The sequence below is a fragment of the Variovorax sp. GW821-FHT06D12 genome (assembly GCF_059419205.1).
Genome location: NZ_JBWKRI010000001.1, coordinates 611,798 through 725,150 on the forward strand (window position 1 = coordinate 611,798; position 113,353 = coordinate 725,150).

Consider the following 113,353-nt stretch of genomic DNA (forward strand, 5'->3'; position numbering starts at 1 on the left):
GCACAGAATGAACGCTCGACTTTTCTCGCACTCCCCGCTTTCGCGCGCGCTTGCCGCAGCCCTTCTCACTTTCGGTGCCTGCGGCGCGCATGCGCAATCGACATCGCAGGCACTGCCCGAAGTCACCGTGAACGACGGCGCCGCCGCGCCGCAGGCCGACATCAGCGGTTTCGGCGACGTGCCGCTGCGCGAGCTGCCGCTGTCGGCCACCGTGATCGACAGCCAGCAGCTGCGCAGCAGCGGCGCACGCCGCCTCGCTGACCTGACGCAGTTCGACGCCTCGGTCACCGACGCCTACAACTCCGCCGGCTATTGGGACTACCTCACGGTGCGCGGCTTCGTGCTCGACAACCGCTTCAACTACCGTCGCGAAGGCCTGCCGATCAGCGCCGAGACGGCGATCCCGCTGGACAACAAGGAGCGCATCGAGATCCTGCGCGGCACCAGCGGCATCCAGGCCGGCACCAGCGCGCCGGGCGGGCTCGTCAACTACGTGGTCAAGCGCCCGACCGAGCAGGACCTGCGCACCATCCGCCTCGAAACCACGAGCCGTGGCAGCGTGCTCAGCGCGCTCGACGTCGGCGGCCGCTTCGGCGAGAACCGCCAGTTCGGCTACCGGCTCAACGTGGCCGGCGAAAAGCTCAAACCGCTCACGCACAACCTCGACGGCAGCCGCCGCCTCTTCTCACTCGCGGCCGACTGGCGCATCACGCGCGACTCGGTGCTCGAGTTCGAGGTGGAGCAAAGCCACAAGCAGCAGCCGAGCCAGAACGGCTACAGCCTGCTGGGCAACACGCTGCCCCGGCCGGTCGATCCGCGCATCAACCTCAACAACCAGCCGTGGTCGCAGCCCTCGGTGTTCAAGGCGCTGACCGGCACGGTGCGCTTCAGCCAGGCACTGAATGCCGACTGGCGCTGGAGCGCGCAGATCGGCCAGCAGCGCCTGAAGACCGACGACCGGCTGGCCTACGCCTTCGGTTGCGGCGCCGAAGGCAACTACGACCGCTACTGCTCCGACGGCACCTTCGACGTGTACGACTTCCGCAGCGAGAACGAGCGCCGCACGCAGACCGCGGGCAGCCTCAACCTCAAGGGCAACGTGATGACGGGCAGCGTGCGCCACGAGCTGGGCTTCGGCCTGCTGCAAAGCCGCGTGCGCAACCGCTTCCAGGACCAGGCCTACAACTACGTCGGCACCGGCAACATCTGGGCCACCGCGATGACGCCGGCCGACCCGCGCCTGACCGACGCCAACACCAACCGCAACGAGCGCTCGACCGAGCTGTCGGTGCAGGACGCGATCCGCTGGAACGACCGCTTCACGACCTGGATCGGCGCGCGGCACACGCGGCTGTCGCGCGACAGCATCCGCACCGACGGCTCGCGCCCCACCGGCTACAGCGACAGCATCACCACGCCGTGGATCGCGGCCAGCTACACGATCCAGCCCGGGCTGCTCGCCTATGCGAGCTGGGGCAAGGGCGTCGAATCGCAGGTCGTGCCGAACAAGAGCTCGCAGTACGCGAACGCGGGCGAAGCGCTGCCCGCGCTGCAATCGCGCCAATGGGAGCTCGGCCTGAAGGGCGGCGACGCGGCGTTCAACTGGCAACTCGCGTGGTTCGACATCTCGCGCCCGATGACCAACCTCGACCTGTGCGGCGCGTCCTGCACGGTGCGCAACGACGGCCGCGCGGTGCATCGCGGCCTCGAGGCCGGCGCGCAATGGACCGGCGGCCCGTGGCGCCTGGGCGGCAGCCTCGCGCTCATCGACGCCAAGCGACGCGGCAGCACGACCGCGCCCGAACTCAACGGACAGGCGCCCACCAACGTGCCCAAGCAGGTGCTGCGCGCGCAGGCCGCGTACCGCTTCGCGTCGGTGCCGGGCCTCGAACTCGCGGGACAGCTATCGTACGAAGGCCGCCGCAACGTGCTGCCCGACGGCTCGATCCGGCTGCCGTCGTGGACGCGCCTGGATGCAGTGCTGCGCTACGACACCAAGCTGGCCGGCATGGCCACGAGCTGGACGCTGGCCGTCGACAACCTGTTCGATCGCCGCTACTGGAAGGAATCGCCCTACCAGTTCAGCCACGTCTACCTGTTCCCGGGCGCGCCGCGCACGCTGCGTCTGGGTGTGAGCATCGCGATGTGACGACATGAGTGGGGCGCTTCGTCTTCGTCATCGCGGCGTCGTTGCCACGAATTCGTTGCGCCGGCGCCGCGTTGTTTTGGAAGCCCCAAAAATCACGCTATAATCTAAGGCTTGTTCCTCGATAGCTCAGTTGGTAGAGCGCCGGACTGTTAATCCGTAGGTCCCTGGTTCGAGCCCAGGTCGAGGAGCCATCACAAAGCCGCAAGGCCTCTGGAAGGCCCGCTACTCACAAGGTAGCGGGCCTTTTCATTTGTGAGACGGCCGTCGAACGAAGACGTGCGCCAAGCGATGGAAAGAAATCGCCCCGCGCACTTCGATTGGCAAAAATTGAGGGTCGCCGTTCAGAACGGCGATTCCATTGAATATAATTGAAGGCTTGTTCCTCGATAGCTCAGTTGGTAGAGCGCCGGACTGTTAATCCGTAGGTCCCTGGTTCGAGCCCAGGTCGAGGAGCCACCATTTGCTGAAGGCCCGTTCCTCACAAGGTAACGGGCCTTTTCGCTTTCTGCGCCACACATCGGCCTTCCGCCGCGCGGCACGCGGGCCTGTCCGACACGGCCGCCCCGCCCTGCGTGCAAAACTCCCTCTTTGTTAATGACTTGTGCTGCCCTGCCCCGGGCAAACCCGTGCACGCGACGCGCCGCTCAGGCGTTGTTTGAGCTCAGTCATTCACAAATAACAACCATCAAGGGCATCACGATGAAACTCACAAGAATTCTTCTGGCCGCCGCCGTGGCCGCCGCCACCTTGCCCGCCGTGGCGCAGGTGTCGGTCAATATCAACGTGCCCGGCCTGATCCAGGTCGCGCCGCCCGCACCGCGCTACGAACCCGCGCCCCGGCCGCGCAGCGGCCAGGTCTGGGTGCCCGGCCATTGGCAGTGGAACGACCGCGCCTACGCATGGCGCCCCGGCTACTACGTGGCGGCCCGCCCCGACTACGCCTACGCCCCGGGCGGCTGGGTGCGCGCCGACGGCGGCTGGCGCTGGCGCGAAGGCGACTGGCGCCGCGCCGAGCGCCGTGAGGAACGCCGCGAAGACCGCCACCACCGTCGCCATGACCACGACCGCTACGACCATGACGACGATCACCGCGGCGGCGGCCACTGCCCGCCCGGCCAGGCGAAGAAGGGACGCTGCTGATAGCAGGAGCAGCTTGCGCGCCTGCTGACGCACAAGCCCTCAGTTCACCGTCACCCTGAATCGCACGCTGCCCGTGCCGCCGGGCGCGAGTTGCCCGGTGAACTTCCAATCCAATGGCCCCGTTCCGCCCGGCGCTTGCGTGGCCGCGCACGCCACGGCCGGCGCAGGCAATGCATTGGCCGGCGTGCGCTTCATGCATGCGGTCAGCGTCGCCGGGGTCGCGCCTTCCTGCGAGGCGACGAAGCTGGTGTAGACCGGCGTGACGTCGCTCACCGTCAGGCCGCTGATCGGCGTTGCGCCGTTGTTGGTGTAGGTGATGCGGTACTCGAGCGTCTCGCCCGACTTGGCTTCGTTGTTGAGCCCGAAGTCGCCGTTCTTCGTCAGGTTGCGCACTTCCTTCTTGAGCTCCAGCGCCGTGCTCGACACGGTCGTGGTGTCGAGCACGAGGTAGCTCGCGCTCAACGCGGGTGATGCGTTCGTGAACACGAAGCTCGCCTGCACCGAGCGCTTGTCGTTGTAGCCGGCGAGCGCGCTGGCCGGAATGAACTCCTGCACCACCACGCACAGGTTCTGCCCCGTCGTCACGGGCCGGGGCACCGCCGGCGGATAGAGCACCGCGGCGCCGGCCTGCAAGGCGCCGGTGCAGCCCGGGTCGTCGAAGATCTTGGCGCTCCAGCCTTCGATCGGCGGCGTGGCCACCGCGCCGGCCACGCCGAAGCTCACCGTCCCGCCGGTCTGCGCCACGAAGGTGTGTGCGTGGCTGACGCTGCTGCCGGGCGAGCCGGTGCGGGCGCTGTCGGCGCCGAAGCGGTTGAGGGCCACGTCGCCGAAGTTCAGCTCGCCGGCCCGGGCTTCGTTCCACGCAAAGGCGATGTGGTCCGGCGCCCCCGCGGCGGTGCGCGTGTAGGTGTAGGTCCGCCCGCCCACGGCCACGCCCGTGCCGGAAGGCAGCGGCGTGGCGCCGACCGACGCCCCCGTGGACAGATGGCCCGCCGGCGTCACCTCCTCGACGCACAGCGGATCGCCATCGGACGGCGACGACGGCTGCGACGGCACCTCCAGGCGGTAGTGGCCCGAGCCGTCGGTCACGGCCGTGGACCACACGCCCGCCGCACAGTTGGTGAGCCGCATCCGCACGCCCACGAGCCCGGCTTCGCCGCCGTTGGCCACGCCGTCGTTCGGCACGCCCGCGCCGCTGCCGTTGTCGTTGAAGACGCGGCCGGTGATGGCATGCGCATCGCTGTTGACGAAGGTGCATTCAAGGTCCGCTCCGGCCACCATCCACTCGGCAGGAATCTTCAGCACATTGCCGGCCAGCACCACCGGCGGCGCCGACGCGGCCGCTGCGGCCGGGCTCGAACCCGACACCCCGCGAATGGGCGACGGTGCGATGACGTCCTTCAGGTCGCGGCAGCTGGCGCTCACCGGGTTCACGGGCCAGCCGGCAGGCGACGTTTCGGTGATGGTGACCGGCACGCCCACCTTGCCGGTGATCGTCTGCGCACCGATACCCCGGCCCGGCGCGCTGACCGTGATGGTGTCGCGGGCCACGCTCAGGCCCGACAGCGCAAAGTCGAAGCGATGGGTGCCGGAACCGCTGATCACTTCCTTGACGATGCGAAGTTTCGGAGGCAAGAGGACCGCGACCGGCCCCGTCGAGTCATCGCAGAGCGCTTCGTTCGGCACGGTGGTGCAAAGCGGATCCCCACCACCGCTCAGGTTGATGGAGTTCGTACCACCCAGCGGCCCGACGGCCGTGGCGTCGACGTGTACAGGAATCTCGACAGAGAAGCCACCGGGCATGACACCCGCAGCCACACTGCAGCGGACGACCATGGAGCCGGCGGGGGAACAACCGCTCAGGACACCCGTGGTATTGATCGCGACCAGCACGGGCGGCCCAGCCAGTGTGATGCCCTTGGGCAAGACGTCTTCGAGCACGAGCGGCGCTGTGGTCGCTGCAAAATCCACAACGACGTCGACCACGTAGAGCTGCCCCGGCGCCCCGACAATCAATGGGTGGGGCCTCGAATACTTGAATCCCCGGATGCGCGGCCCAGCAACCGATGTGATTGTCGTGCTCGCGCATGGACCGACACCGTTGCACGCGGGGTCCCCGCCCCCCACGGCCGTTGCCGCGTTGATCACGCGCGGCCTCGCAGCCGGCAGAGGCGTCACCGGGATGACGAACGACGCGGACGTTGCCATGCCCGCAGGCACCGTGCACGTCACGACCTGCCCGGCCCTGCTGCACCCCGAAGGCAGCGTGCCGATCGTCAAGGAGACCGGGAAGGTGTCGGTGATGACAGTGTTCGCCGTCGTCATCCCGGCATTGGTGCTGCTCAGTTTCAGCGTGTAGCTGGCCGGCTCGGCAATGATGAACTGCGCCACATCAGCGATCTTTTCGAGTTTCAACGTCGCTTGAGACACCACGCGCGTGGGCGGCGTGCTCGCATCGCACGCCTCTGCTGGCGCCGTCGTACATGCGACATCCCCACCGCCGCTGAGATTCACCGTGTTCGTGCCGCCCGTTGCGCCCACGGCCGATGCGGCGACGTTCACAGGAATCCGTATTTCGAAGGTGCCGGGCGCGATGCCCGCCGCCACGCTGCAGTTGGTCGTGTTCGATCCCGAGGTCGGGCAACCACTCAGCACGCCGGTGGTCGTTCCCGCCACCAATGTCGGGGCCCCGCGCAGGGTGACGCCCGGCGGCAAGGTGTCCATCACCGAGATCGGCGCCGTGGTCGTGCCGCTGGCCACGGTAACGAGCACAGCGTAGAACTGGTTGGGCGCCCCCACCACCAGCGGGCTGGCGCTGACCGTCTTGGTCGAGGTGATGACGGGCGGAGACGCAGGGACCACCGGCGTGGTCACCGTGCTCGTGCACGCCCCCTTGGTGTTGCAATTGCGGTCTCCTCCGTCCAATGCCGTGGCCGTGTTGATCACCTCGGGCACGGCGGAAGGCAGGGGCGTCACCGGAATGACGAAGGACACGGACGATGTGAGCCCTGCAGGCACCAGGCAACCGATGTTCTGGCCTATTCGGCTGCACCACGGAGGAAGCTCGCCGATGGTCAGCGAAGGCGGCACTCTGTCCTCCACCAGCGCATCGCCAGTGGTCTCGACGCCATTCGTGCTCGTCAGCGTGAGTGTGTAGCTGGCGGGCTGGCCCACGACCCATGGGGCTGCGCTGGCTTCCTTCTTGAGCGCCAACTGGGGGTCTGGCGCCACGAAGCACACCACGTTGTCCGACCCATTCGGCTGACCGTAGCTTGGCTCGTTCGAGAGCGTGACGGAAGACACGGATGTTCCCGAAACATAGGCCCATGCAGAGGCTCCAGAACTGGCTGTCGCCCCCTCAAGATTGCCGTCTGCATCGATTTTTACCGGCGCAAGGCTACCCATCTGTGCGGTCGCTGGACCGGGGGCAGGCGTCGTGATCTCCGCCGCAGTGAACGGATAGTGATTTCCGTTGACGGACACCACCATCTTCTCGCACCCATCTGCTGGGTTGCAGTTGAGCAGGTAAGTTCGAACGCTCACGTTCTTCACCGGCACAGAAAAGTTGAACGTGCATGCCTCCCGCACGTTGGGCTTTCCCAGCCGGAGATAAGTACCCCATGCGAACTTGTCCTCCACCCCGCATACGCCCTCCGTGGTGACAGCGATGCCCCCGTAGGTCCCGCTCTTCCATAGACAGAACTCTGCAGCCGTGGCCTGCGTGCCGATCAGGAGCGAGGTCAGTGCCAGAAAGAGGACGCCGCGCAAGGCATGAAAGAAGTGCGCCACGCCTCTCGCAAGTGCCATCGCACGCGTCCGCACGGGTAGGCAGCGAAGCGCCGTCGCGCAGCGCATCGAATCAGTTTTTTGCATTTTCATTGGCCATTCCTCCGCGACTTCATCGATCGGTCCGCTCGTCTTTCACGGGGGCTGCTGCGCCCGCCGACGCGGCACCCAGCGCCGTCTCGTCGAACTTGAAACGCAGCCGGATGTATGCGCCCTTGCTCGTGTAGTCGTTGGCCGCCAGGTCGCGGTCTTTCAGGCCCACGAAGTTGTAGCCCGCCGACACCCACAGGTCCTTCATGACCTGGTAGCCGACTTCGATGCCCAAGGTCTTCTGCAGGCCGCCGCCCTTGCCACGCAGCAGGCCGGCCTGCACGCCCAGGTCCCAGCTGTCGTTGAGGTCTTGCGTGTAGCGCGCCTGCAGCAGTTGCGCCCAGTAGGTGCTGCGCAGCAGGCCGTCGTCGGCGCGCGACCACTTGGCGGCGTAGCGCCCGTTGATCACGGTGCCGGGGCGCGGGTTGTAGTTGAGGTGGGCCGAGACGATGTCGGCGCTGGTGCGCCCGGGCAGCGCTGCGCTGCCGTTGCCCGCACCGAAGACGCTCGCGCCGTCGAGTGCGCCGGTCGAACTTCCGGTGCCGGTGACGCGCTCGGAACGGCGCTCGTAGCGCAGGAGCGCGTTCCAGCTGTCGGTGTCCACCGGGCGGTAGGCCAGGCCGAGCTGGTGGCGCGCCAGGTGGTGCGCGTTGCCGGCGTTGGCGCCCTGCCCTTCGCTGGCGCTCATCACGCTGCGCGCCAGCAGGCTCCATGACGCATCGATCTTGAAGCCGAAGCCCGCGCTGAACAGGCGCGTGTCGGCGTCGTCGCCGTGGCGGCCTTCGAGGATGCCGCTGGCCTTGATGCGCGCGTCGGTGTATTCCACGCCGCCGGTGATGGCGGTGGAGTCGCCCGCCAGGCCGCTGGCGTAGCCGGTGCCGTTGTTGCCGCTGTTGCGCAGCCCGCCGATCTGGCGCGTGTGCTCGACGCCGCCGGTCAGGCGCCAGTGGTCGTCGACCCTGAAGGTGTTGCGCACGCCCGTGGCGGCCTGCGCGGCGCGCCCGTCGAGGCTGTCGGCCAGGCGGTACTCGCTGTACACGCGCCCGCCGTCCATGTAGGCGCTCTCGATGCCCAGGATGCCCACGTTGTTCGACTGCCCCGCGTTCAGTTCGTACGGCCCGTAGAGGCTGGAGACCAGTTCGTAGCGGCCGTACAGGCGCGTCTTGTCGGTGACGGCGTAGTTGCCGCCCACGGCGAGCACGTGGCGGTCGGACTTGCGGAGGTCCTGCTCGCCTTCGACGAACACGTTGGCTTGCGGCACGCCCGGCACCTGCGCCGACAGGCGGGCGCGCACGGTGGTCAGGTTGTCGTCGTTGGCGTTGGCCTGGGTGCCGGCGTTGGCCGCCGCACCGAGCGCGGTGACGTTGTTGGCGGCCACGCCGCTGCCGAGGTTGCCGCTGTAGGTGGAGACCTGGCCGTAGTCGAAGCCCGAGCCGCTGCCCAGGCCGGTGCCGTTGTGGCCGTGGCGCAGGCCGAACTCGCCCACCAGTTGCTCGCCGAACTTTCTCTGCACGCTGGCGGTGATGCCGCGGCGGGTGCCTTCGCGCAGGGCGTCCTGGCCGTAAAGCAGTTCGCCGCGCAGCGCGGTGGCGGCGTCGAGCCGGTACTCGGCGCGCGCCGAGGCTTCGGTGCGCCCGGCCGAGAAGCTCGCGCCGGGGTTGTCGAAGCCGGTGCTGGTCTTGCTCGCGAGCGCGGCCACGGCCAGGTCTTCGCCCTGGTGGCGCAGCTCGACGCGGGCGCCGCTGCCCTTGCCGTTGCGGTCGGAGTCGGTCTGCACCCATTCGCCGGCGACGGTGGTGTGCTCACCCAGGCGCACCATGGCGGTGACGGCGCCGAGCTTGCGGCGGTTCTCGGGGTTCTCGTCGATGGCCGCGACCACGCCGACCTGCAGGTTCTTAGCCACCTTGAGCTGCACGTCGGCGCCGGCCACGGTGAACTTGGGGCCGCCTGCGTCGACCTCGTAGGTCACGCGGATCGACTGCGGGTTGAGGTTCGCATCGACCGACGCGATGGCGCGCGTGAACAGCAGGCGGCGCGTGAGCGGCTCGACGGTGTAGTCGACGAAGCGCGTCACGGTCGAGCGCTGCAGCACGAGGTCAGGCTGGTTGCGGTCACGCACGACGATCTCGACCTGCTCGCTGTTCTCGACGAACTCGCCGCCCCGGGCGCCCAGGTAGTACGGGCCCGAGGTGCCGACCGCGCGGAACTCCTCGACCTGCTGGGTCTGCGCGGTGCGCGAGGCGTAGGTGGTGGTGCGCACCTCGCCGTCGTCGTAGACGTGCTTGAGGCCGGTGAGCGAGCGGCTGACCTGGCTCAGGCTGCGCACCTCGGTGCTGCTGGCGGTGCTGAAGTCGCCGTACAGCAGGTAGGAGCGGTTCTTGTCGATGCGCACGTAGAGCTTCTGCGTGCTCTGGGCGTCGAAGCCCTTCGCGGATGAGTCGCCGTACACGGGGTAGAACTCGTCGGGGCGGATGTCGCGGAACAGGCGGTCCTTGCGCGTCTTGTCGGAATCGTAGGCGGCGGTGAGCAGGTAGTCGCCCTTGACGGCCCCCTTGAAGAAGAAGGCAGCGCGCGCGGCCGCGCGGCGCTTGTCGTTGCCTTCGTCGGCCAGGCCGGACAGCTCGGCTTCGAAGGCCGCGCCCGCGGGCATCGCGCCCAGCGGCACCTGGCCGCGCTTGGTGAAGTCGAGCACGCCTTCGACGATGCCCACGCCGATCATCGGGCGCAGCTCGGGCAGCAGCGCCAGGCGCGCCTCGGCCGTGAAGCTCGCGGCCGTCACGCGCAGGCGGGCGTCGCCGGGTTCGCCGGGCGGCAGCAGGCGGAAGTCGGCCACGCCACCGTCCATGAAGACCTGGGTGCCCGGCTCGGCGGGGTTGAGGTCTTCGTCGAGCCAGCGGCCACGGTCGGTCTCGAGCGTGAGCTGCGTGCGCGCGGTCACGGGCACGCCGGCCGCGTCGGTCAGGCGGACCTTCACGACGACGGGCGTGCGCAGGTCGGCCTGCGCCGAGGCGGGCACGTCGATGTGGATGGCGCCGAGCTTGTCGGGCGCGGTGACGCTGATCTGCTGCGCTGCGCCACGCACGTTGCCGAACGGATCGACGGCTTCGAGCACCAAGCGGTTGACGCCGGGCCGCAGCACGATGCCGATGTATTCCCAGGCGCCGATCCGGCGGCTGGCCTGCTCGGTCTTCTTGCCGACACGGCGCTCCTCGACGCCCTGGCCGTTGACGCTCAGGCGCAGCGCCATGCCGGCTTCGCCCTTGACGCGCACGTTGAGCGAGGTCGAAGGCAAGGTGTCGCCATCGCGCAGGTCGATGAAGCCGAGGGCGTTGCTTTCGATGCGGGGCAGCAGGGCCTCGAGGTCGATGGGGCTGGGGACGGCTTGCGGCGGCGCCACCGCGGCGGTCGGCTGCGCAATGCCGCGGGACACGCGCATGCCGGAGAAAAGGCTGCCCACGGGGGATGCGCCATCCACCGCGGCGCCGCCGGTCGCCGCGCCGAGCGTGCTGCCCTGGCTGCCCGACGCGCCGCCGATGAAGCTGCTGGGCGACGCCGGTGCGGCGGGCATCGCGATCAGCGGCGCCGAGCTGGCCTGCGTGGTGCTGGTGCCGGTGCTGCCACCCGCACGCACCTCGCCGCTGGCAGGCAGCGCACGCCGGTCGCCCACGGGGACGATCCGGCCTTCGGGGTCCAGGCGCATGCGCACCTGGGCTTTGGCCTCGGTGTCGGGCACGGCGGCGATGGCCTCGCGCCGCGCGATGACGTCGCTCATCACCGCCGGTGCGTCGCAGTTGGCGACGACGAAGTTGGCCTTGTGGAACTCGCCCTTCTTGAGATCGACGAAGCGGCTGTCGGGGCGCCCGGCATTGCGGTTGTCGAGCGCTTCGAGCCGCGCGCCGGCGGGCAGCGTGGTGGCATCGAGCCGCAGCACGTGGGTGACGGGCTTGAGGCCGTACAGGCTCCACTTGCCTTCGACGTCGGTGATGACGTGCGTGCCGTCTTCCATGTACAGGCGCACGCCGGGCACGCCGATTTCGTCGGTGCCCTGCTGGCGGCCGTCGCGCCGGCAGTCCATGTAGACCTTGCCGAAGAGGAAGGCGTCGTCGGAGAACACGCCGCCGGTCACGCGCACGGTCCATTGGGCGAGGTTCGACTGCATGGGGCCGGAGCTGGCGCGGGCCCGGTTGACGGCATCGCCGTTCGTCGGTGCGCCGACACCGACGCGCACGCGGTAGCGCACTGCGGCGGACTGGTCGATGCCGAGCGCGAGACCCGGTTGGTTGAAGACCAGCCGCGGACCGGCCCCGCCCACGGGATCGGCCGTGGCCGCGCCATTGAGCCGCACGCTGCCGGCCACGTAGGCGAAGCCCGGCGGCAACTGGTCGGAGAGGCTGAGGCCGGTGACGGGAAAGCCGGTCTTGTTGGTGACGACCAGCGCGTAGTCGAGGAAATCGCCGAACTCGACCTGGCGCTTGCTGCCTTCCTTGCGCAGCACGAGGCCGAGCACGTTGCCCGGGTCGAGCGGGATGTGGTTGTGCACCACGTCGCAGGCCGCGCCCGAGGGCTCGAAACCGGCCTTGAGCGAGAAGTGGTGCGTGGTGGGCTCCGCGCCCTGCGGCGACGCAGCGTTCGGGACGATGGCGCCGCAGCGCTCGAAGGTCCCGGCCGTGGCGGGGATGAGCTGTGAGGGCGCCGCATAGGCACTGCCCGCGGGCGGCGCCGCGCCCAGCGCATAGGTGCAGCTGCCGGTGACCGGCGGCGACAGGAAATAGAACTGGTAGCCGCCGTCGGCGCCGGTGGTCATGGACAGGCTGCCATCGGCGTTGGCGCGGTAGACGCCGCTGCCGCCGCCGAACACCTCGGCCAGGGACATCGGCCGGGCAGCGCCGTCGCTGCACGACTGGCGGGTGAAGGTGACGACGGCACCGGCCACCGGTTGGCGGGTGACGGCGTTGTAGACCACGCCCTGCGGGTCGGCCAGCATCGAGGACGCGCTGCTGGCGCTCGCGGTGACGAGCGCGGCCGACGACGCAGGCGCGGTGTTCTGCTCGAAGGCGGCTGCCCAGGCCTTGTTGGTGAACGGCACGCGGACACCGTTGCTCGAAGGCTTGCGGGTGACGCGCACGGTGAATTCGATGTCTTCGCTCTGGCCGGGTGCCAGCGCGCGGCTGCCGTCGGTGAGGCCGAGCGCGGGCTGCATGGGCAGCCGGAACGGGTCGGCGCTGGCGGCGGCCTCGCGGTCGCAGGCGGCGCGGCCGGTGAAGCCGGATGCGATCTGCAGCACGCCGTGGCGCACCTTGGGCGCGCCGACGAGTTCCCAGGCGGCGACGAGGCCGTCGGGCTTGTCCATGTCGAAGGTGCAATCGAGGTTGTCGATCACACGCACGTTCGGCGCCGGGGCCGCGCCGGTGTTGCCGACCTTGAAGCGGTAGTCGAGTTCGTAGACGCCCTCTGCCATGCGGCGCGGCTGCGAGACGCTCTTCACGAGCGAGAGCACCGGCTGCTGCAGCTGCACCGGCGTGGGCGAGGTGTCGTTGCCGGGGTTGCCGTCGCCGTCGGCGTCGGGGTTGCTGCCGTTGACGGAGTCGTCGAAGACGGTGGGCGGGCCACCGGCAGCGAGCGCGGCCTGCGCGCGCACGGTGTTGAGCAGCGTGCCCGCGCGACCCGACACGTGGAAGCGCACATCGAAACGCGCGGTGAACTGGCCGCCCACGGGCAGCACCGCGCCGGGTGAGAGCAGGTCCTGCGCGGAGGCCGTGCCGTTGAACGCGGCGTTGACAGCCGCCACCGTGCCCGCCACGCCATTGCCCGAACCGCCGACGATGGCCAGGGTTCCGGGTACCACGGCGTACTGGCGCGCGCCCGGCACCGCAGCGGTCGTGCGGGTGCCGAACTGCGTGGCGCCCTGCCCTTCGAGCACGTCGGCCAGTTGCACGCCGTGCAGCGCGGTCGTGCCGTAGTTGCGCACGTGGACGTCGAAGGTGACGGTGGCCGTGCCGTCGGGTTGGCCGTCCGCGCCGCGGTGCATGCGCGGCGTGGAGGCGGCCTTGGCGACGCCGATGCGGCCCTGGCCTTGCGGCGGCGCCATCGCGATCACCACCGTGTTCGACGGCGACGCGGCAGGTGCGACGCCGTCGTTGTACTGGCTGTGCGCGGTGTTGCGGATATCGCCGGTGTGATCGGCCTTGACCTGCACCGCGAACTGCATGGCGATGGAGGCATTGCGCGCGAGGGCTGTGGGCACGCCGATGGCCACTTCGATCGCCGCGCCGTCTTCGGCGGTGCGGTAGCTGAAGTCGGCGTCGCCGGGCATGCGGAACAGGCGCACCGCGCCGGCCGCCGTGCTCTGCAGGCTGCCAGCGAGGTAGCGGGTGCCCGTGGGCACGAGGTCGCGCAGCAGCAGCAGGCTGCGCGGGCTGCCGTTGACGAGCACCTGCGTGCCGGTGGGCGCGGCCGCGCCGCCGGGCTGCGCGTCGCGCGCGCCGGTGTTGGTGCCCGAGATGCTGAAGTCGATGCGCGTGCTGCCGGGCACGACGGCCCCCGCATGGCTGGCCGACTTGACGAGCGCGAGCACGGCGACGCTGCCCACATCGACCGTGTCGCGATTGCTCGCGCTCGCGCCCTGCAGGGTGGTGGTCGCGCTCAGCACCACGCAGGCGCTGCCGCTGGCCGCGGCGGGAATGGTGGCCTGCACCAGCAGTTCGGCCGTCTGGCCCGGCTCCAGCGCGAGCGTGCCGGCCGCACCGGGCAACAGCACGAGATCGGAGACGTCGACGACGCCGTTGTGGTTGGCGTCGCGCGCCACGCGCAACGCCGACAGGTCGAGCCCGTCGGCCGGGCAACCCGCGCCGTCGTTGACGAGCCCCAGGGTGTAGCGCGAAGCCACGTTGCCTATGTTGGTGAGCAGGTGGCTCAGCGTGACGACGGTCCCCGGCGGGCGGTTCACGCGCTGGTCCTGCGTGAGCGACAGCGCCTCCACCGGCAGCACGCTGGCAGTCACGGCATTGGAGATGGCCGTCTCGCTGCGGTCGAGGCCGGCCGGGACGTAGGTGCCCGTCGCGATGCTGCGGATCACGACGCCGCCGGGCGCGGGCGCCGCTTGCGCGACCGGTGCAAAGAGCATGGCGAGTGCGAGGCCGAAGACCGCCATCGCGCTGCGCGCGAGCGCCCCGCAGCCCCACCACCGAGGCACGCCGGCACGCGAAGAAGAAAGAAGAAATGGCACGCGGTGAACCTTCCCTCGCACCTCCCGCTGCGGGAGACACGTCAAACAGTCGAAGAACTCTTTCCTCTGCCGCCTCGAGGGCTGGCAAGGCACGGCTTGCATGCAGCGATGTGCGTGAAAGCGGCAGGGGAAACAGGCGAGGCGCCGGGGATCAACCCGGGCCTCGCGGGAAACGGCCGACGGTCCTTGCAGGACCGTCGGCGGCGCCGATGTCAGATCAGGGGTTGATCTGCACGGCGAAGGTCAGCGTGACCTTTCCACCCGGGGCCACGGTGTTGGCCGAACTGCCGCAGCTCACCGCGGTGGCGGTCGATGCAAAGGCCGGCGGCGTCGTACCGCCAATGCCCGGCGCTTCGCACTGCAATGCAGGCTGCTTCGCGCTCAGGACGGTGTACGCCGGCAGTGCGTCGTTGATGGCGATGTTGGTCACCGGCACGATGCCTTCGTTGGTGGCAACAACCTGGTAGACGATGCACTGGCCGGGCTTCAGCTGCAGCGACGTTGCCGCGAACGCGGTGTCCGCCACGCCGTCACAGGTCGCGTCGGCCGCCTGCGTCTTGAGGACGCGGATCTGGCCGGTGATCACGGCCGTGATGTCGGTGGCCGAAGGCGTACCGCAGTTGGGGGCCGGGTCGGTGAAGGTGGCCGTCACCGTCGTGGTGTTGCTGACACCCGCGCTCACGCCGCCAGGCGCGAACACACGCACCAGCAGCTTCTGCGCCGCACCGGCCGGCAGGCTTGCCAGCGGACCATTCACCGGCGTGTCGCCAGCGTCGATCTGTCCGTCGCCGTTGACGTCGAGGTAGACCGTGGTGGTCCAGCCTTGCGCCGCATCCGCCGCGGGCACCGTGGCGGTCAGCGTGTACGCGCCGCAGCTCTGGGCACCGATGTTGGTCAGCGTGTGGGCATACACCACGGTGCCGCCGGGTGCGACCTGGCCGTTGTTGTTCGGCGTGAGCGAGGCGCCCAGCTGAAGGGCCGTCGAGGTCACCGTCACGGCGTCGGTCTTGACGTCGGAAGCGATGCCGCCGGTCGAGGCCACCGCAGTGGATTGCACCTTGAAGTAGATCTTCACTGCAGTGACTGCGGCTTGCGAGGAAGGCGGCGTGACGCACGCTTCGACCGCCTGCTGCCCCCCGGCGATGACCGCGAGGTTCGAGATGGCCGGCGATGCACAGGTGCCGCCAAACGCCACGAACTTGACCGTCCAGCCTGCCGGCAGCGCGCCCGGGAAACCGGTCGTCTGGCTGGCGGCAAGGTTGTAGGTCGCGTCGATCACGTCATGGTTCTTCACCCACAGCGTGAAGACCGTGCCGGTGCCGGCGCCCGTGTCATGAACCTGCGTTGGCAACGGGCTGGGGCCCGCGCCGAGGTCGCCGTTGGCGACGCTGCCGGTGCCAGTACCAATCTTCGTGTTGGTCAGGTCGACCAGGGTCTCGATCACGCGCTCGAGGCGGTCTTCGGTCGCATCGATCTTCGTGTTGTCGTTCACGGAGCGACCGAGCACCGTGGCCACGTAGGCGCCGCCCACCGTGCCCGGCGGCAGTTGCACCTGCGTCACGATGTTGAGGCTCACGCTGGCTGGAATCGGGCCTGTGTCGGGCACGCCGTCGCCGTTCGTGTCCAGCAGCGGTGCGCCGCTGTCGGCCGCGAAGAACTGGAAGCTCGTGCCGGCCGGGAAGGTGCTGGCGGAGATCGACAGGTTCACGGCATCCGAGGCGCCGCCCGTGTTGAACACGGTTTGCGGGAAACGGACACTGCCGCCTGCGACGGCCAACTGCCTCGTGGTCAGATCTTGCCCGGCGGGGTTCGGTGTGCCGGGTGTCGCGTCGAGGGCCGTTGCAGCCGTGGACGGGTTGGAACCCACCACGATGCCGAAACGCGCCAGGACGGTGTACGCCGACGGGTTGGAGGTCGAGCCGACCGTGCCGATCAACGCCGCGGTCACGCCGGCCGGCGCGGTCGCGGGGTTGTAGCGGGCCACGTTGGTGGTGGTCGACGTACCGACCGCCGCGGTGCTGTTCACCAGCACCACGAAGCTCAGCGTTTGCGTCACGTTCGGGCTCAGCGAAGCCACCACGGCATTCAGCGTGTTGCCGGTCACCTGGAAGTCGATGCCCGACGGATCACCGCCCGCACCGTCACCCAGCGCCGTACCCGACGCACCGCTCCACACGGCCGAACCGGTGACGTAGGTCAAACCTGCAGGCAACACGTCGGACAGCGCGAACTTGCCCGGTGCGCCGCCCGTGTTGTTGAACGTGAGGGTGTAGACCGAGTACTGGCAGTTCGCGTTCGACGCGAGACCCGCCGTCCAGCTCGTGGCCGTGCAGGCAGCGGAAGAGCTCGGCCCACTGGCCGGCGCGGTCGGCCAGACGCCGTTGCCCGGCGCTGCGACCGACGGAGTGCCGATGACCTTGGTGAGGTTGAACACCGCATCGGTGGCCAGCTTGACCTCGTCCTTGTCGGCCGCCGAGGTGTTCGGCGCGGTGTACAGCGCCGGGGTGCCCGGGGTGGCGGTGATCGTTGCGGCATCGAAATTGCCGGCGCCGGTGGCCGAGCCCGGGATCGTGTAGGCCACGACGAAGCGGAATGCGCCGTTGTTGCCGGGCACGCTCTGCGCCGGGGTCACCGTGCAGACGTTCGCATCGGTCGCTGAACAGAGCGCCGTCGTGCTGTCGGGCAGCCCGTTGCCGTCGGCATCGGCAAAGACCTCGACGCGCGAGAACTTGCCCGCATCGGCCTTGACCGCGAGAGCAAAGGTGTCGACGCCATTGCCGGTGTTGGTCAGCACGTGAGGCGCATAGACCGTCGCGCCGGCGGCACCGGACTTGGTGTTGACGATGGTCGTCGTGACCTGGTTGACGCTGTCGAGCGTGAACGAGCCCACCTGGAGAACGGTGGTCTGCACCAGGTTGGAGGTCGCGACCTGGGTCGTCCCGGCGGCGTCCGAATAGCTGGCGGACGCCTGGTTGCCGATGACGGTGTTGGCGGGCGGCGACGCGGCAAATGCAGCCGGGCTTCCGAAAAGGAAGCCCAGCGTCAACGCTGCGGCGCCTGCCCAGGGCGCGCACGGCTTGCAGCCGCTGGCGCGTTGGGTTGGCTGGGTGGGAATCACGTAGTTTTCTCCTCTGTTGTCGATGAACGGGAACACGAAAGAACCTGGTCGGTACGTTTCGACGGGCGAACGCGTACCTGCCGACTGGCACTCAGAAACAAGAGATCGATGGAAAAGGCGGGCGCCCTCGCCTCGCGCAGCGCGCGAGGGGCGGCGCGGCCTTTACTTGCCGCGCGGGGGCGGCGTGGCGGGCGTGGGAGGCACAGCCGTTGGCGGCGCGACGGTTTCGACCTTGGCGCGCGCGCTCACGGCGAGGCTGCCGTTTGCGGGCAACTGGCCCAGGCTCCAGCGCAGCATGCGGTACTCGCTGTAGGGAACGGGTTCGGTCTTGCCGCCGGGCAGTTTGCGAACGAGCGGCTCGGGCTCGAAGACGGCGGTCTTGGTGGCGGCTTTCACGAGGCTGGCACCTGGCTTGGCGCTGCGCGGCAGGTATTCCAGCCCCTCGGGGATCGGCAGATCCGCCACCAGCCCCTTGACCGGTTTGCCCGTGTTGTTGGTGTAGGTGGCCTTGTATTCGATGACGTCACCCGGCTTGATGGTGGCCGCGTCCTGGAACTGTTCATTGCCGTCGGGCCCCCTGACCACCTTCGACTGGGCGAGGACGACGGTCACGGCCTGGGCCGCGACAGGTGCGCGCGGCGCCTCCAGCGAAGCGGTGGGTTGCGCGAACGCGACGGTCGCGGCGCCTGCGGCAAGCAGGGCCAGGCCCGCGCGGATCAGCGGGTGGACCGCCCCTGCGCGGCCTCGCGACGACGACAAGAACAAGTCCCATGTGGATGCTGTCATTCAAACCCCAATTAACAATATTTGAAATTCACGCGCAAAATTTGCAATCAACTTCTTATTACAACCAAATAGCCAACATTGCTTGCAATTGAAGGCAATCGGCCACTTAGATTTTTGCGTACTGAATTCTTATGTCTCGGGGCTTTTATGGCAATCAAACAAAAGAACAGAGGATGCGCAAATGAGACATATTGAACAAACAAAATGCGTCCACCATTTCTTTCGACCTGAAGCCCCCTCAATTGAAGCTTTCAAGCTTCTGGGAGAGTCAAAACAATTGAGATCGAATGACAACAATAGCAACCCCAGGCGCAATCCCTATTCATGAAATAATATTTTCAATTAATTCAAACTCATAGAATTAATTTGAAACCGCTCATTCGATGCGGCACAAGAAATTATTCATCGATGAATTTCGGAGAAATCCCAGCGCCCAAGAAAATATCTAACTCACAGAAAATCTCGTAAAGATGAGTGCTTGTCCACCCGTTTTCCATCACTCATTCACGTCGTCTCGAATCACAGGCTCTTGATTTCAATTCAGGCGTTCTACTGATTGAATCCAGAGATTTCACGGCAATTCCTCGCTGCACCCGTAGGGCCATAATTGGCCAATCTGGCCAGAATCCCCTACACTCGCGCCCCATGGCTCTCCTCTCGCCCCGTCGATACCCTGCGCGCGCAGCCCTGCCCATGGCAGCGGCCGGTCGTCGTGTGGGCGCCGTCGTCGCGGCGGCCACGTCGGTCCTCCGACGCACGTCCGCACATTCCTGAGCCCGGCGGTCCGCTACCTTCTTCTTGATGCGCACACCTTGACCGCCGGGCACCACACCGCGCGGTAGCGACCCTGTCTGTTGGAACGGCGGGTTGCGTTCATCTGGAGTGCTTCATGCTTTCAACCGTTCACGGGGAGCGCACGCTCACCGAACTCGATTACGTCCGTCTCAGCAAATTCGCGGACACGCCTCTTCCCCCGGCCTTGGTCGATCTGCTCGACACGGCCGACATCCTTCCGTCACGGGAAATGCCCTCGGACATCGTGACGATGTACACCCAGGTGGAAATCGAAGACCTGCCCGCCGGACAGCGGCAGAAGATCGTGATCTGCTATCCCGCCGACGCGAACCCGACCACGGGCTTCATCTCGGTGTTCTCGCCCGTCGGCATCGGCCTGCTCGGCCAGAAGACCGGCGCGGTCGCGCGCTGGAAGACGCCCGGCGGCGGCGAACACAGCGCGCGCGTGATCGCCGTGCTGTTCCAGCCGGAAGCCAGCGGCGACTACACGACCTGAAAGTGCGCCGGTTCAGGCCGGAGGCCGGCGCCCCGCCGGCCGGTCAGTGCTGCAGCACGCCGGCGACGCCGGGGCCCCTGCTCTTCGCACTGTCGATGGTCGCGCTGACGGAACTCGTGTTGACCGCCAGCGCCACCAGCACCGCCCCCACGAACGACGGATCGGCGCTGCCGCTGTAGCCCGACGCCCCGGCAATGGCCAGGGCCTGCGCCACCTGTTGCGTCGTCAGTTCGACGGCGGCTTCTCCCACGATATTCCTCTTCTTTGTGGCCATCTGAAAACTCCTGCGAATGGAGTTCGGACTGTAACCAAGCCCCGACAAGCGCCACAAATGTTCCTGACCGTATGACTTTCGACACTGGCCCGCGCATCGGGCGGCCCGTATCGTCGCGCGGGCGCGGCGCCCGCCGGTGGGGCGGACGCCACATTGTTTTCATTTGACGGACAGGGACATGCCTTTTTCCAAACTCTCTCTCGCCAGCGCACTCGCGGGCCTGCTCGCGCTTTCCGGTTGCCAGACCATGGACATGCAGATGGGCGCTCCGGCGGCCAAGACCACGGCCACGGGCAGCGCCGCCGGCGGCGCCACCTCGGGCGAGAGCAGCCAGCTCGAACGCTGCGACTCGCCGCTCGGTACCGTCTCGCTGATCGAGAACGTCAATGCCGGCTGGTACACCATCCTCACCGGTGAATACCGCCTGCCGCCCACGGCCAACCTGCTGCGCCTGCTGGTGCAGCAGTCGAACTGCTTCGTGGTGGTGGAGCGTGGCGCGGCCGGCATGAACGCCATGACGCGCGAGCGCGCGCTGATGCAATCGGGCGAGATGCGCGGCGGCAGCAACTTCGGCCGCGGCCAGATGGTGGCCTCCGACTACGGCCTGTCGCCCGAGATCGTGTTCAGCAACAACGACGCCGGCGGCATCGGCGGCGCGCTCGGCGGCCTCGTGGGCGGCGGCCGTGGCCGCGCCATCGCGGCTGTGGGCGCCAGCCTGCAGACCAAGGAAGCCAGCGCGCTGCTGACGCTCATCGACAACCGCTCGGGCGTGCAGGTGGCTGCGGCCGAAGGCAGTGCCTCCAAGACCGACTTCGCAGGCTTCGGCGGCCTCGGTGGCCGCGGCGGGGCCGGCGGCATCGGCGGCTACACCAACACCGCACAAGGCAAGGTGATCGCCGCGGCCTTCATGGACGCCTTCAACCAGATGGTCCGTTCGCTGCGCAACTACAAGGCGCAGACGGTGCGTGGCCAGGGCCTGGGCGGCGGCGGCCGGCTGGGCGTGGACGGCGGCGCCGCCCCGTCGCAGACCTCGGCGCCGGGCGCCGCCCGCCCGCGCCGCAAGTAAGCGCGGCCGTCCATCGTCTTCGACGCGACCCGGTCCGGATATCGACCGGGTTCACAATTCATCCCTCTGGAGGTGAAACACGATGGATGGTTTGGAAGAGTCGGCGGAAGCAGCCAAGGGCAAGCTTGTTTATCCCTTTACGGAGCTTCCGCCACGCGGCAAGTCGATCGAGGTCGCCGACGGGGTCCACTGGATCCGCATGCCGCTGCCCTATTCGCTCGACCACATCAACCTGTGGGCGCTGGACGACGGCGACGGCTGGGCCGTGGTGGACACCGGCGTGCGCACCGAGGAAACCGTGGCGGTCTGGCGCGAGCTGTTCGCCAATTCGCCGGACACGCGCGGCCTCACCCGCGTCTTCGTGACGCACATGCACCCCGACCACGTCGGCATGGCCGGCTGGCTCACGCGCAAGTTCGGCGTGCGGCTGTGGATGACCCGCTCCGAATACCTCATGTGCCGCGTGATGGTGTCCGACACCGGCCGCGAAGCGCCAGACGACGCCATCGCCTTCTACCGCCGCGCCGGCTGGGGCGAGGCGGCCATCGAGACCTACCGCACGCGCTTCGGCAACTTCGGCAAGCACATCCACCCGCTGCCCGACAGCTTCCGGCGCCTGCGCGACGGCGAGGTGTTGCGCATCGGCGCGCACGACTGGCGCGTCGTCACCGGCAACGGCCACTCGCCCGAGCATGCGTGCCTGTATTGCCCCGACCTCAAGGTGCTGATCTCGGGCGACCAGATCCTGCCGCGCATCTCGTCGAACGTGTCGGTCTCGCCCGTCGAACCCGACGCCGACCCGATGGCCGACTGGCTCGCGTCGCTCGCCAAGCTCAAGCGCGAAGTGCCCGACGACGTGCTGGTGCTGCCCTCGCACAACGAGTGCTTCCGCGGCCTGCATGCGCGCATCGACCGGCTGCAGCACGGACAGGAGCGCTCGCTCGACCGCTTGCGCAACGCATTGAAGACGCCGAAGCGCGCCGTCGATGTGTTCACGAGCCTGTTCGCGCGCAGCATCGCCGAATCCGACGTGCCGTTGCTGGGCATGGCGACCGGTGAAAGCCTGGCCTGCCTCAACTACCTGCGCCACCGCGGCGAGATCGCGTGCGACATCGCCGACGACGGGGTGGCCTGGTACCGGCTGACATCCGCCGCCTGAGCGCCGGTCAGACCTCGAGCACGACCTTGCCGATGTGCCCGGCGCGCTCGAGGTAGCGATGGGCCTGCACCACGTCGTCGAGCGCGAAGCTCCGGTCGATGCGCACATGCAGCGAGCCATCGGCAAGGCCCGCATCGATGAAAGCCAGCGCGCGGCCCAATGCAGCCTCGTCGCGTGGCAACCCCATGGTGGCGGCCCCCGTGTGCTCCAGCACCTTGTAGACGTGGAAGCGCCAGCTCTTGCGGAACTGCGCAATCACCGGAAACCTGAATTCGGCGCCGCCCGACAGGCCATACAGCACATACCAGCCGCGATGCGCGACCACATCGCCGAGCCGCTCGACCTGCGCGCCACCCACGCCGTCGTACACCAGGTCGACACCGCGGCCTTCGGTGAGCGCCAGCACGCGCTCGACCACGTCTTCTTCGTCCGTCACGACCACATGCGTCGCACCCGCTTCCCGCAGCGCGTCGCGCTTGGCGGCCGTGCGCGTGACCGCGATGGCGACGATGCCCGCCACGCGCGCCATCTGCAGCGCCGCGATGCCGGTGCCCGATGAAGCCCCGGTGACGAGCATCACCTGGCCGCGCTGCAGCCGTGCCATCTCGAACATCGGAAAGTAGCCCGTGAGGTAGGCCATGTAGGCGCCCGCAGCCTGCGCGGTCGACAGGTTGGCGGGATACCGCACCACGTGCGCGGCCGGAAAGAGGATGCGGTCGCCGTAGGTCGGATACAGCCCCTGGCTCGCCCCCGGCAGCACCGCGACCCTGTCGCCCACGCGCAGCCCTTCGACGCCCTCGCCCACCGCCTCGATGACGCCGGCGGCTTCGTTGCCCAGCCCCGCCGGCAAGGTCGCATCTTCGATGTACAGGTTCTCGCGCCACAACGCGTCGGCCCGGTTCAGGCCGATGGCCTGCACCGCGATGCGCACCTCGCCAATGCCCGGCGCGGGCACCGCGACCTCTTCGAGCTTCAGCACCTCGGCACCACCGAATGCGTGGAAGCGAACCATCCTGCTCATGACAACTCTCCTTCTTTCTTGAATGACCGATGGCTTCAATCTAGAGGCCGCGGCGTCATCAAGGAAATCGATTCGCGGGATAGTCGCTATGCGCACCATCGATAACGCCAGGACCCCGATGAAACCCATCGAACTCAACCGCATCGACCTGAACCTGCTCACCGTGCTGGCGGCGCTCATGCGCGAGCGCCACGTCAGCCGCGCTGCCGAGCGGCTGAACCTCGGCCAGCCCGCGGTGAGCCACGCGCTCGCGCGACTGCGCGAGCTCACGGGCGATCCGCTGCTGGTGCGCCAGGGCCGCGTGATGGAACCCACCGCGCGGGCCCTCGCCCTGATGCAGGGCCTGGGCCCCGCCCTCGCGCAGATCGAGGCCACGTTCCGAGCGCAGGCCGACTTCGAACCGGCGCGCGCCGCACCGGTGTTCCGCATCGGCCTGACCGACGACCTGCAGATCGCGATGCTGCCCCGCCTGCTGCGCGCGCTGAGCACCGAAGTGCCCGGCGCCAAGTTGGTGACGCTCACCGTCTGCTACCGCAACGCCATGCGCTACCTCGACCAGGGCCGTGTCAGCGCGGTGATGTCGTTCCTGAAAGACCTGCCCGCCGATGCGAAGGTGCGCAAGGTCCGCACCGCGCGCTTTGCCGTGCTCCACGCCGACACCGCGCCCGGCAGGCTGTCGCTCGACGACTACTGCCGCCGGCGCCACCTGCTCGTGACCTATGCCGGCGACCTGTGCGGCACCGTCGACGAAACGCTGGGCGAACTCGGACGCCAGCGCGACGTGCTCTTCTCGGTGCCGCAGTTCGGCAGCCTGCCCGCCGTGCTCGCCGGCACCGACCTGCTGGCCACGGTGCCCGAGCACGTGGCGCTGGCGCTGTCGGCGCAAAGCGGCCTGCGCTGCGAGCCCCTGCCCTTCGACAGCCCGAGCTACCCGCTGCGGATGGCCTGGCGCGCGGTGACCGACAAGGACCCGGCGCAGGCATGGCTGCGCAAGGCCATGCTGCGGGCCGTCAACGATTAGGATGCAGATCCACTTCCCTGGAGGACCCCGCATGCCGAGCACCGAGACCCACTTCGAACTGACCGCCAACGACGGCCATCCGGTGGAGGCCCACCGCTGGCAGGGCACCGCGCCGCGCGCCATCGTGCAGCTGGCACATGGCATGGGCGAGCATTCGCTGCGCTACCGGCCGCTGGCCGACGCGCTCACGCAGGCCGGCTACGTCGTCTACGCGAACGAGCACCGCGGCCACGGCCCGGGCGCCGCCGCGCGCGACGAACTCGGCGAGTTCGGCCCGCGCGGATTCGCCGGCCTCGTGGAGGACATGGCGCTGCTCAGCCGCCACGCGCGCGCCGAGCACCCCGGGCTGCCGCTGGTCCTCGTCGGCCACAGCATGGGCTCGTTCGCCACGCAGTACTACCTGGTGCGACACAGCGAGCTGCTGTCGGGCGCGGTGCTGTCGGGCACCACGGCGCTCGACCTGCTGGGCGGGGCGCTGCAAAGCGGCTTCCGTCTCGAAGACATGAACGCCGCGCTGCCCGACGTGCGCACGCCCTTCGACTGGCTCAGCCGCGATCCGACCCAGGTCGATGCCTACATCGCCGACCCGCTGTGCGGCTTCACCGTGTCGGCCGAAGGCATGGGCTCCATGTTCGCCAGCCTCGACGAACTCACGCCCGCCGCGATGCAGACGCGCATCCGGCCCGAGCTGCCGCTGTACCTGTTCACCGGCGACCAGGACCCGGTCAGCAACAAGGCCGAGTGGTTCTACCCGCTGGTGCAACGCTACCGCGACGCCGGCCTGCGCGACGTGTCGTGCCATGTGTTCGGCGGCGCGCGCCACGAGACGCTCAACGAAACCAACCGCGACGAAGTCGTGGCCGTGCTGCTGGCCTGGCTCGCGCGCATCGTGCGATGAAACTCCTCGCCTTCGACGAGGGCCTGGAACAGCGCCACATCCTGCCCTACGACCCGGCGTACGCCGAGGTGTTCGCGCAGGTGCAGCGCCATGTGCAAGCGCAGCTCGAGGGCGTGGAACTCGTGCACATCGGGAGCACGGCCATCGTCGGCCTGCGAGGAAAGCCGATGGTCGATATCGCGGCGATCACACTTCATGATGACCTGCGCATGGCTCAGGCGGAATTCGAAGCCCTCGGATTTCACCGTCGCCCCGTGTGGGTCGACACGGACGAGAAGCCCTACGTCTGCGCGTCCGTGCTGCACGAGGGCCGCAGGTTCAACCTCAACCTGCACATCTGCCATCGCGGCGACCCGGTGCACGTGGACTCACTGGCGTTCATGGAAGTGCTCGACCGGCGCCCGGACCTGCGCAGGAAGTACGAAGAAGCCAAGGACCGCGCCCACGGCATCGACCCGGCCGACCCGCAGGTCTACAACCGGGAAAAGGAAGCGGTGATCCGCGAGATACAGGCCCAGGTCCGGCAGGCGTAGCTTTAGAGGCTCGCCAGTATTCCGGTCGATGTGGCCTCGGCGGCCAGCTTCCCATCGGGGTTGTAGAGCGCCGCTTCGAGGAACGCCACGCGCTTCCCGCGCCGGATCACGCGCCCCTCCACCCGGCCTTCGCCAGGACCGACCTTCTCGTAGAAGCTCACCTTGATCTCGAGGCTGAAGACCGTCTGCGCCTGCTCGGTGTCGTGCATGACCGCATGGGCCATGGCGGCGTCGAGCCAGGCCGTGATGAAGCCGCCCTGGGCGATCGTGCCGTTCGTGTGGCAGTACTCGCGCCGCACGGTGAAGGCGGCCTTCAGCGTCTTGTACTCGGCGTCCCAGCCGGTCACGTGGAAGTTGCCCATCGATTCGGACAGCGCCTGGCCCGAGCGGATGCGGGCTTCGAGTTCGTCGTTCATTGGTTTCGTTCGCAGCAGGTGAAGCAACGGACATTCTCAGCCGAAAGCGTGCCCCGCCCTTGACCCGCTCAGAGGTAGCGCACCTCCGCCGGCACCTCGAACCAGTTGTTGTGGCGACCGTCCATGTAGCGCACCGGCGCGGTGGACAGCTCTTCGAGCGTCGCGTCGTCCAGGCAGGAGACGTTCACGCTGACGTAGGCGCCGCCGATCTCCGGCACGTTGCCGCGCCCGAAGGACTTGACGCCGCAATGGCGGCAGAACAGGTGCTCGGCGCTGAACGAGCCGAACTGGTAGCTCGACAGGTCTTCTTCGCCTGACAGCAGCGTGAAGTCGCCCGGCTTGACGATGGCGCCCCAGCCGCGCGATTTCATGCAGATCGAGCAGTTGCACTTGCCGGTGCCCGCGGCGAGGTCGATGAGCGCCTGGAAACGCACCTTGCCGCAGTGGCAGCTGCCGTGATAGGTCTTCTTCATGGTCGGTGTCCGTGGAAACGAGTGGAGGAAACCCAAGGCTACGACCCATTGCGGACAGATTCTGTCCTCGATCGCAGGCATGATGCGGCCCATGCTCTCCGCTTCCGCCCGCCTGCTTCGCCTGCTCGCGCTGTTCCAGGCCCAGCGCGCCTGGACCGGCGCCGCCCTGGCCGAGCGCCTCGAGATCACCGAGCGCACGCTGCGCCGTGACGTCGACCGGCTGCGCAGCCTCGGCTACACGGTCGACTCCACCTCGGGCGTGGCCGGCGGCTACCGGCTGGGCGCGGGCAGCGCCCTGCCCCCGCTGCTGCTGGAAGACGAAGAAGCCATTGCGGTGGCGCTGGCGCTCGGCCATGCCGGTACGGGCGAAGGCGACATCGGCAACGCCTCGATGCGCGCCCTCGCCAAGCTCGACCAGTTGATGCCGCCGCGCCTGCAGCGTCGCCTGGGCAGCGTGCGCGCCTCGGTGGTGCCGGTGATGCGCAGCAAGTCGGGCGTGCGCGTGAAGGCGGTGTCGATGTTCGCCGAGGCCTGCACCGAGCGGCGCGAACTGCGCTTCGGCTACCAGGACCACCACCAGACCGCCACGGCGCGCACGGTGGAGCCGCACCGCGTGGTGCAGACCGGCCAGCGCTGGTACCTGCTGGCCTGGGACACGGCGCGCCAGGACTGGCGCACCTTCCGTCTCGACCGCATCGTCGACGCCGAACCGACGGGCGCGCGCTTCACCGCGCGCCGCCTGCCGCTGGGCGACGTCGAGGCCTACATGGAACACGCGCTCAAGGTGTCGCCCTACCTGCACCACGCGCGCGTGGTCGTGCATGCCCCGCTCGCGGCGCTGGAACCGCACCTGGGCTGGGTGGGCGGCGTGCCCGAGGCCCTCGACGCGGGCCGCACGCGCGTCGTCACCGGCGCCAGCTCGCTCGACGCGCTCGCCGTGTGGCTGGGCTGCCTGGGCCACGCCATCGAAATCGAGTCGCCTCCCGAACTGGTGCAACACGTGGCGCGCGTTGCCGCACGGCTGGACACCATCGCGCGCCGGCAGGGTACCCCCATCCCCCGTCTATAGGATGGGCCCGCCCGATACCGGTCGATAGGCTTGCGGCACCTGCAACCTCCGAACGGAAACGGATCTGCCCATGCGCCTCGGCCCCGGTCTCGCCTGCGGAAGCCCGCCATGCCCCTGACCGCCACCCAGGTCGCCGTGGTCGAGGACGACAGCGGCATGCGCGAGCGCATCGCCCGCGTGATCGGCGCGGACCCGGCGCTGGCGCTGGCCTTCAGCGCCTCGAACGCGGTCGACATCCTGAACTGGCTCACGGACAACCCGGTCGACGTGCTGCTGGTCGACCTCGGCCTGCCCGACCACCCCGGCCTGCAGGTGATCCGCCAATGCCGCCGCATGCAGCCGGCCTGCGCGGTGATGGTGCTGACGATCTTCGGCGACGAGACCCACATGGTGCAGGCCTTCGAGGCCGGCGCGCGCGGCTACCTGCTCAAGGACGGCACCGAGGCCGACCTGGCGGCGCACCTGCGCCACCTGGGCGCGGGCGGCTCGCCGCTGCCGCCAGGCATCGCGCGGCAGTTGCTGCGCCGCTGGCAGGCCTCCGACGGCGCGCCCGGGCACCTCTCGTCGCGCGAGGCCGAAGTGCTCGACCGGGTGTCTCGTGGTTTCACCTATGCCGAAATCGGCGCGCAGATGGGAGTCTCCGCATCGACGGTTCAAACCCATATCAGAAACATCTACGGCAAGCTGGATGCGCCCCCACCCTCGGACGCCGTGTTGGCGACCCGCCCTCCAGGCCGGCTTTCCTAGCCGCGTGAGCCGCCCCTTCTTTTCCCGCATGCAAGCCGTGCTGCAACTGCTGCTGTGGCTGGTGCTCGCAGCCCCCTTCGCCCACGCTGCCACCCCGCCGGGCAGCACCGACGTGGACTGGGCCGAAGCCAGCCTCGAACCCGACGGCCTGCCGATGCAGGTGCGGCAGGTGGCGCTGCCCTTTCGCTGGGACCACGAGTTTCCGGGGCGCGGCGGCAAGGCCAGCTACCGCATCGTGCTGCCCCCGGACGCCGCCCGCGCGGACGATGCCCAGGCGCTGTTGATGTCGGGCCTGGGCAACCAGGCCGCCGTGTGGTTCAACGGCGCGCTGGTCGCCAACTACGGCGTACTCGGCGACCCGGCCTACGACGCCGGCAAGGGCAACCTGCTGATCCCGCTGGCCGCCGCCCTGCGGCGCGGCGACGGCCAGCCACAAGAGCTGCTCATCCAGGCCACCATCCAGCGCCAGCGCGGCGGCGGGCTGGCCAGCGTGCTCTACGGCCCCGAAGCCTCCCTGGCCCCGCTGCACCGCTCGCAGCAGAACTGGCGCAACACCTCGGCCATCGTCTACGCCGTGAGCCTGTTGCTGATGGGCGGCCTGGCCGCCGGTCTGTGGCTGCGCCAGCGCGACGCGCTCTACGGCTGCTTCGCGCTGGCTGCGCTCTCGGGCGTGGCGCGCAACCTCGACCGCGTGCTCACCGAAGGGCCCGTGCCCTGGCCGCTGTGGGGCGCGGTGGTGGCGGTCTGCTATGCCTGCCACATCGGGCTGATCGCTCGCTTCGTGCTGCTGGTGCTCGACCGCAACCCGCCGTGGCTGGTGCGCTCCATCTACGGGGCGCTGGCGCTGTCGGTGGTGCTGGCCTGCGCCTCCTTCGCCTTCGCGCTGCCGGCGCTTTGGACGACCGGGTTGGCGATCCTGCAGGTCACGAGCACCATCTGCCTGCCCTACGTGGTGCACGGCGCGCTGGTGGCGCGGCGGCGCATCGCGGGTGTGCTGATGGCGGCGGGCACGCTGGCCATCCTGGCGGGCGCGCACGACCTGCTGCTGGTGCGCATGGGCCTGTTCGGCGGCGCCTACTACACGCTCACCTCGCACGCGATCTTCTTCTTCGTGATGATCCTGGCCGGCCTCGTGGTGGAGCGTTACAGCCGCACCGTGGCCGACTACCGCTCGCTCAACGCCAACCTCGCCGCGCGCGTGGCCGAGCGCGAAGAGCAGTTGCGCGGCGCCTTCGAAACCGTGCGCAAGCAGCAGGAAGAACAGGCCGTGCTGCTGGAGCGCCAGCGCATCATGCGGGAGATCCACGACGGCGTGGGCTCGCAGCTCGTGGGCCTGCTCAACGTGGTGAACCAGCCCGCGCCCGACCGCGACGTGGTCGAGGAGCACGTGAAGCTCGCGCTCGACGAGATGCGCATGGCCGTCGATTCGCTGCAGCCCATGCACGACGACCTGACGACCGTGCTGGCCACGCTGCGCTACCGCCTGCAGCCCCGGCTGGACGCGGCCGGCATCGAGCTGGTGTGGGACGTCGCCCTCATCCCCACGCTCGCGCCCTTTGCCGCGCAGGCCGCGCTGCAGCTGCAACGCATCCTGCTCGAGGCCTTCACCAACGTGCTGAAGCATGCGGGCGCCACGCGCATCGTGATGCACGTCGGCTGGCACGGCGAGCAGACGCCGCCGCTGGTGCGCATCGTGCTCACCGACAACGGCCGCGGGCTGCCGGCGAACGAACGCCCCGGCGGCCACGGCCTGGCGAACATGCGTTCGCGGGCACAGGCCATCGGGGCGCGGCTGCAGATCGAGCGGGCCGACGCGCAGTCCGGCGGCACGCGCGTGTCGCTCGACTGGCCCTGCGCGCTGCCCTGAGCGCGCACGGGTCGGTCAGCCCAGGCGCACCGGCACGAAGATCTTGTCCTCGCCGCGCTGGATCAACAGCGCCACCGACTTGTCGGCCTTGGCCACCGCCTGGCGCACCTGCTCCAGGCTCTTGGCCGGCGTGCCGTTGATGGCCAGCAGCACGTCGCCGGCCTGCACCCCGGCCATCGCCGACGGGCCGGCCACGTCCTCGATCAGCAGACCGCCGTCGACCGAGGCCGCGCGCTGTTCCTGCGGCTGCAGCGGGCGCAGCGCCAGGCCGAGCTTGCCCTGCCCCGCCGTGTTGTCGGCCTTGGCGACCTGCGCCGGCTTGTCGCTGGCATCGCCGAGCTTGGCCTGCAGCTCCTGGCGCTCGCCCTGGCGCCACACCTCGAGCGTGACCTTCTTGCCCGGCGCCTGCTGGCCGATGACCGCCGGCAGGTCGCCCGACGACACGATGGCCTGGCCGTCGACCTTGCGGATCACGTCGCCCGCCTTCAGGCCGGCATGGTCGCCGGGGCCGCCCTTCTCGATGTTCGAGACGAGCGCGCCTTCCGGCTTGTCGAGCTTGAACGAATCGGCGAAGGCCTGGTTCACCTCCTGCACCGCCACGCCCAGGCGCGCATGCGTGGCCTTGCCGGTGGCGACGATCTGGTCCTTCACCTGCACGGCCACGTCGATCGGGATGGCGAACGACACGCCCTGGTAGCCGCCGCTGCGGCTGTAGATCTGCGAGTTGATACCGACCACCTCACCGCGCGCATTGAGCAGCGGCCCGCCCGAGTTGCCGGGGTTCACGGCCACGTCGGTCTGGATGAACGGCACGTAGCTGTCGTCGGGCAGCGAGCGGCCCTTGGCGCTCACCACGCCGGCCGTCACGGTGTTCTCGAAGCCGAAGGGCGAGCCGATGGCCAGCACCCATTCGCCGACCTTCAGGTCCTTGGTGTTGCCCAGCGCGAGCACGGGCAGGTTCTTGGCGTCGATCTTGAGCACCGCGATGTCGGTCTTGGCATCGGCGCCCAGCACCTTGGCGCGGTACTCGCGGCGGTCGGTCAGCTTGACGGTGACCTCCTTCGCGTCCTTCACCACGTGGGCGTTGGTCATGATGATGCCGCTCGGGTCCACGATGAAGCCCGAGCCCTGCGAGCGCACCGGCACGGCGCGCTGCTGCTGTTGCTGGCCGCGCGGTCCCATCTGCCCCTGGAAGTGACGGAAGAACTGGAACATCGGATCGTCGGGATCGATGCCCTGCAGCTGCGCCATGGTGTCGTCGTCCGGGGCCTTCTCGGTGCCGGTCACGCTGATGTTGACCACGGCCGGGCCGTCACGCGAGGTGATGGTCGAGAAGTCGGGCAAGGTGACCATGGCGGCCGGCGCGGCCACGGCGGCGGTGGTGGCCGGTGCGCCCACGGCGCGGGCACTGGTGTAGGCCCCAGCGCCGACGGCACCGATCACGCCGGCGCTGGCCAGCGCGATCACGAGGGCACGGGGGGAAATCAGGGCGGCTTTCATTCTTCGATTCCTTTCAATCCTGCGCCGGAGCGCAAACACGGTGAAAGGAATGTCGCGGCCTTGACTTAGGCGTCGCTTAAGCGGAGTTCACTCTTTGGGGGGCGCGAACGTCACTCGCACGCACAGCCCGCCGAGGCTTTGGGACTCTTCAAGCGCCAAGGTGGCGCCGTGCAGGTCGGCGATCGACTTCACGATGGCCAGCCCCAGCCCGCTGCCCGGCGCCTGCGGTTCGCCCGAGCGGTAGAAGCGGTCGAGCACGCGCGCACGCTCGGCCTCGGGCAAGCCGGGGCCGCTGTCGTCCACGCGCAGCTCCACCGCATCGGCGCGCTTCACGAGGCCGACGTCGACCCGCCCGCCCTCGGGCGTGTATTTCACGGCGTTGTCGATCAGGTTGCGCAGCAGCATGCGCAGCGCCTCGGGCTGGCCGCTCACGGTCGCGCCCGCGTCGGACTGCGCCACGCCGATGTCGATGCGGCGCGCCTGCGCAGCCGCCACCGCATCGGAGATCGCCAGGCGCGCCACCTCGGCCAGGTCGACCGTCTCGGGCTTGGCGCCCGCGGCCACGCTGGCTTCATGCCGGGCCAGCGCCAGCATCTGCTCGACGAGCCGCGTGGCGCGGTCGATGCCGGCCGACAGCCGGCTCACGGCCAGCGTGCGCGCCGCGTCGTCGGGGGCGCGCTGCAGGCCCTGCACCTGCAGCTTGAGCGCGGCCAGCGGCGAACGCAGCTCGTGCGCGGCATCGGCCACGAAGTGCTTCTGCGCGTCGAAGGCATGGCGCACGCGGCCGAACAGCAGGTTCAGTTCCTGCACCAGCGGGCGCACTTCTTCGGGCAGGTTCTCTTCGCTCACGGGCGAGAGATCGTCGGCCTGCCGCGATGCCACCTGCCGGCGCACGCGCGCCACGGGCGCCAGCGACAGGCTCACCACCCACCACACGACCAGCATCAACAGCGGCGCCATCAGCGCCACAGGCACGATGGTGCGCAGCGCGAGCGAGCCGGCCATGTGGCGCCGCGCCGCCATGTCCTGCGCCACCTGGATCACCAGCCCGCGTGTCTGCATCGAGAACACGCGGTAGGTCGTGCCGCGGGCGCGCACGTCGGCAAAGCCCAGCACCGCGAGCTGCGGCAGCGCAGCCTCTTCGGCCGACTCGAAGATGCGCACGCCGTCGACGGTCCACACCTGCACCACGAAATCGAAGTTCTGCTCCGCGCCGCCGAGTCCGCCCACGGCCGCGCTCGGCGGCAGGCCCGCGCGCAGCGACAGCGCCATCTGCTGCATGTGGTAATCGAAGATGTCGTCGGCCTCTGTCAGCACCGTGCGGTAGGCCACCAGCGCCTGCGCGCCGGCCGCGAGCACGATGGCGGCGAGCAAAAACACCAGCAGCCGCGCGCGCAGCGATCCGGTCCATCGCATCACGCGGCGCATCATGCCTTGGGCACCATGTAGCCGACGCCGCGCACGTTGCGGATGAGTTCGGCGCCGAGCTTCTTGCGCAGGCCGTGCACGTAGACCTCGACCGCGTTGCTGCTGATCTCGTCCTTCCAGCCGTAGAGCTTTTCTTCGAGCTGCGCACGCGAGAGCACCATGCCCGGGCGGGCCAGCAGCGGCTCGAGCACCGCCCACTCACGCGCCGACAGCACCACGGGCTCGCCGTTCACCGCGACCTCGCGCGTGGCGGGGTTGATGCTCACGCCCATGTGCTCGTACACCGGTTCCGCGCGTCCGGATGCGCGCCGCAGCAAGGCGCGGATGCGGGCCAGCAGCTCGTCGAGGTCGTAGGGCTTGAGTACGTAGTCGTCGGCGCCGGCATCGAGGCCTTCGATGCGCTGCTGCACCGAGTCGCGCGCGGTGGCGATCAGCACCGGCATGCGCTGCTTGCGCGCACGCAGGGCGCGCAGCACCTCCAGGCCGTCGCGGCGCGGCACGCCCAGGTCGAGCAGCACGAGGTCGTACTGCTGGGTGCGCAATGCGGATTCGGCGGCGTCGCCGTCTTTGACCCAATCGACCGCGTACTGCTCGGCCCGCAGCAGGTCGAGCACGGCCTCGCCGATCATCACGTCGTCTTCGAGAAGCAGGAGTCGCATGGTGGTGTCCGTTTCGGGGGTTCGAGGCCGCGCCGGCGCCGAAAGTTCAGCGCGCCTGCGTTCACAGGAGGGAGCGCACCTCGCGCGCCGCCTCGAACAGCAGCGGCAGCATCTCGCGCTGCAAGGTCTCTTCCTGGTAGCGCGTGCCCGACAGCACCACGTTGAGCGCCGCCACCGTGTGGCCCTGCATGTCGCGCAGCGGCACCGCCAGCGCCTGCACGCCGAGCTCGTGTTCTTCGCTGGCGAAGCAGTAGTCGTCCTTGCGCACCTGCGCAATGCGCTGGCGCAAGGCGCGCGCCTGGGTGATGGTGTGTGGCGTGAGCCGCGCCAGGTGCCGGCCCTTGAGCCACTGCGTGAGTTGCGTGGCGGCCATGGCGGCCAGCAGCACGCGCCCGGTCGAGGTGGCGTGGGCCGGCAGGCGCGCGCCCAGGTGCAGGCCGTAGGCCAGCACGCGCGTGGGCGTGCCGTAGCTGCCGCTGCGCGCGACGATGACCACCTCTTCGCCGTCGAGCACCACGGCCGAGAACGACTCGCCCGTCTGCGCCGCGAGCCGGTTCAGCGTGGGCTGCAGCGCGCGCGGCAGGCGCGACGATGCCAGGTAGCTGCCCGAGAAGCGCAGCACCTTCGGCGCCATCCAGAAGTAGCTGCCGTCGGTTTCCAGGTAGCCCAGGTGGGCCAGCGTGAGCAGGTGGCGCCGGGCCGCGGCGCGCGTGAGGCCCGCACGCTCGGCCGCCAGCGTGGCGTTCAGGCGCTGGCGCTCGGTGTCGAAGCTTTCGAGCACCGCCATCCCCTTGGCGATGCCCTCGATGAAGTCGGCGCGGGCGATGGTCATTCGTCGTCGGGAGTTCGTCGTGGATCGGTCGGCTGAAGAAGTGTTGCGCGATGATCGCGCACGCGTTCGCATGATCGCACAGAGCCTCGCCAGCCGCCGCCCCAACCGGCCGGCCGCGCCCTACGCTTGGCAAAACCCTTTCGGAGACACGAACATGCGCACCCAGGTCGCCATCATCGGCGCAGGCCCCGCCGGCCTTCTGCTCGGCCAGCTGCTGCACAAGGCAGGCATCGACAACATCATCGTGGAGCGCCAGAGCGGCGACTACGTGCTGGGCCGCATCCGCGCCGGCGTGCTCGAACAGGTCACGATGGACCTGCTGGCGCGCGCGGGCGTCGACACCCGCGCCAAGGCCGAGGGCCTGCCGCACGACGGCATCGAGCTGCTGTTCAAGGGCGCGCGCCACCGCATCGACATGCACGGCCTCACGGGCGGCAAGCAGGTCACGGTGTACGGCCAGACCGAGGTGACGCGTGACCTGATGGAAGCGCGCACGGCCGAAGGCCTCACGACGATCTACAGCGCGGCCAACGTCAGCCTGCACGACTTCGATTCGGCCAAGCCGCGCGTTCGCTACGAGAAACACGGCCAGACGCACGAGATCGAGTGCGACTTCATCGCCGGCTGCGACGGCTACCACGGCGTGAGCCGCGCCAGCGTGCCGGCCGACGCGATCCAGACCTACGAGAAGGTCTACCCCTTCGGCTGGCTCGGCGTGCTGGCCGACGTGCCGCCGGTGTCGCACGAACTCATCTACGCCAACACCGAGCGCGGCTTTGCGCTGTGCAGCATGCGCAGCGCCACGCGCTCGCGCTACTACGTGCAGGTGCCGACCGAAGAGAAGGTGGAGAACTGGAGCGACGAGGCCTTCTGGAACGAGCTGCGCGCGCGCCTGGACCCCGAGGCCCGCGAACGGCTGGTGACGGGCCCGTCGCTCGAAAAGAGCATTGCGCCGCTGCGCAGCTTCGTGGCCGAGCCGATGCGCTTCGGCTCGCTGTTCCTGGCCGGCGACGCCGCACACATCGTCCCGCCGACCGGCGCCAAGGGGCTCAACCTTGCGACGGCCGACGTGGGGTACCTGTCGCGCGCCCTAGAGATTTTCTACAACGAAAAGTCGGCCTCGGCGCTGGACCGCTATTCCGACCTGTGCCTGCGTCGGGTCTGGAAGGCCGAGCGCTTCTCGTGGTGGTTCACCTCGCTGATGCACCGCTTTCCCGAGACGGGCGCCTTCGGCCAGAAGATCCAGGAAGCCGAACTCGACTACCTCGTGCATTCGCGCGCGGCGTCCACCGCGCTGGCGGAAAACTACGTGGGGCTGCCGCTCGAGGACTTCTGAGCGGCGGGCGACGACAACACCTCGTCGACCCATCGCTGGTCTTCGTCGTAGATCCAGCATTCGCTGAGCTTGCCGTCCTTCACGGCGTAGCGCAGCTGGCGCTCGAGTTCGACCGGGCGCCCCTGATGCTCGAACTGCTCGACGGCGACGATCAGCCCGAAATGCTCGCCGGCCAGCACATCGCGGATCGCGACCAGCCGGCGGTTCGTTCGTTCCTTCACCTGCTTGAGCACCGCGAGGCAGGCCGCCTTGCCCCGGTGCGTGCCCGCGAGCGGGCTGCGGCCGAAGTAATGAAAGACGACCTCGTCGTGGTAGCAGTCGACGATGGCCTTGAGGTCGTTCGCGGCCCAGGCCTGCGCGTAGCGCTGCACGACCGCCCGGATCTCGCTCGCGGCAGGGGTTGTCGGCGTGCTCATCGTTCGCTGGCTTTCTCCAGTGTCTTCTTCATCGCGGCGCCGCCCTGCGCCATCATGGGTTCGACGTACGCCGCGAGCCCGTCGGGTAGCACGTCGGTGATCCAGAGGAAGCGCGACCGGCCTTCGCCGTGCGCGAACACCTGGGCCGACGCGTGGTGGTGCGTGGCCTTGCCGTCGGTCACGGTGTAGGCCAGCCGGCGGTTCTCGTCGTCGAGGGCCACGAGCAGCTCGCGCGCCACCAGGCCGTTGGCAAAGTGGACGATGCGGGCGCCCTGCCCGTCGAGTTCGCAGCCGGTGAGAAAGCCCGGCGCGAGGCGCGTGTGCACGGCGCCGAAGTCGCGCAGCGCGTCCCACACCTGCGCGGCATCGGCCTCGACGATGAATTCCTTGTAGACGGTGGCCATGGGGTCGATGCCTTTCGTGTCAGGGACAGACGGCCTCGACGTTGTTGCCGTCGGGGTCGATGAGGAAGGCCGCGTAGTAGGTCGGGCTGTAGTCGGCGCGCGGCCCTGCGCCGCCGTTGTCGGTGCCGCCGGCCTTCAAGCCGGCCTTGTGGAAGGCGGCGACGGTGGCATGGTCGGGCGCGCGGAACGCGATGTGCGTGCCAGGGCCCTTGGCGCCTTTCGCGGCATAGAGCCACAGCGCCGGTTCGCCGGCCGGGCCGAGGCCGGCGTAGCTGTCGTCGTGGGAGCCCAGCACGTGGCCGAGCGGCGCGAGCGCGGCTTCGTAGAAGCGCCGGCTGGCGGCGAGGTCTTTGACTTTCAGTCCGATGTGGTCGTACATGGCGATGACTTCCTGCTTGAAGGGTGGATCAAGCGGTCATCGTGAAGCAGCGCGGCCAGGCGGTCTTGGAAAATCTTGCGGTCGCCCTTGGCGGCGAGCCGGAACCCGCGCGGCGACACGCCGGCCGCGCGGTGGAAGGTGCGCACGAAGTTGCTCAGGTCGGCAAAACCGGCCTCGAGGGCGACGTCGGTCACGGCCAGGTCGCTGTCCGCCAGCAGGCGGGCCGCGCGGCGCAGCCGGGAGCGCACGAGGTACTGGTGCGGCGTGACGCCGAGCACCTGGGAGAACAGCCGCAGGAAATGGAAGGCGCTCAGGCCCGCCTGAGCGGCCGCGTCCTCCAGGCCGATCTCGCCGGAGGCGTGGGCCTCGATCCAGGTCGCGGCCTCGACCGCACGGCGACGGTCGCGCGGCGTCGTCGACGGCGGCGCCACGGGTTTGCCGCGCCCTTTCACCACGTCGAGGAAACGGCTGGCGAAGCCCATGCCCAGCTCGTCCAGGCCCACGTCGCTGCCGCCTTCGACCGCGACCTGCGCGAGTTCGCCCAGCACCATGAGTTCGGGCAGCGGCGGCAACGCCGAGGCATGCCAGCTGCGCCGGTCGCCGCCGATCAGGTCGACGAAGCCCGGCGAGAAGTGGAACGACAGGCACTCGTCGCCACAGGCGAAGTGCTCGTGGGTGCAGACGTAGTCGTCCCCCGGCGCGCCGACCAGCACCGCGCCGGCCACCAGCTCGTAGTCGCGGCCGAGCGCGCGGCAGCCGAAGCTGCCCTTGCGCACGTACGAGACCGAGTGCGTCTCGTGCACCTCGGTGAACGGCGCCGCGCCGACGCCCGCGTCGCAGCGGTAGGTCGAGACGCGGATCGCGTCGGTCTGCAGTTCGGTGGTGACGCGCATGATGACTTTCGCCGCCCTTCGATCACCGGCCGGCGGCGCTCAGTCGATCGTCTGCATGGCCTGCCACACGCGCGACGGGCTCAGCGGCATGTGCAGGCGGGGCGCGCGGGCGCCGAGGCCGTTGCGCGCGAAGGCGTCGGCCACCGCGTTGACGATGGCCGGCGTGGCGCCGATGGTGCCCAGCTCGCCCACGCCCTTCACGCCCAGCGGGTTGTTCTTGCAGGGCGTGGATTCGTCCATTTCCATCTGGAACATGGTGTCGACGATGTCGGCGCGCGGCGCGGCGTAGTCCATGAGGCTGCCGGTGACGGGCTGGCCGGTTTCGCTGTCGTACACCACCTGCTCGTACAGCGCCTGGCCGATGCCCTGCACCGCGCCGCCTTCGAGCTGGCCGCGCACGATCATCGGGTTGACCACGCGGCCCACGTCGTTGACCGAGCTGTAGGCCACGACGCTGATCTCGCCCGTGGGCGGGTCGAGCTCGATCTCGCAGATGTGGCAGCCGTTGGGCCAGCTCGGGCCGGCCACGGTGCTGGTGGAGTCGACGAAGATCTCGCGCCCCGGCTGCTTGGCGGCCAGGGTGAACAGGTCGAGCTCGAGGTCGGTACCGGCCACGATGAAGGTGCCGCGGCTGTAGACGATGTCGTCGATGGAAGCCTCGAACTCCTGCGCCGCGAGTTCGCGCGCCTTGTCGATGGTGCGCTCGGCGCCGATGCGCACGGCCGAGCCGCCGGTGAAGAGCGAACGCGAGCCGGCGCTGCCGAAGCCGTCGCCGCGGTCGGTGTCGCCGAGCACGACGCGCACCTTCTCGATCGGCACGCCGAAGGCATCGACAGCCAGCTGCGCGAGCGAGGTCGCGATGCCCTGCCCCATGGCGTTGACGGCCGAGAACACCTCGATCACGCCATCGGCCTGCACCGAGACGGTCACGCGCTCTTCGAACACGTTGCCGCCGGTCCATTCGAGGAACGTGGCGATGCCCAGGCCGCGCTGCTTGCCGCGCGCCGCCGATTCGGCCGCGCGGGCCTCGAAGCCCTGCCAGTCGGCCAGCTGCAGCGCCTGGTCCATCACCGACTCGAACTGGCCGGTGTCGTAGGTCTGCGCCATCGGGTTCTTGTAGGGCATCTGCTCGGGGCGGATGAAGTTGCGCCGGCGCAGCGCGATGCGGTCGATGCCGGTCTGGCGCGCGGCCTCGTCCATCAGGCGCTCGATGGTGAAGATGGCCTCGGGCCGGCCCGCGCCGCGGTAGGCGCCGGTGGGCGCGGTGTTGGTGAGCACCGCCTTGAAATGGAAGTCGATGGTCTGGATGTCGTAGACGCTGGTCTGCACCCACGGGCCGATCAGCAGCTGGATCGCGACGCCAGTGCCGGTGGCGTAGGCGCCCACGTTGGCGAGCGTCTTGATGCGCAGGGCCAGGATCTTGCCGTCGGCGTCGAGCGCCATTTCGGCGCGCGCCTCGATGTCGCGGCCGTGCGCGCTCGAGAGGAACTCTTCGCTGCGGTCGGCCACCCACTTCACCGGCCGGCCCACCTGCAGCGCGGCGTAGGCGACCGCGATGTCCTCGGGATAGGCGCCGGTCTTCATGCCGAAGCCGCCGCCGACGTCGCCCACGACCACGCGCACTTTTTCCTTGGCGAGGCCAATGGCCGCGCAGACCGAATCGCGCACGCCGGACGGCATCTGGGTGCTCATGCGGATCGTGAGGCGGTCGGTCTTGCTGTCGTGCGTGGCGAGCACGGCGCGCGGCTCGATGGTGAGCGCGACCACGCGCTGGTTGTTCACGTCCAGGGCAATCACGTGGGCGGCGCGCTCGAACGCGGCGGTGGCGGCTTCGCTGCTGCCGTGGCGCATCTCGGCGGCGATGTTGCCCGTGGCCTCCTCGCACAGGAGCGGCGCACCGTCGGCGGTCGCGCCCGGCAGGTCGACCACCATCGGCAGCTCTTCGTAGTCGACCATGACGGCTTCGGCCGCATCGCGCGCCTGCTGCACGGTGTCGGCAATGACGGCCGCCACCGGTTCGCCGACGAAGCGCGCGCGCTCGTGCGCCAGGGCGCGGCGCGGCGGGCTGGCGCTGTCGCTGCCGTCCGCGCGCTTGAAACCGGCGGCGCCGGGCATCGGCTTGACGCCGGCCTCGGCCAGGTCGGCCCCGGTGATCACGCGCAGCACGCCGGGCATGCCGACGGCCGCGGACGTGTCGATGGACACGATGCGCGCATGTGGGTACGGAGAGCGAAGGAAGACGAGGTGCGCCTGCTCGGAGAGCGTGACGTCGTCGGTGTAACGGCCGGCGCCTGCGAGCAGGCTTTCGTCCTCGAGGCGGCGCACCGCCTGGCCGCTGCCGAAGCGCGTGGGATTGGGTTCAGTGGTCAACGTGGTCCTCTTGTGCTGATCCCCGGCGCCCTGCACGTGCCTGCCGGATCCGCTGTGGTACTGCGAAAGCAAGCTGTGCACTATAGGTTTTTCGACGGGTCTTGTGGGGTTGTCTCGCGTGCCATCGGCGGTGGCACTGGGGCCGCAGCCTTGTGGACTGTTCCCGTGTGAGCGGGATTTTCCCTCAAGTGGCTTGCGTTTTCGAGAAGCCGTGTATACCTGCATCCATGCGACAACTGCCTTGGCTCGAACCCGGAGATGCACTGCCCGACCCCGCTTCGGCGTGGGACGAAAGGGACCCGGTGCCCGGCCTGCTGGCGGCCGGTGGCTCCCTCGATGTCGATACTCTGATGCAGGCCTACAGCCGCTGTGTCTTCCCCTGGTTCAGCGACGACCAGCCCATCCTGTGGTGGAGCCCCGACCCGCGCATGGTGCTGCGGGTGAGCGACTTCCGGCTGCATCGCTCGCTGCGCAAGACGCTGAGCCGTTTTGCCGCGACGCCCGGCTGCGAGCTGCGCATCGATCACGATTTTGGAACGGTGATCCAGGCCTGTTCGCAGTCGGCGCGCACCGGCCAGTCGGGCACCTGGATCGTGCCGGACATGGTCAAGGCCTATACGCAATTGCACCGCGCCGGGCACGCGCACAGCGTCGAAACCTGGATCGACGGCGAACTCGCGGGCGGGCTCTACTGCGTGGCACTGGGCCGGGCGGTGTTCGGCGAGTCGATGTTCACGCGCCGGCCGGACGCTTCGAAGATCGCGCTGGCCGGCCTGGTCGCGCTGTGCCGGCGCACCGGCGTCGAAATGATCGACTGCCAGCAGAACACCGCGCACCTGGCCAGCCTCGGCGCCCGCGAAATGCCGCGCGCGCGCTTCGTCGCGCACGTGGCCCAGGCCCGAAAACAGGAGGGCCCGCAGTGGCAATTCGACCCCGTATACTGGTCCGAACTCCTTTCCGAGCGACCTCCTCTTTCGACGTGACGTGACGTGACGCACCTCAAGGATCTTCCGCTTCACACGCTGCAGTTCTACGCGACGGCGCCCTATCCCTGCAGCTACCTGCCGGATCGCCAGGCCCGCTCGCAGGTGGCCACGCCCAGCCACCTGATCCACAACGACGCCTACTCCGACCTGGTGCTCAGCGGCTTCCGGCGCAGCGGCATGTTCACCTACCGGCCCTATTGCGACGGCTGCCGCGCCTGCATCCCGCTGCGCGTGCTGGCGCACAGCTTCAAGCCGAACCGCAGCCAGCGCCGCACCGCCAAACAGCACGCCGACCTGCAGGCGCGCGTGCTCAAGCTGTGCTTCGTGCCCGAGCACTACCAGCTCTACCTGCGCTACCAGACCGGCCGCCACTCGGGCGGCGGCATGGACCACGACAGCATCGACCAGTACACCCAGTTCCTGCTGCAAAGCCGCGTCAACTCGCGGCTGGTTGAGTTCCGCGAAACCCTGCCCGACGGCAGCCCCGGCGCACTGAAGATGGTGTCGATCCTCGATGTGCTCAGCGACGGCATCTCGGCCGTCTACACCTTCTACGAACCCGAGGACGGCGCCGGCTACGGCACCTACAGCGTGCTGTGGCAGATCGAGCAGGCCCGCAAGCTGGGGCTGCCGCACGTCTACCTGGGCTACTGGATCGAGCGCAGCCCCAAGATGCACTACAAGGCCCGCTTTTCCCCGCACGAAGTGTTGGTGGACGGCCACTGGCAGGCACCGAGCGATTTCACAAGGTAAAATGGCGCACGGTCATCACCGCATTGCGCCATGAGAAAAAACCTATCCGACGTTCCCGCCACTCCCGTCATCCAGGTCATCGAGCGCATGTTCTCGCTGATCGACGTCCTGGCCTCGCGCGAAGAAGCGATCTCGCTGAAGGAAATCAGCGAAAAGACGGGGCTTCACCCGTCGACCACGCACCGCATCCTCAATGACCTCGCGGTCGGCCGCTTCGTCGACCGACCCGAAGCCGGCAGCTACCGCCTCGGCATGCGCCTGCTGGAGCTGGGCAACCTGGTCAAGGGCCGGCTGAACGTGCGCGACGCGGCCCTGGGGCCGATGCGCGAGCTGCACAAGCTCACGCAGCAGCCGGTCAATCTCAGCATGCGCCAGGGCGACGAGATCGTGTACATCGAGCGCGCCTACAGCGAACGTTCGGGCATGCAGGTGGTGCGCGCCATCGGCGGCCGTGCCGCCCTGCACCTGACCTCGACCGGCAAGCTGTTCCTGGCCGCCGACGATCCGCAGCGCGTGCGCAGCTACGCCACGCGCACCGGCCTGGCCGGCCACACCCGCAACAGCATCACCCAGCTGCCCGCGCTCGAGCGCGAGCTGTCGAAGGCGCGCCAGTACGGCATCGCCCGCGACAACGAAGAACTGGAGCTGGGCGTGCGCTGCATGGCCGCCGGCATCTACGACGACCAGGGCAAGCTGGTGGCGGGCCTGTCGATCTCGGCCCCGGCGGATCGCCTCGACGAAGGCTGGCTGCCCAAGCTGCAGGCGACCGCCAACGAGATCTCGGGCGCGCTGGGCTTCAAGGACGGCGTGGCCGCAACGCCTGCGTCGGGCGCGAACGTGACAACGGGCGCCTGAGCGCCCGTTTGCTTTCGACTCTTTTTCTTCCCAGCGAGCCGGCCGGTAAGCCCTCCACGAGGGCAGCAGGCAGGCCGCTAACGGCCTCCCGCTCAACCGATCTCAGCCGGCGACCTGGAAGCCACGCGGACCCGACACGGCGTGCGTGGCCTCGACCCAGCGGCGAACCCGCTCGGCGTCGGCGATGCGGCTGAACTTGCCGGCCGAATCCAGGAACACCATGATCAGCTTGCGCCCGGCCACCTTGGCCTGCATCACGAGGCACTGGCCGGCTTCGGAGATGTAGCCGGTCTTCTGCAGGCCGATGTCCCACTCAGGGCTCTTCACGAGGCGGTTGGTGGTGTTGAACTGCAGCACGCGGTTGCCGACTTCGACCTGGTATTCCGGCGACGTGGACAGCGAACGCACCGTGGCGTCCGAATAGGCTGCGTTGACCAGCAGCGCCAGGTCTTGCGCGCTCGACTGGTTGCGGCTCGACAGGCCCGTGGGCTCCACGTAGCGCGTGTCCTTCATGCCGAGCATGCGGGCCTTGGCATTCATGATGCTCACGAAGGTCGTGAGACCGCCCGGGTAGGTGCGGCCCAGCGCGTGCGCCGCGCGGTTTTCGCTGGACATCAGCGCCAGGTGCAGCAGCTCGCCGCGCGACAGCGTGGTGCCGACGGTCAGGCGCGAACGGCTGCCCTTTTCGGTGTCGACGTCGTCTTGCGTGATGGTGATGAGTTCGTCGTTCGGCAGATGGGCCTCGCTGATCAGCAGACCGGTCATGAGCTTGGTGAGCGAAGCGATCGGCAACACGGCGTGGTCGTTCTTGCTGAACAGCACCTCGTGGGTGTCCTGGTCGATCACCAGGGCGACGCTCGACTTCAGGTCGAGCGCGTCGTCGGTGCTGTGCAGGCCGGCCATCTGGCCGAAGGACTGGCGAGCCGGCGTCTCGACGCGCACCACCGAACGGCGCTGCACGGCGACGACGGTCTTGCCGTTCTTCTTGTGGATGGTGGCCACGACATTGCGGCCGCCGCGCACGACCTTGTCGGCCTGCTCGGCGCGACCGCCCCGTGCCACCTTGGAAGCGGACGCATTGCGTTGCTTGACCTCGGCGGGGGCCTTCGCCTTCTTGGCGACGGCGGACTTGGCGGCAGCGGGTTTTTCCTTCTTCGCAGCCTGGGCGCCAGGCAGCAAAAACGCCGAGGCGCACAGCGCCACGGCGAGGAACTTGAAGGCGGGTAGGAACCGCTGGATGGAAACTCGACGTAGACGGGTTTCAGGCATCAATAAATCTCCAGCGGCAACAAACGAGGACCGCAGTGTATCGAAATCAAAAAAGACACGCAATATCAGTTACTTGCATCCTCTTCTTCATTCGAATACCAAGGAACGCCTGAAAACCTAACCTTGTGCCGCCACTCTCTCAGCTTGGCTCTGTAACTTGTTGAGCGCACTCAAATAAGCCTTTGCCGAAGCGACCACGATGTCTGGGTCTGCACCCACACCGTTGACCACCCGCCCTGCGTTTTGTAACCGGACTGTAACTTCTCCCTGGCTTTCCGTCGAGCCGCTGATGGCGTTTACAGAGTAAAGAACCATCTCGGCGCCGCTCTTGACGTGGGCCTCGATGGCCTTGAGGGACGCATCGACCGGCCCGTTGCCGTCGGATTCGCTGGTGACTTCCTTGCCCTGGACCGTGAACACGATCTTGGCCTGGGGCCGTTCGCCGGTTTCGCTGTGCTGGGAGAGAGAGACGAAAGCAAACTGTTCACCAACGTGCGACAGCTCTTCCGCGCTGACCAGCGCCAAGATGTCTTCGTCGAAAATTTCGGACTTGCGGTCGGCCAGCTCCTTGAAACGCGCGAACGCGGCGTTGACCTCGGTTTCGCTTTCCATCGTCACACCCAGGTCCTGCAGGCGCTGCTTGAAAGCGTTGCGACCGCTGAGCTTGCCCAGCACGATCTTGTTGGCGGTCCAGCCCACGTCTTCGGCGCGCATGATCTCGTAGGTGTCGCGCGCCTTGAGCACGCCGTCCTGGTGGATGCCCGAGGCGTGCGCGAACGCGTTGGCGCCCACCACCGCCTTGTTGGGCTGCACCACGAAGCCGGTGGTCTGGCTGACCATGCGGCTGGCGGCCACGATGTGCTGGGTGTCGATGTTCAGGTCGAGCCCGAAGTAGTCTCTGCGCGTCTTCACGGCCATGACCACTTCTTCGAGCGAACAGTTGCCCGCGCGCTCGCCCAGGCCGTTGATCGTGCACTCGACCTGGCGCGCGCCGCCGATCTTCACGCCGGCCAGCGAGTTCGCCACGGCCATGCCCAGGTCGTTGTGGCAATGCACCGACCAGATCGCCTTGTCGCTGTTGGGAATGCGCTCGCGCAGCATCTTGATGAAGTTGCCGTACAGCTCGGGGATGGCGTAGCCGACGGTGTCGGGCACATTGATGGTGGTCGCACCCTCGTTGATCACGGTTTCGAGCACGCGGCACAGGAAGTCCGGGTCGCTGCGGTAGCCGTCTTCGGGGCTGAACTCGACGTCGGCGATCTGGTTGCGCGCGAAGCGCACGGCCAGCTTGGCCTGTTCATGCACCTCGTCGGGCGACATGCGCAGCTTCTTCTCCATGTGCAGCGGCGAGGTCGCGATGAAGGTGTGGATGCGCCCGCGTGCCGCGCCCTTCAGGGCTTCGGCCGCGCGCGCGATGTCGCGGTCGTTGGCACGCGACAGGCCGCACACCGTCGAGTCCTTGATCGCGTTGGCGATGGCCTTCACGGCCTCGAAGTCGCCGTTCGAGCTGGCCGGAAAGCCGGCTTCGATGACGTCGACCCTGAGCCGCTCCAGCAGCTTGGCGATGCGCAACTTTTCGTCGCGCGTCATCGAGGCGCCGGGCGACTGTTCGCCGTCGCGCAAGGTGGTGTCGAAAATAATGAGTTGGTCGGTCATCGTGGATCTCCTTGGTTCGTTCCCACCTTGCGCGTGCGGCTGGTGCCGGTGCGTCAGGCGACTTCAGCCACCGATTGTGCGCTGCGCGCGCCCCGGCCCCTGGCCCGCTGCACCCCCGACACGATCGCCTTCAGCGAGGCCGAGATCACGTTCGCGTCGATGCCGACGCCGAACAGGGTCTGCGACTCGTCCACGCGCAGCTCGAGGTAGGCCACCGACTTGGCGTCAGCGCCCGCACCGATGGCGTGCTGGTGGTAGTCCATGACGCGCACCGTGTGGCCGGTGGCCTGGCTCAGTGCCTGCGTGAAGGCGTCGATCGGGCCGTTGCCGCGGCCTTCGATGGCGCGGGTTTCACCGTCCCACGGCAGGTCGCCGCGCAGTACCACCGTGGCCTCGGCGCCCTCGCCTTCTTCCTGGATCACGCGGTGCTGCAAGGCCTTGGCGGTCTCGATGCCGTATTCGTTCACGAAGATCTGCCAGAGGTCGGCGGCGGTGAGCTCCTTGCCGCCCACGTCCATCACGCGCTGCACGACCTGCATGAATTCCATCTGCAGCCGGCGCGGCATCTCGAGGCCGTACTCGCTCTCGAGCAGGTAGGCCATGCCGCCCTTGCCCGACTGGCTGTTCACGCGGATCACGGCTTCGTAGCTGCGGCCTACGTCCTTCGGGTCGATGGGGAGGTACGGAATGTCCCAGATGTCGCCGTCCTTGCGCGCGGCGAACGCCTTCTTGATCGCGTCCTGGTGCGAGCCCGAGAACGAGGTGTAGACGAGGTCGCCGACGTACGGATGGCGCGGGTGTACGGGAATCTGGTTGCAGTGCTCGACCGTGGCGCGGATCTCGTCGATGTTCGAGAAGTCCAGTTCGGGCGAGACACCCTGCGTGTAGAGGTTGAGCGCAACGTTCACGAGGTCGAGGTTGCCGGTGCGCTCGCCGTTGCCGAAGAGGCAGCCTTCGATGCGCTCGGCGCCGGCCATCAAGGCCAGTTCGCCGGCTGCGGTGCCGGTGCCACGGTCGTTGTGCGGGTGCACGCACAGCACGATCGAGTCGCGGCGCGCGAGGTTGCGGTGCATCCACTCGATCATGTCCGCGAAGATGTTCGGCGTGGAATGCTCCACCGTAGTGGGCAGGTTGACGATGCACTTGCGCTCGGGCGTCGGGGCCCAGACTTCGGTGACCGCATCGACCACGCGCTTGGAGAAGACCACGTCGGTGCCCGAGAACATTTCGGGCGAGTACTGGAAGGTCCACTTCGTGTTCGGCTGCTTTGCGGCGAAGTCGTTGAACATGCGGGCATGGCTGCTCGCGAGTTCGACGATCTGGTCTTCGTCCATGCCGAGCACCACGCGGCGCATCACCGGAGCCACAGCGTTGTAGAGGTGAACGATGGCGCGCGGCGCGCCCTGCAACGCTTCGAAGGTGCGTTCGATGAGGTGGTCGCGCGCCTGCGTGAGCACCTGGATCGTCACGTCATCGGGAATGCGGTCTTCTTCGATGAGCTTGCGCACGAAGTCGAATTCAATCTGCGACGCCGACGGAAAGCCGACTTCGATTTCCTTGAAGCCGATGGCCACGAGGGTTTCGAACATGCGCATCTTGCGCGCGATGTCCATGGGTTCGACCAAGGCCTGGTTGCCATCGCGCAGGTCCGTCGACAGCCAGATCGGGGCCTTGGTCAGCACGGCATCGGGCCAGGTGCGGTCCTTGAGACCGATCGGGGCGAATGCGCGGTATTTGGCTTGAGGTTGCTTGAGCATGTCGATTTCTCTGTGATGGTTGGAACTCAACCAGCAACCCCAAAAGACAAACGGCCCGTTGCTGGTGCGAACGGGCCGTGATGAGGGATTAGCGCGTGCGCTACCGTCTCCGCCCGTGAGGGAGGGCTAGTAGGGCCAGCAGCGAAATCTTGGTCATGAGGGTTGCGAATGTAGCACAGCCTTCGCGGGCCTGTGAAGGCCCGGGGCTTCTTCAGTTGTGCAGCCCCCGCTCGTCGGGCTCTTCGGTCGAGGTGCTGATCACGCTCACCGGCTGGCCCTTGGCCTTGCGCCATGCGTACACCACGTAGCCGCTCAAACCATAGGCCACGAAGAGGCTGAACAGCACCGTCGGCGGATGGATGTTGATGACCGCGATGCCCAGCGCGATCAGCACGATCACGACGAAGGGCACGCTCTTCTTCATCTGGATGTCCTTGAAGCTGTAGAACGGCGCATTGGTCACCATGGTGAGGCCCGCGTACAGCGTGAAGGCGAAGGTGACCCAGGTAATCTGCGTCCACGAGAGGTACAGCACCTCGCCGCCGCGCTTGCCCCATTCGTTGACGAGCCAGATGAAGCCCGCCACCAATGCCGCGGCCGCCGGCGACGGCAGGCCCTGGAACCAGCGCTTGTCGACCACGCCCGTGTTGACGTTGAAGCGCGCGAGCCGCAGCGCGGCACAGGCGCAGTACACGAAGGCGGCGATCCAGCCCCAGCGCCCCAGCCCCTTGAGCGACCACTCGTAGGCGATGAGCGCGGGCGCGGCGCCGAACGACACCATGTCGGACAGCGAGTCCATCTGCTCGCCGAACGCGCTTTGCGTGTTGGTCATGCGGGCCACGCGCCCGTCGAGGCTGTCGAGCACCATCGCGGCGAACACGCCGAGCGCGGCCAGGTCGAAGCGCGCGTTCATGGCCATCACGACCGAGTAGAAGCCGCCGAACAACGCCGCCAGCGTGAACAGGTTCGGCAGGATGTAGATGCCCTTGCGCCGCTTGCGCGGCTGCGCGTCGTCGGGGACGGTGTCGTCATGCATTGAATTGGCCTCCGTCCCTCGTGGGAACTGCCCGGTCAGCTATCCATTCGATAGCATCTTGGTCTGTGAATCGCATGCTTCGCAGTGTAGTTCAGGGGACCCGTGCTCTCCCCTTCAAACAAAAGGGCCACCGCGACGGGTGGCCCTCCGAAACAGAGTGCCGAAGCACCCTGTTGGCTCTTGCCTCTGAAGATCAGTTGCGGGTCTGGTCGACCAGCTTGTTCTTCTTGATCCAGGGCATCATCGCGCGCAGCTTTTCGCCGACGACTTCGATCTGATGCTCGGCGTTCAGGCGACGGCGGCTGATCAGCACCGGCTGGCCGGCAGCGGCTTCGAGCACGAAGCTCTTGGCGTATTCGCCGGTCTGGATGTCCTGCAGGACCTTCTTCATGGCCTTCTTGGTCTCGTCGGTCACGATGCGTGGGCCCGTGACGTACTCGCCGTATTCGGCGTTGTTCGAGATCGAGTAGTTCATGTTGGCGATGCCGCCTTCATAGATCAGGTCGACGATCAGCTTCAGCTCGTGCAAGCATTCGAAGTACGCCATTTCGGGCGCGTAGCCGGCTTCCACCAGCGTTTCGAAACCAGCCTTGATCAGCTCGACCGTGCCGCCGCACAGAACCGCTTGTTCGCCGAACAGGTCGGTTTCGGTTTCTTCGCGGAAGTTGGTCTCGATGATGCCGGCCTTGCCGCCGCCGTTGGCGGTGGCGTAGCTCAGCGCGAGGTCACGCGCCTTGCCGCTCTTGTCCTGGTGCACCGCGATCAGGTGCGGTACGCCGCCACCTTGCGTGTACGTGCCGCGCACGGTGTGACCCGGAGCCTTGGGAGCGACCATCCACACGTCGAGGTCGGCGCGCGGCTGCACGAAACCGTAGTGCACGTTGAAGCCGTGCGCGAAGACGAGCGAAGCGCCTTCCTTGATGTTCGGGGCCACGTCGTTCTTGTAGACGGCGGCGATCTGCTCATCGGGCAGCAGGATCATGACGACGTCGGCCGACTTCACGGCGTCAGCGACTTCAGCGACCTGCAGGCCGGCCTTGCCGACCTTGTCCCACGAAGCGCCGCCCTTGCGCAGGCCGACCACGACCTTGACGCCGCTGTCGTTCAGGTTCTGCGCGTGTGCGTGACCTTGCGAGCCGTAGCCGATGATGGCAACCGTCTTGCCCTTGATCAGGCTGAGGTCCGCGTCCTTGTCGTAATAAACCTTCATGATGTTCTCCAGATAGATAAGCGAGTTGCAGTGTGTTGTTGTGCCGTTCGTCCTGAGCCTGTCGAAGGGCTCAATGCAGTCCCCGCTCGCGCGGAGGCTTCGACAAGCTCAGCCCGAACGGGCAGCGACTGAGCTCCGAATCATGGTGTCAGACCCGCAGGATGCGTTCGCCGCGCCCGATGCCGCTGGCGCCGGTGCGCACCGTCTCGAGGATGGCACCGCGGTCGATCGCTTCCAGGAAAGCGTCGTTCTTGCCGTGATCGCCGGTCAGCTCGATGGTGTAGCTCTTGTCGGTCACGTCGATGATGCGGCCACGGAAGATTTCCGCCATGCGCATCATTTCCTCGCGTTCCTTGCCCACCGCACGCACCTTCACCATCATGAGCTCGCGCTCGGTGTAGGCGCCTTCGGTCAGGTCGACCACCTTCACGACCTCGATGAGACGGTTCAGGTGCTTGGTGATCTGCTCGATCACGTCGTCCGAGCCGTTGGTGACGATGGTCATGCGCGAGAGGCTTGCGTCCTCGGTCGGCGCCACGGTCAGCGATTCGATGTTGTAGCCACGGGCCGAGAACAGGCCCACCACGCGGGAAAGAGCACCCGGCTCGTTTTCCAGCAGCACTGCAATGATGTGTTTCATGTTGGCGTGACTCCTCTTTTCGCCGCCCTCCCCCGTGCACGGTAATGCGCGGGCTTGGCGGGCAATAGATTCGTCAGTAAAGGTTGAACGAACGAATGTTCCGGATCAGAGATCTTCGGAACCCAGCAGCATCTCGGTGATGCCCATGCCGGCCTTGACCATCGGGAACACGTTCTCGGTGGGGTCGGTACGGAAATCCATGAATACCGTGCGGTCCTTGAGCTTGCGCGCCTCGCGCAGCGCCGGCTCCACGTCTTGTGGACGCTCGATCAGCATGCCGACGTGACCATAGGCCTCGGCGAGCTTCACGAAGTTGGGCAGCGCGTCCATGTAGCTGTGGCTGTAGCGGCCGGAGTATTCGATCTCCTGCCACTGGCGCACCATGCCCAGGTAGCGGTTGTTGAGCGAGCAGATCTTGATCGGCGTGTTGTACTGCAGGCAGGTCGAGAGCTCCTGGATGCACATCTGCACCGAGCCTTCGCCGGTGATGGTGAACACTTCCGAATCGGGCTTGGCGAGCTTGATGCCCATGGCGTAGGGAATGCCCACGCCCATGGTGCCCAGGCCGCCCGAATTGATCCAGCGGCGCGGCTCGTCGAAGCGGTAGTACTGGGCGGCCCACATCTGGTGCTGGCCGACGTCCGACGTGATGTACGTGTCGGCGTCCTTGGTCATGTTCCAGAGGGTCTCGACCACGAACTGCGGCTTGATCACATCCTTGTTGTCGCGGTCGTACTTGAGGCAATCGCGCGAGCGCCAGCTTTCGATGGTCTTCCACCAGTCGGCCAGCGCACCGGCGTCGGGCTTGGTGGTGCTCTCGCGGATCATCGAGATCAGCTCGGTGAGCACGTCCTTCACGTCGCCGACGATCGGGATGTCGACCTTCACGCGCTTGGAGATGCTCGACGGGTCGATGTCGACGTGGATGATCTTGCGTTCGTTCTGCGCGAAGTGCTTCGGGTTGCCGATCACGCGGTCGTCGAAGCGCGCGCCCACGGCCAGCAGCACGTCGCAGTTCTGCATCGCGTTGTTGGCTTCGATGGTGCCGTGCATGCCCAGCATGCCCAGGAACTTGCGGTCGCTCGCCGGGTAGGCGCCCAGGCCCATCAGCGTGTTCGTGACAGGGTACCCCAGCATGTCGACCAGCGTGCGCAGCTCGTTCGTGGCATTGCCCAGGAGCACGCCGCCGCCGGTGTAGATGTAGGGGCGCTTGGCCGCCAGCAGCAGTTGCAGCGCCTTGCGGATCTGCCCGCCGTGGCCCTTGCGCACCGGGTTGTACGAGCGCATCTCGACCTTGTCGGGATAGCCGCTGTACGGAATCTTCTTGAAGGAAACGTCCTTCGGCACATCCACCACCACGGGGCCGGGACGGCCGCTGCGTGCGATGTGGAAGGCCTTCTTCATCGTCATGGCCAGGTCCTTCGGATCCTTGACGAGGAAGTTGTGCTTGACGATGGGGCGCGTGATGCCGACCGTGTCGCATTCCTGGAAGGCGTCGAGGCCGATGGCGGCCGTCGGCACCTGGCCGGAAATGATCACCATCGGGATCGAGTCCATGTACGCCGTCGCGATGCCGGTGACCGCATTGGTCAGGCCGGGACCGGAAGTGACCAGCGCCACGCCGACTTCGCCGGTGGCGCGCGCATAGCCGTCGGCAGCGTGGACGGCGGCCTGTTCGTGGCGCACCAGCACGTGCTGGATGGTGTCCTGCTTGTAGAACGCGTCGTAGATGTAGAGAACCGCGCCGCCCGGGTAGCCCCAGATGTACTGGACGCCTTCGGCCTGCAGTGCCTTGACCAGCACTTCAGCGCCCATGAGTTCTTGCGTGGTGTTGCCGGCGCCAGAGGACGCGGCTGCTGCGGAAGCGAGTTCCGCCTTCGAGATTTCCATGATCAACCTTTGTGTTTTTTCGGGAACGAAAAACCTTGGGTGCCCCTTGCCAGCCCTTGTGGGGCCGCGCCAGGACTTGAGGCCAAAGCCATGAGCGGACTGATGTTCCGCCGGACCGTGACCCGTTTGCCTTTTGACTTGCAAGGCGGATTATGACACTACCGGCGCGTTCAGACTCGCTTCAGGTGCCCTGTCTTGGCACAAAGGCATAATCCGCGGCATAAAAACATGAGCGTTCGCCAAACATCCTCCCCACGCGGCGCGTCCCGCCGCCCCCTCTCATTTGGCTACTGAACACGAACTCTCCGACTTCCTGAAAAACGTCGAACGACGGGCCTTCAAGCGCTCGGTCTATCACGTGCGGGACGAAGAAGCGGCCTTGGACATCGTGCAGGACAGCATGATGAAGCTGGCCCAGCACTACGGCGACAAGCCTGCCGAGGAACTGCCGATGCTGTTCCAGCGCATCCTGTCGAACTGCACGCTCGACTGGTTCCGCCGCCAGAAGACCCGCCGCGCCCTTTTTTCCAATCTGAGCGACTTCGAACCGGCCGACAACGGCGAAGATTTCGACCTGCTGGAGAACTTCGTCTCGCCAACCGACTCCAGAGAATCGGAGAGCGCCGAAGACACCACCCGCCGCAGCCAGGTCTTTCACGAAATCGAAGAACAGATCGCGGCTTTGCCCGGCCGTCAACGCGAGGCTTTCCTGATGCGTTACTGGGAGGAAATGGACGTCGCAGAGACGGCCGCCGCAATGGGCTGCTCCGAGGGCAGCGTCAAAACCCATTGTTCGCGAGCTGTCCACGCTCTGAGCAAGGCGCTCAAGGCCAAGGGAATATCGCTATGAACACTAAGGTTCCAACCTCTCAATCCAGCGCAGCAGAAGACCGCTTCGGCCAACGGCTGGCGGCCCGGCTGTCGGACGGCAATCAAGCATTGCCGCACGACATCAGCGAGCGTCTGCGCGTTGCCCGTTCGCAGGCCGTGGCCGCGCGCAAGCAGGCGCCGCAACTGCGCACTGCGCCCGTCGCGGTCCAGTCGGGCCACACGGTCACGCTGGGCGGCAGCTGGTGGACCCGCATCGGTTCCGTGGTACCTCTCATCGCCCTGGTGGCCGGCCTGATCACCATCAGCGTGTTGCAGGACGACGACCGCGCCAGCGAACTCGCCGAGGTCGACTCGGCCCTGCTGACGGGCGACCTGCCGCCCGCCGCCTACACCGATCCCGGCTTCGCCCAATTCCTGAAGTCCGACAGCGCCTCCGACTGAACACCTTGCCCGACCGAATGCGACGCCGCTCCGTTTCCCGTGCGAAAGCCCTGCTTCCGTTGCGCCCGCTCCCGGCGGGCGCCGTCGTTTGGGCGGGTGCGCTGGCAGCCGCCGCCTTCGGCCTGACGCTGGCCGATGCACAGACGCTGCCCGAAACCGCCAAGCCCGCCACGCACGCCGCAGCCACCAATGGCGCGGCAAGCCCCAAGGCCGTCGCCACGACCAAGCCCCTGTGGAACGAACTGAGCAATGAGCAGCAGCACGCCCTGAAGCCGCTGGCTTCGCACTGGAACACGCTGAACGCCGGCCAAAAGCGCAAGTGGCTGGCCTTGTCGCGCAACTACGCGAACATGCCCGCCGACGACCAGGTCACGCTGCACAGCCGCATGATCGAATGGGCGGCGCTGAGCAACCAGCAGCGCGCGCAGGCCCGCCTGAATTTCGCCGAGGTCAAGCGCGTGCCTGCCGACGAGCGCAAGCTCAAGTGGGAGCAGTACCAGGCGCTGAGCGAAGAAGAAAAACGCAAGCTCGCCGAGAGTGCCCCGCCCAAGCCCCGCGGCGCCGCCCTGCCGGTGCGCCCGGTCTCGTCGCAAAAACTCGTGCCTGTGCCGGCCGTCACACCGCCCGGACAGCACACGCCCCGCATCGTGCCGGCCACGCCCCCCACGCCCGTGCTGCCGCCGGCGGCCATCGTGGTGAGTTCGCCGGCGACGCCACCTGCCGCCGTGGAACGCACCGCCGTGCCGGCCAGCACCGTCGTCGCTCCAGCGGCGTCGGCACCGAGCAGCCTCACGCCGCCACCGGTGCCCGCCGAAGCCCAGGTGCCAGCGCCGTCCGCGGCCACGGCGCCTGCGGCCTCGTCCTCCGCCCCCTGACCGAAGGTTTCGATGGTTTCCAGTTCGCCCGAGGCCTCGGGACCCGGCCAGTCGGCCTCGCCCTCTGCATCCACCCCCAACGCTCCCGCGGTGCCTGGCCTGTGGCGGCGCATGGCCTGCTGGCTCTATGAGGGCATGCTGCTGTTCGCGGTCGTTTTCGTGTCCGGCTGGCTGTTCAGCACGCTGGGCCAGATGCGCGACGCCATGGACGAACGGCGGCACCTGCTGCAGGCCTTCCTCTTCGTGGTGTTCGGCGTCTACTTCGTCTGGTTCTGGGCCAAGGGCCAGACGCTGGCCATGAAGACCTGGAACATCCGCATCGTCGACCGCCACGGCCGGCCCGTCAGCCAGGGCCGCGCACTGGCGCGCTACCTGCTGAGCTGGGTGTGGTTCCTGCCGCCGCTGGCCGCCATCGCCCCGTTCAAGCTCTCGGGCGGCGAGTCGACCGTCCTGATCTTCGGCTGGGTCGCCATCTGGGCGCTGCTGGCCCGTTTTCACCCCGAGCGCCAGTTCTGGCACGACGCCTGGGCCGGTACGCGGCTCATCACCTCCAAGCCGATGAGCCGCCAATGAGTGCCCTGCCCGACCCCGCCGTCAACCCGCAGAAGGCCCGCAAGGGCTTCGAGCGCGTCTGGCACGCCACCCTGATCTCGCTGCACGGCCTGCGCGCCGGCTGGAGCGAGCCGGCGTTCCGCCAGGAAGCCATCCTGTCGATGCTGATGATCCCGACCGCCTTCTGGCTCGGGCGCAGCTGGGTCGAGGTGGCGCTGCTCGCCGGCAGTGCCGTCCTGGTGATGATCGTGGAGCTGCTCAACACGGCAGTGGAAGCCGCCATCGACCGCATCGGCCCCGAATGGCACGACCTCTCCAAGCGCGCGAAGGACATGGGCAGCGCCGCCGTCCTGCTGTCGCTCACGCTGTGCGGCGGCATCTGGGCCGCGGCCCTGTGGCAACGCTTCGTGTCATGAGCGGGTCCGCCGCCTGCGGCATGATCGCAGGATGACCCCTGAATTTTCGATTTGCGTGTATTGCGGCTCGCGCCCCGGCGAGCGCCCCGAGTTTTCCCAGGCCGCCCAGGCCGTGGGCCAGTGGATCGGCAGCCACAACGGCCAGCTCGTCTACGGCGGCGGCCGCACCGGCCTGATGGGCACGGTGGCCGAGGCCACCCGCCAGGCCGGCGGCCGCGTCGTCGGCATCATCCCCAAGGCCCTGGTCGACAAGGAACTGGCCAACCCCCTGTGCGACGAGCTGCACGTGGTCGACACCATGCACGAGCGCAAGGCCATGATGGGCGAGCGCGCCGACGCCTTCCTCGCGATGGCGGGCGGCATCGGCACCTTCGAAGAACTGTTCGAGATCTGGACCTGGCGCCAGCTCGGCTACCACGACAAGCCGACCGGCATCCTCAACACCGCCGGCTACTACGACGGCCTGCTGGGCTTCCTGGCGCACAGCGTGCGCGAGGGCTTCATGGGCGAATGGCAGATGGACCTGGTGCGCACCGGCACCGACGTGCCCGAACTGCTGACCGCGCTGCGCGCCGAAGTCCCCCTGCACCCCCGCGACGACAAGCTGTCAGAGAACCTCTGACCGGAACGGGCCCCCGCCTCATTCCAGCGAACACCGCGGAACCGGCTTTGCCGGGCCGCTGGTGTTGCCCCCGGTAGGGGGTTGGCGAAGCGACACGAAGTGCGCGCAGCCTGGGGGCGAGCTTTTAAACTGCGTTTTCGTTTTCTTCGCCGGTGCGGATGCGCACGATGCGCTCCACCTCGGTCACGAAGATCTTGCCGTCGCCGATCTTGCCCGTGCGCGCCGAGCTCACGATGGCCTCGATGCAGCGCTCCACGTCGCTCTCGTTGACGACCACTTCGACCTTCATCTTGGGCAGGAAGTCGACCACGTACTCGGCGCCGCGGTACAGCTCGGTGTGGCCCTTCTGGCGGCCGAAGCCCTTGACCTCGGTCACCGTGAGGCCGGTGACACCCACTTCGGCGAGGGCTTCGCGCACGTCCTCGAGCTTGAAGGGTTTGACGATGGCGGTGATCTGCTTCATGGTTTTTGTGCTCCGGCGGTTTCGTTGAACTTGCTGGTGATAGGGTAACGCCAATCCTTGCCGAAGCTTCGGTGGGTGACCCGGATGCCTACGGGCGCCTGGCGCCGCTTGTATTCGTTGATCCTGATGAGCCGCGCAACCCGCTCGACCACCGCGCGGTCGTAGCCCGCGGCAATGATCTCGTCGATGCCTTCATCGTCCTGCATGTAGCGTGCCAGGATGCCGTCCAGCACGTCGTAGGGCGGCAGGCTGTCCTGGTCGGTCTGGTCGGGGCGCAGCTCGGCGCTCGGGGGCCGCGTGATGATGCGCTCGGGAATCGGCGCCGCGCCGGTGCCGTACGGGTCGTGGGCGTTGCGCCAGCGCGCCAACGCGAACACCGTGGTCTTGAGCAGGTCCTTGATGACCGCGAAGCCGCCCGCCATGTCGCCGTAGAGCGTGCAGTAGCCGGTGGCCATCTCGCTCTTGTTGCCGGTGGTCAGCACGATGGCGCCGAACTTGTTCGACAGCCCCATCAGCAGCGTGCCGCGGATGCGGGCCTGGATGTTCTCCTCGGCCGTGTCTTCCGGCCGGCCCGCGAACTCCCCGGCCAGCGCGGCCTTGAAGGACTCGAAGGTGTGCTTGATCGAAATCTCGTCGTAGCGCACGCCCAGCCGGCCGGCCATGTCCCGCGCGTCGATCCAGCTGATGTCGGCCGTGTAGGGCGACGGCATCATCACCGCGCGGACCTTGTCCTTGCCCAGCGCGTCCACCGCGATCGCGAGCACCAGTGCCGAGTCGATGCCGCCCGACAGCCCCAGGATCGCGCCCGGAAAACCGTTCTTGCCGACGTAGTCGCGCACACCGAGCACCAGCGCGTCCCACAGCTGCGCCTCGGCGTCGCGCGGCGCGGCGATGGCCGACGGATCGGCCACGACGGCGACGCCGCCCTGCGCCCCGCGCGCGAGCTCCATGAAGACCAGCCGCTCGCGAAAGCTCTCGGCCTGCGCGGCCAGCGCGCCGTCGGCCTGCAGCGCGAACGAGGCGCCGTCGAACACCACCTCGTCCTGCCCGCCCACCAGGTGCGCGTAGACCAGCGGCAGCCCCACGGCGCGTGCGCGGTCGGCCATGCGCGCCACGCGCTCGCCTTCCTTGCCCACGTGGTACGGCGAGGCGTTGATCACCGCCAGCACCTCGGCGCCGCCGGCGCGCGCCAGCTCGGCCGGTGCGTCGAACCAGGCGTCCTCGCAGATCAGCAGCCCGACCGACACGCCGCCCGCCTCGAACACGCAGGTGCCCTGCCCCGGCGTGAAGTAGCGGCGCTCGTCGAACACCTGGTAGTTCGGCAGTTCGCGCTTGGCGTAGGTCTCGAGGATGCGGCCTTCCTTGAGCACGCTGGCCGCGTTGTGGCGCAACTGCACGGCCACAGATCGGCTGCGCAGGCTGCCGCCGCTGGGATGCCCCACCACCACGACCATGTCTTTGAGGTCGGCCAGCGCGGCGGCGATGCCTTTCACGGCATCATCACAGGCTTCGGTGAAGGCGGGACGGAGGAACAGGTCTTCCGCCGCGTAGCCGGCAATCGAGAGTTCGGGTGTCAGCAGAAGGCGCGCGCCTTGCGCGTAGGCCTCGCGTGCGGCGCCGACGATCTTCTGCGCATTGCCGACGAGGTCGCCCACCACAAAATTGAGTTGCGCGATGGCGAGCTTGAGCGTCATACAGAAGGAAGAAAAAGGCTTGAACGATTATGTCATTCGGGTTCTGGCGTCGCCGTCGGACATCGACCCGCAAGCCTGGAACGCCCTGCTCGCCGCGCAGCCCGAGCCCTCGCCCTTCATGCGCCACGAATACCTCGCGGCGATGCACGACAGCGGCAGCGCCTCGCCCGAGCGCGGATGGACACCGCAGTTCGTCACGCTGTGGCGCGGCGAGGTGCTCGAAGCCGCCTGCGCGCTCTACCTCAAGGACCATTCCTATGGCGAGTACGTGTTCGACTGGGCCTGGGCCAACGCCTACGAACAGCACGGGCTGGCCTACTACCCGAAGGCCGTGGTGGCAGCGCCCTTCACACCCGTGCCCGGCGCCCGGCTGCTGGCACGCGACGCGCCAAGCCGCACGCTGCTGGTGCAGGCGCTGGTGGCGGTCTGCAAGGAACAGGAACTTTCGTCTTTGCATCTGCTGTTCGGCGCCGACGCCGACATCGCCGCGTGCACCGAAGCCGGGCTGATGCTGCGCCATACGGTGCAGTTCCACTGGACGAACACGCAACCCGGCTACACCAACTTCGACGCCTTCCTGGCAAGCCTCTCGCACGACAAGCGCAAGAAGATCCGCCAGGAGCGCCGCAAGGTCGCCGAGGCTGGCGTCAGCTTCCGCTGGTCGCGCGGCACCGACATCGCCGCCGCCGATTGGGATTTCTTCTACCGCTGCTACGAGCGTACTTACCGCGAGCACGGCAACCCGCCCTACCTCACGCGCGATTTCTTCCAGCGCATGGCCGACACGTTGCCCGAGGCGTGGCTGCTGTTCGTGGCGGAGCGCGACGAGCGCCCCATCGCGACCAGCCTGATCGCGCTCTCCACCGATGAAGCCCAGCCGCTGGTGGCCTACGGCCGCTACTGGGGCGCGCTGGAGCGCGTCGACTGCCTGCACTTCGAGGCCTGCTACTACCAGCCCATCGCCTGGTGCATCGCGCACGGCGCAGTGCGCTTCGAAGGCGGCGCGCAGGGCGAGCACAAGATGGCCCGCGCGCTGATGCCGGTGCGCACCACCAGCGCCCACTGGCTCGCGCACCCGTCGTTCGCCGATGCGGTCGAGCGCTTCCTCGAGCGCGAAGGCGCCGGCATCGAGAACTACATGGACCACCTCGGCGAGCGCAGCCCGTTCAAGGCGACCTGATCGGCGCGGGAGCGCCGGGGGCTGCTATAAAGCCGCCCGGCACTCAAACAACCACACACAACACACAGGGAGCACCGATGCCATTCGTCGGACTGGGACTGCACATCCTCATCGCGCTGTACTTCGCCGTGCATGCCATGCGCCACGGCAAGCAGATGTACTGGCTCATCATCCTCTTCAGCTTTCCGCTGCTCGGCAGCATCGTGTACTTCGTGGTCGAGTACCTGCCGGCCTCGCGCATGCAGCGCACCGCGGGCAAGGTGGCGAACGCGGCCATCGGCTTCATCGACCCCGAGCGCGAGTACCGCGCCGCCGCCGAGGCTTACGACCTCGCGCCCACGGCGCAGAACAAACTGCGCCTGGCCAAGGCTGCGCTGGACCGCGGCCAGGCGGCCGACGCCGTCGGGCACTACCGCGACGCACTGAAAGGCCCCTTCGCCTCCGACCCCGAACTGCAGTTCGGCCTGGCCAGCGCGCTGGTCGCCGAAGGCAGCCCGGCCTCGGCCCGCGAAGCCTCGCAGGCACTGCAGAACCTGCGCGCCACACGCGACGACTACCGCAAGGACGAGGTTGCCGTGCTGAACGCCCGCGCGCTCGCCGCCGAGGGCCGCACGCCGGAAGCGCGCGAAGCCTTCGAGGCGGCGCTGAGCACGTACAACACGGTGGAAACGCGCGCCCGCTACATCGCGTGGCTGGCGCAGCAAGGCGACACCGCCGCTGCGAAGCGCCATTGGAACGAGCTGCAGCAGGCTGCGCGCCACTGGAACTCGCATGCGCGAGGCGTCAACCGCGAATGGATGCGGCTGGCCGGGGATGCGATCCGGGGCTGACGGCCCGGAGCCTCCAGGCCGTTTCTTTCAAGCGAAAGAAATTACTTCTTGTACGCGGCGATGCCGTCGAGAACTTCCTTCTTGGCGGCGTCGATGCCTTCCCAGCCCAGCACCTTGACCCACTTGCCGGCTTCCAGGTCCTTGTAGTGCTCGAAGAAGTGGCTGATGGCCTTCAGGCGCATCGGGTTCACGTCGTCGACCGACTTCCAGTGGCTGTAGATCGGCAGCACCTTGTCGGTGGGCACGGCCAGCACCTTGCCGTCGACGCCGGCTTCGTCTTCCATCATCAGGATGCCCAGGGGGCGGCAGGGCACGACCACGCCCGGCAGCAGCGGGTACGGGGCGATCACCAGCACGTCGACCGGGTCGCCGTCGCCCGACAGGGTCTGCGGCACGTAGCCGTAGTTGGCGGGGTAGTACATGGCCGTCGTCATGAAGCGGTCCACGAAGATCGCGCCCGATTCCTTGTCGACTTCGTACTTGATCGGGTCGGCGTTCATCGGGATTTCGATCACGACATTGAAGGCGTCGGGGACGTTCTTGCCGGGGGAGACTTTGTCGAAGGACATGACGTTTTTCGAGTAGTTGAAAAGTATGAGACGGATGGGGACAAACCCGGAGTTTACTTTCCGTGTCACGGGCCGGTCGCACGCGTGTGTGTTTTTGCCTGTAAATTGCAAGCGTTGGCCAATCGGCTCCGCACCTCCGGTGCAGCGAGCTTCGAGGAAGCAACGCGGCGGAGAACATGGTCCCGTACGCGTTGCGCGCAGGGCCCAGGCTGTCCGTCTCCACAAGTCACAACGAACGAATGGAGAAGCAAAGCATGAGCGGCAACACCCCCCTGATTCTTGCCATCGTCTGCGGCCTGGTGGCCGTGGGCTACGGTTTCTGGGCCCGAAGTTGGATTCTCGCCAAGGACCCGGGCAACGCCCGGATGCAGGAAATCGCCGCAGCCATCCAGGCCGGTGCCTCGGCCTACCTCGCCAAGCAGTACACCACCATCGCGGTGGTCGGCGTGGTGCTCGCGGTGCTCATCGCCCTCTTCCTCGACCTGACCACGGCCGTCGGCTTCGTGGTCGGCGCGGTGCTCTCGGGCGCCTGCGGCTTCATCGGCATGAACGTGTCGGTGCGCGCCAATGTGCGCACGGCACAGGCCGCCACCAAAGGCATCGGCCCGGCGCTCGACGTGGCGTTTCGCGGCGGCGCCATCACCGGCATGCTGGTGGTGGGTCTGGGCCTCTTGGGCGTGACGGGCTTCTACTGGTTCCTGGCCGGCAGCGCGCCGAAGGCGGACCACAGCCTTGCGGCCATCCTCAATCCGCTGATCGGCTTTGCCTTCGGCTCCTCGCTGATCTCGATCTTCGCGCGCCTGGGCGGCGGCATCTTCACCAAGGGCGCTGACGTCGGCGCCGACCTGGTGGGCAAGGTCGAGGCCGGCATTCCAGAAGACGACCCGCGCAACCCGGCGGTGATCGCCGACAACGTGGGCGACAACGTCGGCGATTGCGCCGGCATGGCGGCCGACCTGTTCGAGACCTACGCGGTGACGCTGATCGCCACCATGGTGCTGGGCGCGCTGATGGTCACGGCGGCGCCGCTGGACGCGGTGCTGTACCCGCTGGCGCTGGGCGGCGTGTCGATCATCGCGTCGATCATCGGCTGCTTCTTCGTGAAGGCGTCGCCAGGCATGGTCAACGTGATGCCGGCGCTCTACAAGGGCCTGGCGGTGGCAGGCATCCTTTCGCTGATCGCATTCTGGTTCGTCACGAGCTGGATCATTCCCGACAACGCCATTGCCGCCAGCGGCAGCCAGCTGAAGCTGTTCGGTGCCTGCTTCGTGGGCCTGGCGCTCACGGCCGCGCTGGTGTGGGTCACCGAGTACTACACCGGCACGCAGTACAAGCCCGTGCAGCACATCGCACAGGCCTCGACCACCGGCCACGGCACCAACATCATCGCGGGCCTGGGCGTGTCGATGCGCTCCACGGCCTGGCCGGTGATCTTCGTGTGCATCGCGATCCTGGCCTCCTACGCCCTCGCGGGCCTGTACGGCATCGCGGTGGCCGCGACGTCGATGCTGAGCATGGCCGGCATCGTGGTGGCACTGGACGCCTACGGCCCCATCACCGACAACGCCGGCGGCATCGCCGAGATGAGCGAGCTGCCCGACAGCGTGCGCGCCGTGACCGACCCGCTCGACGCCGTCGGCAACACCACCAAGGCCGTGACCAAGGGCTACGCCATCGGCTCGGCCGGCCTGGCCTCGCTGGTGCTCTTTGCCGACTACACCCACAAGCTGGAGAGCTTCGGGCTGAACATCAGCTTCAACCTGAGCGACCCGATGGTGATCGTGGGCCTGTTCATCGGCGGCCTGATCCCCTACCTCTTCGGCGCGATGGCCATGGAGGCCGTGGGCCGCGCGGCCGGTGCGGTGGTGGAAGAAGTGCGCCGCCAGTTCCGCGAGATCCCCGGCATCATGGAAGGCACCGGCAAGCCCGAGTACGGCAAGGCCGTGGGCATGCTGACCGGCGCGGCCATCAAGGAAATGATGATCCCCTCGCTGCTGCCGGTGGTGGTGCCGATCCTGGTCGGCCTGCTGCTCGGACCGAAGGCGCTGGGCGGCCTGCTGATGGGCACCATCGTCACGGGCCTGTTCGTCGCCATCTCGATGTGCACGGGCGGCGGTGCATGGGACAACGCCAAGAAGTACATCGAAGACGGCCACCACGGCGGCAAGGGCTCCGAGGCGCACAAGGCGGCCGTCACCGGCGACACCGTGGGCGACCCCTACAAGGACACGGCCGGCCCCGCGGTGAACCCGCTGATCAAGATCATCAACATCGTGGCGCTGCTGATCGTGCCGCTGGTGGTCAAGTTCCACGCCGGCGATGCGGCAGCGGCCGTGCCGACCAAGATCGAGACCCCGCCTGCAGCCACGGCCCCCGCCGCAATGGCACCGGCAGCCACGCCGGCCGCCACCCTCGCCTCGGCGGCCGTCGGAGCCACCGAAGCCGCCGCGGTGAAGGTCGAGAACGGCATCGTCAAGTTCTACTTCGCAAGCGCCAGCGCCGAGGTCGCGCCCAACGCCAAGGAGGCGCTGTCCGACGTCATCAAGGCCGTGCAGAGCGGCAGCACCGTGCTGGTGAGCGGCTATCACGACGCCAGCGGCGACGCGGCCAAGAACGCCGAGCTGGCCAAGCAGCGCGCCATGGCCGTGCGCGACGCCATCAAGGCGGCAGGCGCGCCCGAGGACAAGATCGAACTCGCCAAGCCCGAGCAGTCGCAGGCCGACGGGCCAGCCTCGGAAGCGCGCCGCGTCGAAGTGAAAGTGAAGTCCTGACATGCCCACGCCCGCCCGGCTCGAAGCCTTCATTGCCGCCGTCGAAGGCGGCGCGCATGCCCAGGTCATCGAAGATTTCTACACCGAAGACGCCACCATGCGCGAGAACCAGGCCGAGCCGCGGCGCGGGCGCAGCACGCTGGTCGCGCAGGAAAGCGCCGTGCTCGCGCGCACCGAGTCGGTGGCGTCGACCTGCGTGCGGCCGGTGCTGGTGAACGGCGACCACGTCGGCATCCACTGGATCTTCGAGTTCACGTTCAAGGGCGGCGGGCGCATGCGCATGGAAGAGATCGCCTGGCAGCGCTGGGACGGCGAGCGCATCGCCGAAGAACAGTTCTTCTACGACCCGGCGCAGCGCAAGCCGGGCTGAGGATGCGGCGCCCGGACTGCACGATCCGGGCTGGTTTTATGCAACATTTTCGATGTAACATTGAAACTGTCACATGAACGCATCCACCGCCACGCCCGATTCCACGGCCCCGCAGGACCTCTCCATCGAGGCCCTTGCGGCGCGCACGGGCGTCACGGTGCGCAACATCCGCGCCTACACCACGGGCGGCCTGCTGCCGCCGCCGCGGCTGCAGGGCCGGCTCGGCCTGTACGGCGCCGACCATGTCCAACGCCTGGCGCTGATCCGCGAACTGCGCGAACAGGGCTTCGGCATCGAGGCGATCCGCCGCATCTTCACGCGCGCGCCGGCCTCCACCTGGCCCGATCTGCTGGCCGTGGCCCGCTCGGTGTCGGGCAGCCTGTTCGCCGAAGAAACGCCCGTGGTGGTGTCGGCCCAGGCGCTGGCCACCAAGTGGCAGGGCCAGATGACGCCCGCCCTGCTCGGCCGCGCCACCCGCGCCGGCCTCATGCGCGAACTGCCCGACGGCCAGGTGCAGGTGCTGAGCCCGGCGCTCGGCCAGGTCGCCGAACAGCTGGCCGCGCTGGGCCTGCCGCTCGAAGCGGTCATCGGCATGCAGGAAACCATGGTGCGCACGCTGCGCACCGTGGCGCGGCGCTGGCTGCGCACGCTGGCCGACAGCCTGCTTTCCGGCGACACCCTCGATGCCGGCCGCGCCGCGCAGCTGCTCGAGAAAGCACGGCCCTTGGCCACCGGGGCGGTGCAGGCCGCCTTTCCCGTGATCCTGCAGCAGGAGCTCGACGCCCTGCTGCACAAGACCGCCTGATGCCGATGACACGACCTCGCCTCGCCCTTCTTCCGTCCCTGCTGCTGTTGCCGGCCTTTCTCGGCGGCGCGGCTTTCGCGCAGCAGCAGGCCCGCGGCGACACCACCTCCACGCTGGCGCTGAGCTTCGACGCCGCGCGCCAGCGCATGGTCGAGCGCTCCGACAAGCTGGCCGCCGCGCGCATGGCCGTCGAGGCCAAGGAACTGCAGAGCGAAGGCGTCAAGCGCCTGGGCGGGCCGGTGGTCAGCATCTCGGGGCTGGCCTATGCGTACAACGCGAACCTGAACCTCGACCTCGACCCGCTCAACCAGAAGCTCGGCCAGATCGGTTCGTCGCTGCCGCCGTCGATCCAGAGCTTCGTCTCGCGCGTGCCGATTCCGCAGCTGCCCAACAGCTACACGCTGAACCGCCACGACACCGGCGCCAACGCCTCGGTGTCGGCCGTGTGGCCGCTCTACCTGGGCGGCGCGACCGACGCGGTGCGCGGCTTCGTCTCGGCGCAGGCGCGCGAAGCCCAGGCCGATGCCGAACAGGCCGGCCACGAGGTCGATACGCTGCTGGTGCAGCGCTACTTCGGCGCCCAGCTCGCGCAGCGCGCCGCCACGCTGCGCCTGCAGGCCGAGCGCACCATCGCGCAACACGACGCGGCGGCGCAGAAGATGCTCGCGGCCGGCGTGATCTCGCGCGTCGAGCGGCTGCAGGCCAGCGCCGCGTATGAAGAAGCGCGCCGCAACGCCCGCAAGGCCGAGAACGACGCCGCGCTCGCGGGGGTGGCCCTGGCGCGCACCGTGCGCGCCGAGGGCAGCGTCACGCCGCAGACGCCGCTGTTTCTCATCAGCGCGCCGATCGAACCGCTCGGCCACTTCATCGATGCGGCGCTCACGCGGCATCCGGGCCTGGGCAAGGTCGCAGCCAAGAAGGCACAGGCCGAGCAGCTGCACGAGGGCGAAGAAGCCTTGCGCCGGCCGCAGGTGATTGCCTTCGGTACGCGCGAAATCAAGAGCGGCAACGCCGACTGGGTGGCCGGCCTCGGCGTGCGCTGGACGCTGTACGACTCGGTCGACCGCAACGCACTGTCGGCTGCCTCGCACAAGCAGGTCGAACGGGCCGAGCGCACCGACCTGCAGGCGCGCAGCGACATCTCGCTGCTGGTCGAACGCAACTGGCGCGCGCTGGACAACGCACGCCGCCAGTACCTGGAGATGAAGGTCTCGGTCGAGCTTGCACAGGAGGTGGTCAAGCTGCGCACCGCCGGGCTGCGCGAAGGCACCAGCACCACGCTCGACCTGATCGACGCCGAGACCAACCAGGCCAAGGTGCTGACCGAACGCGCGCAGGCCGCCAACGACTACGTGCAGGCGCTCGCGCAGCTGCTCGAGAGCGCGGGCCTGTCCGAGACCTTTTCCGACTACATCGCGCGCGCCGACGTGAAGGTGAACTGACCATGATGAGTGCCAAGACCCGCCGACTGATCGCCATCGCCGCCGCACTGCTCGTGCTGGTGCTGCTCGTCTGGGGCTTCTGGCGCGCCGCGCAGCCGGCGCCCGAGGTGTTCCAGGGCCAGATGGAAGCGCGCGAGACCGACGTGGCCGGCAAGGTCACGGCCCGCATCGCCGAAGTGGCGGTGAAGGAAGGCGACCGCATCCAGGCCGGCGCCCTGCTGGTGCGCATGGACAGCCCCGAGGTGCGCGCCAAGCTGGCGCAGGCCACCGCCGCCGAACAGGCCGCGCAGGCCGTGGCCGACAAGGCGCAGAACGGCGCCCGCCCGCAAGAAATCGAAATGGCGCGCATGCAGTGGCAGCGCGCCGAGACCGCCGCCCAGCTCGCGCAGACCTCGTTCCGCCGTGTCGACGGCCTGGCGCGCGACGGCCTCGTGGCCGACCAGAAACGCGACGAAGCCGAAGCCAACTGGAAGGCCTCGCGCGACGCCGCCGTGGCGGCCAAGGCGCAGTACGACATGGCGCGCACCGGCGCCCGCCCCGAGGACAAGGCCGCTGCCAACGCACAGGCGCGGCAGGTGGCCGGCGTGGTCGCCGAGGTGGAAGCCGCCAAGGCCGAGACCGAGCTGCGCAGCCCGGTCGGCGGCGAGGTGGCCAAGGTGCTCGCCAAAGTCGGCGAACTCTCGCCGCAGGGTGTGGCCGTGGCCACGGTGGTCGACCTGAACGACCAGTGGGTGGTGCTCAACGTGCGCGAAGACCGGCTGGCCCGCTTCGCGCTCGACAAGGAATTCGACGCCCGCCTGCCCGCCCTGCCCGAGGACCGGCGCACCGCCCGCTTCAAGGTCTACTACAGCGGCGTTCTGCCCGACTTCGCCACCTGGCGCGCCACGCGCGGCGGCGCCGGCTTCGACGTGCGCACCTTCGAGGTCCGCGCCCGGCCGCTCAAGCCGATCGAAGGCGCGCGCCCCGGCATGAGCGTTCTGGTCGACTGACGCCGTACCCGCCATGAGCCTGCGCGGCTTTTCCACCGCCAGCGCCCGGCGCGAATTCGCGCTGCTGCGCACGCGCCCGTGGGACCTGGCCATGATCTCGTGGGTGCCGCTGCTCGCGGTGTTCCTGATCTGGTGGATCTTCTCGGCCGGCCTGCCCGAGCGCCTGCCGATCGGCGTGCTCGACCAGGACCACTCCGCCCTCTCGCGCCAGCTGGTGCGCTTCCTGGACGCCACGCCGGGCCTGCGCGTGGCGCAGCAGTACGCCGACGAAGGCGAGATGCAGCGCGCGCTCACGAGCGGCGCCGTCGACGCGGCGGTGCAGCTGCCGCGCGAACTGAGCCGCGACGTCAAGCAGGGCCGCGTCGGGCAGGTCGTGCTGCTGCACAACGCGCAGCTGGGCACGCATTCGAGCCTGATCCAGCGCGACGTGCGCACCGCCGTCGCCACGGTGTCGGCCGGCGTCGAGCTTGCGGTGCGCAACAAGCGCGGCGAGTCGATGAAGGCCGCGCGCGTGAGCATGGACCCGGTCAAGGCCAGCATGGTGGCGCTGTTCAACACATCGACCGACTACGAGCAGTTTCTCGGCGCCGCGCTCATTCCCGCGCTGCTGCACATCCTCGCGATGACGGCCGGCGCCTGGGCCGTGGGCCGCGAGCTGCGCGACCGCAGCCTGGGCGGCTGGCTCGGCGCCGCGCCGCGCTGGACCGAGGCGCTGGCCGCGCTGGCGGGCAAGCTGGTGCTGCCGTTCGCGAGCCTGTCGGCGGTGGGCTTGGCCGCCATGCTGTGGATCACGGCGGGCCGCGGCTGGCACCCGGTCGGCTCGGTGGGATGGACGCTGTTCGCGCTGATGGTGTTCCTGGCGCTGTCGATCGCGCTCGGCGCCTTCGTGGCCAGCCTCACGCGCTCGCTGCGCACCGCGCTGTCGGCCACCGGCTTCATCACCGCACCGGCCTTCGCGTTCGGCGGCGTGGGCTTTCCGCTGGTCGCCATGCCGGTGCTCGCGCAGCTGTGGGCCGGCCTGCTGCCCTACACGCACTACATCCGCGTGCAGATGGAGCAGCTGCAGATGGGCGCGCCCCTGGCCTACTCGGCCGCCACGCCGCTGTGGATGGTGGTGGGCACCGCGGTGCTGCTGGCCGTGTCGGCCACGCTGCTGGTGCGCGCCGCCGCGGCGCCCGAGACGTGGGGAGGCCGCTGATGAGCACGCGCATCCAGGGCTTCGCCGCCGCTTGGCGCGACACCGCACTCGGCGTGCTGCGCGACAAGGGCGTGCTGCTGATCATGCTGCTCGCGCCCATCATCTACGGCTTCTTCTACCCGTGGCCCTACGGCACGCAGGCCGTCACGCGGGTGCCGGTGGCGGTGGTCGATCAGGACCACAGCGGGCTGTCGCGGCAGATCGCGCGCTTCGCCATGGCCAGCCCGCGGCTGGATGTGCGCATGGTCACGTCCGACGTGCACGAGGCGCAGCAGGCGCTGTGGCGCGGCGAGATCGAAGGCTATGCGCTGCTGCCAAAGGACCTCAAGCGCAACGTGCTGCGCGGTACGCCGGCGGTGGTGAGCATCGAGGGCAACGGCGCCTACGCGCTTCTGAACAAGGCGGTGCTCTACGGTTTCTCGGAGGCGGTGGGCACGGTGTCGGCCGGCGTCGAGATCCGCAAGCTGCAGGCCGGCGGCCAAAGCGCGGTCCAGGCCGCGCGCAGCCGCAGCCCGCTCAACACGCAACTGGTGGCGCTGTTCAACCCGACCGAGGGTTACGGCAGCTACGTGGTGCCGGCGGTGGCGCTGCTGATCCTGCAGCAGACGCTGCTGATGGGCGCCGCGATGCTGGCCGGCACCTGGGCCGAGGCCGGCCGGCTGCGCGCGGGCATGGGCGCGTGGCTGGGGCGGCTGGGCGCGCTGTCGGGCTTCGGCGTGCTGAGCGGCCTGTTCTATTTCGGCTGGGTGTTCTTCCTGCAGGACTATTCGCGCGGCGGCAATCCGTTCGCCGCGCTGGTGCTGCTGCTGTTCTACGTACCGGCGATCTGCGTGCTGGGCCTGCTGCTGGGCTGCTGGTTCCGCGACCGCGAGCGTGCGTTGCAGGTGCTGCTCTTCACTGCGCTGCCGATGGCCTTTCTCTCGGGCTTCTCATGGCCCGTCGAGGCCCTGCCCGCGCCGCTGCAGGCGCTGCGCTGGCTGTTCCCGAGCACGGCGGGCATCCAGGCCTCGCTGCGGCTCAACCAGATGGGGGCGCCGCTGCACGACGTGCTGCCGTATCTGGCCGCGCTGGCGGCGATGGTGGTGGCGGGACTGCTCGTGCTGTGGGCTGCGGCCACGTCGCGCCACAACGAGCGCGACTAGCGTCGGCTGTCGGCCGCGACGGCGCGCACCAGCCGCGTGGCGGGCGCCACCAGCTCGCGCAGGTCGCCCACGCGGTCCTGCTCGATGGCCTGCAGCACCAGTTCGTTGATGCCGCCCACCACCGTCATCGCCATCTGGCTGCTCATGTGCGCCGCGGGCACCTCACCTGAATCGCTGCTGTTGATCGCCACCTGGATGAAGTTGGCGATCTCGCCGTTCACGCGCCGCCGCGCCGCCAGCCCCGGCAGCCCGAGCCCGAGGATCTCGACGAACAGCGTGCGCAGCAGCACCGGGTCTTGGGCGAGGTAGTCCATGTAGGCGGTCATCGCCTGCTCCACCTGCGTGTGCCAGGGCTGGGCCGGGTCGAAGGCCTCGCTCACGGCCTGCAGGCCGAGCCGGCTGGCCGTTTCGTACAGCGCGATCAGGCACTCGGTCTTGGTGCTGAAGTGCTCGTAGAACGTGCGCCGCGACACGGCGGCCTCGCGCACGATGTCGGCAATGGTGGTGTCGGCGTAGCCCTTGGCCGCCACGGCATGCGCCATGCCCTGGAGCAGCCGCGCGTAGTGCTCGCTGGGCGCGCCTTCGGCGGCATCGGGCGTGGCGGTTTTGTCGATGGTGGCAGTCATGTGCGATTCATTTTCCTACGCCTTGGTACTTGACAGTACCAGCTCACAATTGCACCATGGCGGCACGCGGTACGGATCTGTACCAACCTTTGTGCCCACGACCTCAGGAATTGCCTTCCCATGACCGAACTCGTTGTCCGCCGCCTGCTGATCGATCTGCAACCGCCCTTCTCGCGCGATTGGTGCGGCGGCGATGCCTTTTCGACGGCTTTCTTCAACGCCTTGTCGATGAGCTTCCCCTTCGGCGAGCAGTTCTTCATCGACGCCGTGCGCGATGCCATGGCCACGCTGCCGCCCGAGGTGCAGGAACGCCACCGCGCCGACGTGCGCGGCTTCATCGGCCAGGAAGCCACGCACCGGCGCATCCATTCGCTGTTCAACGCGCATCTCGAGCAGCAGGGCCTGGTCGACCGCTGGACCGCGCGCGCCAGCCAGCGCATGGAGCTGATGGACGGCGCCGATCCGCGCCACGCGCTGGCCGTGACGGCCGCCACCGAGCACTTCACGGCCATGTTCGCCGAGTGGCTGCTGGCCCGCCCCGAGATCCTCGACGGCGCCGAGCCCCGGCTGCGCACGATGTGGCTGTGGCACAGCGCGGAAGAGCTGGAGCACAAGAGCGTGGCCTTCGACATCTACAAGGCCGCGGGCGGCTCCGACGAATGGCGCACGCGCTGGTTCCGCCGCGTGACGGTGATGTTCCTCGGCGACCTGATGCGCCAGACGGTCGACAACCTGCGGCATGAAAAGCAATTGTGGAAGTGGGCCACCTGGAAGAGCGCCGCGCGCATCCTGCTGGGCCGCGGCGGCCTGCTGCGGGGCAATCTCGCGGGCTGGCGCCAGTACCTGCGCAGCGACTTCCACCCCGACCAGCAGGACAGCAGCCTCTCGGCACGCTGGCTGGCCGACAACGGCGCGCAGTTCACGCCCGTGGGCGCGCCTGCAGCCACGTCGGCCTGAGTTCGTCAGTAGATGCTGGCGCGGTGCGGGCTCAGCGCGCCCGCCTGCGTCGGCTGCCCGTCGGCGCGCAGCGTGAGGTCGTGCAGCGTGTCGAAATCGGACGGCGCATCGGGCACGCGCATCACCACTTCGAGTTCGTGCATGGAAGCCACCCAGCGGCCGGCCGGCGATTCGGCCGGTTCGTCATTGGCGAACACGCCGTCGCGGATGTAGAGCGTTTCGCCTTCGGGGCGTTCGCCGTGCAGCTCGATCAGGCGTGCGATCGAGAAGTTGTAGGTCACGAGTTTTTCGCGCGTGCGGCGGTCCTTGCCGCCGCAGTTGAACGAGCCCTCGGCCGCGATCACGATGCAGGAGCCGTCCACCCCGCCGTCGATGGCGATCTCGTTGCCCGAGCGCCAGATGGCGTTGGGCAGGCGCACGCGCACCTTGTCGATCACGAGGTCGCGTTGCTTGTTGAGGGCACCCAGCGGCGGCACCAGCGAGCGCAATTGGCGCAGGCGCTCGGCAAAGTTGTCGTCCATGAGGAATTCGACATGGTGCGTGGCGCTGCCGGACGAGCGCTTGACGACCTGCATGACGACGTGACGTGGCTTGTTCACAGCTCAGGCCCTCCACGCAGAGAAAAATCCACGCCCGCTGCGGGGCACCGATCGCCTTCTTGCTGGATTTGAGTGGTCATCGGCTACAAATTAGAACTTTAGATTAAATGCAATTACTTGCATCATTTGTGTCCAACTGTATATCGATTGCGACCGGGATGGAAGGCAATCGACGACATGCCGATGAGGCCATGTCGCCAACGCGACGCGGCGCCGTGCTAGGCGCTCAGCTCGACGATGCTTCGGCCTCGAGGGCCTCGTCGAGCGCCTTGCACGAAGGCGCGCAGACGGTCTGCGACTTGCCCAGCACCTGACGCGTGCGCAGCTGCGAACGCACGCGGTGCTTGCCGCACATGAAGCAGGACATCGTAGCCCCGCTGAACGACGCCGAGGCGCGGAACGGCGAACCCGGCGCCTTCGATTTGTAGCGCAGCCCGTCCGCCACCACTGCCGTTTTCACTTCACCCTTGGCCATGCATCTTGTCCTTGTTCGATTCGTCACCGCGCATGGCGCGGGCAATGGCTTCCCTGGCTGCGCCTTCGGCGGCCAGGGAAACGTCCAGCGCCGAGCGGCAAAGGCCGGCGTGCTGGTAATTCATATTTTCGTAGACCTCGGAGGCGGCCGGATAGGCATCGAGCAACTGCCCCAATTCGGCACCGGGCTCGACGTCTTCGAATTCATGCACCAAGTGCTCGACCACCGAGCGGTACTGCTCGGCACCAACCGGCACGGCGCTGTGCTCAAGCCTCTCCAGCAGTTGAGCCAGCACGTGGGTCACTGCCAGATCGGTCTTGGGAGACGGATTTCGGGTCGTGTTCATGGTTTGCATGTGGGGACAGCATACCCCTATGCAAGGGGCGGGTCGCGCGGAAGTGTCTCTGCCGACATGGCTTCCTGCGCCGCGCGCATGCGCTGGAGCAGGCTGTGAAGCATTTCGGTCGACAGGCCGTGGATCACCAGCCGGTGCCCGGCCCGCAAGGTCGACAGCGGCACCAGCGGATGCTTGTTGTTGACCAGGATCAGGTGCTCCGGCGCGTTCAGGATCGTCGCCGCGTAGATGCCGATGGTTTCGTCCAGTTGCAAGGAGTTGGCGGCGCGCCAGAAATCGTTGTCGGTCAACATCAGCTGGTACAGCGGCGTGAACAGCTCGATGGCGCTTTGCAGGTCGAGAAAATTGAGCTTGCCCTGGGGCATGTCTTCCAGCCGAAGCGCCGGCGACTGGATCATCGAGAAATCGACCTGCTCGGCCTTGCACAGCGCCAACCCCTTGTCGCGCAGCGCCGTGTTCAGCCGGATCACGAAGTTGAACAGGTTCAGGTCGTGCTTCAGGAACATCTCGTCCTTCAGCGCGTCGATGTCCGCCGGTTCCAGCGGCGACGTGCCCACGGGCGCGGGCGAGTTGCGCCCGATGAAGGCCAGCACCTGCGAGCCCAGGTGAAAGTGCCGCAGGATCAGCCAGTTGGCCTCGGGCGACACGAAGCGCTTGAGCCCCCACGCCAGAAAGCGGTGCAGCAGCATCGAGTGCGACCAGTTGCGCGGCACGAACACCTTCACGATCTGGATCAGGATGATCGTCAGCCGCGCGATCGGCCGCAGGAACGGCAGCAGGTACTGGCGCGAGGCCGAGCTCGAATCGGCCAGCCACGCGGCCTTGACGTCGTCGGGCAGCGGCGTGCTCTGGTCGAGGTACAGCGCCAGCCAGGGGCTGGGGTCGCGCTCGTCGTGGGCGTGCGTCAAAAACTCAGGCGTTCGATCCATGGGGCATTCGTTCGGTGATGTGCTGGAACTGCATCAGGTACAGCGCCGCCGTGTGGCGCGCGGTGTCGGCAATCTGACGGGCGGCGCGGGCCTGCCCTTCCACGGCCATCACCATCTCGACCGCGGCGAGCCAGCGGTTCAGGTGGTGCTCGTCGTTGTGCCCGTGGTACTCGAGGAATCGGAAGGCGTCGGGCGGCAGCTTCAAGCTGGCCTTGAGCAGCGGCAGCAATGCCGGCACGATGCGCTGGCCCGTGCCTTCGATGATGTAGATCGCGCCCAAGAGGCCGATCGGGTCGCGCGTGGCGGCCAGGCCGTGCAGATAGGCGTTGAGCGCCTCGCCGCCGGGGTTGCGGCGCAGTTCGTCGATCGATTCGACCGTGCCGCCGGCCTTGCGGTAGTCGCTGAAGAGGATGTTGAAGTCGTTCTGCTCCTCGCCCGCGTGCACGTCGATCAGTGACGACAGCATGCGATATGGCTCGCTCAGCGAGGCGGCGCCTTCGCGCATCCACAGGCTGCCTTCGCGCACCTGCGGCACCCACTGCTCCATCCAGTTCAGGTAGTCGGGCACGGCAAAGCGGCGCTCGCGGATCTGGCGGATCAGCGGCGTGCGCCACACGCGCGAGCGGTAGTCGTGCCAGATGGCGGCCAGCTCGGTCAGCAAGGCGCCCAGGCCCTCGGGCGCGGCAGCCGGGTCGTGCGGAGGCGCGATGACGAGGTCGTCGTCGGGCGCCACCGCTGCCGCGCGGGGCGCGATCACGACAGGCGCCGCATCGACGGCCTCGACCTCGAGCAGCATGTACGCCGCCATGAAGCGCCCCGACTCCGGCACGTAGCAGAAGATCTGCTCGCCCGGCTTCAGCGCCTTGGTGTGCAGAAACTCAGCCAGCATCACGAGGATCGATGCCGCGCCGGTGTTGCCGCGCCACGCCAGGTTGCTCCACCAGCGCTCTCGCGGAATCGCCAGGTCGGCCTTGGCCATCAGGTCTTCGACCACCGGGATGAATTTTTCCGACGAGTAGTGGCACAGGAAATGGTCGACCCGCTTCGGATCGACCCAGCCGTCGCGCACCAGGCCGGCGTACTCGTGGATGCCGATGTCGAACAGGTGCGGCAAGAGGCGGATATCCTGGCGCAGCGACAGCGCGCCGGCCGCCTCGGCCTCGGCCCATGAACCGAAATCAAGGTGGCCGCGCGCGCGATCCTCAGTGAGGCCGAGCTGCATGCACACCGGGTAGTCGCCCGAGAAGGCGCGCTGGTGCACCCACTTCAGCTTGAGGCGCAGCCCCGGCTTGCCGGCCAGCGCAGGCGTGCCGTCGGACAGCAGCAGCGCGCCCGCGCCATCGGACAGCATCCAGCGCAGGAAGTGCGAGTCGAAATCGGTCTCGTAGCCACGCGCCGCGAAGCGCGAGCGCTTGAACAGGCGCGACGGCATCTCACTGGCCACCGCCAGCGCCGAGCGGTGTGCGCCCAGCTCGATGCCCTGCGCCGCCGTCTGGATCGCCGACACGCCGGCCGCGCAGATGCCGTGCACCGAATGCGTTTCCATCGGCTGCGCCGCCAGCTCGCCCTGGATCATGTTGGCGAAGCCGGGCATCAGCGTGTCGCCGCCCGAGGAGCCGCTGGCCAGCAGCGACACGCGCGACAGCTCCGCGCCGCCACGCTGCAGGCAGTCGCGGATCGCGCCGGCCGCCAGTTGCGCGTTGGTGTGGCGCGTCACGCCCTCTTCGTCGATCGCGTAGTGCCGCGTGAGGATGCCGTTCTCGGCCAGGATGCGGCGCTTGATGCGTTCCGACATGCGGTTGAGCGGCGCGATGTACGCGTCCATGCGGTCGTTGGGAACAGGCTCGCCGGGCATGAAGTAGCCGGCGCTTTCGAGGTACACGCGTTGGAATGAAACGGGCATGGGTTCAGGCAATAGGTGAATCGGGAGGCATCTGCGAGCGGCTGCGAAAACGCGGCCACACGGTCCCCAGCACGAAGACGCGCACCATGTACGGCACCAGCCCGCCCTCGTTGAGCGCGGGTGCCACCTGCGCGCGGTAGCGCGTGTGATGCAGGTGCGTGAGCTCGGACCAGTGGGCATGCGGGTTCTCGTGGTGTGCGGTGTGCAGGCCGATGTTGAACAGCAAGGGGTTCACCAGCCCCTCGAAATTGCGCGCGTAGTTCAGCTGGCTACCGCGGGTATCGCCGGATGCCTCCTTGCGCTGCGTCTTGCGGCCGTCGGCGTGCGCGTGCTGCAGGTAGTTGGTGGCCAGCAGCCAGTGCAGGCCGTGCAGCTGCGGCACGATCACGAACAGCAATGCCTTGCGCCAGTCGATCGCCAGCAGCACGGTCCAGCTGACCAGCCACAGCGCGTACTGCGCCATGCAATAGCGCCAGGCGCCGCGGTGGTGCCGGCGCAGCCGCGCGAGCCAGCCGAAGAACACCGGCATCAGCACCCACACGGCCTGGAACGGATGCAGCAGGTAGCCCCACAGATGGTTGGTGTCGCCGCCGAAGCGGTAGGTGCGCGCCACATCCTTCGGCCCATGGCGGTGGCGATGGTGGTTGGCCACGTGCGCGGGCCAGAAGACGAAGGTCGGGTGGCCCTGCAGCAGCGTGATCCAGAAGTCGGTCAGCCGGTTCATGCGCCGCCCGCGCCACATGCGCAGGTGCACGTGGTTGTGGTGGATCACGCCGATGCCGAGCGTGAGGAACAGCATCAGCGCATACAGCACCACCTGGAAGCCGTGCACCCACTGCCACGCCGCCAGCGCAGGCAAGGCGACGAGGTACGCCAGGCTTTGCCAGTCGCGCCAGTGGCGCAGCCGCGGCAGCCGATGGCGCGCGTCAGGCCGTCGTGGCGCCATGCTTCTTTCGAAACGCCTGGAACAGCGGCTCGGCCGCGTCTGCCGCGATGCGCGTGCGGAACAGCCGGTCCATGAAGGTGAACTGGAAGCCGTAGTTGCCGTTGTGCACAGCATGGTGCAGGTGATGCCGGCGGCTCGCGGCGAACCAGTGGCTGTACGACACGCTGGGCACGAAGTCGTAGTTCGAATGCCCGACGCAGTTGAAGAACAGACTGAACACCGGCACCGACGCCAGCGACCAGAAGCTGAAGTCGTGCAGCACCATCGGCAGCAGGATCACGTTGCCGAGCATCAGCGCCTCGATCGGGTGAAAGCTGTAGGTGGCCCACGGCGTGGTCACGAACGAGCGATGGTGCGGGCCGTGGAAGCGGCGCAGCCAGCGCGTGTGCAGCAGCCGGTGGTTGAGCCAGAAATGCACGTCGTTCCACACCGCGAGCACGAGGATCTCGAGCCCGATGCGGCGCCAGCCCGCGTCGGGCTCGAGCCGCGCCCAGCCCAGCTGCAGCAGCCCCCATGGAAACACCATGCCCAGCCCGAAGATCAGCACCGAGATGCCCGACTGCGTGAGCTCGCGCCGCAGCTGGCCGGGCTGCAGCGGCCGCGGATCGAGCGCGCGCCCGATGCCCAGCGCCGGCAGCACGCGCTTCGTGAGCAGCCAGGTGAGCGCACCGAAACCCAGGTAGATGCCCCCGAAGAACAGCAGGCCCCACAGCATGACCTGCGGGGCCGAAAGAGAAGTGAAGGTCTGCGCCATCCCCCGAGGCTACAACAGCATCTCGGGCACCAACGGGGAGATCAGGGTGTTGTACAGGCGCTGGAAGAAACCCGACTCGGGTTCCGAGGTGAGGATCACCTCTTTCTCGCCGTCGTTCGTGAGCCATTCGAGCCTGCCGCCCTCCTTCGACAGCCGCAGCCGGTACGAGTTCTGCAGCTTGCTCACATGGATGATGCGCAACATCTCGCGCGCCAGCTGCGGGTTGTCGACCACCACGCCCATCTCGGTGTTCTGGCTGGCCGAACGCGGGTCGAGGTTCATCGAGCCGATGAAGATGCGCGTCTTGTCGATGGCGGCGGTCTTGGCGTGCAGCCGGCCCAGCGAATTGCCGAAGCTGCCGAAACGCATGCTCGCGGTGGTGCGCTGCGGGCTCAGCTCGTACAGGTCGGCGCCGCCTTTCAGCAGGCGCTCGCGGTAGCGCGCGTAGCCGGTGTGCACCAGCGGCTCGTCGTTGGCGGCCAGCGAATTGGTCAGCAGCGTGAGCTTGACCTTGCGCTTGGCCAGGTCCTCGAAGGCCGCCATGCCGCGCTCGCCGGGCACGAGGTAGGGCGAGGTCAGGTCGACCTCGGTCTTGGCGTCGAGCAGCAGCGCCCAGACCTTCATCGTCACGCTGGTGGCGATGGCGTCCTCGGCTGTCAACGTCGTGGGCTTGGAGGGCGGGTCGGCGATGGCGCGGGCCTCGCCCCACAGCAGGCCCATGCGGCCGCCGTCGAGCTCTTCGGCGATGGGGCCGTAGCCGAGGATGTCCGAAGGCGGCAGCACGACCTTCGGCGGCGGGCCCGACATGCCGATCTCGGCATCGAAGGTGGCGGCGCCGGCCTCTTTGCGCACGATCTCGGCAATGGGCCAGATCTGGTCGCTGTTCCAATAGGCGTCGAAGATGCTCTCGAGCTGCGGCACGACCTTGCCGACCACCAGCGCGTCCATGTCGATGAAGTTCTGCGCCTCGCTCAGCACGAAATACTCGTCGGCGATGTTGCGCCCGCCCACCACCGCCATCGCGCCGTCGGCAATGAAGAGCTTGTTGTGCATGCGGTGGTTGAGGCGGTGGATGTCGAAGATCGACACCACGAAGCGCGACAGGAACCCGTCGCGCGCACAGCAGAACGGGTTGAACAGGCGCACCGACACATTGGGCGTCTCGGACAGCGCCAGCAACAGCTGCTGGCTCTTCACCGTGTACAGGTCGTCCACCAGCACCCGCACCTTCACGCCGCGCGCCGCCGCCTCGCGCAGCGTGCGCAGCAGCAGCCGGCCGGTGGCGTCGTTCTCGAGCTGGTAGTACTGCACCACCAGCGAACGCTCGGCGCGCTGCGCGAGCTGCAGGCGCGCGTCGAGCGAGTACACGCCCAACGGCATCAGCCGGAAGCCCGAATGTTCGCCGGGCGGCGTGGAGGCCGCGGCGATCTTCGCGAGCGCGGTGCCCGGGTCGGCCGCGGCGGCGTGTTCGGCCGGGCGTTCGCGCGCCGGCGGCAGCGAGCCGCACGCGCCGAGCAATGCCAGCAGCACGCCGGCCAGCGCCATGCGCAGAAGAGATCGGGCCCAGGCGTTCATGGTCGGGTTCCTCTTGTCGTTGTGGATGCCACTGCCCTGATGTACGCCGGTCCTCCCGCGGCGGTTTCAACGGGGCCCTTTTTGCGAAGCGTCGTCCTAGAATTCGATTCACTTCGCTTCGGAGTTACATCATGGCCCGATCGCTCCTTTTGCGCACCGCTTTGTGGGCCGCGGCCCTCGCCGCCGGGGTACCCCATGCCCACGCCGCACTCGACATCGGCGACCCGGTGCCCAAGTTCACGGCCACCGCCGCGCTCGGCGGCAAGACCTTCCGCTACTCGCTGGCCGAGGCGCTGGCCAAGGGGCCGGTGGTGCTGTACTTCTTTCCGGCGGCCGACTCCAACGACTGCTCCATCGAGGCCCATGCCTTCGCCGAGGCAGTCGACCAGTTCGCCGCGCTGGGCGCCTCGGTGATCGGCGTGTCGGCCGACGACATCGACACGCTCTCCAAGTTCTCGGTCAAGTCCTGCCAGAGCCGCTTTCCGGTGGCCTCCGACCAGGGCAAGACCGTGATCCAGGGCTTCGACGCGCTGATGCAGACCCGGCCCGACTTCGCCAACCGCCTGTCGTACGTGATCGCGACCGACGGCAAGGTCGCCTACTACTACCAGAACCTCAACCCCGACAAGCACGTCGAGCGCATGCTGAACGCCGTGCGCGCGCTGCCCAAAGCCACCGCGGCGAAGTAAGGCGGGCCGGCCGGGGTGCCACGCGCGGGACGGGCTTCGCGCAAAATCTCGCCCCATGCAGCTCAACTACATCGCCAACGCGGACGTTCCCTCCGCCTCCGGCCGCACCCTCCCCGTCATCGACCCGTCGGACGGCCAGCCCTTCGACGAGATCCAGCGCAGCAACGCCGCCGACATCGACGCCGCCGTGCGCGCCGCGCGCGACTGCTTCGAGGGCGTGTGGCACAAGGTCAGCGCCGCCGACCGCGGCCGCCTGCTCTTCAAGCTCTCGCAGAAGATCGCCGAGCACGTCGACGAGCTCGCGCTCATCGAGCAGCGCGACTGCGGCAAGCCCGTGAAGCAGGCCCGCGCCGACGCGGTGGCGCTGGTGCGCTACTTCGAGTTCTATGCCGGCGCCTGCGACAAGCTGCACGGCGAGACCATTCCCTACCAGGACGGCTACAGCGTCTTCACCTGGCGCGAGCCGCACGGCGTCACGGGCCACATCATTCCGTGGAACTACCCGATGCAGATCTTCGGGCGCAGCGTGGGCGGCGCCCTGGCGGCCGGCAACGTGTGCGTGGTGAAGCCGGCCGAAGACGCCTGCCTGTCGCTGATCCGCGTGGCGCAGCTGGCGGCCGAGGTCGGCTTTCCGGCCGGCGCACTCAACATCGTGACGGGCTACGGCCACGAGGTGGGCGACGCGCTCGCGCGCCACGAAGGCATCGACCACATCAGCTTCACGGGCAGCCCGAAGATCGGCACGCTGATCCAGCAGGTGGCGGCCGAGCGGCACTGCCCGGTCACGCTCGAGCTGGGCGGCAAGAGCCCGCAGATCGTGTTCGCCGACGCCGACCTGGACGCGGTGATTCCCGTGGTGATCAACGCCATCGTGCAGAACGCCGGCCAGACCTGCTCGGCGGGTTCGCGCGTACTGATCCAGCGCGACATCTACGAGCCCCTGCTCGAACGCTTGGGCCATGCCTTCGAAGCACTGCGCGTGGGCCCCGCGGCGATGGACCTCGACGTCGGCCCGCTGATCCGCCAGACGCAGCAGCAGCGCGTGTGGGACTTTTTGAGCGATGCGCAGCACGCCGGCATCCCGATGGTGGCGCAAGGCGTGGTGGTCGAGGAAGCGCCCGAGACCGGCTTCTACCAGGCGCCGACCCTGCTGCGCGACGTGCCCGTGGGCCATCGCCTGGCGCAGGAGGAAGTGTTCGGGCCCGTGCTCGCCGCGATGCAGTTCGCCGACGAGGATGAAGCCGTGGCGCTCGCCAACGCCACCCAGTTCGGCCTCGTGGCCGGCGTCTGGACGGCCGACGGCGCGCGCCAGTTCCGCATGGCCCGGCGTGTGAAGAGCGGCCAGGTGTTCATCAACAACTACGGCGCGGGCGGCGGCGTCGAACTGCCGTTCGGCGGCGTGAAGTCGTCGGGCTACGGGCGCGAGAAGGGCTTCGAGGCCCTGTACGGCTTCACGACCCTGAAGACCATCGCCGTCAAGCACGGCTGAGGCTGACGACGCCGCGCCCGGGCGTCAGCCCAGCGCGGTGTCCAGCAGCATCATCAGCACGAAGCCGATCATCAGCCCGCTGGTCGCATAGGCCTCGTGCCCCTTGCGGTGCGATTCGGGAATGATCTCGTGGCTGATCACGAACAGCATCGCGCCCGCCGCGAAGCCCAGCCCCCAGGGCAGCAGCATCGCCGAATGCCCCACCACCGCCGCGCCGAGCACGGCGCCCAGCGGCTCCACCAGCCCCGAGGCCATGCCGATCAGCACCGCGAACAGGCGGCTGTAGCCGGCCGCCAGCAGCGCCACGGCGACCACCAGCCCCTCGGGCACGTCCTGGATCGCGATGCCGGTGGCGAGCGCATCGGCGCGCACGCCATTGTTGGCCGCGTAGCCGACGCCGATGGCCAGGCCCTCGGGCACGTTGTGCAGCGCGATCGCGAACACGAAGAGCCACGTGCGGCGCAGCTGCCGCCCGCTCTGCCCTTCGCGGCCCTTGATGAAATGCTCGTGCGGCAGCACGCGGTCCATGGTCATCAGCACCAGGCCGCCCAGCAGGATGGCCGTGCCGATCACGCCGCCCGCCGCCCAGTCGCCACCGCCGAAGACGCCCGTCGACTTGGCGGCGTCCAGCCCGGGAATGATCAGCGAGAAGGCGCAGGCCGCGAGCATCACGCCGGCGCCGAAGCCGAACAGCGTGTCCTGCAGCTTGTCGGGCAGCTTCTGCGAGAACAGCACCGGCAGCGTGCCCAGCGCGGTCGCCAGCGCCGCCACCGAACCGCCGCGCAGCGCGTTCCACACCAGCGGGTCGGCGCGCACGAAGGACCAGAACTGCGACGCCAGCGCCAGCGCGCCGGCCGCGACGATGGCAAAGCCGATCCATTCGCGCAACGGGCGCGGCGACCTTGGCGGCGGCTGTGTGGCCATCGTGCCCTGCGGCGAGTCGTTCATGGGCGGGCTCCTCTTCGGCTCATCGGCCGCCGGTCGCGGCGGCATGGCGGCGAGCCACCTCGGCCCAGTTCACCACGTTGTAGAAGGCCGCGATGTATTCCGGGCGGCGGTTCTGGTACTTCAGGTAGTAGGCGTGCTCCCACACGTCCAGGCCCAGGATCGGGGTCTTGCCCGAGCCGATGCCGCGCATCAGCGGGCTGTCCTGGTTGCCGCTGCTTTCCACGGCGAGCTTGCCGTCGGCACCGACGACCAGCCAGGCCCAGCCGCTGCCGAAGCGCGTGAGCGCGGCCTTGGTGAAAGCGTCCTTGAAGGCGTCGAAGCCGCCCAGGTCGGTGTCGATGGCCTTTGCGAGCGCGTCCGCAGGCGCCCCGCCGCCACCCTCGCCCACCGGGGCCATGACGGTCCAGAACAGGCTGTGGTTGGCGTGGCCGCCGCCGTTGTTGCGCACGGGGGCGCGCAGCGCCTCGGGCAATTCCTCGACACCGGCGATGAGGGCTTCGACCGGCGTGTCCGCAAGCGGCGTGTCTTTCAACGCCGCATTCAGGTTGTTCACGTAGGTCTGGTGGTGCTTGCCGTGGTGAATCTCCATCGTCTGCGCGTCGATGTGGGGTTCGAGCGCGTCGAAGGCATAGGGCAAGGCTGGCAGGGTGTACGGCACGGTTGGGAAGCTCCTTGTTGGAAGAGAGCCCTTTGCGTGGTGCTTGTGCTGCGTACTCAGGCATTCAAATGATAGTAATTCTCATTGTCTGCGTCAAGATATCGGCGCCATAGATGCCGCCAATCGGCCAGCTCGTCGCGTGCCGCCCTGCGGCCCATCCACCGATACACTGCCCCGCGACCGGTTCGCACGGACGGCGTCAAGACCGTCCTGCCGGTTCCATCCTTCCACCACCGACGGAGACAACACGCATGACCTTCCTGAAGCGCCGCGCCCTGGTGCGCACGGCCCTGCTCGGCCTGAGCCTCGCCCTGCCGCTGCTCGCCACCGCCCAGTCGCTGCCCACCGCCCGGCCCGAGTCGGTGGGCCTGTCCACGGAACGCCTGCAGAAGCTCACCGACGTGCTCAAGGCCGACGTGGCGGCCGGCAAGATCCCCGGCGCGGTGCTGCTGGTCGCGCGCCAGGGCAAGGTCGCGTGGTTCGAACCGGTCGGCAAGCTCGATGCCACCGCCGGCACGCCGATGCCGCGCGACGGCATCTTCCGCATCTACTCGATGAGCAAGCCCATCACCACGGTCGCCGCGATGATGCTGGTGGAAGACGGCCGCATGAAGCTGGACGACCCGGTCGCGATGTACCTGCCCGAGTACGCCCGCATGACGGTGGGCATCGAGAAGCCCGGCGCCGACGGCAAGCCGGTGCTCGAGACCGTGCCCGCGCGCCGCCCGATCACCGTGCAGGACCTCATGCGCCACACCTCGGGCCTGACCTACGGCTTCTTCGGCCCGGGCCTCGTGAAGCAGGCCTACAACGCCGCCAACCTCGCGGAAGGCGATCCGACCAGCGCCGATTTCTCGCAGCGCCTGGCCAAGCTGCCGCTGGCCTACCAGCCCGGCACGACCTGGGACTACAGCTACTCGACCGACATCCTGGGCCGCGTGGTCGAGGTGGTGTCGGGCCAGTCGCTGTACCAGTTCGAAAAGGCGCGCCTGTTCGACCCGCTGGGCATGAAGGACACCACCTACTACGTGCCCGAGCCCGCGCGCCAGCCGCGCATCGCCGAGCCGCTGCCGAGCGACCGCAGCTTTGGCGTGGGTGCCGACCTGAACGACCCGCGTATCGTGCGCAAGTTCGAATCGGGCGGTGGCGGGCTGGTGTCGACCGCGTCGGACTACGCGCGCTTCCTGCAGATGCTGCTCAACGGCGGCACGCTCGACGGCACGCGCTACCTCGGCCCGCGCACGCTGGCCCTGATGACGACCGACCATTCGAACGCCGGCGCCGGCATCGTGCCCGGCCCGCTGTACCTGCCGGGCCCGGGCTACGGCTTCGGCCTGGGCTTCGCGGTGCGCCGCAACGACGGCGAGGCGCCCTACCCGTCCGGCGGCGGCGAGTACAACTGGGGCGGCGCGGGCGGCACCTACATGTGGGTCGACCCGAAGAACGAGCTGTTCGTCGTGCTGATGCTGCAATCGCCCAAGTACCGCACCCACTACCGAAGCCTCGCGCGCAACATGGTCTATGCCGCGGTGCTGAAGTAGCCCGCATGGCGCGCGGTCGCGGGCCATGGCGCAAAATCGGCATCGCCCCATGAAGAAAAGCAGCAGCACCGTCATTCCGATCGCTCAGGCCGGCCACGCCGTCGTGGCCGCGCCGGACATTGCCGTGCCCGCCACCGGCCTGCTGGCCGACCGGCTGGGCCGCCCGCTGACCGACCTGCGCATCAGCGTGACCGACCGCTGCAACTTCCGCTGCAGCTACTGCATGCCCAAGGACGTGTTCGACAAGGACTACCAGTACCTGCCGCACAGCGCCCTGCTGAGCTTCGAGGAAATCACGCGCCTGGCGCGCCTGTTCGCCTCGCACGGCGTGCGCAAGATCCGCCTGACCGGCGGCGAGCCGCTGCTGCGCAAGCACATCGAGGGGCTCATCGCCCAACTGGCCGAGCTGCGCACGCCCGGCGGCGACCCGCTCGAGCTCACGCTCACCACCAACGGTTCGCTGCTGAAACGCAAGGCCGCCGCGCTGAAAGCCGCCGGCCTGCAGCGCGTGACCGTGAGCCTGGACAGCCTGGACGACGCCGTGTTCCGCCACATGAACGACGTCGACTTTCCGGTGGCCGACGTGCTGGCCGGCATCGACGCCGCCCTGACCGCGGGCCTGGGCCCGATCAAGGTCAACATGGTGGTCAAGCGCGGTACCAACGAGCAGGAGATCCTGCCGATGGCGCGCTACTTCCGCGAGCACCACGGCGGCAAGGTCGTGCTGCGCTTCATCGAGTACATGGACGTGGGCGCCACCAACGGCTGGCGCATGGACGAGGTGCTGCCTTCGGCCGACGTCGTCGCCCGCATCGCGGCCGAGTTTCCGCTCGTGCCGCTCGAAGCCACCACGCCCGGCGAGACCGCCCAGCGCTGGGCCTATGCCGACGGCGGCGGCGAGATCGGCGTGATCAGCAGCGTGACCCAGGCCTTCTGCCACGACTGCAGCCGCGCGCGCCTGTCGACCGAGGGCAAGCTGTACCTGTGCCTGTTCGCAAGCCACGGCCACGACCTGCGCCCGATGCTGCGCGACGGCGCGAGCGACGGCGACATCGCCTCCGCCATCGGCCATATCTGGCAGGGCCGCGCCGACCGCTATTCCGAGCTGCGCGCCCTGCGCGGCCCCGACGACAGCGCCCCCGACGCGGCAGCGCCCCGGCGCGTCGAGATGAGCTACATCGGCGGATGAGGCCGCCAGCCATGGGTACCGCACCGGCCATCGCAGCGGCCGACATCACGGGCCTCGTGCTCGCTGGCGGGCGCGGCACCCGCATGGGCGGGGTCGACAAGGGCCTGCAGCTGCTCCAGGGCGAAGTGCTCGCCGCACATGCCGTGCGGCGGCTGCGCCCGCAGGTCGGCCGCGTGCTGATCAACGCCAACCGGAATTTCGCGGCCTACGAAGCGCTGGGCGTGCCGGTGTTCGCGGACAGCGTGCCCGACCACCCCGGGCCGCTGGCCGGCATGCTGAGCGGGCTCGAACACTGCCCCACGCCCTGGCTGCTCACCGTGCCCTGCGACACGCCGCGCTTTCCGCCCGACCTGGCGGCACGGCTGGCCGAAGCCCTGGCCGCCGAGGGCGCCCACGCGCGCATCGCCATGGCCGCCGCGCCTGAAACCGAGGCCGACGGCCGCACGGTGCTGCGTCGCCAGCCGGTGTTCTGCCTGCTGCACATCGCGCTGCGCGACAGCCTGCGCCGCTTTGTCGAGGAAGGCGGCCGCAAGGTCGGCGCCTGGACCGCGCAGCACAACGCCCTGACCGTTCCCTTCGACCGCCCCGGCGACGCGCCCGACGCCTTCTTCAACGCGAACACGCTGGCCGATCTGCAGACGCTCGAACAGCCATGAGCCGCATCGCCGCCATCGCCGCCGACCTCGCGGACTACGACGCGGGCGACCTCGACGTCGACACCGTCGCCGCCTTTCTCGCGCGCCTCGTCGCACCGCTGGCCGTGGCAGACACCGAAGAGGTCGCGCTGCGCGACGCGCTCGGCCGCGTGCTCGCCGACGACCTCGTCTCGCCCGTGAGCGTGCCGCCGCACGACAACTCCGCCATGGACGGCTACGCCTTCGACGGCGCGCTGCTGCCGGCCGATGCGCCCATCGACCATTCGCTCACGCTGCGCGTGGCGGGTACGGCGCTGGCCGGCTCGGCCTGGCGCGGCGCGCTCGGGCCGAACGACGCGGTGCGCATCATGACCGGCGCGATGATGCCGGCCGGCCTGGACACCGTGATCCCGCAGGAGTTCTGCAAGGTCGACGGCGACCAGGTCTGCTTTCCGGCCCGCGTGCTGGGCCGCGGCGACAACCGCCGCCTGGCCGGCGAAGACCTGATGCAGGGCCAGCCGGCGCTGCGGCGCGGCGAGCGCCTGTCGCCGGCCGCGCTCGGCATGGTCGCCAGCCTCGGCCTGGCGCGCGTGACCGTGCGGCGCCGGCTGCGCGTGGCGTACTTTTCGACCGGCGACGAAATCCTCTGCCTGGGCGACACGCCGCGCGAAGGCGCCGTGTACGACAGCAACCGCTACACCCTGTTCGGCCTGCTCACGCGGCTGGGCTGCGAGGTGGTCGACCTCGGCCTGGTGCACGACGACCCCGCCACGCTCGCCACCACGTTGCAGCGCGCGGCGCGCGAAGCCGACGCCATCGTCACCAGCGGTGGCGTGAGCGCGGGCGCGGCCGACCACACGCGCGACGTGATGCAGCAACTGGGCGACATGGCCTTCTGGCGGGTCGCGATGCGGCCCGGGCGGCCGCTGGCGGTGGGGCTGATTCCGCGTCCGCGCGAGGCCACGGCCACGTCGGCCGTGCTGTTCGGCCTGCCGGGCAATCCGGTGGCGGCGATGGTCGCCTTCCTGGCCTTCGTGCGGCCGGCGCTGCTGCGGCTGATGGGCTGCCACGACGCGGCCTGCACCCCGCCGCCGCTGCTGCGCGCGCGCAGCGCCGGGCCCATCCGCAAGAAACCGGGGCGCACCGAGTACCAGCGCGGCGTTGTCCGCCAGGTGCCGGGGTCGTTGCCCGAGGTGCGGGTGGCGGCGCACCAGGGTTCGGGCGTGCTGAGCTCCATGCTCGAGGCCAACGGGCTCGTGGTGCTGCCCCACGAGCAGGGCCATGTCGACGCCGGGCAGGAAGTCGACGTGATGGTCTTCGACGGGCTGATCTAGCCCCTGCCGGTCAAATCCGGCCCAGGGCCTTGTCCACGCCCTTGTTGGCCAGCATGTCGGCCCGCTCGTTGCCCGGGTCGCCCGAGTGCCCCTTGACCCAGCGCCACTCGATCTGGTGGCCGCCCTCGGACACCAGCTTGTCGAGCTTCTGCCAGAGCTCGACGTTCTTCACGGGCTGCTTGGTCGAGGTGAGCCAGCCCTTGGCCTTCCAGCCGCGAATCCACTCGGTGATGCCCATGCGCACGTACTGGCTGTCGAGGTACAGCAGCACCTTGCAGGGCCGCTTGAGCGCGGCCAGGCCTTCGATGACGGCCGTGAGTTCCATGCGGTTGTTGGTGGTGTTGAGTTCACCGCCGAACAGTTCCTTCTCGGTGGGGCCCGACTTGAGCCACGCGCCCCAGCCGCCCGGTCCCGGGTTGCCCTTGCACGCGCCATCGGTGTAGATCACGACTTCGTTCAAACTGACTGTTCCTTTTTTCTCTAGCGTCTTGCGGGCGATGCCGCCCGCGTCCATGGATTCGTTCGTTCACTGCGTGCTGCGGTGCACCTTGCCCGCGATGGGCACCGGCGCCGTCGCCCGCGCGCCGCTGCGGCGCCAGTCGGCGCTCAGCAGGCGCATGCCGCGCACGCGCTTCACCGCCACCAGGAAGTAGGCGGCGCCGAAGATCGGCCACCAGCGCTCGCCGGCGGCGTCCATCCAGCGCGAGCGCTCCAGCCAGGCGTCGCTGCGCACCGCCGGCCGGTAGATGCCGAAACGGCCCGACTCCACCTCGAAGCTCAACAGGCGCAGCCAGTCGCGCATGCGCCAGTAGCCGATGAACTCGCCGGCCTCGGGCAGGAAGGTTTCGCCCAGGCCCAGCCGGCGGTACAGGTGCCCGCGGCGCTGCCGCAGGCCCCACAGGCTGGTCGGGTTCAGGCCGCAGATCACCACCCGCCCCTCGGGCACCAGCACCCGCTCGACCTCGCGCAGCGTGGCGTGCGGATCGGGACTGAGTTCCAAAGCGTGCGGCAGCACCACAAGATCGAGGCTGTTGGCCGCGAACGGCAAGGCGGCGAAGTCGGTCACCAGCGTCGCCTTGCCGGCTCGCACCGGGTCGGTCAGGGCCAGCCAGCGGTGCGGCATGCGGTTGGCGCGCAGCCCGTCGACCTCGGCGGCCCCGAGCTGCAAGGCGTGGTAACCGAAAACATCGGCCACCGCCTCGTCGAACTGGGCCTGCTCCCAGGCCAGGAGGTAGCGGCCGGGGGGGGTCGCGAACCAATCCTGCAAACCTATAATTTGACCGCTCATGACCCTTGTTCCGCTGCCCGCTTTTGCTGACAACTACATCTGGATGCTGCACGACGGGCACCACGCCATCGTGGTGGACCCGGGCGATGCCCAACCGGTGTTCGATGCGTTGGCGCACCACAAGCTGCAGCTGGCCGCGATTCTAGTCACGCACCACCACCCCGATCACACGGGCGGCGTGGCCGCGCTGCATGCGGCCACGGGCGCGAAGGTGTGGGGCCCGGCGCGCGAGCGCATCCCCGAGCCCTTCACGCCACTGGTGCAGGGCGACATCGCACAGGCCCTGGACCTGCGCTTCGAGGTCATCGACGTGCCGGGCCACACGGCCGGGCACATCGCCTACTTCCTGCCGGCCTCGGCCGCGCAGGCGCCCGTGCTGTTCTGCGGCGACACCCTTTTTTCCGGCGGCTGCGGCCGCCTGTTCGAGGGCACGCCCGCGCAGATGCTCGCCTCGCTCGACGCCCTGGCGGCACTGCCCGGCGACACGCGCGTGTGCTGTGCGCACGAATACACACTTGCTAACCTGAAGTTCGCCCGCGCCGTGGAACCCGGCAACGACGAACTCACTCACTACAACGCGCGTTGCGAAAGCCTGCGCGCACAAGGGCAGCCCACGCTGCCGTCGCAACTGGCGATCGAACGCCGGATCAACCCCTTTCTTCGCAGCCGCGAAGCCACCGTCCTTCGAGCAGTGCGGGCCCATGCCGAGCTTTCCGCGGATGCCGCCGAAGCCGAGGTGTTCGCCGCACTGCGCCAATGGAAAAACGACTTCCGATGAAATTTATCGTTGCCACCTGCCTTGCAGGCTCCCTGGTACTCGCGGGCTGCGCGGGCACGGACAACAGCGCTTCTTCCTCCACCACCGCCAAGGCCGGCGCCTCCGCCGGCGGCACGGGCGCCCGCCCCTCGGGCAGCGCCACGCCCATCTATCCGCGTGACTCCAACCTCAGCCCGCTGACCAGCAGCCAGGCGCGTTCGCAGAGCGTGGTCACGCTGGCGCCGCCCGCCGACATGTGGGACCGCATCCGCCGCGGTTTCAAGATGCCCAACCTGGAAAGCGACCTGGTGCGTGACCGCGAGCAGTGGTACGCCAGCCGGCCCGACTACATCCAGCGCATGACCGAGCGCTCGAACAAGTACATCTTCCACATCGTCGAGGAGCTCGAGCGCCGCAACATGCCCACCGAGCTGGCGCTGCTGCCGTACATCGAGAGCGCCTTCAACCCGCAGGCCGTGTCCAGCGCGCGCGCTGCCGGCATGTGGCAGTTCATGCCCGCCACCGGCACCGACTTCGACCTGAAGCAGAACATCTTCCGCGACGACCGCCGCGACGTGGTGGCCTCCACCCGCGCCGCGCTCGACTACCTGCAAAAGCTCTACGGCATGTTCGGCGACTGGCAGCTCGCGCTCGCCGCCTACAACTGGGGCGAAGGCAGCGTGGGACGCGCCATCGCCAAGAACCAGCGCCTGGGCCTGCCCACCACCTACAGCGACCTGTCGATGCCGGCCGAGACCCGGCTCTACGTGCCCAAGCTGCAGGCCGTGAAGAACATCGTGGCCAACCCGCAGGCCTTCAACGCCGAGTTGCCGCTGATCGCCAACCACCCCTACTTCCAGACCGTGCCGCTCACGCGCGACCTCGACGTGGAACTGGCGGCCAAGCTGGCCGACGTGCGCATCGAGGACTTCCGCGCGCTCAACCCCGCCGCCCACAAGCCCGTGCTGATCGCGGCCGGCACCTCCGAGATCCTGCTGCCCTGGGACAACGCGGCGGTCTTCAAACGCAACTTCGACGCCTACACGCAGGGCCAGTACGCCAGCTGGACCGCCTGGGTCGTGCCCACCACGATGACGGTGGCCGACGCCGCCCAGCGTTCGGGCATGAGCGAGTCGGACCTGCGCGCGCTCAACAACGTGCCGCCGCGCATGCTCATCAAGGCCGGCTCCACGCTGATCGTGCCGCGCGGCGCACGCGTGAAGGAAGACGTGGCGGCGGTCGTGGCCGACGGCGGCCACCTGAGCTTCCAGCCCGAGATCATCACGCGCCGCACCACCGTCAAGGCCGGCCGCTCGGACAACGTGGCGAGCATCGCGCGCCGCTACAACCTCAAGCCCGCGGCCGTGGCCGACTGGAACGACGTCAACCCCAACCACGCCTTCAAGCGCGGCTACAGCGTGGTCGTGTACCTGCCGGTGCGCGCCACGCCCGCGGCGCGTGTCGGCTCGGGCGCTGCGCCTGCACGCGGCCGCGGCGCGGCGGTGGTCACATCCAAGCGCGGCGGCGCGCCGGTGAAGGCCGCCGCACGCGGCAGCAGCAGCGCCAAGCAGGCGGTGGTGCGCCAGCCGCGCGGCGGCACGCCGTCCAAGCGCAAGCGCTGATCCCTGCCCTGCCGGCGGGCGGTGCCGGGCCCGGACCAAAAAAGCGACATCAGGAGGACAGGCCATGGCAGTCGAAGGAAGCGCGGGCGATCTCGTCAAGGTCGTCACGCTGTTGGGGGCCGCTGTCGTGGCCGTGCCGCTGTTCAAGCGGCTCGGGCTGGGCTCCGTGCTCGGCTACCTGGCGGCGGGCCTGGCCATCGGGCCCTTCGGCTTCGGCCTCTTCACCGACCCGCAGACCATCCTCCACACGGCCGAACTCGGCGTCGTGATGTTCCTCTTCGTGATCGGGCTCGAGATGCGGCCGTCGCACCTGTGGAGCATGCGGCGGGACATCTTCGGCCTGGGCAGCCTGCAGGTGGTGGTGTGCGGCATCCTGCTGACCGGCGTGGGCATGGCCTTCGGCTTCCCGCTCGCCGTCTCGTTCGTGTGTGCGATGGGCTTCGTGCTCACCTCCACGGCCATCGTGATGCAGCTGCTCGGCGAGCGTGGCGACATTGCCGCGCCGCGCGGCCAGAAGATCGTCGCCGTGCTGCTCTTCGAAGACCTGCTGATCGTGCCGCTGCTGGCCATCGTCGCCTTCATCGCACCGGTCGATGCGGCGCAGCAGGCCATTGCGCCTTCGCGCTGGATCGGCATCGGCATTGCCGTGGGTGCGCTCGCGGCGCTGGTGGCGGCCGGCATCTGGCTGCTCAATCCGCTGTTCCGCGTGCTCGCCAACTCCAAGGCGCGCGAGGTCATGACGGCCGCGGCGCTGCTCGTGGTGCTGGGCGCGGCGCTGCTGATGCAGGTCGGCGGCCTGTCGATGGCCATGGGCGCCTTCCTGGCCGGCGTGCTGCTCTCCGAATCGACCTTCCGCCACCAGCTCGAAGCCGACATCGAACCCTTCCGCGGGCTGCTGCTGGGCCTGTTCTTCATCGGCGTGGGCATGTCGCTCGACCTCGCGGTGGTGGCGCAGAACTGGCAGCTCATCGTCGCGGGCGTGATCTCGATGATGGTGGTCAAGGCGCTGTGCATCTACGGCGTGGCGCGGCTTGCCAAGAGCTCGCCTGCCGACGCGCTCGACCGTGCGGTGCTGATGGCGCAGGGCGGCGAGTTCGCCTTCGTGCTGTTCTCGTCGGCGCTCGCCGCCAAGGTCATCAGCCCGACGGTCAACGCCAACATGACGGCGGTGGTGGTGCTGTCGATGGCGCTCACGCCGCTGGTGGTGCTGGTGCATCGCCGCTTCGCGCCCACCGCGCAGGCCTCGATGGAGGGCGTGGAAAAAGCCGAGGAACTGGCCGGCAACGTGCTCGTCATCGGCTTCGGCCGCTTCGGGCAGATCGCGATCCAGGGCGCGCTGGCGCGCGGTGCCTCCATCTCGATCATCGACAACGACACGCAGGTGATCCGCGACGCCGCCGACTTCGGCTTCAAGGTGTACTACGGCGATGGCGCACGCGCCGACGTGCTGCATGCGGCCGGCGCGCACAACGCCCGCGCGATCATGGTGTGCATCGACAACCGCGCCGTGGCCACGCGCATCGCGGAGCACGTGAAGTCCGAGTTCCCGCATGCGCACCTGATGGTGCGCGCCTTCGATCGCGAGCACGCGGTGGAGCTCGTGAAGCTCGACGTCGACTACCAGATCCGCGAGACCTTCGAATCGGCGATGGCCTTCGGCCGGCAAGGCGTGGTCGCGCTGGGCGCCACGCCCGAGGAAGCCGACGAGGTGATCGACGACCTGCGCCGCCGCGACAAGGAACGGCTGGTGCTCGAGATGTCCGGCGGCCTCTTCGCAGGACGCGCGCTGGTGCAGGTCAACACCGAAACGCGCCAGACCCACTGAAGGCACTGGGCGCGTTGAACGCGCGGCTCAGAGCTTCTCGGTCTCGCCGCTGCGCGGCTGCCACTTCATGAGCCGCTTCTCGATCAGGCCCACGAGCCCGTCGAGCGCCAGCGCAAAGGCCGTGAGCACCACGATACCGGCGAAGACCGTGTTCACGTCGAAGGTGCCCTCGGCCTGCAGGATCAGGTAGCCCACGCCGCGCGCCGAGCCCAGGTACTCCCCCACCACCGCACCGACGAAGGCCAGGCCCACGGAGGTGTGCAGGCTGGAGAACACCCAGCTCGTGGCGCTCGGCAGGTACACCGTGCGCAGCAGCTGCCGCTGGTTGGCGCCCAGCATCTTCGCGTTGGCCAGCACCACCGGGCTCACTTCGCGCACGCCCTGGTAGACGTTGAAGAACACGATGAAGAACACCAGCGTGACGGCCAGCGCCACCTTGCTCCAGATGCCCAGGCCGAACCACAGCGCGAAGATCGGCGCGAGGATCACGCGCGGCATCGAGTTGGCGGCCTTGATGTACGGATCGAGGATCAGGCTCGCCGTGGGCGCCAGCGCCAGCCACAGGCCGCAACCCAGCCCGAGCGCCGTGCCGATGCCGAAGGCCAGCACCGTTTCGAGCAGCGTCGTGCCCAGGTGGCGGTAGATGTCGGCGTTGCCCTTCAGGCCTTCGGGAAACAGCAGGTTCGGCGGCACCTCGAAGGGCAGGAACCAGCTCCAGATGCGCCCCGCCACCACGATCGGCTGGCCGAGGAAGAACGCGATCTGGTCGTTGCGCGAGGCCACATGCCACAGCGCCAGAATCACGGCCAGCAGCGCGAGCTGCCAGAAGCGCGCATGGCGTGCATCGAGGCGCGGCATCATGCGGCCTTCCTCAGTTGCTGCGCGTAGCCCTTGAGCACCTCGTCGCGCAGCACCTCCCAGATCTGGCGGTGCAGCTCCACGAAGCGCGGCTGCGTGCGCACCTCGGCCACGTCGCGCGGGCGCGGCAGGTCGATCACGAACTCGCCGATCGGCCGCGTCGCGGGGCCGGCCGACAGCACCACCACGCGGTCGCTCATCGCAATCGCCTCATCGAGGTCGTGCGTGATGAAGAGCACGGCCTTCTTCTTCGCGCTCCACAGCTCGAGCACTTCGTTTTCCATCAGCTGCCGCGTCTGCACGTCGAGCGCGCTGAAGGGCTCGTCCATGAGGATGATGTCGGGATCGAGCACCAGCGTCTGCGCCAGCGCCACGCGCTTGCGCATGCCGCCCGAGAGCTGGTGCGGGTAGCGGTCGCCGAATCCCGAAAGGCCCACGCGCGAGAGCCAGGCCTCGGCCTGCGCGTGCGCCTCGGCGTCGGGGACGCCGCGGTACTGCAGCCCCACCTTCACGTTGTCGATGGCGCTGCGCCATGGCATCAGCGCCTCGGTCTGGAACATGTAGCCCGCGCGCTTGTTCACGCCCGTGAGCGGCTGGCCGAACACCTTCACCCCGCCCGACGATGGCTCGAGCAAGCCCGCGCCCACGTTCAGCAGCGTCGACTTGCCGCAGCCCGTGGGCCCGACCACCGAGACGAACTCGCCCGCGCCGATGCGCAGCGTGGTGTCGTCCACCGCCGTGTAGCGCTGGCCCGGGTCGTCCTTCGAAAGGAAGGTGCAGCGGATGGAAAGGAGTTCGAGGGCGTAGTCGGACATGGCGCTCCGGAAGAAAAAACCCGGCCGAAGCCGGGTTGCTGAACGTTCGCAATCAGGCTTTGAACCTGTCTTTCGCACGCTTTGCAAAATCGTTGGTGTAGGTCCTGGCGAGGTCGATCTTGTCGGCCTTGACCGAGGTGTCGAAGCTCGCGATGGCGTTGAGTGCCGTCTTCGGCCCTTCGGCCGGCACGAGGCCGTCGGTGGCGATGGACTCGCGCACCTTGTCGAACGACGCGAGGTACAGCGCGCGGTCGCCCAGCAGGTAGGTCTCGGGCACGGTCTTGATGATGTCGCCCGGCCCCGCCGTCTGCAGCCACTTGAGACCGCGCACGATCGCGTTGGCCAGCGCCTGGCAGGTGTTGGGGTGCTTCTGGATGAAGTCGATCGGCGCGTACAGGCATGCCGCGGGCATCGGCCCGCCGAACACCTGCTCGGTGCCCTTGAGCGTGCGCGTGTCGCTGATGATCTTCACGTCGCCCTTCTGCTCCAGCATGGTCATCACCGGGTCGGTGTTGCTGATGGCGTCGATCTGGCCCGAGCGCAGCGCGGTGAGCGCACCGGCCGCCACGCCCACGCCGATGAAGCTCACGTCGCTGGCCTTGAGGCCGCCGCGCGAGAGCACGAGGTTGGCCACCATGTTGGTCGACGAGCCCGGTGCCGAGACGCCGATCTTCTTGCCGCGCAGGTCCTGGATGCCGGTGTAGCCCGCCATGTTCTTCGTCGACACGCCCACCGCGATCTGCGGTGCGCGGCCCTGCAGCACGAAGGCCTGGAAGAACTGGTTCTTGGCCTGCAGGTTGATCGTGTGCTCGTAGGCGCCCGAGCAGACATCGGCCGAGCCACCCACCACCGCTTGCAATGCGCGTGCGCCGCCGGCGAAGTCGGAGATTTCCACTTCGAGCCCTTCGGCCTTGAAGTAGCCGAGCTGCTCGGAGATGGTGAGCGGCAGGTAGTAGAACGCCGCCTTGCCGCCCACCGCGATCGAGACCTTGGTTTTCTCCAGCTTGGCCTGCTGCGCAAAGACCCGCGGCAATGCAATCGCTGCGGCAGCGACTGCGGAGGCGGAGATGAGGGTTCTGCGATGAAGCATGGCGCGGTCCTGCGGGCTCTGTGATTCTGGTGAACTGAATCGAGCTTAGGCGTGCGCCCTGTGGGCCTGCATCGGGGTCATCCCGTGCGGGTTTTCACGTAAGCACGAAGGCCTCCTGGAGAAGCCTTCGCCAAGGCGCTATCGCGCCAGAAAAAGTATCGCGATATTGACCAGGAACGCGAGTGCCCAGACCGCGCTGCGCGCGCTCGGCGCGCCGCGGATGTAGAGCGCGAGATAGATCACCCGCAGCACCACGTAGGCCACCGCGAGCATGTCGAGCCGCGCCTGCGCCACGCCGAGCTGGTGCGCGATGAGCACCGCGCCGATGAAGAACGGCAGGCCTTCGAAGCTGTTGGCCTGCGCGCTGTTGGCGCGTGCGCGCCAGCCGCTTTGCTTGGCGGCCCAGTCGCGCGGATGCATGTTGTCGCGCACGCCGAAGCTGCCCGCCTTCGCGATCCATGCCGCGAGGTACGGCAGGCCGCAGGCGATGAACACGCACCAGTAGGCGACGGTGAGCAAGGAGAAGGTCATGGTGACGACAACAAGGAGGAAGAGCGAACGCGGCCTTGCACAGGCCGCGCGTCAGCGGCGATCGACCAGCGCGTGCGCGATGGTGCCGAGGTCGACGTACTCGAGCTCGCTGCCGGCCGGCACGCCGCGCGCCAGACGCGTCACGGTGAGCCCGTGCTGCTTGAGCGCCTCGCCGATCACGTGCGCCGTGGCCTCGCCTTCGGCGGTGAAGTTGGTCGCGAGGATGACCTCGCTCACCGTGCCGTCGCGTGCGCGGTCGAACAGCTTCTGCAGGCCGATGTCCTTCGGCCCGATGCCGTCGAGCGGACTGAGCTTGCCCATGAGCACGAAGTAGTAGCCGCGAAAGGCGCCCGTGCGTTCGAGCGCGGCCTGGTCGGCCGGCGTCTCGACCACGCACAGCTTGGTGCCGTCGCGCCGCGAGTCCATGCAGACATGGCAGATCGGCGCTTCGGTGAAGGTGTTGCACAGCTCGCAGTGCCGCACCTGGCCTGCCGCCTGCTGCAACGCACGCGCGAGCAGCTGCGCGCCCTCGCGGTCGTGCTGCAGCAGGTGGAACGCCATGCGCGAGGCCGACTTGACGCCGACACCGGGCAACCGGCGCAGCGCATCGACCAGCGCATCGAGCGAACTGGCGTCTGCCATGCGTCGCTTAGAACGGCAGCTTCATGCCGGGCGGGAGACCGGGCATGCCGGCCGTCAGCTTGCCCATCTTCTGCTCGCTGGTTTCTTCAGCCTTGCGCACGGCGGCGTTGAAGGCGGCAGCCACGAGGTCTTCGAGCATGTCCTTGTCGTCGGCCAGCAGGCTGGGGTCGATGGTGATGCGCTTGACGTCGTGCTTGCAGGTCATGACGACCTTGACGAGACCGGCGCCCGACTCGCCTTCGACCTCGATGTGCGCCAGTTCTTCCTGGGCCTTCTTGAGGTTGTCCTGCATTGCCTGCGCCTGCTTCATGAGGCCGGCCAGTTGTCCTTTGTTGAACATCGTTGGTCCTGTCTGTGATGGGTTGGTGATGGAAAGAATACGGTCGAAAAATGCGGCGACTGCGGCGCCGGCTTCAGAGGGGCTTCAGCGATCCGGGCACGATCTTCGCATCGAAGTCGCGCATCAGCATCTGCACCTCGGGGTCGCTGCGGATGGCTTCCTCGGCCACCCGCTGGCGCTCGTCGGCGGCCTGCTTGTTGCGGCGCGCCGGGCTGTCGACCACGCCGCCGATCTCGATGGCCAGCCTCACATTGTGGCCGAGGCCCTGCAGCGCCGCCGTGAGCTTCTCGCGGCTGGACGGCTGGTTGAGGGTTTCGCGCTCGATGCGCAGCATCCACTGGTCGGTGTCGCGCGCCACCAGCTGCGACTGCAGCGCGAGCTCGCGCGCCAGTGCCGCCACGCTTTCGGCGGCAACGAGCTGCATGACCGTGGCATGCCAGAAGTCGCCCTCTTCGCTCGGCGGGATCGGGGTGTAGGTGCTGCGCTGTTCTTCTTCGCGCGGCACGTCGCGCTGGCCAGGTGGTGGCTGCACGCGGATCGGTACGCCGACCACATGGGCTGCGGGGGCGTCGGACGCCTCTTGCGGGGCAGGCCGGGGCATGGGCTGGCGCTGCGGGGCATCGACCACCGCGAGCCGCTGGCCGGCCGGCGCGGGTTGCGCGGGCGGTTGCGAAGGCGCGGCAACGGGTGCCGGATCGGGCACCGAAGGCCGGGAAACCGGGGCGGCTTCGCGCGCGGGAGCCCTCGGCGCGGCGCCGCCGGCGTCATTCAGAGTTTTTTTTTCCGTGGAGGCCGTCGAGGCGGCCGCATGGGAGGGCTTGAAGGCCAGCAGCCGCAGCAGCACCATGGTCAGTGCCGCGTACTCGTCGGGCGCCAGGCCCAGCTCGCCGCGCCCATGCAGGCACAGGCTGTACAGCAGCTGCGTTTCGTCGGCAGGCATCAGCGACGCCAGGCGCGCCGTGTCGGCCGCATCGGGGTCGGTGGCCGCGTCGGCCGATTCGGCGCGCGAGGGCACGGCCTGCAGCACGGCCATGGCCTGCAGCACCGCCGTCATTTCTTCGAGCGTGGACGCGGCGGACATGCCGTCGCGGCGCAGCGCCTCGGAGGTGTCGACCACGGTCTTGCCGTCGCCTTGTGCGAGCGCCTCGATGAGGCGGAAGACATGGCCGCGATCGACGCTGCCGAGCATCTGGCGCACGCCGGTCTCGAGCAACTCGCCGTTGCCGAAGGCGATGGCCTGGTCGGTGAGCGAGAGCGCGTCGCGCATCGAGCCGCGCGCGGCGCGCGCCAGCAGGCGCAGGGCCTGCGGCTCGGCCGGCACCTGCTCGGTCTGCAGCACGCTGGTGAGGTGTTCGAGCACCGTCTCGGGCGCCATCGGCCGCAGGTTGAACTGCAGGCAGCGCGACAGCACCGTGACCGGCACCTTCTGCGGATCGGTCGTGGCCAGCACGAACTTGAGGTACTCGGGCGGCTCCTCGAGCGTCTTGAGCATCGCGTTGAACGCGGTGTTCGTGAGCATGTGCACTTCGTCGATCATGAAGACCTTGAAGCGCCCCTGCACCGGCTTGTAGACCGCCTGTTCGAGCAGCGACTGCACTTCGTCCACGCCGCGGTTCGAGGCCGCATCGAGCTCGGTGTAGTCGACGAAACGACCCGAATCGATGTCCTGGCAGGCTTGGCACACGCCGCAGGGCGTGGCGGTGATGCCGCCCTGCCCGTCCGGGCCCTGGCAGTTGAGCGACTTGGCCAGGATGCGCGACACCGTGGTCTTGCCCACGCCCCGCGTCCCGGTGAACAGATAGGCGTGGTGCAGGCGCTGCGTCGTCAGCGCGTTTTCCAGCGCCTGGACCACATGCCCCTGACCGACCATCTCACCGAAGGTTTTCGGACGGAACTTGCGAGCGAGCACGAGATAAGACATTGCGGGCATTCTAAAAGGCGCGGCGGGGGTCACTTCACGCTTGTTTCCCATCCACCGTCGAAATGATTCACGCCCCGGCCAAGGGGGCAAATCCGCGCGGTTAGAATGCAGGCTGACGGGCCTCCCTGCATGGTGAAGTGGCCAACCGGGTCAGGTGGGGAACCAAGCAGCCCTAACTGCGTAGTCAGTGCCAGGGGTAAGGCTCGTCAACCTAACATCCAGAAGCCGTGAGTTCCTTTCCCAGAGAACTTACGCGCCGTGTCCAGGGGTTACCGGCCCCGGGCGCCTCAAATTCCCAGAACTTCGCGCAGCCATCCATGAACTTGGACATCCGGCCCGCCCGCATCAGCGATCTCGAAACGTTGGTGCGTCTCGACACCGTGGCCGCGCACGATGCGCGCCGCGCGGTGCAGATCCAAGGCTGGATCGAAGATCGCTTCTGCCATGTGATCGAGATGGATGGCGAGATCGCCGCCTACGGCGTGCTGCACCACCACTTCTTCGACTGCGGCTTCATCGAAATGCTGATGGTCGGCGAGCCATTTCGCCACAGGCGGCTCGGCCTGAGGCTCGTCGATCACTTCCAGTCGATCTGCGAACGCCCCAAGCTCTTCACCTCGACGAATCGCTCCAACACGGCGATGCACGCGCTGCTGAAAGAAGCCGGGTTCAGGGAAAGCGGCCACATCGAGAACCTCGATGCGGACGACCCCGAGCAGGTGTTCTTCTGGCCGTGCGCGCGCTCGCACTGAGCGCGCCTTCCGTCAAAGCCCCAGCCGCTGGATCGCGCCGCGCGCCGCAGCCGCGCCGCTGGCCATCGCCGCCGTGAGCAGGTAGCCGCCGGTCGGCGCTTCCCAGTCGAGCATCTCCCCTGCCGCGAACACGCCGGGCAGCGCCGTCGCCATCAGGGCCGGATCGAGCGCATCGAAGCGCACACCGCCCGCGGTGCTGATCGCCTCGTCGACCGGCCGCGTCGCGACCAGCTTCAGTGGCACCGCCTTGATGGTGGCCGCCAGCTGCGCCGGGTCCTGCATCGCTTCCTTGCTCAGTGCTTCGTGCAGCACGCCCGCTTTGATGCCCTCGATGCCGAGACGGCTCTTGAGATGGCTGCTCAGCGAGCGAGCGCCGCGTGGATGCTTCACTGCAGCCAGCACCTGTTCGGCGCTGCGGTCAGGCAGCAGGTCGAGCAGCAGCGTCGCACTGCCGTTCGCTGCAATTTCGTCGCGCAGCAGCGCCGACGCTGCATAGACCAAGCTGCCTTCGATGCCGGTGGCCGTGGCGACGAATTCGCCCTTGCGCGCAAAGTGCCGTCCCTGGCTGTCGGTGAAGGCGATCGCGGCCGACTTGAAGGGCTGCCCCGCGAAGCGGCTTGAAAAGTGTTCGCTCCAGCCGGCGCCATCGAAGCCGCAATTGGCCGGCAGCAGCGGCGCCACCGCCACGCCCTGTGCCTGCAGCCACGGCGCCCACGCGCCGTCGGAGCCCAGGCGCGCCCAGCTCGCGCCGCCCAGGGCCAGCACCACGGCGTCGGCCTTGGCGCTGACCTCGCCTGTCGGCGTCACGAAGCGCAGCGCGTTCGCATCGAAGGCCCCGTCGCCCACCCAGCGATGCCGCATGTGGAACTGCACGCCCGCGGCGCGCAGGCGATGCAGCCAGGCGCGCAGCAAGGGCGCGGCCTTCATGTCGGTCGGGAACACACGACCCGAGGTGCCCACGAAGGTCTCGATGCCCAGTCCGGCCGCCCACTCGCGCGCCTGCTGCGGACCGAAGGCCGCGAGCAGCGGCTCGAGCTGCGCGCGGCGCTCGCCGAAGCGGGTCACGAACACATCGAAAGGCTCGGAGTGCGTGAGGTTGAGGCCGCCGCGGCCGGCCAGCAAAAACTTGCGGCCCACCGAGGGCATCGCGTCGTACACGTGCACCTGCGCGCCGGACGCGCTCAGCACTTCGGCCGCCATCAGGCCGGCAGGTCCGCCGCCGATGACGGCGACGGTAGAAGAAACAGTCATTCGAGATTCACCAGTTCGCCCTGCCCGGTCAGGAACGCGGCGCGCACCGTGGCACCGGGGTAGGCATGTTGCACGGCAGCGCGGTAGCGCTGCATCTGTGCGATCAGGGCCGCGTTCCGTTCGGGGCGCGCGGCCGATTTGTAGTCGAGGATCCACCATGCGCCGGTGGAGCGCTCGCGCACCAGCCGGTCGATGCGCAAGGTATCGCCCTCGTGGACCAGCGTGACTTCATTGCCATGCCAGTCGATGCTGCGATCGTCCCACACCCAGGCACCGGCGCCCGCGCGGATGCGCTGGGCCAGCGCCGCGGCGCCGCGCGCCTGCTGCGGATCGAGCATGAATTCGCGCGCGGCCGCCCGCACATGGGCCGGCGGCAAGGCCTCGCCGGGCACCGCCCACTCGAGCAGCCGGTGCATGGCCTGGCCGAACGCGGCGGCGCGCACGTCGACCGTGGCGTCTTGTGCCTTTTTCTTTTCGGGCGGCGCACCGATTGCAGCCACGAGCGGTGCGGGCAGGCGCTTCATCGCGAAGGTGCCCACCCCGGTCTCGCCGGCGGCGGAGGCCTCGACCAGCGGCTCGTCGGCCTCGGTCGGCTCGCACAGCGGCTCCAGCCGCGCCCACCAGCTGCCCTCGTTGGCGCGCGACGGTTTCACCGACGACAACACCAGCCGCTCGCGCGCCCGCGTGGTCGCCACGTAGAGCCCGTTGAGTTCTTCGCGGTGGCGCGCGCGCTGCTCTTCTTCGAGCAGCGCGGCGGCGCAGGCCGGCGGGGTCTTCTCGCTGGCCAGGAACACGAAGCGCGTGGGCGCGCTGTCGCTGCCCTTCCACTCGACCAGTACGCCCATGGTCTGCGCACGCGGCGGCGGCGCGTCGCAGTCGAGCATCAGCACGGTGTCGGCCTCAAGGCCCTTGGCGCCGTGCACGGTCAGCAGCTGCACGGCCTCGGGCGCGGCCACGGTGGGCGCGCGCACGCCGCCCGCGCGCAAGGCCCGCACCAGGGCATAAGGCGTTGCGAAGCGCGCACCGTCGATGTCGAGCGAAGCGGCGACCAGCCCGCGCAGGTTCGCCAGCGCGCTCTGGCGCAAGGCCGCCGGCACGGCGGCGCCGAACTTCGCGAGCACGTCGCCGTCGTGAAAGATCGCGTCCAGCGCGTCGTGCGGCGGCATCGCCATCAACCAGCGCTGCCAGCGGCGCAGCTGCACGCCCGCCTCGGTCAGCACGGGCGGCAGGCCTTCGCCCTTCTGGATCAGAGAGAACCAACTGGCCACCGGCGTCTCGCGCTGGCAGCGCGCCAGCTGCACCAGCGTGTCGTCGTCGATGCCGAACAGCGGCGACTTGAGCGCGCGCGCCAGCGACAGGTCATGCGCGGGCGACACCAGCGCGTCGAGCAGCGCGACCACGTCCTGCACCTCGGGCGCGTCGTTCAGGTCGTTCTTCTCGGGCTGCTGCACGGGAATGTGGCGGCGGCGCAGCGCATCCTGCATGGCCGACAAGCGGCTGCGGCGGCGCGCCAGCACCATGATCTGGCGCGGCGGCGTGCCGTCGGCGATGCGCTGCGCGACCCAGCGCGCAGCCTGCTCGCATTCCTTCTGCAGCAGCTGTTCTTCGGGCAGCACGCGCGGCGTGACGAGGCTGTCGCGCCAGTGCAGCATGCCGTCGTCGGCCGGCGCGGCGGCCACCGTGGTGTCGAGCGCGTCGCGGTCGATGGCGAGCAGCTTCAGCAGCTCGCCGTCGTCGCCGCGCTCGGTGGTGTGGGCGCGGTAGCCGTCGAACTCGCCGGCCGCCTGCGCGGCCAGCATCGCGCTGTTGACGAGGCCGACCACGGCGCGCGCGTTGCGGTGCGTGTGGTCGCAGTTGAGCAGTTCGCCGCCGAGCCCTTCGCGCACGAACTTCTTGGCCGCGATGAACACCTGCGGCTCGGCGCGGCGGAAGCGGTAGATGCTCTGCTTGGGGTCGCCCACGATGAACACGCGCGGCGCGCTGCCGCCCGCACCCGTGTAGGCGCTGAGCCAGCCGTAGAGCGCTTGCCACTGCAGCGGGTTGGTGTCCTGGAACTCGTCGATCAGCAGGTGCGCGACGCGCGCGTCGAGCCGCTCCTGCACCCAGCCCGACAGCGCGGACTGGCCCAGGAGCAACTGCGCGGCCTGTTCGACGTCGTTCATGTCGACCCAACCATGGGCGCGCTTGACCTCGCCGAAGGCAGTGATCAGCAGGCGCGTGAGCCGCGTCATGCGCTGCTGGTAGAGCCAGGCCGCGTGCTGGGCCTGCGCGGCGCACAGCAGCTGCAGTTCGGTCTCGGCCTCTTGCGCGGCGGGGAATTTCTGCAGGTTCTTGGTGAGCCGGTCTTCGCTGGCGACGAAGAAGGTCTTGCGCAGCACGGCGAGCGCGTCGGCCAGCGCCTCAGGCGCGGGCTCGCCCGTGCCGAACACGTCGATGATGGCTTCGGCCGCCTTCTGCGGTGTCTTGTTGGCCTCGCGGCCGAGGGCGGCGGCGCGGTCGAGCCAGCGGCGGCGCACGGCCTCGCCGCGCAGCGCGTCGGTCGGCACCTCCAGCCCCTGCAGGGCCGGGTACAGCACGTCGAACGGCGTCACGGCATCCTGCGGATCGGACAGCGAGAACTCGACCCGCTTCGACAGCGCCTCGCCCAGCGCCTTGGCCGTCTGCGAGCGCCCGTGGGTGGCGACGACGGCGTAGTAGTCGGACAGCGCGCGCGCATCGCCGGTCACGGCCTCGAAGAACGGACGCCAGGTGTGGTTGCGCGCCTCCGCATCGTCTTCGAGCAGTTCGTAGTTCGCGGGCAGCCCCAGCTCGCGCAGCACGGCGAGCGGCGCATTGCGCAGCAGGCCCGCGAACCACGCGTGGAAGGTGCGGAACTGCACCGGGCGCCCGCCTTCGAGCAGCCGCCGGTACAGCCCCTGCAGGCGCGGCACGGCCGCCTGCGCGGCCTCCGGCGTCATGCCGCGCATCACGAGTTCGCGCTGCGAAGCGGCGGGATCGAGTTCGGCGAACAGCGCGAGCCATTGGTCGAGCCGCTCGCGCATTTCGCCGGCTGCCTTCTTGGTGAAGGTGATGGCCAGGATCTCGTGCGGCTCGCAGGCGGAATCGCCCTCTTCGAGCAGCGCGCGCACGATGCGCGAGACCAGCATCCAGGTCTTGCCGGCGCCCGCGCAGGCCTCGACCGCGACCGAGCGCCGCGGATCGCAGGCGACGGTGTAGAAGGCCTCGCGCGCGACGTGCCGGCCGTTGTGTTCGTAGGCAGCGCCGTTCATGGCGTGACCTCCCAGAAATCCTTGCGGCACAGGCCGCGCGCGGCGCAGAAATCACAGACGCTGCCCTCGCCCAGCGGCGGCAGCGGCGCGCCCTGCGCGATGCGCGCGAAGTCGTCGATGATGCCGGCGACCAGCGCATCGCGCGCCTCGACCACGGCGGGCTGCTCGACGGTCTGCGTGCCGGACGACTTCTCGCCCACGTTGACGTAGGCCGCGCGCAAGGTGTCGTCGGCCACCAGCGCGGCGTAGAAGGCGAGCTGCGTGTCCTCGGTCGGGTCTTTCACCCGCTCCTTGGTGACGGAGGCGGTCTCGGTCTTGTAGTCGATCACGAAGGGCTGGCCGTCGGCTGTGCGGTCAACGCGGTCGAGCCGGCCGACCAGCCGCAGGGTGCCCAGGGGCTGTTCTTTCCAAGGCTCGGCCTCGACGAAGACCGCCCCGTCCGCTTCATGTTTCGCGAGCCAGTCGAGATAGCCGTCGCGCACCGCCGGCCACGCGGCGGCGAACGGCAGGAACTCGGCGTCGGAGTAGCCGAGCGTCTGCGTCACATCGCGCGCGGTGTCGGCCAGCAGCGTGGCGCGCGCTTGCGCATCGCTTGTCGGCGCGTCGCGCAAGGTCTCGTGGAACTGGCCGAGCACCGCGTGCAGCCAGTTGCCGAAGTCGCGCTTGTCGACCTCGGCATCGAGCTCGTCGGCGGTGCGCAGGCCCAGCTGGCGCAGCGCGAAGAAGCGATAGGGACAGCGGCGCAGGTCTTCGTAGACGCTGGTCGACACATTGGTGAGCGGCAGCAGCGCGCCCGAGGGCGTGGGCCGCAGGGTCGGTGTGACGGCGACGTCGCGCGGCGTGCGCGGATCGACGCCCGGCTGCAGCGCGTGGGCGAGTTGCAGGGCCTGCACCAGCGGGCTCGGCCGCACGGGCTCGCCGCTGGCGTCGGAATGGCGCCAGACCAGGTCGCAGTTCGGGTTGCGCGTGGCCATGGCCCAGGCCGCGCGCTGCGCGGTCTCCAGCACCTCGCGCGAGGCCAGCCCCAGGTCGAGGCGCTGCGCCGCACTCCAGTTGCCCGGCGGCTCGGGCGACGCGGGCATGCGGCGGTCGTCGCAGCCGGGAATGACGACCGCGCCGAAGACGCGGCCCAGCAACTGGTTCATCGGCAGCACGGAGACCTTGGGCGCCTCGTCGCCGGCGGGCGGTACGAAGCTGGCGTCTTCGAGCACGTCGCGCGCCCAGGCCGTGAACTCGGCCAGGCTGTGGCGCCCGCCGGGGAACTCGTCTTCCTCGCCATGCGCGTCAGCATCGAGCCAGAGGGCGGCGATCACCTTGGCGCCCGCGAAGTCGGCGGCGAGCGCGTCCCACTGCTCGCCGGCCGTCAACAGCTCGCGCAGCGCGCGGTGCCACTCGGCCAGGGAGCGCGCGCGCGCCATCGGGGCGCGGCGGGTTTCGATGGTGACGGTGAACGTGCGCAGGCTTTCGTCCTGCGGCTTGTCGCTGCGCGCGATCAACGCGCACCAGGCCTGCCAGTCGCGCACGCCTTCGCGTCGCAGGCGCATTTCGAGCGACTGCACGGCGAACCCATCGACCTCGGCGCCGCTCTTGAGCCATTCGAGGACCTGGTCGGTGGCTGCGTCGTGCGCGCAAGCGCGCAAGGCACTCATCAGCGTGGCGGCGGCGCGCGTGGTGGACAGCTTCCAGCCGGTTTCGTCGTGCGTGACGATGCCCTGCGTGCTCAGTTGGGCGCTGATGCGGCGGGTGAGCGCGCGATCGGTGGCCACGAGCGCAACCGGCGCGCGGCCCTCGGCCAGGTGCTGCAGCACGCAGGCGGCGGCCAGTTGGGCCTCGTCTTCGGGGTCGAGCGCCACGTGCGCGTGGGCCGCAGACGGCGGGGCATCGGCGGGCACGAGCGGAATGCGGATCGCGCGGTCGCCCCACAGCGCGCACAGGGCCTGCGTGAGCGGATCGGTCTGGAAGCCTTCAAGCACGATCAGCGCATCGACCTGGGTGCGCGCCGCGTCGCGCAGCAGCACGTCGGTCGCGTAGCCCGAGTTCGCGGCCCAGGCCACGGCGACACGGATCAGCGCGCTCTCGATGCGGAACCACTCCGACTCGCTGCCGGCATCGGCCACCTTGGACGCCCCTTGGGCCCAGTCGCTGCCGCGCACGTCAGGCGCCACGGCGGATGCCAGCGGCGCCAGCTGGTAGGCCAGCTCGACCACGCGCCCCGCGAGCGCGAAGCGTTCGGCCTGGAAGCCCGACTGTGCGAGCAGGCCCTGCGCCGTGACCAGGTCGCGCGCCATGTCGAAGGCAATGTCGTAGCCGGACGGCAGGAAACCTCCCGCGCTGCGCGCCCAGTTGTGCGTGGTCTCGAAGCGCGGCACGAAGCCCGGGCTGCCACAGCGCGCCCACATGCCGCGCGCAACCGCCATCAGCTGCGCGTACGGCACCAGCACCACGGTGCGCGCCGCATGCAGCTGGCGCTCATCGAGCGCGCACACGATCCGTGCGACGACGCCGTCGGCGGGATCGCACCACAGGGCCTGGACGGGGTGGCCTTCGTTCATGTTCTATCGAGGGGGTTGAGGGGGTCGGCGGCAGGGCCGCAAAGGGCTTTGGCTATCGCCGCCATAGCCGGGCCGCATGGCACGTCACCCCTTGGTTTCTGTCACAATGACCAGCACTTTAGCTGCACCGAAACTCTCTCTGCGCACAAGGACACATCACATGGCCAGCGAACTGATCAAACACATCTCCGATTCTTCCTTCGAGGCCGACGTGCTCAAGTCCAGCCAACCGGTTCTGGTCGACTACTGGGCCGAATGGTGCGGTCCCTGCAAGATGATCGCCCCGATCCTGGACGAAGTCTCGGCCACTTACGAAGGCAAGCTGCAGATCGCCAAGCTCAACGTCGACGAGAACCGCGACATCCCCGCCAAGTTCGGCATTCGCGGCATCCCCACGCTGATGCTGTTCAAGGACGGCCAGCTGGCCGCCACCAAGGTCGGCGCCATGAGCAAGGCGCAACTCACGGCCTTCATCGACCAGCAACTCGCCTGATGCATTTCTTCCGGCCAGCGCGCAATGCGTTGGCCGGGGCGATTTTCCTGTCATAATCGCCCTCAGTTCACCGGGCCTTTCATCAGGCAACCGGTTCGAGTTCCCCGGTTCGTGAGGCAGTTCTTGCCCCACATCAAACCTCCCCCCGTTCCCGATTCGATTACCCCTCCAGGGGTCGTTCCATGCACTTAAACGAACTCAAGGCACTCCACGTGTCTGAAGTCTTCAAGCAGGCTGAGGCGCTTGAGATCGAAAACATCGGCCGCATGCGCAAGCAAGAGCTGATGTTCGCGATCATCAAGAAGCGCGCCAAGGCCGGCGAACAGGTCTTCGCCGACGGTGTGCTCGAAATCCTGCCCGACGGCTTCGGCTTCCTGCGCAGCCCCGACACCAGCTTCACGGCCAGCACCGACGACATCTACATCTCGCCCAGCCAGGTGCGGCGCTTCAACCTGCACACCGGCGACATGATCGAAGGTGAAGTGCGCACGCCCAAGGACGGCGAGCGCTACTTCGCACTGACCAAGCTGGACAAGGTCAACGACGGCGCACCCGAAGCCAACAAGCACAAGGTGATGTTCGAGAACCTGACGCCGCTGTTCCCCAAGGAACAGATGAAGCTGGAACGCGAAGGCGTCAAGGGCGAAGAGAACCTCACCGGCCGCATCATCGACATCATCGCCCCCATCGGCAAAGGCCAGCGCGCCCTGCTCGTGGCGCCGCCCAAGAGCGGCAAGACGGTGATGATGCAGCACATCGCCCACGCGATCAGCGCCAACTACCCCGACGTCCACATGATGGTGCTGCTCGTGGACGAGCGCCCTGAAGAAGTGACCGAAATGCAGCGCACGGTGAAGGGCGAAGTCATTGCTTCGACCTTCGACGAGCCCGCAGCGCGCCACGTGCACGTCGCCGAAATGGTGATCGAGCGCGCCAAGCGCCTGGTCGAACTCAAAAAGGACGTGGTGATCCTGCTGGACTCGATCACCCGCTTGGCCCGCGCCTACAACAACGTCGTGCCCTCGTCGGGCAAGGTGCTGACCGGCGGTGTCGATTCCAACGCGCTGCAGCGTCCCAAGCGCTTCCTGGGCGCCGCGCGCAACGTGGAAGAAGGCGGCTCGCTGACCATCATCGGCACCGCGCTGATCGACACCGGCAGCCGCATGGACGAAGTGATCTTCGAAGAGTTCAAGGGCACCGGCAACTCCGAAATCCACCTGGACCGCCGCCTGTACGAAAAGCGCGTGTTCCCCTCGATCCAGCTCAATCGCAGCGGCACGCGCCGCGAAGAACTGCTGCTGGCCCCCGAGATCCTGCAGAAGACCCGCATCCTGCGTCAGCTCATGTACAACATGGACGAGATCGAGTCGATGGAGCTGATGCTCAAGAACATGAAGGCGACCAAGACCAATGTCGAGTTCTTCGACATGATGCGTCGCGGCGGCTGAGCTTCAGGCTCTTCCGCAAAAGCGCGTTGGCCCTCACGGGTCAACGCGCTTTTTTCATGGGCGCTCGATGCGGATGGTGCGGCCTTCGGCGGCGCTCTGGCGGCCGATGTCGAGCAGTTCCATCAGTGCGACGGCCTGCGCGGGCGGAACGGGATTGGGCCCCTTGCCGAGAATCGCATCGCGGACCGCGGCGTAGTAGTCGGCGTAGTTGCCGGCCTGCGTCGGCACCGCGCGAAAGTGCGGTGCGCCGTCGCTGCCCGTCAGCGTGAGTTCGCCATCGAGTGGATCGGCGCCCCACCCTTCGGCCGGCGGTCGCTGGCCGGCGCGCAGCGCGTCTTCCTGCGTGTCCACGCCGTGCTTGACGTAGCTCCCGCGCGTGCCGTGCACGATGTAGCGCGGCGCCGCATGGGCCGCGAGCGTCGTGGCGTGCAGCACCACGCGCAAAGGCGCATGAGGGCCGCTCTCGTAGCGCAGCACGGCATGGAAATAGTCTTCGACCAGCGCGCCGTCGCGCAAAGCGGCCGTGTCGAGCTGCAGCGTGTCGGGCCGGCCGAAAAGCTGCACGGCCTGATCGAGCAGGTGCGAACCCAGGTCCACCCACAGGCCCGCGCCTGGCACGGGCTGCTCCCGCCAGCGCTCGCGAACCTCGGGACGGAAGCGGTCGAAATGCGACTCCAAGTAGACCGGACGCCCCAGGTCGCCAGACGCCAGGACCTGCTGAAGCGTCAGGAAATCGGCGTCGAAACGCCGGTTCTGGTAGACCGAGAGCACGCAATTGTTGCGATCTGACAACAACTCGAGCTCTCGCGCTTCGGCCACGTCGAGCGTGAAAGGCTTGTCGACGACCACGTGCTTGCCGGCCTCCAGCGCCGCTTTGGCCACGGGATGGTGCTGGGCATTGGGCGTCGCCACCACCACGAGGTCGATGTCCGCCCGGGCCACCAGCGCCGCCACGTCGGGCACCACGGCCACGCCGGGCCAGTCGGCGTGCACCTTGTGCGGCTGCGAGCTCGCCACGGCCGCCAGTTCGAGCCCCGGAACGGCCGAAAGCACCGGCGCATGGAAGGTCTGGCCGGCGAAACCGTAGCCGACAAGGCCGGCGCGAAGGGGTGTAGAAGTCATGGGAGGGCCCGGTTTGCTCGCAATTGGGGCAGTATGCGATAATCATGGGCTCCGCGAAAAGTGCGGCTGGGCACGTCGCCCGGCTTCCTTGGCCTTCACTTCACGTCAAGACCTCAGGGCGGCGCGCCAGATTGCTGGCACGCTGGTGGCTCTCGCATCGACCGCGCATTGATTCCAACAGCGCAAAAGGAAACACCATGGCAAAAGAAGGCATCCACCCGAATTACCGCGAAGTTCTGTTCGTCGACATGTCGAACGGCTTCAAGTTCGTGACCCGTTCGTGCGCGAACACCAAGGAAATGGGCAAGACCGACGACGGCCGCGAGCTGCCCCTGTTCAAGCTCGACACCACGAGCGAATCGCACCCCTTCTACACCGGCACGCAAAAGTCGGTGGACAACATGGGTGGTCGCGTCGAGAAGTTCCGCAACCGCTTCGGCAAGACCGCTGCCAAGTAATCAGGCACGCGCTCTGGCGTCGAGGGCAGCCCGGTTTACCGCGCTGCCCTTTTTCTTTCCAATCACCCCTTCGCCTCTTCCGCCTCGCCCTTGAACCAGCCGACCCCCGCGATCGTTGCCCAGAATGCCGTACGCCGGCTGCCGCGCGTCGCGTTGCTGCTGCTGTGCGCGGCCTACCTGCTGCCGGGCCTGCTCGGCCGGGGCCCCTGGAAGAGCGCCGACATCACGGCCTTCGGCTACATGGCCGAGCTGGCCCGCAGCACCGAGGGCATCGCCCGCTGGTTCGATCCGCTGCTGCTGGGCATGCGCCCCGAGACCCCCGCACTGATCCCCTACTGGATCGGCGCCTGGGCGATCCAGCTCGCCCCCTCGTGGGTCAACCCCGACCTGGCCGTGCGCTTCGTGTTCGCGCTGATGCTGTGGGGCACCTTCACCGCGACCTGGTACGCCGTCTACTACCTCGCCCGCACGCCGCGCGCCCAGCCCGTGGCCTTTGCCTTCGGCGGCGAGGCGCGCCCCACCGACTACGCCCGCGCCATCGCCGACGGCGGCCTGCTGGCGCTGATCGCCTCACTGGGCCTGGCCCAGCTCGGGCATGAAACCACGCCCGCGCTGGCGCAGCTGTACTTCGCCTCGCACCTGTTCTACGGCGTCGCCGCACTGCCCTACCGCCGCGTCGGCCCGGTGATCGCACTCGCGGTCGGCACGCTCGGCATGACGCTGAGCGGCGGTCCGACGGTCGGCCTCGCGCTGGCGATCGGCAGCGCCGTGTACATGGCCTACGAGCGCCACCAGCGCGCCATCCGTGCAGCGGAAGGCTACAGCGACGACGAGAGCCCCGGCTTCACCCTGCCCGCCTTGCTGACGATGGTCGGCATCACCGTGCTGGCCGCCGCGCTGGTCTTCGGCCTGGGCCTGGCGCAATGGAAGATCACGCTGGGCCACTCGCTGCTGTCCGACGTGCGCAGCCAGGCCAAGCTGTTGCTGTGGTTCACCTGGCCGGTCTGGCCGCTCGCCATCTGGACGCTCTGGCGCTGGCGCCGCCAGTGGCTCGAGCGCCACGTCGCGCTGCCGCTGTGGTTCGCGCTGGTGCCGCTGGCCGCCACCTGGACCACCGATTTTTCGGACCGCTCCCTGCTGCTGGCCCTGCCCGCCTTCGCCACGCTGGCGGCCTTTGCGCTGCCGACCTTCCGGCGCAGCGCGGCGGCGCTGATCGACTGGTTCAACGTGCTGTTCTTCAGCGGCCTGGCCGTGCTCGGCTGGATGTACTGGATCGCCATGCTGACCGGCGCGCCACGCAAGCCGGCCGCCAGCGTGGCGCGGTTGGTGCCGGGCTTCGTGGCCGAGTTCTCGCCGGTGGCCTTCGTGCTCGCCCTGGCCGCCACGCTGGCCTGGTGCTGGCTGGTGCGCTGGCGCACCGGGCGCCATCGCGCCGCGCTCTGGAAGACGCTGGTGCTGCCGGCCGGCGGCACCGCGCTGTGCTGGATGCTGCTGATGACGCTGTGGCTGCCGTCCATCGACTACGCGCGCAGCTACGTCCCGCAGGTGCGCGCCGTGACCGAGCGCATCGGCCACCCGCGCTGCGTCGCCGAGCTGGCGCTGAGCCGGCCGCACGTCGCGGCGCTGCGCCACCACGGCAACCTCAACCTGCAGCCGCTGCTGCTGGGCAACGACTGCCCGTGGCTGCTCGTGAGCCCCGACACCATCGAGCGGCTGCACACCATCATCCCGCTGGAACAGTGGCGCTTCAGCGGCACCCTGCGCCGTCCCAGCAGCCCTGCGGACGACCTGCTGCTCTACGAAAAGATCGTGCGCTGACCCGTGAGCAGCAGCACGCACGGGAACGAACGCGGACTCATCGCACGGCACGCCGGCACCGTGCTGATCGGCCAGCTGGCCGTGATGGCCTTCGGCGTGGCCGACACCATCATCGCGGGCCGCTATTCCGAAGGCGCGCTGGCCGCGCTGTCGGTGGGCGCCGCCATCTTCGTCAGCGTGTATGTCTCGCTGATGGGCGTGCTGCAGGCGCTGCTGCCGGTGTGGGCCGAACTGCACGGCGCCAACCGGGGCAGCGAGATCGGCCGCTCGGTGCGCCAGTCGCTCTACCTCGCAGCCATCGCCGTCGTGGTCGGCATGACCGTGCTGCTGCTGCCCGGTGCCGCGCTGCGCTGGACCCAGGTACCAGCGGACATGCGCGGCGAGGTCGAGGCCTATCTCGCGGTGCTGGCCTTTGCGCTGGCGCCCGCCCTGCTCTTTCGTCTCTTCAGCACACTGAACCAGAGCCTGGGCAAGCCCAAGCTCGTGACCTGGCTGCAGCTGGCCTCGCTGCTCGTGAAGCTGCCGCTGTCGGTCTGGTTCACCTTCGGCGGCGCCGGCCTGCCGGCGATGGGGCTGGCGGGTTGCGCATGGGCCACGCTGTGCGTGAACTGGGCCATGCTCGGCTGCGCGGTCTGGCTGCTGCGCCACGGCGCGTTCTACCGCGGCTACCAGCTGTGGGAGCGCATCGAGGCGCCCGACTGGCGCCAGATCCGCCAGTTCGCGCGGCTGGGCGTGCCCGGCGGCCTCGCGGTGCTGGTGGAAGTGACCTCGTTCACGCTGATGGCGCTCTTCATCGCGCGCCTGGGCACCGCCGCGGCGGCTGCGCACCAGATCGCCTCGAACCTGCTGGCCGTGGCCTACATGACGCCGCTGTCGCTCGCCATCGCGACGAGCGCACGCGTGAGCTTCTGGCTCGGCGCGGGCGACACCGCCCGGGCGCGCCATGCCTGCCGGCTGGGCTTCGAGCTCACCGCCCTGTTCGCCCTGCTCTATGCCGGCGCGATGGCCGTGTTCCGCACGCAGCTCGCCAACGTGTACTCCGACAACCCGGCCGTGATCGCGATGGCAGCGGCACTGCTGATCACGGTGGCGCTGTATCACATCGCCGATGCGTTCCAGACGCTGTGCGTCTTCGTGCTGCGCTGCTACCGCGTGACGCTGGCACCGCTGGTCATCTACTGCGCGATGCTCTGGGGCATGGGGCTGGGCGGCAGCTACCTGCTGGCCTACCGCGGCCTGGGGCCGTGGCCGGCCATGCAGTCGCCGCTGGCCTTCTGGCTCATGAGCGCCGCGGCGCTGGCGCTCACGGCG

The 113,353-nt window shown here is 68.5% G+C and carries 98 protein-coding genes, 2 tRNA genes and 1 other RNA gene (2 of these 101 cut by a window edge); 50 read left to right on the forward strand and 51 right to left on the reverse strand.

Annotation, left to right across the window (positions count from 1 at the left end):
• From thiE to AC07SQ_RS02915, 5 genes are all read left to right on the forward strand, one after another.
• Window positions 1-11 carry the 3' portion of a thiamine phosphate synthase gene (thiE, locus tag AC07SQ_RS02895; protein ID WP_495270776.1) on the forward strand. Its footprint begins 949 nt before the window's first position, so only the last 11 of its 960 coding nucleotides appear in the window; the start codon falls outside the window, past its left edge; the stop codon is at window positions 9-11.
• The gene (locus AC07SQ_RS02900; protein ID WP_495270775.1) at window positions 8-2,149 is read left to right on the forward strand and encodes a TonB-dependent siderophore receptor; all 2,142 of its coding nucleotides are present in this window, start codon (window positions 8-10) and stop codon (window positions 2,147-2,149) included. The genes thiE and AC07SQ_RS02900 overlap by 4 nt, the downstream gene beginning before the upstream one ends.
• 115 nt (window positions 2,150-2,264) lie before the next feature.
• Window positions 2,265-2,340: transfer RNA gene (locus tag AC07SQ_RS02905), tRNA-Asn, on the forward strand.
• A 189-nt stretch (window positions 2,341-2,529) separates the two neighbouring features.
• Window positions 2,530-2,605 (forward strand) — tRNA-Asn (locus AC07SQ_RS02910).
• Window positions 2,606-2,848: 243 nt separating this feature from the next.
• Entirely contained in the window at window positions 2,849-3,289 is a 441-nt protein-coding gene (locus AC07SQ_RS02915; RefSeq protein WP_062472450.1) for a YXWGXW repeat-containing protein, read from the forward strand.
• A 39-nt stretch (window positions 3,290-3,328) separates the two neighbouring features.
• Here the strand turns inward: AC07SQ_RS02915 and AC07SQ_RS02920 are convergent, their stop codons facing one another.
• The 4 genes from AC07SQ_RS02920 to AC07SQ_RS02935 form a co-directional block, all read right to left on the reverse strand.
• Window positions 3,329-7,168, reverse strand: a complete 3,840-nt coding sequence (locus AC07SQ_RS02920) for a prealbumin-like fold domain-containing protein (RefSeq protein WP_495270774.1) — start codon at window positions 7,166-7,168, stop codon at window positions 3,329-3,331.
• Between the two features lie 19 nt (window positions 7,169-7,187).
• Window positions 7,188-14,315 (reverse strand): hypothetical protein, encoded by a 7,128-nt coding sequence (locus tag AC07SQ_RS02925; RefSeq protein ID WP_495270842.1) that lies wholly within the window; start codon window positions 14,313-14,315, stop codon window positions 7,188-7,190.
• Window positions 14,316-14,607: 292 nt separating this feature from the next.
• The gene (locus AC07SQ_RS02930) at window positions 14,608-17,508 is read right to left on the reverse strand and encodes a hypothetical protein (protein WP_495312999.1); all 2,901 of its coding nucleotides are present in this window, start codon (window positions 17,506-17,508) and stop codon (window positions 14,608-14,610) included.
• 162 nt (window positions 17,509-17,670) lie between these two features.
• Window positions 17,671-18,294, reverse strand: a complete 624-nt coding sequence (locus AC07SQ_RS02935; RefSeq protein ID WP_495270772.1) for a hypothetical protein — start codon at window positions 18,292-18,294, stop codon at window positions 17,671-17,673.
• An 889-nt stretch (window positions 18,295-19,183) separates the two neighbouring features.
• Between AC07SQ_RS02935 and AC07SQ_RS02940 the strand changes: the two genes are divergently transcribed.
• Window positions 19,184-19,585 (forward strand): GreA/GreB family elongation factor, encoded by a 402-nt coding sequence (locus tag AC07SQ_RS02940; RefSeq protein WP_062472433.1) that lies wholly within the window; start codon window positions 19,184-19,186, stop codon window positions 19,583-19,585.
• A gap of 43 nt (window positions 19,586-19,628) precedes the next feature.
• Here AC07SQ_RS02940 and AC07SQ_RS02945 read toward each other — a convergent pair whose 3' ends face one another.
• On the reverse strand, window positions 19,629-19,859 hold the full coding sequence (locus AC07SQ_RS02945) for a hypothetical protein (RefSeq protein WP_062472430.1): 231 nt from the start codon (window positions 19,857-19,859) through the stop codon (window positions 19,629-19,631).
• A 178-nt stretch (window positions 19,860-20,037) separates the two neighbouring features.
• Here AC07SQ_RS02945 and AC07SQ_RS02950 point away from each other — a divergent pair, with 178 nt between their 5' ends.
• A complete protein-coding gene (locus tag AC07SQ_RS02950) occupies window positions 20,038-20,925 on the forward strand; it encodes a CsgG/HfaB family protein (protein ID WP_095950180.1) in 888 nt (295 codons plus the stop codon).
• Between the two features lie 82 nt (window positions 20,926-21,007).
• Complete coding sequence (locus AC07SQ_RS02955; RefSeq protein ID WP_307635671.1) at window positions 21,008-22,084, forward strand: MBL fold metallo-hydrolase; 1,077 nt, start codon at window positions 21,008-21,010, stop codon at window positions 22,082-22,084.
• A 7-nt stretch (window positions 22,085-22,091) separates the two neighbouring features.
• On the opposite strand, the gene AC07SQ_RS02960 is transcribed toward AC07SQ_RS02955, so the two are convergent.
• Window positions 22,092-23,105, reverse strand: coding sequence for a zinc-dependent alcohol dehydrogenase family protein (locus AC07SQ_RS02960; RefSeq protein WP_495270771.1), 1,014 nt, complete (start codon window positions 23,103-23,105; stop codon window positions 22,092-22,094).
• Between the two features lie 118 nt (window positions 23,106-23,223).
• On the opposite strand from AC07SQ_RS02960, the gene AC07SQ_RS02965 reads away from it, so the two are divergent.
• Genes AC07SQ_RS02965 through AC07SQ_RS02975 form a run of 3 tightly spaced genes read left to right on the forward strand, consistent with a single transcriptional unit; the run spans window position 23,224 to window position 25,557 of the window.
• Complete coding sequence (locus AC07SQ_RS02965; protein WP_495270770.1) at window positions 23,224-24,126, forward strand: LysR family transcriptional regulator; 903 nt, start codon at window positions 23,224-23,226, stop codon at window positions 24,124-24,126.
• A 31-nt stretch (window positions 24,127-24,157) separates the two neighbouring features.
• The gene (locus AC07SQ_RS02970; RefSeq protein ID WP_495270769.1) at window positions 24,158-25,024 is read left to right on the forward strand and encodes an alpha/beta fold hydrolase; all 867 of its coding nucleotides are present in this window, start codon (window positions 24,158-24,160) and stop codon (window positions 25,022-25,024) included.
• Window positions 25,021-25,557, forward strand: a complete 537-nt coding sequence (locus AC07SQ_RS02975) for a GrpB family protein (RefSeq protein ID WP_495270768.1) — start codon at window positions 25,021-25,023, stop codon at window positions 25,555-25,557. Before AC07SQ_RS02970 ends, AC07SQ_RS02975 begins: the two co-directional genes overlap by 4 nt.
• Window positions 25,558-25,559: 2 nt before the next feature.
• On the opposite strand, the gene AC07SQ_RS02980 is transcribed toward AC07SQ_RS02975, so the two are convergent.
• A complete protein-coding gene (locus tag AC07SQ_RS02980) occupies window positions 25,560-25,973 on the reverse strand; it encodes a PaaI family thioesterase (protein WP_307635666.1) in 414 nt (137 codons plus the stop codon).
• A gap of 68 nt (window positions 25,974-26,041) precedes the next feature.
• On the reverse strand, window positions 26,042-26,446 hold the full coding sequence (locus tag AC07SQ_RS02985; RefSeq protein WP_495270767.1) for a GFA family protein: 405 nt from the start codon (window positions 26,444-26,446) through the stop codon (window positions 26,042-26,044).
• Window positions 26,447-26,537: 91 nt separating this feature from the next.
• Here AC07SQ_RS02985 and AC07SQ_RS02990 point away from each other — a divergent pair, with 91 nt between their 5' ends.
• The 3 genes from AC07SQ_RS02990 (at window position 26,538) to AC07SQ_RS03000 (ending at window position 30,129) form a co-directional block, all read left to right on the forward strand.
• Entirely contained in the window at window positions 26,538-27,515 is a 978-nt protein-coding gene (locus tag AC07SQ_RS02990; RefSeq protein ID WP_495270766.1) for a helix-turn-helix transcriptional regulator, read from the forward strand.
• Between the two features lie 108 nt (window positions 27,516-27,623).
• A complete protein-coding gene (locus AC07SQ_RS02995; protein WP_159276685.1) occupies window positions 27,624-28,262 on the forward strand; it encodes a response regulator in 639 nt (212 codons plus the stop codon).
• Between the two features lie 28 nt (window positions 28,263-28,290).
• Window positions 28,291-30,129 (forward strand): sensor histidine kinase, encoded by a 1,839-nt coding sequence (locus AC07SQ_RS03000; protein WP_495270765.1) that lies wholly within the window; start codon window positions 28,291-28,293, stop codon window positions 30,127-30,129.
• Window positions 30,130-30,144: 15 nt separating this feature from the next.
• Here AC07SQ_RS03000 and AC07SQ_RS03005 read toward each other — a convergent pair whose 3' ends face one another.
• The 4 genes from AC07SQ_RS03005 to AC07SQ_RS03020 form a co-directional block, all read right to left on the reverse strand.
• Window positions 30,145-31,629, reverse strand: coding sequence for a Do family serine endopeptidase (locus AC07SQ_RS03005; protein ID WP_095950187.1), 1,485 nt, complete (start codon window positions 31,627-31,629; stop codon window positions 30,145-30,147).
• Window positions 31,630-31,716: 87 nt separating this feature from the next.
• Complete coding sequence (locus tag AC07SQ_RS03010; RefSeq protein WP_495270764.1) at window positions 31,717-33,045, reverse strand: ATP-binding protein; 1,329 nt, start codon at window positions 33,043-33,045, stop codon at window positions 31,717-31,719.
• A gap of 11 nt (window positions 33,046-33,056) precedes the next feature.
• Window positions 33,057-33,716: a response regulator gene (locus AC07SQ_RS03015; RefSeq protein WP_062478105.1), complete on the reverse strand. Its 660-nt coding sequence runs from the start codon at window positions 33,714-33,716 to the stop codon at window positions 33,057-33,059.
• A gap of 61 nt (window positions 33,717-33,777) precedes the next feature.
• The gene (locus AC07SQ_RS03020) at window positions 33,778-34,548 is read right to left on the reverse strand and encodes an IclR family transcriptional regulator domain-containing protein (RefSeq protein WP_070060906.1); all 771 of its coding nucleotides are present in this window, start codon (window positions 34,546-34,548) and stop codon (window positions 33,778-33,780) included.
• A gap of 154 nt (window positions 34,549-34,702) precedes the next feature.
• On the opposite strand from AC07SQ_RS03020, the gene pobA reads away from it, so the two are divergent.
• Complete coding sequence (gene pobA, locus AC07SQ_RS03025) at window positions 34,703-35,884, forward strand: 4-hydroxybenzoate 3-monooxygenase (RefSeq protein ID WP_495270763.1); 1,182 nt, start codon at window positions 34,703-34,705, stop codon at window positions 35,882-35,884.
• Here the strand turns inward: pobA and AC07SQ_RS03030 are convergent.
• The 5 genes from AC07SQ_RS03030 to AC07SQ_RS03050 are packed head-to-tail and all read right to left on the reverse strand — an operon-like array spanning window position 35,854 to window position 40,346.
• Window positions 35,854-36,300, reverse strand: a complete 447-nt coding sequence (locus AC07SQ_RS03030; protein ID WP_495270762.1) for a nuclear transport factor 2 family protein — start codon at window positions 36,298-36,300, stop codon at window positions 35,854-35,856. The two genes, pobA and AC07SQ_RS03030, sit on opposite strands and share 31 nt — an antisense overlap.
• Window positions 36,297-36,704, reverse strand: coding sequence for an SRPBCC family protein (locus tag AC07SQ_RS03035; protein WP_495270761.1), 408 nt, complete (start codon window positions 36,702-36,704; stop codon window positions 36,297-36,299). The genes AC07SQ_RS03030 and AC07SQ_RS03035 overlap by 4 nt, the downstream gene beginning before the upstream one ends.
• A gap of 19 nt (window positions 36,705-36,723) precedes the next feature.
• The gene (locus AC07SQ_RS03040) at window positions 36,724-37,083 is read right to left on the reverse strand and encodes a VOC family protein (protein ID WP_495270760.1); all 360 of its coding nucleotides are present in this window, start codon (window positions 37,081-37,083) and stop codon (window positions 36,724-36,726) included.
• The gene (locus tag AC07SQ_RS03045; protein ID WP_495270759.1) at window positions 37,062-37,976 is read right to left on the reverse strand and encodes a helix-turn-helix domain-containing protein; all 915 of its coding nucleotides are present in this window, start codon (window positions 37,974-37,976) and stop codon (window positions 37,062-37,064) included. Before AC07SQ_RS03045 ends, AC07SQ_RS03040 begins: the two co-directional genes overlap by 22 nt.
• A gap of 39 nt (window positions 37,977-38,015) precedes the next feature.
• Entirely contained in the window at window positions 38,016-40,346 is a 2,331-nt protein-coding gene (locus AC07SQ_RS03050) for a xanthine dehydrogenase family protein molybdopterin-binding subunit (protein WP_070060911.1), read from the reverse strand.
• A gap of 227 nt (window positions 40,347-40,573) precedes the next feature.
• Here AC07SQ_RS03050 and aat point away from each other — a divergent pair, with 227 nt between their 5' ends.
• Genes aat through AC07SQ_RS03065 form a run of 3 tightly spaced genes read left to right on the forward strand, consistent with a single transcriptional unit; the run spans window position 40,574 to window position 42,940 of the window.
• On the forward strand, window positions 40,574-41,329 hold the full coding sequence (gene aat, locus AC07SQ_RS03055) for a leucyl/phenylalanyl-tRNA--protein transferase (protein WP_495270758.1): 756 nt from the start codon (window positions 40,574-40,576) through the stop codon (window positions 41,327-41,329).
• A gap of 6 nt (window positions 41,330-41,335) precedes the next feature.
• Window positions 41,336-42,085, forward strand: a complete 750-nt coding sequence (locus AC07SQ_RS03060) for an arginyltransferase (RefSeq protein ID WP_062478083.1) — start codon at window positions 41,336-41,338, stop codon at window positions 42,083-42,085.
• Between the two features lie 30 nt (window positions 42,086-42,115).
• Window positions 42,116-42,940: an IclR family transcriptional regulator gene (locus tag AC07SQ_RS03065; protein WP_062478081.1), complete on the forward strand. Its 825-nt coding sequence runs from the start codon at window positions 42,116-42,118 to the stop codon at window positions 42,938-42,940.
• A gap of 102 nt (window positions 42,941-43,042) precedes the next feature.
• Here the strand turns inward: AC07SQ_RS03065 and AC07SQ_RS03070 are convergent, their stop codons facing one another.
• The 7 genes from AC07SQ_RS03070 to AC07SQ_RS03100 form a co-directional block, all read right to left on the reverse strand.
• Entirely contained in the window at window positions 43,043-44,209 is a 1,167-nt protein-coding gene (locus AC07SQ_RS03070; RefSeq protein ID WP_495270757.1) for a serine hydrolase, read from the reverse strand.
• Between the two features lie 117 nt (window positions 44,210-44,326).
• Complete coding sequence (locus tag AC07SQ_RS03075) at window positions 44,327-45,865, reverse strand: 2-isopropylmalate synthase (RefSeq protein WP_070060915.1); 1,539 nt, start codon at window positions 45,863-45,865, stop codon at window positions 44,327-44,329.
• A 53-nt stretch (window positions 45,866-45,918) separates the two neighbouring features.
• Window positions 45,919-47,622 carry a 2-isopropylmalate synthase gene (gene leuA / locus AC07SQ_RS03080; protein WP_495270756.1) on the reverse strand — a complete coding sequence of 568 codons (1,704 nt, stop codon included), beginning with the start codon at window positions 47,620-47,622 and terminating at the stop codon, window positions 45,919-45,921.
• Window positions 47,623-47,833: 211 nt separating this feature from the next.
• A complete protein-coding gene (gene pssA, locus AC07SQ_RS03085; protein WP_062478071.1) occupies window positions 47,834-48,658 on the reverse strand; it encodes a CDP-diacylglycerol--serine O-phosphatidyltransferase in 825 nt (274 codons plus the stop codon).
• Window positions 48,659-48,851: 193 nt separating this feature from the next.
• Window positions 48,852-49,868 carry a ketol-acid reductoisomerase gene (gene ilvC / locus AC07SQ_RS03090; RefSeq protein ID WP_062478069.1) on the reverse strand — a complete coding sequence of 339 codons (1,017 nt, stop codon included), beginning with the start codon at window positions 49,866-49,868 and terminating at the stop codon, window positions 48,852-48,854.
• A 148-nt stretch (window positions 49,869-50,016) separates the two neighbouring features.
• Complete coding sequence (gene ilvN / locus AC07SQ_RS03095; protein WP_062478068.1) at window positions 50,017-50,508, reverse strand: acetolactate synthase small subunit; 492 nt, start codon at window positions 50,506-50,508, stop codon at window positions 50,017-50,019.
• 105 nt (window positions 50,509-50,613) lie between these two features.
• Window positions 50,614-52,398 (reverse strand): acetolactate synthase 3 catalytic subunit, encoded by a 1,785-nt coding sequence (locus AC07SQ_RS03100; RefSeq protein WP_062478065.1) that lies wholly within the window; start codon window positions 52,396-52,398, stop codon window positions 50,614-50,616.
• 283 nt (window positions 52,399-52,681) lie between these two features.
• Here AC07SQ_RS03100 and AC07SQ_RS03105 point away from each other — a divergent pair, with 283 nt between their 5' ends.
• From AC07SQ_RS03105 to AC07SQ_RS03130, 6 genes are read left to right on the forward strand one after another with little or no spacing between them, the layout of a single operon-like run.
• Window positions 52,682-53,248: an RNA polymerase sigma factor gene (locus AC07SQ_RS03105; RefSeq protein ID WP_062478063.1), complete on the forward strand. Its 567-nt coding sequence runs from the start codon at window positions 52,682-52,684 to the stop codon at window positions 53,246-53,248.
• Complete coding sequence (locus tag AC07SQ_RS03110) at window positions 53,245-53,670, forward strand: DUF3619 family protein (protein WP_062478060.1); 426 nt, start codon at window positions 53,245-53,247, stop codon at window positions 53,668-53,670. Before AC07SQ_RS03105 ends, AC07SQ_RS03110 begins: the two co-directional genes overlap by 4 nt.
• A 59-nt stretch (window positions 53,671-53,729) precedes the next feature.
• Window positions 53,730-54,545, forward strand: a complete 816-nt coding sequence (locus tag AC07SQ_RS03115) for a DUF3106 domain-containing protein (RefSeq protein WP_495270755.1) — start codon at window positions 53,730-53,732, stop codon at window positions 54,543-54,545.
• A gap of 12 nt (window positions 54,546-54,557) precedes the next feature.
• Window positions 54,558-55,118 (forward strand): RDD family protein, encoded by a 561-nt coding sequence (locus AC07SQ_RS03120; RefSeq protein WP_495270754.1) that lies wholly within the window; start codon window positions 54,558-54,560, stop codon window positions 55,116-55,118.
• On the forward strand, window positions 55,115-55,513 hold the full coding sequence (locus tag AC07SQ_RS03125; RefSeq protein WP_495270753.1) for a diacylglycerol kinase: 399 nt from the start codon (window positions 55,115-55,117) through the stop codon (window positions 55,511-55,513). The genes AC07SQ_RS03120 and AC07SQ_RS03125 overlap by 4 nt, the downstream gene beginning before the upstream one ends.
• Window positions 55,514-55,544: 31 nt before the next feature.
• Window positions 55,545-56,135, forward strand: a complete 591-nt coding sequence (locus tag AC07SQ_RS03130; RefSeq protein ID WP_493192143.1) for an LOG family protein — start codon at window positions 55,545-55,547, stop codon at window positions 56,133-56,135.
• Between the two features lie 124 nt (window positions 56,136-56,259).
• On the opposite strand, the gene AC07SQ_RS03135 is transcribed toward AC07SQ_RS03130, so the two are convergent.
• Window positions 56,260-56,598: a P-II family nitrogen regulator gene (locus AC07SQ_RS03135; RefSeq protein WP_056580191.1), complete on the reverse strand. Its 339-nt coding sequence runs from the start codon at window positions 56,596-56,598 to the stop codon at window positions 56,260-56,262.
• On the reverse strand, window positions 56,595-58,292 hold the full coding sequence (locus AC07SQ_RS03140; protein ID WP_062481432.1) for an NAD+ synthase: 1,698 nt from the start codon (window positions 58,290-58,292) through the stop codon (window positions 56,595-56,597). Before AC07SQ_RS03140 ends, AC07SQ_RS03135 begins: the two co-directional genes overlap by 4 nt.
• A 19-nt stretch (window positions 58,293-58,311) precedes the next feature.
• On the opposite strand from AC07SQ_RS03140, the gene AC07SQ_RS03145 reads away from it, so the two are divergent.
• Complete coding sequence (locus AC07SQ_RS03145; protein WP_495270752.1) at window positions 58,312-59,472, forward strand: GNAT family N-acetyltransferase; 1,161 nt, start codon at window positions 58,312-58,314, stop codon at window positions 59,470-59,472.
• 77 nt (window positions 59,473-59,549) lie between these two features.
• The gene (locus AC07SQ_RS03150) at window positions 59,550-60,302 is read left to right on the forward strand and encodes a hypothetical protein (RefSeq protein WP_495270751.1); all 753 of its coding nucleotides are present in this window, start codon (window positions 59,550-59,552) and stop codon (window positions 60,300-60,302) included.
• A gap of 41 nt (window positions 60,303-60,343) precedes the next feature.
• On the opposite strand, the gene ppa is transcribed toward AC07SQ_RS03150, so the two are convergent.
• The gene (ppa, locus tag AC07SQ_RS03155; protein WP_007834256.1) at window positions 60,344-60,871 is read right to left on the reverse strand and encodes an inorganic diphosphatase; all 528 of its coding nucleotides are present in this window, start codon (window positions 60,869-60,871) and stop codon (window positions 60,344-60,346) included.
• 254 nt (window positions 60,872-61,125) lie between these two features.
• Here ppa and AC07SQ_RS03160 point away from each other — a divergent pair, with 254 nt between their 5' ends.
• The 7 genes from AC07SQ_RS03160 to AC07SQ_RS03190 all read left to right on the forward strand — a co-directional run bounded on the left by AC07SQ_RS03160 (window position 61,126) and on the right by AC07SQ_RS03190 (window position 69,588).
• Window positions 61,126-63,642: a sodium-translocating pyrophosphatase gene (locus tag AC07SQ_RS03160; RefSeq protein WP_495270750.1), complete on the forward strand. Its 2,517-nt coding sequence runs from the start codon at window positions 61,126-61,128 to the stop codon at window positions 63,640-63,642.
• Window position 63,643: 1 nt separating this feature from the next.
• Window positions 63,644-64,012, forward strand: a complete 369-nt coding sequence (locus AC07SQ_RS03165; protein ID WP_062481424.1) for a nuclear transport factor 2 family protein — start codon at window positions 63,644-63,646, stop codon at window positions 64,010-64,012.
• Between the two features lie 73 nt (window positions 64,013-64,085).
• Window positions 64,086-64,817 (forward strand): MerR family transcriptional regulator, encoded by a 732-nt coding sequence (locus tag AC07SQ_RS03170; protein ID WP_159271604.1) that lies wholly within the window; start codon window positions 64,086-64,088, stop codon window positions 64,815-64,817.
• Between the two features lie 5 nt (window positions 64,818-64,822).
• A complete protein-coding gene (locus AC07SQ_RS03175) occupies window positions 64,823-66,259 on the forward strand; it encodes a TolC family protein (protein ID WP_495270749.1) in 1,437 nt (478 codons plus the stop codon).
• Window positions 66,260-66,261: 2 nt separating this feature from the next.
• Window positions 66,262-67,248, forward strand: coding sequence for an HlyD family secretion protein (locus AC07SQ_RS03180; RefSeq protein WP_495270748.1), 987 nt, complete (start codon window positions 66,262-66,264; stop codon window positions 67,246-67,248).
• A gap of 13 nt (window positions 67,249-67,261) precedes the next feature.
• Window positions 67,262-68,446: an ABC transporter permease gene (locus AC07SQ_RS03185; RefSeq protein WP_139140214.1), complete on the forward strand. Its 1,185-nt coding sequence runs from the start codon at window positions 67,262-67,264 to the stop codon at window positions 68,444-68,446.
• Window positions 68,446-69,588, forward strand: coding sequence for an ABC transporter permease (locus tag AC07SQ_RS03190; protein WP_495270747.1), 1,143 nt, complete (start codon window positions 68,446-68,448; stop codon window positions 69,586-69,588). The genes AC07SQ_RS03185 and AC07SQ_RS03190 overlap by 1 nt, the downstream gene beginning before the upstream one ends.
• On the opposite strand, the gene AC07SQ_RS03195 is transcribed toward AC07SQ_RS03190, so the two are convergent.
• Entirely contained in the window at window positions 69,585-70,214 is a 630-nt protein-coding gene (locus AC07SQ_RS03195) for a TetR/AcrR family transcriptional regulator (RefSeq protein ID WP_062473073.1), read from the reverse strand. The genes AC07SQ_RS03190 and AC07SQ_RS03195 overlap by 4 nt on opposite strands.
• A 120-nt stretch (window positions 70,215-70,334) precedes the next feature.
• Here AC07SQ_RS03195 and AC07SQ_RS03200 point away from each other — a divergent pair, with 120 nt between their 5' ends.
• Window positions 70,335-71,171: a metal-dependent hydrolase gene (locus AC07SQ_RS03200; RefSeq protein ID WP_070060929.1), complete on the forward strand. Its 837-nt coding sequence runs from the start codon at window positions 70,335-70,337 to the stop codon at window positions 71,169-71,171.
• Between the two features lie 5 nt (window positions 71,172-71,176).
• Here AC07SQ_RS03200 and AC07SQ_RS03205 read toward each other — a convergent pair whose 3' ends face one another.
• The 8 genes from AC07SQ_RS03205 to AC07SQ_RS03240 form a co-directional block, all read right to left on the reverse strand.
• On the reverse strand, window positions 71,177-71,770 hold the full coding sequence (locus AC07SQ_RS03205) for a hypothetical protein (RefSeq protein WP_070060930.1): 594 nt from the start codon (window positions 71,768-71,770) through the stop codon (window positions 71,177-71,179).
• A gap of 226 nt (window positions 71,771-71,996) precedes the next feature.
• Window positions 71,997-72,245 (reverse strand): hypothetical protein, encoded by a 249-nt coding sequence (locus AC07SQ_RS03210; RefSeq protein ID WP_056580179.1) that lies wholly within the window; start codon window positions 72,243-72,245, stop codon window positions 71,997-71,999.
• Window positions 72,232-72,591, reverse strand: a complete 360-nt coding sequence (locus AC07SQ_RS03215; RefSeq protein WP_370680636.1) for a hypothetical protein — start codon at window positions 72,589-72,591, stop codon at window positions 72,232-72,234. Before AC07SQ_RS03215 ends, AC07SQ_RS03210 begins: the two co-directional genes overlap by 14 nt.
• Window positions 72,592-72,617: 26 nt before the next feature.
• Window positions 72,618-73,529, reverse strand: coding sequence for a DUF6999 family protein (locus AC07SQ_RS03220; protein WP_495270746.1), 912 nt, complete (start codon window positions 73,527-73,529; stop codon window positions 72,618-72,620).
• Entirely contained in the window at window positions 73,513-75,432 is a 1,920-nt protein-coding gene (locus AC07SQ_RS03225) for an iron-containing redox enzyme family protein (RefSeq protein WP_159276637.1), read from the reverse strand. Before AC07SQ_RS03225 ends, AC07SQ_RS03220 begins: the two co-directional genes overlap by 17 nt.
• 4 nt (window positions 75,433-75,436) lie before the next feature.
• On the reverse strand, window positions 75,437-76,378 hold the full coding sequence (locus AC07SQ_RS03230) for a fatty acid desaturase family protein (protein WP_495270745.1): 942 nt from the start codon (window positions 76,376-76,378) through the stop codon (window positions 75,437-75,439).
• Complete coding sequence (locus AC07SQ_RS03235) at window positions 76,359-77,132, reverse strand: sterol desaturase family protein (RefSeq protein ID WP_495270744.1); 774 nt, start codon at window positions 77,130-77,132, stop codon at window positions 76,359-76,361. The genes AC07SQ_RS03230 and AC07SQ_RS03235 overlap by 20 nt, the downstream gene beginning before the upstream one ends.
• A 9-nt stretch (window positions 77,133-77,141) precedes the next feature.
• Window positions 77,142-78,707 (reverse strand): phospholipase D family protein, encoded by a 1,566-nt coding sequence (locus AC07SQ_RS03240; RefSeq protein ID WP_495270743.1) that lies wholly within the window; start codon window positions 78,705-78,707, stop codon window positions 77,142-77,144.
• 131 nt (window positions 78,708-78,838) lie between these two features.
• Here AC07SQ_RS03240 and AC07SQ_RS03245 point away from each other — a divergent pair, with 131 nt between their 5' ends.
• Together AC07SQ_RS03245 and AC07SQ_RS03250 are read left to right on the forward strand one after the other, a co-directional pair.
• Entirely contained in the window at window positions 78,839-79,396 is a 558-nt protein-coding gene (locus tag AC07SQ_RS03245) for a peroxiredoxin (protein WP_307588537.1), read from the forward strand.
• Window positions 79,397-79,451: 55 nt separating this feature from the next.
• Window positions 79,452-80,885, forward strand: a complete 1,434-nt coding sequence (locus AC07SQ_RS03250; RefSeq protein ID WP_062473096.1) for an aldehyde dehydrogenase family protein — start codon at window positions 79,452-79,454, stop codon at window positions 80,883-80,885.
• A gap of 24 nt (window positions 80,886-80,909) precedes the next feature.
• On the opposite strand, the gene AC07SQ_RS03255 is transcribed toward AC07SQ_RS03250, so the two are convergent.
• Both AC07SQ_RS03255 and AC07SQ_RS03260 read right to left on the reverse strand, forming a co-directional pair.
• Window positions 80,910-81,809, reverse strand: coding sequence for a ZIP family metal transporter (locus AC07SQ_RS03255; protein WP_495270841.1), 900 nt, complete (start codon window positions 81,807-81,809; stop codon window positions 80,910-80,912).
• A 43-nt stretch (window positions 81,810-81,852) separates the two neighbouring features.
• Entirely contained in the window at window positions 81,853-82,491 is a 639-nt protein-coding gene (locus AC07SQ_RS03260) for a superoxide dismutase (RefSeq protein ID WP_495270742.1), read from the reverse strand.
• A 251-nt stretch (window positions 82,492-82,742) separates the two neighbouring features.
• Between AC07SQ_RS03260 and AC07SQ_RS03265 the strand changes: the two genes are divergently transcribed.
• From AC07SQ_RS03265 to moeA, 4 genes are read left to right on the forward strand one after another with little or no spacing between them, the layout of a single operon-like run.
• Window positions 82,743-84,032, forward strand: coding sequence for a serine hydrolase domain-containing protein (locus AC07SQ_RS03265; RefSeq protein WP_495270741.1), 1,290 nt, complete (start codon window positions 82,743-82,745; stop codon window positions 84,030-84,032).
• A gap of 49 nt (window positions 84,033-84,081) precedes the next feature.
• A complete protein-coding gene (moaA, locus tag AC07SQ_RS03270) occupies window positions 84,082-85,221 on the forward strand; it encodes a GTP 3',8-cyclase MoaA (RefSeq protein ID WP_495270740.1) in 1,140 nt (379 codons plus the stop codon).
• An 11-nt stretch (window positions 85,222-85,232) separates the two neighbouring features.
• The gene (gene mobA / locus AC07SQ_RS03275; protein ID WP_307588525.1) at window positions 85,233-85,877 is read left to right on the forward strand and encodes a molybdenum cofactor guanylyltransferase MobA; all 645 of its coding nucleotides are present in this window, start codon (window positions 85,233-85,235) and stop codon (window positions 85,875-85,877) included.
• Window positions 85,874-87,190 (forward strand): molybdopterin molybdotransferase MoeA, encoded by a 1,317-nt coding sequence (gene moeA, locus AC07SQ_RS03280; RefSeq protein WP_495270739.1) that lies wholly within the window; start codon window positions 85,874-85,876, stop codon window positions 87,188-87,190. Before mobA ends, moeA begins: the two co-directional genes overlap by 4 nt.
• A gap of 10 nt (window positions 87,191-87,200) precedes the next feature.
• Here moeA and rnhA read toward each other — a convergent pair whose 3' ends face one another.
• Both rnhA and AC07SQ_RS03290 read right to left on the reverse strand, forming a co-directional pair.
• Window positions 87,201-87,650, reverse strand: a complete 450-nt coding sequence (gene rnhA, locus AC07SQ_RS03285; protein WP_095745544.1) for a ribonuclease HI — start codon at window positions 87,648-87,650, stop codon at window positions 87,201-87,203.
• A 66-nt stretch (window positions 87,651-87,716) separates the two neighbouring features.
• Window positions 87,717-88,478 (reverse strand): class I SAM-dependent methyltransferase, encoded by a 762-nt coding sequence (locus AC07SQ_RS03290; RefSeq protein WP_369646819.1) that lies wholly within the window; start codon window positions 88,476-88,478, stop codon window positions 87,717-87,719.
• On the opposite strand from AC07SQ_RS03290, the gene gloB reads away from it, so the two are divergent.
• The 3 genes from gloB to AC07SQ_RS03305 all read left to right on the forward strand — a co-directional run bounded on the left by gloB (window position 88,477) and on the right by AC07SQ_RS03305 (window position 92,682).
• A complete protein-coding gene (gene gloB, locus AC07SQ_RS03295; protein WP_495270738.1) occupies window positions 88,477-89,256 on the forward strand; it encodes a hydroxyacylglutathione hydrolase in 780 nt (259 codons plus the stop codon). The two genes, AC07SQ_RS03290 and gloB, sit on opposite strands and share 2 nt — an antisense overlap.
• Window positions 89,253-90,857, forward strand: coding sequence for a transglycosylase SLT domain-containing protein (locus tag AC07SQ_RS03300; protein WP_495270737.1), 1,605 nt, complete (start codon window positions 89,253-89,255; stop codon window positions 90,855-90,857). Before gloB ends, AC07SQ_RS03300 begins: the two co-directional genes overlap by 4 nt.
• A 64-nt stretch (window positions 90,858-90,921) precedes the next feature.
• Window positions 90,922-92,682, forward strand: a complete 1,761-nt coding sequence (locus tag AC07SQ_RS03305) for a monovalent cation:proton antiporter-2 (CPA2) family protein (protein ID WP_495270736.1) — start codon at window positions 90,922-90,924, stop codon at window positions 92,680-92,682.
• A 27-nt stretch (window positions 92,683-92,709) separates the two neighbouring features.
• Here the strand turns inward: AC07SQ_RS03305 and AC07SQ_RS03310 are convergent, their stop codons facing one another.
• The 7 genes from AC07SQ_RS03310 to dnaX form a co-directional block, all read right to left on the reverse strand.
• Window positions 92,710-93,543, reverse strand: coding sequence for an ABC transporter permease (locus AC07SQ_RS03310; protein ID WP_095950228.1), 834 nt, complete (start codon window positions 93,541-93,543; stop codon window positions 92,710-92,712).
• Complete coding sequence (locus AC07SQ_RS03315) at window positions 93,540-94,355, reverse strand: ABC transporter ATP-binding protein (protein ID WP_095745549.1); 816 nt, start codon at window positions 94,353-94,355, stop codon at window positions 93,540-93,542. Before AC07SQ_RS03315 ends, AC07SQ_RS03310 begins: the two co-directional genes overlap by 4 nt.
• 52 nt (window positions 94,356-94,407) lie before the next feature.
• Window positions 94,408-95,445: an ABC transporter substrate-binding protein gene (locus tag AC07SQ_RS03320; RefSeq protein WP_159271585.1), complete on the reverse strand. Its 1,038-nt coding sequence runs from the start codon at window positions 95,443-95,445 to the stop codon at window positions 94,408-94,410.
• 138 nt (window positions 95,446-95,583) lie between these two features.
• Window positions 95,584-95,976, reverse strand: coding sequence for an MAPEG family protein (locus AC07SQ_RS03325; RefSeq protein WP_062473118.1), 393 nt, complete (start codon window positions 95,974-95,976; stop codon window positions 95,584-95,586).
• Window positions 95,977-96,027: 51 nt separating this feature from the next.
• Entirely contained in the window at window positions 96,028-96,618 is a 591-nt protein-coding gene (gene recR / locus AC07SQ_RS03330; protein ID WP_062473120.1) for a recombination mediator RecR, read from the reverse strand.
• A 7-nt stretch (window positions 96,619-96,625) separates the two neighbouring features.
• Window positions 96,626-96,958 (reverse strand): YbaB/EbfC family nucleoid-associated protein, encoded by a 333-nt coding sequence (locus tag AC07SQ_RS03335; RefSeq protein ID WP_007836669.1) that lies wholly within the window; start codon window positions 96,956-96,958, stop codon window positions 96,626-96,628.
• 73 nt (window positions 96,959-97,031) lie between these two features.
• Window positions 97,032-98,879, reverse strand: a complete 1,848-nt coding sequence (gene dnaX / locus AC07SQ_RS03340) for a DNA polymerase III subunit gamma/tau (protein ID WP_495270735.1) — start codon at window positions 98,877-98,879, stop codon at window positions 97,032-97,034.
• A 114-nt stretch (window positions 98,880-98,993) separates the two neighbouring features.
• On the opposite strand from dnaX, the gene ffs reads away from it, so the two are divergent.
• Window positions 98,994-99,090: signal recognition particle sRNA small type (ffs, locus tag AC07SQ_RS03345), an RNA gene on the forward strand.
• A gap of 106 nt (window positions 99,091-99,196) precedes the next feature.
• Window positions 99,197-99,631, forward strand: coding sequence for a GNAT family N-acetyltransferase (locus tag AC07SQ_RS03350; RefSeq protein ID WP_495270734.1), 435 nt, complete (start codon window positions 99,197-99,199; stop codon window positions 99,629-99,631).
• 12 nt (window positions 99,632-99,643) lie between these two features.
• Here AC07SQ_RS03350 and AC07SQ_RS03355 read toward each other — a convergent pair whose 3' ends face one another.
• The 3 genes from AC07SQ_RS03355 to AC07SQ_RS03365 are packed head-to-tail and all read right to left on the reverse strand — an operon-like array spanning window position 99,644 to window position 106,703.
• Window positions 99,644-100,882 carry a TIGR03862 family flavoprotein gene (locus AC07SQ_RS03355; RefSeq protein ID WP_495270733.1) on the reverse strand — a complete coding sequence of 413 codons (1,239 nt, stop codon included), beginning with the start codon at window positions 100,880-100,882 and terminating at the stop codon, window positions 99,644-99,646.
• Window positions 100,879-104,151 (reverse strand): UvrD-helicase domain-containing protein, encoded by a 3,273-nt coding sequence (locus AC07SQ_RS03360; protein ID WP_495270732.1) that lies wholly within the window; start codon window positions 104,149-104,151, stop codon window positions 100,879-100,881. The genes AC07SQ_RS03355 and AC07SQ_RS03360 overlap by 4 nt, the downstream gene beginning before the upstream one ends.
• Window positions 104,148-106,703, reverse strand: coding sequence for a PD-(D/E)XK nuclease family protein (locus tag AC07SQ_RS03365; protein ID WP_495270731.1), 2,556 nt, complete (start codon window positions 106,701-106,703; stop codon window positions 104,148-104,150). The genes AC07SQ_RS03360 and AC07SQ_RS03365 overlap by 4 nt, the downstream gene beginning before the upstream one ends.
• A gap of 160 nt (window positions 106,704-106,863) precedes the next feature.
• On the opposite strand from AC07SQ_RS03365, the gene trxA reads away from it, so the two are divergent.
• Window positions 106,864-107,196 carry a thioredoxin TrxA gene (gene trxA / locus AC07SQ_RS03370; protein ID WP_042578306.1) on the forward strand — a complete coding sequence of 111 codons (333 nt, stop codon included), beginning with the start codon at window positions 106,864-106,866 and terminating at the stop codon, window positions 107,194-107,196.
• A 182-nt stretch (window positions 107,197-107,378) separates the two neighbouring features.
• Complete coding sequence (rho, locus tag AC07SQ_RS03375) at window positions 107,379-108,644, forward strand: transcription termination factor Rho (protein ID WP_062473130.1); 1,266 nt, start codon at window positions 107,379-107,381, stop codon at window positions 108,642-108,644.
• Between the two features lie 54 nt (window positions 108,645-108,698).
• On the opposite strand, the gene AC07SQ_RS03380 is transcribed toward rho, so the two are convergent.
• A complete protein-coding gene (locus AC07SQ_RS03380; protein WP_495270730.1) occupies window positions 108,699-109,766 on the reverse strand; it encodes an oxidoreductase in 1,068 nt (355 codons plus the stop codon).
• Window positions 109,767-109,963: 197 nt separating this feature from the next.
• On the opposite strand from AC07SQ_RS03380, the gene AC07SQ_RS03385 reads away from it, so the two are divergent.
• The 3 genes from AC07SQ_RS03385 to AC07SQ_RS03395 all read left to right on the forward strand — a co-directional run.
• On the forward strand, window positions 109,964-110,224 hold the full coding sequence (locus tag AC07SQ_RS03385; RefSeq protein ID WP_056580149.1) for a type B 50S ribosomal protein L31: 261 nt from the start codon (window positions 109,964-109,966) through the stop codon (window positions 110,222-110,224).
• 90 nt (window positions 110,225-110,314) lie between these two features.
• The gene (locus AC07SQ_RS03390; RefSeq protein WP_447744765.1) at window positions 110,315-112,042 is read left to right on the forward strand and encodes a hypothetical protein; all 1,728 of its coding nucleotides are present in this window, start codon (window positions 110,315-110,317) and stop codon (window positions 112,040-112,042) included.
• 3 nt (window positions 112,043-112,045) lie between these two features.
• Window positions 112,046-113,353 carry the 5' portion of an MATE family efflux transporter gene (locus AC07SQ_RS03395; protein ID WP_495270729.1) on the forward strand. The gene runs 51 nt beyond the window's last position, so 1,308 of the gene's 1,359 nt are visible here — the first part of the coding sequence; the start codon lies at window positions 112,046-112,048; the stop codon falls past the right edge of the window.

Coding starts and splice junctions, on each gene's coding strand:
- AC07SQ_RS02900 (WP_495270775.1), top strand. CDS start 8: ATGAACGCTCGACTTTTCTCGCACTCCCCGCTTTCGCGCGCGCTTGCC.
- AC07SQ_RS02915 (WP_062472450.1), top strand. CDS start 2,849: ATGAAACTCACAAGAATTCTTCTGGCCGCCGCCGTGGCCGCCGCCACC.
- AC07SQ_RS02920 (WP_495270774.1), bottom strand. CDS start 7,168: ATGAAAATGCAAAAAACTGATTCGATGCGCTGCGCGACGGCGCTTCGC.
- AC07SQ_RS02925 (WP_495270842.1), bottom strand. CDS start 14,315: ATGGCGGTCTTCGGCCTCGCACTCGCCATGCTCTTTGCACCGGTCGCG.
- AC07SQ_RS02935 (WP_495270772.1), bottom strand. CDS start 18,294: ATGACAGCATCCACATGGGACTTGTTCTTGTCGTCGTCGCGAGGCCGC.
- AC07SQ_RS02940 (WP_062472433.1), top strand. CDS start 19,184: ATGCTTTCAACCGTTCACGGGGAGCGCACGCTCACCGAACTCGATTAC.
- AC07SQ_RS02945 (WP_062472430.1), bottom strand. CDS start 19,859: ATGGCCACAAAGAAGAGGAATATCGTGGGAGAAGCCGCCGTCGAACTG.
- AC07SQ_RS02950 (WP_095950180.1), top strand. CDS start 20,038: ATGCCTTTTTCCAAACTCTCTCTCGCCAGCGCACTCGCGGGCCTGCTC.
- AC07SQ_RS02955 (WP_307635671.1), top strand. CDS start 21,008: ATGGATGGTTTGGAAGAGTCGGCGGAAGCAGCCAAGGGCAAGCTTGTT.
- AC07SQ_RS02960 (WP_495270771.1), bottom strand. CDS start 23,105: ATGAGCAGGATGGTTCGCTTCCACGCATTCGGTGGTGCCGAGGTGCTG.
- AC07SQ_RS02965 (WP_495270770.1), top strand. CDS start 23,224: ATGAAACCCATCGAACTCAACCGCATCGACCTGAACCTGCTCACCGTG.
- AC07SQ_RS02970 (WP_495270769.1), top strand. CDS start 24,158: ATGCCGAGCACCGAGACCCACTTCGAACTGACCGCCAACGACGGCCAT.
- AC07SQ_RS02975 (WP_495270768.1), top strand. CDS start 25,021: ATGAAACTCCTCGCCTTCGACGAGGGCCTGGAACAGCGCCACATCCTG.
- AC07SQ_RS02980 (WP_307635666.1), bottom strand. CDS start 25,973: ATGAACGACGAACTCGAAGCCCGCATCCGCTCGGGCCAGGCGCTGTCC.
- AC07SQ_RS02985 (WP_495270767.1), bottom strand. CDS start 26,446: ATGAAGAAGACCTATCACGGCAGCTGCCACTGCGGCAAGGTGCGTTTC.
- AC07SQ_RS02990 (WP_495270766.1), top strand. CDS start 26,538: ATGCTCTCCGCTTCCGCCCGCCTGCTTCGCCTGCTCGCGCTGTTCCAG.
- AC07SQ_RS02995 (WP_159276685.1), top strand. CDS start 27,624: ATGCCCCTGACCGCCACCCAGGTCGCCGTGGTCGAGGACGACAGCGGC.
- AC07SQ_RS03000 (WP_495270765.1), top strand. CDS start 28,291: ATGCAAGCCGTGCTGCAACTGCTGCTGTGGCTGGTGCTCGCAGCCCCC.
- AC07SQ_RS03005 (WP_095950187.1), bottom strand. CDS start 31,629: ATGAAAGCCGCCCTGATTTCCCCCCGTGCCCTCGTGATCGCGCTGGCC.
- AC07SQ_RS03010 (WP_495270764.1), bottom strand. CDS start 33,045: ATGCGATGGACCGGATCGCTGCGCGCGCGGCTGCTGGTGTTTTTGCTC.
- AC07SQ_RS03015 (WP_062478105.1), bottom strand. CDS start 33,716: ATGCGACTCCTGCTTCTCGAAGACGACGTGATGATCGGCGAGGCCGTG.
- AC07SQ_RS03020 (WP_070060906.1), bottom strand. CDS start 34,548: ATGACCATCGCCCGCGCCGACTTCATCGAGGGCATCGCCAAGGGGATG.
- pobA (WP_495270763.1), top strand. CDS start 34,703: ATGCGCACCCAGGTCGCCATCATCGGCGCAGGCCCCGCCGGCCTTCTG.
- AC07SQ_RS03030 (WP_495270762.1), bottom strand. CDS start 36,300: ATGAGCACGCCGACAACCCCTGCCGCGAGCGAGATCCGGGCGGTCGTG.
- AC07SQ_RS03035 (WP_495270761.1), bottom strand. CDS start 36,704: ATGGCCACCGTCTACAAGGAATTCATCGTCGAGGCCGATGCCGCGCAG.
- AC07SQ_RS03040 (WP_495270760.1), bottom strand. CDS start 37,083: ATGTACGACCACATCGGACTGAAAGTCAAAGACCTCGCCGCCAGCCGG.
- AC07SQ_RS03045 (WP_495270759.1), bottom strand. CDS start 37,976: ATGCGCGTCACCACCGAACTGCAGACCGACGCGATCCGCGTCTCGACC.
- aat (WP_495270758.1), top strand. CDS start 40,574: ATGCGACAACTGCCTTGGCTCGAACCCGGAGATGCACTGCCCGACCCC.
- AC07SQ_RS03065 (WP_062478081.1), top strand. CDS start 42,116: ATGAGAAAAAACCTATCCGACGTTCCCGCCACTCCCGTCATCCAGGTC.
- AC07SQ_RS03070 (WP_495270757.1), bottom strand. CDS start 44,209: ATGCCTGAAACCCGTCTACGTCGAGTTTCCATCCAGCGGTTCCTACCC.
- AC07SQ_RS03075 (WP_070060915.1), bottom strand. CDS start 45,865: ATGACCGACCAACTCATTATTTTCGACACCACCTTGCGCGACGGCGAA.
- leuA (WP_495270756.1), bottom strand. CDS start 47,622: ATGCTCAAGCAACCTCAAGCCAAATACCGCGCATTCGCCCCGATCGGT.
- pssA (WP_062478071.1), bottom strand. CDS start 48,658: ATGCATGACGACACCGTCCCCGACGACGCGCAGCCGCGCAAGCGGCGC.
- ilvC (WP_062478069.1), bottom strand. CDS start 49,868: ATGAAGGTTTATTACGACAAGGACGCGGACCTCAGCCTGATCAAGGGC.
- ilvN (WP_062478068.1), bottom strand. CDS start 50,508: ATGAAACACATCATTGCAGTGCTGCTGGAAAACGAGCCGGGTGCTCTT.
- AC07SQ_RS03100 (WP_062478065.1), bottom strand. CDS start 52,398: ATGGAAATCTCGAAGGCGGAACTCGCTTCCGCAGCAGCCGCGTCCTCT.
- AC07SQ_RS03110 (WP_062478060.1), top strand. CDS start 53,245: ATGAACACTAAGGTTCCAACCTCTCAATCCAGCGCAGCAGAAGACCGC.
- AC07SQ_RS03120 (WP_495270754.1), top strand. CDS start 54,558: ATGGTTTCCAGTTCGCCCGAGGCCTCGGGACCCGGCCAGTCGGCCTCG.
- AC07SQ_RS03125 (WP_495270753.1), top strand. CDS start 55,115: ATGAGTGCCCTGCCCGACCCCGCCGTCAACCCGCAGAAGGCCCGCAAG.
- AC07SQ_RS03130 (WP_493192143.1), top strand. CDS start 55,545: ATGACCCCTGAATTTTCGATTTGCGTGTATTGCGGCTCGCGCCCCGGC.
- AC07SQ_RS03135 (WP_056580191.1), bottom strand. CDS start 56,598: ATGAAGCAGATCACCGCCATCGTCAAACCCTTCAAGCTCGAGGACGTG.
- AC07SQ_RS03140 (WP_062481432.1), bottom strand. CDS start 58,292: ATGACGCTCAAGCTCGCCATCGCGCAACTCAATTTTGTGGTGGGCGAC.
- AC07SQ_RS03150 (WP_495270751.1), top strand. CDS start 59,550: ATGCCATTCGTCGGACTGGGACTGCACATCCTCATCGCGCTGTACTTC.
- ppa (WP_007834256.1), bottom strand. CDS start 60,871: ATGTCCTTCGACAAAGTCTCCCCCGGCAAGAACGTCCCCGACGCCTTC.
- AC07SQ_RS03160 (WP_495270750.1), top strand. CDS start 61,126: ATGAGCGGCAACACCCCCCTGATTCTTGCCATCGTCTGCGGCCTGGTG.
- AC07SQ_RS03165 (WP_062481424.1), top strand. CDS start 63,644: ATGCCCACGCCCGCCCGGCTCGAAGCCTTCATTGCCGCCGTCGAAGGC.
- AC07SQ_RS03170 (WP_159271604.1), top strand. CDS start 64,086: ATGAACGCATCCACCGCCACGCCCGATTCCACGGCCCCGCAGGACCTC.
- AC07SQ_RS03175 (WP_495270749.1), top strand. CDS start 64,823: ATGACACGACCTCGCCTCGCCCTTCTTCCGTCCCTGCTGCTGTTGCCG.
- AC07SQ_RS03180 (WP_495270748.1), top strand. CDS start 66,262: ATGATGAGTGCCAAGACCCGCCGACTGATCGCCATCGCCGCCGCACTG.
- AC07SQ_RS03185 (WP_139140214.1), top strand. CDS start 67,262: ATGAGCCTGCGCGGCTTTTCCACCGCCAGCGCCCGGCGCGAATTCGCG.
- AC07SQ_RS03190 (WP_495270747.1), top strand. CDS start 68,446: ATGAGCACGCGCATCCAGGGCTTCGCCGCCGCTTGGCGCGACACCGCA.
- AC07SQ_RS03195 (WP_062473073.1), bottom strand. CDS start 70,214: ATGACTGCCACCATCGACAAAACCGCCACGCCCGATGCCGCCGAAGGC.
- AC07SQ_RS03200 (WP_070060929.1), top strand. CDS start 70,335: ATGACCGAACTCGTTGTCCGCCGCCTGCTGATCGATCTGCAACCGCCC.
- AC07SQ_RS03210 (WP_056580179.1), bottom strand. CDS start 72,245: ATGGCCAAGGGTGAAGTGAAAACGGCAGTGGTGGCGGACGGGCTGCGC.
- AC07SQ_RS03215 (WP_370680636.1), bottom strand. CDS start 72,591: ATGAACACGACCCGAAATCCGTCTCCCAAGACCGATCTGGCAGTGACC.
- AC07SQ_RS03220 (WP_495270746.1), bottom strand. CDS start 73,529: ATGGATCGAACGCCTGAGTTTTTGACGCACGCCCACGACGAGCGCGAC.
- AC07SQ_RS03225 (WP_159276637.1), bottom strand. CDS start 75,432: ATGCCCGTTTCATTCCAACGCGTGTACCTCGAAAGCGCCGGCTACTTC.
- AC07SQ_RS03230 (WP_495270745.1), bottom strand. CDS start 76,378: ATGGCGCCACGACGGCCTGACGCGCGCCATCGGCTGCCGCGGCTGCGC.
- AC07SQ_RS03235 (WP_495270744.1), bottom strand. CDS start 77,132: ATGGCGCAGACCTTCACTTCTCTTTCGGCCCCGCAGGTCATGCTGTGG.
- AC07SQ_RS03240 (WP_495270743.1), bottom strand. CDS start 78,707: ATGAACGCCTGGGCCCGATCTCTTCTGCGCATGGCGCTGGCCGGCGTG.
- AC07SQ_RS03245 (WP_307588537.1), top strand. CDS start 78,839: ATGGCCCGATCGCTCCTTTTGCGCACCGCTTTGTGGGCCGCGGCCCTC.
- AC07SQ_RS03250 (WP_062473096.1), top strand. CDS start 79,452: ATGCAGCTCAACTACATCGCCAACGCGGACGTTCCCTCCGCCTCCGGC.
- AC07SQ_RS03255 (WP_495270841.1), bottom strand. CDS start 81,809: ATGGCCACACAGCCGCCGCCAAGGTCGCCGCGCCCGTTGCGCGAATGG.
- AC07SQ_RS03265 (WP_495270741.1), top strand. CDS start 82,743: ATGACCTTCCTGAAGCGCCGCGCCCTGGTGCGCACGGCCCTGCTCGGC.
- moaA (WP_495270740.1), top strand. CDS start 84,082: ATGAAGAAAAGCAGCAGCACCGTCATTCCGATCGCTCAGGCCGGCCAC.
- mobA (WP_307588525.1), top strand. CDS start 85,233: ATGGGTACCGCACCGGCCATCGCAGCGGCCGACATCACGGGCCTCGTG.
- moeA (WP_495270739.1), top strand. CDS start 85,874: ATGAGCCGCATCGCCGCCATCGCCGCCGACCTCGCGGACTACGACGCG.
- gloB (WP_495270738.1), top strand. CDS start 88,477: ATGACCCTTGTTCCGCTGCCCGCTTTTGCTGACAACTACATCTGGATG.
- AC07SQ_RS03290 (WP_369646819.1), bottom strand. CDS start 88,478: ATGAGCGGTCAAATTATAGGTTTGCAGGATTGGTTCGCGACCCCCCCC.
- AC07SQ_RS03300 (WP_495270737.1), top strand. CDS start 89,253: ATGAAATTTATCGTTGCCACCTGCCTTGCAGGCTCCCTGGTACTCGCG.
- AC07SQ_RS03305 (WP_495270736.1), top strand. CDS start 90,922: ATGGCAGTCGAAGGAAGCGCGGGCGATCTCGTCAAGGTCGTCACGCTG.
- AC07SQ_RS03310 (WP_095950228.1), bottom strand. CDS start 93,543: ATGATGCCGCGCCTCGATGCACGCCATGCGCGCTTCTGGCAGCTCGCG.
- AC07SQ_RS03315 (WP_095745549.1), bottom strand. CDS start 94,355: ATGTCCGACTACGCCCTCGAACTCCTTTCCATCCGCTGCACCTTCCTT.
- AC07SQ_RS03320 (WP_159271585.1), bottom strand. CDS start 95,445: ATGCTTCATCGCAGAACCCTCATCTCCGCCTCCGCAGTCGCTGCCGCA.
- AC07SQ_RS03325 (WP_062473118.1), bottom strand. CDS start 95,976: ATGACCTTCTCCTTGCTCACCGTCGCCTACTGGTGCGTGTTCATCGCC.
- recR (WP_062473120.1), bottom strand. CDS start 96,618: ATGGCAGACGCCAGTTCGCTCGATGCGCTGGTCGATGCGCTGCGCCGG.
- AC07SQ_RS03335 (WP_007836669.1), bottom strand. CDS start 96,958: ATGTTCAACAAAGGACAACTGGCCGGCCTCATGAAGCAGGCGCAGGCA.
- dnaX (WP_495270735.1), bottom strand. CDS start 98,879: ATGTCTTATCTCGTGCTCGCTCGCAAGTTCCGTCCGAAAACCTTCGGT.
- AC07SQ_RS03350 (WP_495270734.1), top strand. CDS start 99,197: ATGAACTTGGACATCCGGCCCGCCCGCATCAGCGATCTCGAAACGTTG.
- AC07SQ_RS03355 (WP_495270733.1), bottom strand. CDS start 100,882: ATGACTGTTTCTTCTACCGTCGCCGTCATCGGCGGCGGACCTGCCGGC.
- AC07SQ_RS03360 (WP_495270732.1), bottom strand. CDS start 104,151: ATGAACGGCGCTGCCTACGAACACAACGGCCGGCACGTCGCGCGCGAG.
- AC07SQ_RS03365 (WP_495270731.1), bottom strand. CDS start 106,703: ATGAACGAAGGCCACCCCGTCCAGGCCCTGTGGTGCGATCCCGCCGAC.
- trxA (WP_042578306.1), top strand. CDS start 106,864: ATGGCCAGCGAACTGATCAAACACATCTCCGATTCTTCCTTCGAGGCC.
- rho (WP_062473130.1), top strand. CDS start 107,379: ATGCACTTAAACGAACTCAAGGCACTCCACGTGTCTGAAGTCTTCAAG.
- AC07SQ_RS03380 (WP_495270730.1), bottom strand. CDS start 109,766: ATGACTTCTACACCCCTTCGCGCCGGCCTTGTCGGCTACGGTTTCGCC.
- AC07SQ_RS03385 (WP_056580149.1), top strand. CDS start 109,964: ATGGCAAAAGAAGGCATCCACCCGAATTACCGCGAAGTTCTGTTCGTC.